Origin of the sequence: Halomonas sp. C22 (assembly GCF_007655045.1) — a bacterium.
Classification (GTDB): Bacteria; Pseudomonadota; Gammaproteobacteria; order Pseudomonadales; family Halomonadaceae; genus Vreelandella; species Vreelandella hamiltonii.
Window position 1 is genome coordinate 1 of record NZ_VBVC01000005.1, and the last position, 114,425, is coordinate 114,425.

The window sequence follows — 114,425 nt, forward strand, 5'->3', positions numbered from 1 at the left end:
CACGATGGGGTAGGAGCCCGCGCCGGTGACCGTGCGGATATCCAGCTTGGTGTGCAGTTCGCGTAGCTTGGCGCCGTCGGTGTCGACGACGGTGATGTCGTTTTCCTCGCGGGCAAGGTGCTCCGCCAGGGTGGCGCCGACCTGGCCAGCGCCAAGAATGATGATCTTCATTCGCTAATGTCCTCGCGGTCAAACTCGACGCAAAGCCGATACCCAATCCCCTGCTCGGTTTGCAGCAGGCTGGGAGTGTGTGGGTCATCGCCCAGTTTCTGGCGCAGCTTGCTAATCACAATGCGTAAATAGTGGGTGTCTTGCTGATGGCTTGGCCCCCAGATGGTGCGCAGCAGGTGGGTTTGCGTCACGATACGGCCAGCCTGGCTGATGAGCTGTTGCAGCACCGCAAACTCTTTAGGGGTCAAATGGATCGTCTCTCCGTGAAATGTCACTCGATGCGCAGCAATATCGACGCTTAATGCGCCACATTGATAACGTGATGGGGCAATGGCCGGTGGGTGCTGTCGCAACAGGGCGCGGATGCGGGCGAGCAGTTCCTGAATGCCAAAAGGCTTGGTGACGTAATCATTTGCGCCGCCGTCCAGGGCGCGCACCTTCTCTGCTTCCTGACCGCGAACCGAGACAATGATGATCGGGATGCCGACCTGCTGGCGCAGCGTTCTGAGGACCTGCTGGCCGTCGATATCGGGCAGCCCCAAATCCAGCAAAATCAGATCGATGGGTTCAGTCGTCAAGCGCTCTCGCACGGTATGCAGAGCGGCAGCCCCTGTACTGGCTTCGCAGATGCAAAAGCCTTGTGACCCCAGGCTGATGCGTAAGAACTGACGAATTGCGGGCTCGTCGTCGACGATCAGTATGCGGGCGGGCTCAGGTGTCATCGTTTGGCTCCTGAATAGAGGGCGAGAGAGGCAGCGTCATGATGATTTGCGTGCCGTGCCCATTGGGGCCATCCGCCGCTGCCACCGTGCCGCCATGGGCACCCAGCATGCCACGGCAAATGGCGAGACCCAGCCCGGTGCCGTGCAGGCTACGGTCACCGTCGTTGCCGGTGAAAAACATCTCGAATACTCGTTCACGCATGGCGGCGGGAATGCCGGGCCCTTCATCGGTGATCGTGAGTGTGAGCGTGGTATGGCGAGGGTCGGTAGACGCAGCGATGGTGATCACTCCGTCAGGCGGCGAAAATCGCGCCGCGTTTTCCAGCACATTGACCAGCGCCTGCTCGATCAAGGCAGGGTGAACGTTCAGGAGTGGCAGCTCGCCATCCCATGCCTGATGCACGTTGATATGCGTCAGTACACCCGCTAAGCGCCGGCGAGCGGAGGCCACCAGATCATCGACGCTGACCCAGTCGCGCTCGATCGCCAATTCGCCGTGGCCCAGTCGTGTCATGTCCAGCAAGTTCTGAATGTAACGGTTCAGGCGCTCGCTTTCATTGAGAACACCGTCCAGCAATGCAAAGCGGTCCTGCTGGCTGAGCTGCGCATCCAGCGTGCGCAGCGAGCTTGCGGCACCAATGATCGAGGCGAGCGGCGTACGTAAATCGTGAGACACCGAGGCGAGCAGGGCCGAGCGTAAGCGCTCTTGCTCCTCCGCCAACCGAGAGGCATTCAGCGCCAGCATACGCTCGCGGCTAACGCCCGCGATACGCCCCACCACCAGCGCGATTAACAAAAAGAACAGCAGTGTGACCAGCTGCTCCCGCTCAGACACTGCCAATGAAAAGTACGGTTCGGTAAAGCCAACGTTAAACGCTACAAAGTTCACCAGCGCACTCATGAAAGCAGCATAGCTACTGGCCAGAACGGCACAGGCAAGCACGGCCGTTAAAAAAATCAGCGATAAATTGGCCAGCGCGAGCCAGCTGTGCAACCACCAAGCGGCCAGCAGCGCAGCACCGCTAGTACCGAGCACCAAGGCTGACTCGCGCTGATCAGGAAGGCGAAACGCTGGCATCTTGTTCACCGTCAACGCCGCCAGAACATGGGGGTCATCAGCACCACGACCGTCAATATCTCCAGGCGGCCCATCAGCATGCCCACACATAAAAGCCACTTGGCTGCATCGGGCAGTGTGGCGAAGTTGCCTGCCGGGCCAATGGTATCGCCCAGGCCAGGGCCGACGTTGGCCACCGCCGTGGCGGCGCCCGAAAGCGCCGTCACCAGGTCCAGTCCCAGCGCGGCAAGCCCTAATGCCAATACGGCAATAGTGATAAAGAAAAAGAACGAGAAGGCCACGACGCTGCGCGAAATATCGCTGGTGACCGGCTGCTGGTTGTAGCGGGTGGTAAAAATGCCGTTGGCATGAATCAGGTAGCGTAGCTGATTGCGCAGCATCAGCATGGCGATCTGGAAGCGGAAGATCTTCATACCGCCGCTGGTGGAGCCGCTACAGCCGCCAATGAACGTCAGGTAAAAGAAAGCTGCAATCGGCAGTGTGCCCCACAGCGTATAGTCATCCGACGCATAGCCGGTAGTGGTGACCACGGACATGACGTTGAAGGTGACGTGAGTCAGGGAGACAAACCAGTCGTCGCCTTGCAAAACGCGCCAGGCGGTCAGGATGACGATGGCTGCCAACAGCAGTTTGAGCAGCCCACGCACCTGTTGGTCTTGCCATAAGGCGCTGCGCGAAGAGCGGATGAAACGGATGTACAGTACGAACGGTAGCGCACCGCAGAGCATGAAGAAGCTGCCCATCCACAGCAGCCAGGGCTGTTCTGCATAGGCGCCAAACGAGGCATCAGAGTTGGCAAAGCCGCCGGTGGAGAGCGAAGACATGCCATGCACGATGGCATCCAGTGGCTGCATACCGCCTAGCCAGTAACTGACCATGGCCGTTAGCGACAACATCACATAGATCGACAGCGTGGCTTTGGCAATGCCGCCGGTGCGGGGCATGACTTTATCCGACCAGTCCGAAGATTCGGTATGAAACAGGCGCATACCGCCCACTTTCAAAAACGGCAGAATGGCGATGCCCATGACGATAATGCCGATCCCCCCCAGCCACTGCATCAAGCCGCGCCAGAGCTTCAAGCCGTCTGAGAGATTCTCGATGCCCACCAGCACAGTAGAGCCCGTGGTGGTGATGGCCGACACGGATTCAAAGACGGCATTGGTAAACGTTAGCTGCGGTGCGCCAAGAATCAGCGGCAGGCTGGCAAAGCCGCTAATGCTTACCCAACTGCCCGGCGTAAGGATAAACATCTGCCACGGTTTGAGTTCTAACGACGCACGATAAGTGAGCAGCAGTGTGGTAGCCACACAGGCGAGCACGAGCATGATAGAGAGGCCGAACGCCCGGGCGTCCGGGTCGCGCTCAATGAGCAGCACCGCCCAAGGCACCATCATGAACAGTGCGAGGATAAGCCATAGTACCGATAAAATCTTGAACACCGGTGCCCAGTGTCGGTAAAGCTCATTGCTGCGATAGAACCTTGCGTTTGTCGTATGCATTGCCTTGCTCATCGTTCATTTTGCTTAAGCATGGCCTATAACATCATGCACCTGCATAAAAAGTCCGTAAAAAATAAAATCCCGGCGCAGATTTCTCAGACGCCGGGGATGAGCAAGCCGCTCAAGCGAGGAAACAGCGCGTCAAGTACGCATCAACCTTTCACACCCCCAGCGGTCAGGCCGCCGATGATCCAGCGCTGGCAGATCAGGAAGGCCACGGTAATCGGCAGGCCGGACAGCACCGCCGCGGCGGCAAAGTTACCCCAGCGCTGGTTGTGGTCGGCCAGGTACTGCTGGGCGCCCACGGCCAGGGTCAGCTTGTGCTCGTCCACCAGCAGTACCGACGCCATGGGGTACTCCATGATGCTCATCACGAACGCCAGAATGAACACCACCATCAGGATCGGCAGCGAGAGCGGCAGCAGGATGTAGCGAAACGCCTGCCAGGTGCTGGCGCCATCCACCATGGCGGCCTCTTCCAGCGAGCCGTCGATGGATTCGAAGTAGCCCTTGATCGTCCAGATATGCAGCGCCACCGCTCCAAGCGACGCCACGATCAGTGCGCCGTGGGTGTTGATGCCCAGCCAGCCCACGAACTGCCCCAGCCGGTCGAACAGCGCATACAGCGCCACCAGCGAAAGTACCGCCGGGAACATCTGAAAAATCAGCATGCCTTTGAGCAGTGGCTCCTTGCCCTTGAAGCGCATGCGCGCAAAGGCGTAGGCGCTGGTGGTGGCCAGCATCAGGATCAGCACCGACGACACCACCGCCACCTTGATGGAGTTCCACAGCCACAGCAGCACCGGGAAGGGCGGCTGCACGACGGTGCCGTCGGCGCGCTCCCAGGGGATACCCAGCGCCAGTGACCAGTGCTCCAACGAGACGTTCTCGGGGATCAGGCTGCCGCTGGCAAAGTTGCCCTCTCGAAACGAGATCGAGATCACCAGCAGCAGCGGAAACACGATCAGCGAGACAAAACAGATCAGTGCCAGATGTGCTCCCAGGCGGCGTATGCCCACGGAGCGTGGTTGAACCATTGCCATCAGTAACCTCCTAGACCTTCACTTTGGAAAGGCGCAAATTGAGCAACGACATACCGGCCACCAGCAGGAAAATCAGCGTGGCAATGGCGGCCGCCAGGCCGAAGTTCTGTCCGGCATCCTGGAAGGCAATGCGGTAGGTGTAGCTCACCAGCAGGTCCGTGGTGCCTGCCGGGGTGCTGGCCCCCAGAATGTCCGGGTTGCCACCCGTGAGCAGCGCAATCAGCACGAAATTGTTGAAGTTGAACGCAAAGGCGGCAATCAAGAGCGGCGTCAGGGGCTTGATGATCAGCGGCAGGGTGATATGGAACAGGTTGCTGATGGGGCCGCCGCCATCCACCGCCGAGGCTTCGTACAAATCCCGAGGGATCGCCTGAATCAGCCCCATGCAGAGCAGCAGCATATAGGGGTAGCCTAGCCACGTATTGACGATGAGCAGCATGCTGCGGGCCAGCCACGGGTCGGTGAACCACTCGGGCCGTATGCCGAACAGGGTATCCAGAATCATGTTCACTTCACCGAAGTGCTGGTTGAACATGCCCTTGAAAATCAGAATCGAAATGAACGCCGGGACGGCGTAGGGCAGAATCAGCAGCGTGCGGTATATCGCTTTGCCGCGCAGCTGATCCCACTGCAGCAGGGAGGCAAGCACGAAGCCCACGGCCAGGGTAAACACCACGGTGAGGCTGGCAAACACGAAGGTCCATACGAAAATTTGCATGAACGGGCCGCGAATGTCCGGGTCGGTGAAGATTTGCGTGTAGTTCGAGAAGCCCACGTTGACCGGCCAGCCCGGGGTGATGCGCTGGTCATCGTCGGCGACGAAAAAGCCGATGGTGTGGTCCGGTGTCAGCACTCGGTCGTCTCGGCGGTCGTATAGCGTGCCATCCTCCCGGGCCTCGTAGCGGTCAAGCATAGGCGCAAACTGGCGAATACCGGCCATGCGCAGCTCGGTGCCTTCGGGCGTGATCAGGCGTAGCCCCTGCAGGGCACTGCGCGCTTGAATGATGTCGCGCATGGGCAGCGGGTCTGCGGTGGGAGCGTCACTGGCCGCCTGCAGGCCCAGCTGGCGAGACTCCACATTGGCCAGATTCAGCGGTGACGACATCCAGCGCTGGCGCTCGTTTTCCAGCCGCAAACGCACCAGATCGCCTTCGGCATAAAGCGTGAGATCGAAAGCGTCATCGTCTTCCTGATAGGTCTGGCTCATCAACTGGCTGCGCACCCGCTCTTCCGAGAGCAGGTTGGTGGAGCTGTAGTTGCTGAAGCTGATCCCGAAGGTGTAGATCAGTGGAAAAATGACGAACACCCCCAGCCCTGCCACGGCTGGGAAAATATACCGGTGGCTCATCAGCGAACGCTTGGTGAAGACCACGCCCAGCGAGCCGCCGAGAAGCAGAAACAGCAGTGCGAACATCCACTGCCCGTTCAAATGAAAGGCCAGCACCAGCCAGAGTAGAGCGATGACCAGGGCCGCTATCACGCCGCGCAGAGCCCAGCGGGTGTAGCGTTCGGCAAGATGGCGAGAGCGGTGGCGGGGCAGGCCACGAGACGCATTGGTGGTATACATGATGGCTTCCTGAAGGCTGCCCGGCGCTTACACCGCCGGGCAGCAAGGGCAAAAGAGTGGCTACTGACGCATCCGGCGAGCAGCGGCATCCAGCGCTTCCTGGGGCGATTGGCGCCCGCTGCCGATGTTCTGCAGCGCGGGCTCCATGGCCGCCCAGAAGGCTCCCATTTCAGGAATGTTGGGCATCGGCATGCCCACTTCGGCGTTGTCGAGCGTGGCGGCAATGTTGGGGTTGTCCGCCAGCGCTGCCTGGTAATCGATATGCGCCACTGCGCCCAGCGAACCGTCGCTGTTGAAGGTGCGCATGCCCGCTTCACTCAGCAGGTAGTTCTCCAAAAATTCCACCGCCAGGAAGTCGTTGGGCGTGGCGGAATTGATCATCGCGGTCATCACGCCAAACATCGGTCGGGCGCGCTCGTCGCCTACCCGGGGCAGCAGCGCCACGCCATAATCGATGCCGCTGCGCTCCAGGTTGGGCCATGCCCAGGGGCCGCTGATCATGGTGGCGACTTCGCCCCGGTTGAAGCGAGTATCCATCAGGTTGTAGTCGGTGCCCCGGGGCACCACGCCGCTATCGATCAGCTCCACCAGCAGCTCGGCCCCCTGCAGGGCACCGGCATTGTTGACCCCAATGTCGCTGACATCATAGCCGCTATCGGTTTGCTTGAACGGGTAACCGCCGTTGGCGGCCAGCAGGGTCCAGCCATAATAGGGCTCGCTGTAGTCGAACAGGATGGCCTTTTTACCCTCAGGGGCCAGGGTGGCGTCCAGTTCGATCAGTTCCGCGAAGCTGTCGGGCGGGGTATCCACCAACGCCTTGTTATAAATCAGGCCAAGGGACTCCACGGAAATCGGGTAGCCATAGGTATCACCGTTCCACAGCGCGGCTTCCCAGGTGAAATCGAAAAACCCTTCACGGAACGCGCTGCTGGGGGATACTTGCCGGAGCAGGCCGCTTTGCGCCCATTCCCCCATGCGGTCGTGGGCCCAGATGACGATGTCCGGCCCCTGACCGCTCCCCGCCGCCTGCTGAAAGCGGTCGGTGAGGTTGTCCGGAAACACCACCTCGACCGTGATGCCGGTCTCTTCCAGAAACTGCGCGGCCACTGCGCGAATGCCTTCCTGCCCCTTGTTGTCGCCCATCCAGATCGTCAGGCGGTCCTCCTCGAAGGCCAGGGCGGGGGTAGCGAGGCCGGTGGCCAATGCCGTGGCGAATAGCGGCGTGAAAAAGCTGCGTTTCATTGTCATGATGTGCATACCTCGTGTAAGGCCATTGTTATTGTCGTGCACGATGCCGTCAGCGCGTGCCTTGTCGTGCCAGCCTCGCCAATCTGGTGTTGCGCCGCCTCCTCCCTGCGGGGGAGGAGGATGGCGTATGTCGGGGGCGTAGGGCCGAGCACTGCAGGCACCGCCTGACAGGAAAAGCAGCCATGGCGATTTTTTTGTAGTAAAATTACACGAAATATTGCGTATAATGCCCGTTATCAGATAGATTTTAGGTAATCTAACTACATAAGTTGGATCACCTAATTATAAACAGGAGCTGAGATGAGCCAGTCACATGCACCGCTAGGCGACCCCAATCATGCGATTGATCTCGCGCTGTTCGGGGCGCTTGGTGATCTTGCCATGCGCAAGCTGTTCCCTGCGCTGTATCATCTTGACCGCGAAGGGCTGATGCCTGAAAGCACGCGGATCATGGGGCTGGCGCGTCAGGAGCATGACACGGCCGAGTTTCGTCAGCTGGTCAGCGCCGCGTTGCAGAAGCGCCTGAAGAAGGACGAGCACGACAAGGCCAGCATGGAGCGCTTCCTGCAACGGCTGGAGTACCTGAAGCTCGACTTCACCACAGTGGACGGCTACGACGCGCTTCGCCAATGGCGTGAAGGCGCACGGCGCCCCATGGTGGTCTACCTTTCCGTGGCGGCGCGGATCTATGGCGATATCTGCCACAATCTCCAGGCCAGCAATAGCCTGGATGACGACACCCGAGTGATCGTCGAGAAGCCGATTGGCTATGACCTGGCGTCGTCGGAAGAGATCAACGACGCCATCGGTGCCGTGTTTCCCGAGTCCCGCATCTACCGTATCGACCACTATCTTGGTAAAGAGACGGTTCAGAACCTGATTGCCCTGCGCTTTGCCAACCCGCTCTTCGGCACCCAGTGGAACCAGAACCACATCTCTCACGTCGAGATTACCGTGGCCGAAAAGGTCGGCATCGAAGGGCGCTGGGGCTATTTCGACGACGCGGGCCAGCTGCGCGATATGGTGCAGAATCACCTGCTGCAGCTGCTCTGCCTGATTGCCATGGACCCGCCTTCCAATCTGGATGCCGATGCCATCCGTGATGAGAAGGTAAAAGTGCTCAAGGCGCTGAAGCCGTTTACCGGCGAAGCGCTGGGCCGCGACGTGGTGCGTGGCCAGTACATTGCCGGTACCAGCGATGGCCAGGCCGTGCCAGGCTACCTGGAAGAAGAGGGCGCCAACACCCAAAGCCAGACCGAAACCTTCGTGGCCATGAAGACCGAAGTGTCCAACTGGCGCTGGGCAGGCGTGCCGTTCTATCTGCGTACCGGCAAGCGTATGCCGGAAAAGCTGTCGCAGATCGTCATTCACTTCCGTCAGCAGCCGCATTACATCTTCGACCCGGACCAGCGTGGTATCGCTTCCAACAAGCTGATCATTCGCCTGCAGCCGGAAGAGGGCATCGCCCTTCAGGTACTCACCAAGGATAGCGGCCTGGACAAGGGCATGCGCCTGCGTCCCGGCCCGCTGCACCTGGATTTCAACAGCGCCTTCCCGAAATCGCGTATTCCGGATGCCTACGAGCGTCTGCTGCTGGAAGTCATGAAAGGCCAGCAGTACCTGTTCGTGCGGCGTGACGAAGTGGAGCACGCCTGGCGCTGGTGCGACCAGCTGATCAATGGCTGGAAATCACGCGAAACTCCGCCGCGCCGCTACCCCGCAGGCTCCTGGGGTCCGGTGGCCTCGATTGCCATGATCACCCAGGATGGCCGCAGCTGGTACGAGGATTATTGAAATGAGCACTACACGACAAGCGCTGGCCGAGCAGCTGGCTGAAGCCGTTTATCAAGCCCTGGCGGCAGACCTTGCGCACCAGGAGCGTGCCCTGCTGGTGGTATCGGGCGGTTCGACGCCGGTGCCGTTTTTCAAAGCGCTGGCGCAAAAGCCGCTGGCCTGGGCGCGGGTGGACATCACCCTGGCCGATGAACGCTGGGTGGATGAGCAGAGCAGCGACAGTAATGCCAAACTGGTGCGCGACAACCTGCTGCAAGGCCCGGCAGCAGCGGCTGCGTTCGTACCGTTGACCTCGGCACACGGCACGCCGGAAGAGGGCGTGGCTGCCGTGGCCGAGGCCACGGCAGGCCTTGCCTGGCCCGCCAGCGTGGTGATTCTGGGCATGGGCGGAGACGGCCACACGGCCTCGCTGTTCCCGGATAGCCAGGAGCTTGGGCTGGCGCTCTCCACCGACGAGCCGCTGGTTGCCGTGCGCACCCCCAGCCAGCCGCAGCCGCGTATTACCTTCTCGGCGGACCGCCTGCATCAGGCAAAACGCCACATTCTGCATATTACCGGCGATGACAAACGTGCCGTATTGGCCAACGCCATGAGTGGTGACGACGTTCGGACACTGCCGATTCGCGCCTTTTTATCTTGCCCGCTGGCGATCTACTGGGCGCCCTGACGGCAGGCCTTCGCCAATAACAATTTGCTTGGAGATTCACTGATGACCATCGATAAACAGTTACCCTCAACGCGCACCGCCGAGCTGGACAGTATTTGCCTGAAGGCCGAAGTCATTCCGGTCATTACCATCGAACGCATCGAGGATGCCGTGCCGCTGGGCCGTGCGCTGGTAGAGGGCGGCCTGAGCGTTCTGGAAGTGACGCTGCGCACCGACTGCGCGCTGGAAGCCATCAAGCGCATGAAAGAAGCCCTGCCGGGGGCCAGCATTGGTGTCGGCACGGTGCTCACGCCTGCCCAGTACCGCCAGGCCGAACAGGTCGGCGCCGATTTCGTGGTGACGCCGGGGGCCACCGAGGCGCTGTACCGCTACGGCGTCGAGAGCCCGGTGCCCATGCTGCCGGGCGTTTCCACCATTTCCGAGCTGATGACCGGCTGGCAGTACGGCTACCGCCGCTTCAAATTCTTCCCCGCGGAGTCCAGCGGCGGTGCCAAGGCAATCAAGGCGTTCGGCGCGCCGATCCCGGAAGCGCGTTTCTGCCCCACGGGCGGCATCACCGTGGACAATGCCGAATCCTACCTCTCGCTGCCCAACGTGATGTGCGTCGGCGGCTCCTGGCTGACCCCGAAAGCCATGGTCGACGCCGAAGATTGGGACGGCATCCGCGAACTGGCCCGTCAGGCCGCCGAGCGCTTCCATCACTGATGTAACACCGTAATACCGTACCGAGCACTCTCGTCACTTGCTTCACTGATGTCGGGTCATGTGAGCAGGACGCTTGCCCGAGCATGTTGCCATGCTCGGGCTTTTTTGTTGGACTTGACTAGGACTAAAGACGGATAACGTCGATATATTCGCGTCAACTAAGATGAGGCTTCGATATGTCAGACATTTGGCGCGCGTCTCGATGTATGGCGCGTTCTTTATATAAAGAGGAAAGCGAGCATGCATATGTTGACCCTGGCGTCGTTCCTGTTTTTCACAGGGCTTGTCGCCTTCATTACGTGGCGCATCACTCGGCGCGACGATCACTCCAGCACTAGCGGCTATTTTCTAGCAGGGCGCACGCTTACCTTTCCGCTAATCGCAGGCTCGCTGTTAATGACCAACCTCTCTACGGAGCAGATGGTAGGCCTCAACGGTGCGGCGTTTGCTGATGGGTTAAGCGTCATGGCTTGGGAAGTTGTGGCAGTGATTGCTCTGGTCGCTCTGGCGTTATTTTTCCTTCCGCGCTTTCTGAAAAGTGGTATTGCCACGCTGCCTCAACTACTCGAAATTCGTTTCGATAAAACAACGCAGCTGATCACCAACGTCATTTTTCTTATTGCCTACGCGGTCATTCTGCTGCCGATCATTCTCTACTCGGGCGCCATTGGTTTGCAGGGAATGCTCGATCTTCAAGGGCTGACGGGCATTGAGTCGACCAATACGCTGCTTTGGCTGACGGTATGGATCGTTGGCATCATTGGGGCCATCTATGCCCTGTTTGGCGGGCTGCGCACGGTTGCTGTATCCGATACGCTGAATGGCGTCGGGCTTTTGATTGGCGGTTTCGTCATCGTCTATTTCGGCCTGCAGGCGGTCAGTGACGGCAGCGGCGTGATGGAAGGTTGGAATATTCTCAAAGAGAGCGATCCGGATAAGCTGAATTCGATTGGTGGCCCTGAACAGCAGGTGCCGTTCTTCACCCTGTTTACCGGCGTCTTCCTGATTAATCTCTTCTATTGGAGCACCAACCAGCAGATCATCCAGCGCACTTTTGCCGCGAAGAACCTGGCCGAAGGGCAGAAGGGCGTACTGCTGACCGGTCTCTTCAAACTTCTGGGGCCTCTGTATCTGGTGCTGCCGGGTATCATCGCTTATCACTTGTATGCCGATCAGGGCGTACGTGCCGACGAAGCTTATGGCCATCTGGTATTTAACGTGCTGCCCCCTTACCTCACCGGTTTCTTTGCCGCCGTGATGGTCGGGGCCATTCTGTCGTCGTTCAACTCTGCGCTGAACAGCACCACGACGATTTTCAGCATGGGTATTTATAAGGGTGTGCTGAATAAAGACGCGACCGAAGCGCAGGTGGTGAAGTCCGGCAAGGTGTTTGGTTGGATCATGGCTGTGACCACCATGATCATCGCGCCGCTGTTGGCGGGCCAGGAGAGCCTGTTCGGCTATTTACAGAAGATGAACGCGATCTACTTCATCCCCATTCTGGCGGTCGTGCTGGTGGGATTGCTGACCAAGCGAGTACCGCCGATGGCCGCCAAGGTGGCGCTGATCGGTGGCTGTTTGCTGATTGCCGCAGGCTACTTCGTTCCGCCGTTCACGCTATTGCCGCAGGTGATGCACGAGTTCCACTTTGTCGCGCTGGTGTTCGTGCTGCTGGTGGCGGTGATGCTGGTGATTGGTAAAATGCGTCCCCGCGAGACCGACTGGGTTCAAGAGCACAGCGGTGATGTGGATTTGACGCCTTGGAAAGGCGCTGTGCCTGCCGGAATCGTATTGGTGGTGCTGGTCATCGTGATGTACATCAGCTTTGCGGCTTAAGGCCTGGCATTCATAACGCAGTGAACAAGGCCCCGCTATGGTTATCGAGGCCTTGTGCTTTAAGGCTATTGGCTGGTCAGGTCAGTCGCAGAGGTAATTCTGCTAGGCCTGCAATACCGGTTTCTACCACGTAAAGCGAGCCTGCGGTCGGCTCCTGAGCTAACTGCTCAGCGCTAAATCCTTCTTGTGCTGTGGTGATATAGAGCTTCGTAAGGCCGGGGCCAGCAAATGCTGGGCAAGAAGGTTGGCTCACTGGTAACTCAACGCGACCAATAATGTCGCCATCAGGGTTTAAGCGCACGACCTGTCCTGCCCCCCACAGGGCTAGCCATAGGCAGCCTTCGCTATCGACGACTGCGCCATCGGGATTGCCAGCGGTAGAGGAGAAGTCTGCCCAAGGCTCTGGGTTGCCCTGGGGCCAGCCTTCCCTGTCTAGCGTCCAGCGCATCACGACGCTTGTGGCCGTATCGGTAAACCAAGCCAAGTGGCCGTCTGCCGAGAAACAGAGGGCATTGGGAATGGTTAGCCCGGTGCGTAAGCGTGTGAGTTCGCCTCGATGCAAGCGATACAGTGCTCCGGCCCCCGGTTCGGCAGCCTTACCCATGCTGGAAAGCCACAGACTGCCGTGGCGGTCCACGCGGGCGTCATTGCTGCGAGTAAGCGGGTTATCGGTTTCAAAACTTCCCCATCGCTTGACGGTTCTAACGTGCGGGTCGAAGAGGCTCAAGCGGTCTTCACCCACCAGCAGCAGGCCGCCGGTGTCGAGCGGAGTAGCCAACGAGATTTTGTGATCGAGCGCATATTGACCGCTATTCTGGCTGGCAGGGGCTAGCCAGTGCAGCCGCTGCTCAAGAATGTCGCACCAATAGAGCCGCTCGTTCGCTGCGTCCCACTGTGGGCCTTCTCCTAGCGTGCAACGGCAATCAAGGGCCAATTCCGCTTGCCAGGTTGAGGTATGCTCGTTTGGACTCATCATTGCCTAGCTGCCTGCCAAGCGTCGACCAGCGCCTGTGCCTGTTGTCCAACTTGAGCGGCGCTTTGGCCGGGTTTATACAGCGCGCTGCCAAGGCCCGCTCCGTCCACGCCAGCAGTGCGCCACTCGGCAAAGTTCTCTACTCCTACGCCGCCCACGGCATATAGCAGCGTCCCTTTGGGCAGTACCGCGCGGACTGCCGTCATGCCTTCTAGACCCACCTGGGCCGCTGGAAATAGTTTTAAGCCGGTAGCGCCGGCGTCTAATGCATCGAACGCTTCAGAGGGGGTGACGATGCCCGGCCAACTGGCCATGCTAAGCCGATAAGTTTCTTCGATGACAGCCGGGCGGCAGTTGGGGGATACGATCAAACGGCCCCCAGCGGCGTGAACATCCCGCACTTGCGCGGTGGTTAAGACCGTTCCAGCACCAATCACGGCGCGTTCGCCAAAGGCATCCACTAGGAGACGGATGCTGTCTAACGGTTCGGGTGAGTTCAGCGGCACTTCAATCTGAGTAATCCCAGCGGCAAGCACCGCGCCTGCAATCTCAACAACGTCGGTGGGGGTGACCCCACGTAGAATACCGATTAAGGGCAGTGACATAGGCGATTTCTCCATATATCGGTTCGGCAAGCAAGGGCAGCGTTAAGCCGTTTCCTTGAGTGCATGGTGGGCGAGGCTTAGGCCTGCCAGTACGGCGGTGTTGCCGTCCAGATGCTGAGTAGGGTGGCCGATGGTATTTAATGCCAAGGTGTAGCGCTGGCAAAGGGCTTGATTGCCAATCAGCGTAATGGGCTCATTTGACGCGTACTGGCGGGATGCACTGGATAGTTCTAATCCAATCACCAAGCCCGAGAGCCTCGCCGCCAGGAGATTGTGTCGTAGGACATCGCTGGGCGGTTTGGTGTCCAGCAAGTCCTGTGCGCGTAGGCCAAACAGGCGGCTGCTAAAGGCGTCTGGAGCCTCATAGCTTTCACGCACCGCTGCCAGGAAGATGTCACGCCCTATCTCGTCATCCAGGTCGTCGCTGCCGATGGAGTGCCGTAACACCGATTGACGCGCCAGCAAATGGTAAAGCTCCCCTGTTAAATAGGTACTAAAGCTACCCACCGTTCCCGCTTCCAGCTGGGCCCATTTAGAGTGAGTGCCCGGCAGACAGGCGAGACCTGAAAAGTGGGGGTGATCAGCCAGCAAGCCCGCCAGTTGGGTCTCTTCGCCGCGCATAACATCGAAATGGGTAGCGTTAGCGCGGGTTTGGCTCAAGCCGGGGAGTAAATAAACTCGCAGCTGCTGGTTAGCCAGTTGAGGCGTCACTGCTCCCATGCCTAGTTGATGAAGGGGCGTGGGCACTGGTAGGTAGGCGGCTTCCAACCAGCCTTGGCGTGCCCCTGCCATACCGCACACCACCACGTCCACCTGGCGGTTCGCGGGCAGCCAGTCGGCGATCAAGCGCAGTAACTCAGCTTCATACTGAACTGGGGTTAACGCGAGCATTCCCTTACTGCTACTGGCTTGGGCAATGACTTGATCGTGCTGGTCCAGTCCCCAGACGCGAAGATTACTGGAGCCCCAGTCTGCGGCAACCCATGCTAGGTGTTGTTCAAGGGCGCTCTTCATGTGCGCTCTCCATCCACGGCGATGAATACGCTTTGACCAGCTAAATTATTAAACTCCACTTTATTGATTGGATCTGTCATGCCGCTCTCCATTGGCTAGCTCAAGGTTACCACTCGGCGATTGAGCCATCTTCATGGGTCCACAAAGGGTTGCGCCAGCGGTGCCCGGTTTTGGCCCGCTCTTCGACAAAGGCTTCATCGATTTCCACTCCTAACCCTGGGCCTCGAGGGATGGCACAAAAGCCGTCTTCAATGGCTAACGCCGTTTTATCCACTAGGTAGTCCAGCACATCGTTACCCTGGTTGTAGTGGATCCCCATGCTTTGTTCTTGGATAAAGGCGTTATGGCTCACCGCATCCAACTGCAGAGAGGCGGCCAGGGTAAGAGGGCCCAGCGGGCAGTGGGGCGCTAGAGCAACGTCGTAGGAAGAGGCGAGCGCCGCAATTTTTAGCCCTTCACTAATACCGCCGCAGTGGGAAATGTCCGGCTGCACGATATCGATCATGCCGTCTGCCAAGAGGTCGCGGAACTGAAAGCGGGTGTGCAAGCGCTCGCCGGTAGCTAGAGGGTAGCCAAGGCCTCCAGCGATATTTTTTAAGCAGGCCAGGTGTTCGGGAGCCACTGGCTCTTCGACAAACATGGGATGAAACGGCTCCAGTTCGCGTAGCAGCGCTTTCGCCATTGGCCGATGTACGCGGCCATGAAAGTCGATGCCAATACCCACGTCAGGCCCTACCGCGTCCCGCGCTTCTGCTACTCGGGCGACCGCCTCATCCACTTTGCGATGGGAGTCGACGATCTGCAACTCGGGCGTGCCGTTCATTTTGAAAGCGGTGAACCCTTTCTCTACCAGGGCTTTAGCACCCGCGCCCACATCGCTTGGGCGGTCGCCGCCAGTCCAGGCATACATCCGCATCTTATCGCGAACGGCCCCGCCTAAGAGTTGATGGACGGGCACACCCAGATCGCGCCCTTTTAAATCCCATAGCGCTTGGTCGATCCCTGCAATGGCGCTCATCAGAATCGGGCCGCCTCGGTAGAACCCCGCGCGATACATGGTGTTCCATAGGTGCTCGATCCGGTGAGGGTCTTGACCAATCAAGTAGTCGGCCAGCTCGTGCACGGCGGTTTCTACCGTGGCGGCACGCCCTTCAATGACCGGTTCGCCCCAGCCGTAGCACCCTTCATCGGTTTCGATTTTGAGGAAAAGCCAGCGGGGCGGCACTTGCCAGGTTTTTAAACGGGTGATTTTCATCGATCTTCTACCTTTGCTAGCGAGATAAGTGATTAATGAGTGAAGGAGGGCTCGTCGACAATGCCCAAATCGACTGCCGTACGGCGCAGGACTTCTTTGGCAGCCGCCGCTGCGGCTTCCGGGTCGCGATGGACGATGCCCTCTAAAACGGCCTGGTGCCTCGTTAAGCTGTCATCAAGCGTGCTGGTTTGGTGTTGGGAGCCGTGCACCAACGCCATTATAGAGGGGCGTAATAAGTGCCCCATTTGCCGCCATACAAGGTTGTGGCTAGCGCTGTAGGTGGCATCGTGGAACATCACGTCGTATTCCGCGTGCTGATGGCGACCCGCCGGGTCCGTTGCCGTTCGCTTCATGCCTTCAAAAGCGGCTCGCAAACGGTCGAGGTCTTCTTCATTAGCGGCTTGGGCCGCTAAACTGGCCACGATCGGTTCTGCCGAAAAACGAAAGGCGTAAATGGCGCGGATCAGCTCGGGATCTAGGTTGGTAAGCCCAGTCATCCATTCGCTCATCAGCGGGTCGAGTAAGTGCCAATCGCTCATTTGTCTGATTTGCGTTCCTCTACCTGCTGTGCGCTCTAAAAGCCCGGCAGCCGTTAAGCTGGCTAAGGCGTTGCGTACTTGATTGCGGCTGACGCCAAAGTGGTTGCTGATATCCATCTCTTTGGGGAACAGCTCGCCTGGTTGCCATGTTCCCGCCAGCAACGCTCTGGCTAGCAGGCGCGCTAAATTGATGGCTCCGCCGGAGTGAGGCGGTAAAGCATTCAGCGACATGGATAACTCTCTTTGAAATAGTTTGAAAAAGTCTATTAAATGTCTGACATTTTAACAAGTCAGCCAATAGTAGCCAGTAAGGCTATTGGATGAAAGATTAAGAGAAAGCATCGTGATACGCTAACTTAAACGATTAAGTTTACCGATTAAGTTAAGGTTTTAAGCATGACGTTAGCGGATTTTGAGCCCCAGCGGCCTGTGGTGCATTTCACCCCGCCGATGGGCTGGATGAACGATCCCAATGGGCTGGTGTTTTTCGAAGGCGAGTACCATCTGTTTTATCAGTTTCACCCCCTGGGGACCGAGTGGGGGCCGATGCACTGGGGGCATGCGGTCAGCCGTGACCTGTGCCGGTGGCAGCATTTGCCCATTGCGCTGGCGCCCGATGAAGAAGGGGCCTGCTTTTCCGGCAGCGCCGTGGTGGATGAGCACGATGTCACGGGGCTGTTCGATGACAAGCCTGGGCTGTTGGCGTTCTATACCTGCCACAAGGTGCTCTCCGATGACCCGCAGGATTACCAGCAGTCCCAGTGCTTGGCGTACAGCCGCGACAAGGGGCGGACCTGGCAGCGCTACGCGGGGAATCCCGTCCTGCCGCCGCCCGGTTTCAAGGATTTCCGCGACCCCAAGGTGGTGTGGCATGCCCCCAGCCAGCGCTGGGTGATGGCGCTGGCCTGCGGGCAGGAGATTCACTTTTATACCTCGACCAACCTGTTGGCGTGGCAGTTTGCCAGCGCTTTTGGGGCGGGCGAGGGCGCGCACACCCAGCACCCCTGGGAGTGCCCGGACCTGTTCGAGCTACCGGTGGAAGGCGCCGAGCCCCATGAGCCCGCGTCGCGTTGGGTGCTGGTGGTAGGCATTGGTGCTACGCCGGATAACCCGTTTGGCTCGTTTACCCAGTACTTCGTGGGTGATTTCGACGGCCAGCGTTTCACCAATGACAACGCCCCGGATAGCGTGCTGATGATGGACGAAGGGCGGGACTTCTACGCGGTGCAGAGCTGGTCGAATACCCCTGGGCGGCGGCTGGCGCTGGCGTGGCTGAACAATTGGCAGTACGCCAACCATGCCCCTGAAGCGGGCTGGCGGGGCACCATGAGTCTGCCCAGGGAGCTTGCGCTGCGCGCAACGCATCGCGGCGTGCGCTTATATCAGCGCTTCACCCGTGAAGCGGTGCAGGCGCTCGGCGCCCCCCGCCATCTCTCGCCTCGCTCGCTGCAAACGGTGGGGGAGCACTGTATCGCCCTGCCGGAAGGCACGGCCGTGCAGGGGCAGATGACCCTGACGCTGCAGCCGGGGACGCGGCTGGCGCTCTCGCTGCAGCAGGGCTACCAGCAGCAGTTATGGCTGTCGGCAGGCGAAACGCAGACGGCGCTGCACTATGCGCGCCAGGGCAGTAATGGCCAGGCCGCCTTCGATGAACACTTCGTCTGCGACCATGCGGCAGGCAGCGTCGATGGATTGACCGTCAAGATCCTCTGGTGGTGCGATCACGGAACGCTGGAAATGCTGATCGAGGGCGCCACCGAGCAGCGCAGCATCAGCCAGGTGAGCCTGGTGGATCATCGACGTCAGCCGACCACGCTGAACCTGGTCAGCGGTCGGGTGGCGATCATGGAAGGCTTCACTCAGAGCGTCGCCGAGTAGACTGCTCGGCGACGCTGAGCGCTAGCCTGCGGAGCCGCGCAGGGCTTCGATATCGGCGTGGGTGGGCAGGGCGGCATAAGCGCCGGGTCGGGTCACGGCATGGGCGCCACAGCGGCAGGCAATGTCCACCGCGCGGCTGAGAAACGCGCTGTCCTGATGCCAGTTGGTGCGGATGCCGAACCGGGAAAGCTCCGCCAGCAGGCCGCCAATGAAGGCATCGCCACCAGCGGTGGTGTCCACGGCCGTCACGCTGGGCGGGGTGATGGTCTGCTCGATACCAATACCTTTCAGCACCACGTCATGGGGGCCGTCAGTGATCACGATGACTTTCACACCGGCGGCCATACGCTCGGCGAGCCACGCCTCCTTGGGATGGTCGCCGCGCAGGTAGTCCAGCTCTTCCAGCGAGACCTTCACCAGCTCGGCGCTATCGATCAGCTCGGTGACCCGCCACACATCCGCCGAGCCGTCCGCCCAGAGGTTATGGCGCAGGTTGGCATCCACGCTTACCAGGCAGCCCGCTCGCTTGGCCATGGCGGCAATGGCCAGGGTGGTGTCGGCGATTTCCGGGTCGGTCAGGCTGTTGCTGCACAGGTGCACGATGGCAGGCTGCTCGAACACGCCGTGGGGCAGGTGCTCCAGGCGGTAGAGCAGGTCGGCGGCGGGTGGGCGGTAGAAGTCGAAGGTGCGCTCGCCATGGCTGTCTCGTGAAACGAAGGCCAGCGCCGTGCGGGCCTCCCGGGTCAGCACCACGCCTTGGGTGTCCACGCCGTGGCTTTGCAGCTCACGGATCAGAAAGTGCCCAAAGGTATCATCACCCACCATGCCCAGAAACTGGCTGGGTACGCTCAACCGGGCGCAGGCCACCGCCACGTTGGCTGGCGCACCGCCTGCGTAGGGGGTGAAGGTCTCTAGCCCCGTGTCGTCGCCCAGGCGGCTGGAGAGCATGTCAATCAAGGCTTCACCGAAAGCAATCACCGGCGTCATAGGTCTTTCCTTGTCATTATTGGCATTGGATGTGAAACAAGCGCGTCACGCGACGCAGTGGCCGCGGGCCGCCTCCAGCAGTTCGTACCAGGTTTCTCGGGGTAGGGCTTCCGGGCCATTGAGCATATCGGCAATGCGCTCCGCTTTAACGCTGCCCACCACCGGCGCCGGGCGGCCGGGCAGGGTGCGCAGCCACGCCAGCGCCAGCGCGCCAGGGGTGCTGCCGAGCTCGCCTGCCAAACGGTTCAGCACGCGGCTGACCTCGCCTTGCATCAACTGGCCGCCCGCCAGCGGCGACCAGGCCATGGGCGCATGGCCATCGGCGTTCAGGTCGTCGAAGCTGCCGTCGAACAGCGGCGCACTATGGGCAATGGAAAGCTCGATCTGGTTGGCCCGAAGCGGCTGGTGCATATGGCGTTGCAGCCTGCGCCACTGGCTGGGCAGGTGGTTGGAAATGCCCGCCGCGCCAATCTTACCCGCGTCGATGGCATCGTCCAGCGCACGGCCGGTGGCCTCGGCATCCATCAGCAGGTCCGGGCGATGAATCAGAAAATGATCGAGGCGCTCGACGCCCAGGCGGCTCAAGGCATCGTCGATGGCCCGGCCGAGATATGCCGGGCTGGCATTGTAGTGCTTTACCTTGCCGGAGCCCGCGGCCGGGTTGTCGTTGGCAATGCTGGCTTTGGTCACCACGTGGAGCCGCTTGGCCAGGGCCGGGCGGGCACGCAGCGCCTGGCCGAATAGCGTTTCGCAAGCTCCGTTGCCGTAGATGTCGGCATGGTCGAACCAGTGCAGGCCTTGTTCCAGGCGGGCTTCTATCCAGTCGGCCAAATGGCTCGCCTGGTGCATCTCTTGCGCTTCATGCAGGCGCATCATGCCGAGTACGAACGGCACGTCAAAGGTCACAGCAGCCATGGCGTATGTCCGTCGGTTTAAAAGACTTCTTCGTTATGCAGCGCTTCGGCGGCACCCAGCAGGCCGGTCCACGGGTGGGTCACGATCCACACCGGAATATCGGCGGTGTACGCTCCCATGCGCCCCTTGTTGACGAAGCTGGCGCGCAGCTCGCATTTAGGCAGCCACGCCAGCAGCCGGGGCAGAATGCCGCCGCATAGATACACGCCGCCGCGTGCGCCCATGGTCAGGGTGGCGTCACCGCAGACGTCACCGAGAATTTTCAAAAAGCGCAGCAGGGTGGCCGTGGCCAGGGCGTCGCCCTGATTGGCCGCCTGGGTCACCTCGGCCGGGGTTTCGCAACGTGGCGCTTGGCCTTCCAGCGTGCAGTGGGCCTGGTAGAGTTCCAGCAGCCCCTGGCCGCACAGGATGCGTTCGACGCTGACCCGCTGGTGGCGCTGCAGGAAAACATCCAGCAGTGCGCGCTCGGTGGTGTCGGTAGGTGCAAAGGTGACGTGGCCGCCTTCGGTGGGCAGCGGAATCCAGGCGTGCTGGCCGGGAAACACCCCGGCCACGCCTAGCCCGGTGCCCGGGCCGATGACCAGACGGGTCGAGTGCGACTGGGCGACGCCGGGCTGCACTTCGACGAGGTTGTCTTCACCCACGTGGGGTACGCCCAGCGCCTGGGCAGTGAAGTCATTGATGACCTTGAACAGCGACAGGTTCAGCGCCTGCTGAACGTCGCTTTTCATGAAGTCCCAGTGGTTGTTGGTCATTTTCACCCGCTCGGCGTGTACCGGGCAGGCGAAGGCCAGGCAGGCCTCCTCGGGGGCGTTATCCCCGGTCGCGCCCACGCGGGCGAGGTAATCCTGAACCGCCTCGACCACGCCGGGGTAGTCTGCGCAGGGCAGGTTGAGGATATCGTGGGGCGTCACCTCGCCCGGCGTCACCAGCGCCAGGCGAGCGTTGGTGCCGCCAATATCACCGATCAGTGCCGGTCGCATCAGGCGTCCTCTTGAAAGATCTGACCTTCCTGGCGGGCCAGGTCATCGGCTTCGAAGCCCCCCAGCGAACCGGCACCCTCTTCACCGCGCATGGCGAGATGACGGAAGCCCGCAAACAGCTCGCGGCCCAGGCCGACGTGGTAGTGGTCGAGGTTGGCAACGGCCAGCGGGCGCTCGGCCCAGGTAGCGGCATCCACCTTGGCTTCCAGAGTGCCGGCATTGGCATCCAGGCGCACCACGTCGCCGTCGCGCAGCTTGGCCAGCGGGCCGCCGTCCAGCGCCTCCGGGCTCATGTGAATGGACGCAGGCACTTTGCCCGACGCGCCGGACATGCGGCCATCGGTGACCAGCGCGACCTTGAAGCCACGGTCCTGCAGCACCCCCAAAAACGGGGTGAGCTTGTGCAGCTCGGGCATGCCGTTGGCTTTGGGCCCCTGGAAGCGCACCACCACAATCACGTCACGGTCCAGCTCGCCGGATTCGAAGGCGGCTTTCATTTCGTTCTGGTCTTCGAAGATCTTGACCGGTGCTTCGACCACTCGATGCTCTTCGGCCACCGCCGAGACCTTGATCACGCCTCGGCCCAGGTTGCCTTTCATGACGGTCAGGCCGCCGGTAGCGGCAAAGGGCGTGGCAACCGGGCGCAGGACTTCTTCGTCCAGGCTTTTCTCCGGGCCTTCGCGCCAGACCACTTTGCCATTTTCCAGGAAGGGCTCCTGGGTGTAGGCGGTCAGGTCGGTGCCGAAGACGGTGGGAATGTCGCCGTGGAGCAGGCCAGCGCCCAGCAGTTCGCGGAACAGGTAGCTCATGCCGCCTGCGGCCTGGAAGTGGTTGATGTCCGCCTGGCCGTTGGGGTACACCTTCATCAGGCTGGGGGTCACCGCCGAGAGGTCGGTGAAGTCGTCCCAGTTCAGGGTGATGCCCGCCGCTGCCGCCATGGCAATCAGGTGCATGGTGTGGTTGGTCGAGCCGCCGGAGGCCAGCAGGCCGACCACGGCATTGACGATGGCGCGCTCGTCGATCTGCTTGTAGAACGGGCGGTACTCGCCACCCGCTTCGGTATTGCGAATGGTCTGTTCGGTGGCGTAGCGGGTCAGCGCTTCGCGCATCTCGGTGCCGGGGTTCACGAACGACGTGCCCGGCAGGTGCAGGCCCATCACTTCCATCATCAGCTGGTTGGAGTTGGCGGTGCCGTAGAAGGTGCAGGTGCCGGGGCTGTGGTAAGAGTCGGACTCTGCCTGCAGCAGCTCTTCGCGGCCCACCTTGCCTTCGGCATATAGCTGGCGAATGCGCGCTTTTTCCTTGTTCGGCAGGCCGCTGGGCATGGGGCCTGCGGGCACGAACATGGCGGGCAGATGGCCAAAGCGTGCGGCACCGATGAACAGGCCCGGGACGATCTTGTCGCACACGCCCAGGTAAATGGCGGCGTCGAACATGTTGTGTGACAGCCCCACCGCCGTGGCCATGGCAATCAAGTCTCGGGAGAACAGCGACAGCTCCATGCCCGGCTGGCCCTGGGTTACGCCGTCACACATGGCCGGTACGCCGCCCGCAAATTGCGCGGTGGAACCCATGGCCCGCGCCGCCGCCTTGATGGTTTCCGGGAAGGTTTCAAACGGCTGGTGGGCCGACAGCATGTCGTTGTAGGACGAGATGATGCCCAGGTTGGCGCTGTTCATCAGCTTCAGGGCATCTTTTTCCTGGGGGCTACAGGCAGCAAAGCCGTGGGCCAGGTTGCCGCAGGAGAGCTCGGCACGATGCACGCCACGCTTGTGCTGGTCGGCCATGCGGCGCTCGTAGAGGGCGCGGCGCTCGGCAGAGCGTTCACGAATGCGTTGGGTGACTTCCGCGACCTTGGGGTGAAGGGCTGCGGGGGTAGAACCAGACGTTGAACCAGGCATAGAAACCTCTGCATGAGTAGAGACGGTGAAAGTATCTTGTAGTTATTTTACATTTTATGGCGCCAATAATAGAGACCTTACGGCAATAAAAAGCCGATTTATAGCTTAAGTTGTAGTTTTATTACCCGAAAGGATGAGCCGGATGATCCCGGCGTCCAGCCCATGATAGCCAAAAAGCGCTCATGGGCCGAACGCGCCTGCTCAGGACTCGACCTCATCGCTGCTGATATGGAACAGCATGGCATACAGGGTGGGCACGGCAATCAGCGTCAGCAGCGAGGCAAACGCCAGGCCGCCCATGATGGTCACGGCCATGCTGTTGAAGAAGGCGTCGGCCAGCAGCGGCAGCATGCCAAGGATGGTGGTGCCAGCGGCCAGGAAGACCGGCCGCAAGCGGCTGACGCTGGCGTCCACCAGTGCAGAAAAGCGCGCCTTGCCCTCCTTGATCTGCCCGTCGATCTCATCCACCAGCACGATGGCGTTTTTCATCAGCATGCCCGACAGGCTGAGCATGCCCAGCAGCGCGGTAAACGAGAAGGGCAGGCCGGTTACCAGTAGGCCAATCACCACGCCACACACCGACATGGGCACCACCAGCCAGATGATCAGCGGCTGCTTGAGCTTGCCAAACAGCAAAATCGAGGTCAGCAGCATCACCAGCAGGCTGATGGGCAGCTGCTGGGCCAGCGCCTCCTGGGCATCGCCGGAATCCTCGTGTTCACCTCCCCAGCTCAGCTGGTAGCCCGGTGGCAGCGTCATGCCCTCGATCTCTTGGCGAATGCCGTCGAACGCCTGGGCGGCGGTATAGCCCTCGGCGGGGTCGGCCCCGACGGTTAGCGTGCGCACCCGGTTGCGGCGTTGAATCAGCGCTTCCTCGCTATCGGTATCGAAGGAGGAGACCACCTGGCTGATGGGCACGAAGCGCTGCTGCGCGGCGCTCCACACGTTGCGGTTTTCCAGCAGCGCCACATCGTCCCGCTCGGCCGCCGGGGGGCGGGCGACGATGGGCAGCAGGTGCTCGCCCTCACGGTAGGTGCCTGCCCGAATGCCCGACGAGGCAAACTGCAGGGTCTGGGTGATGTCTTCACGGCTGACCCCGGCAATGCGGGCGCGCTCCTCGTTGATGCGCGGCCGCACCACCAACTCCTGCTGACGCCAGTCGGTGCGCTGGTCGATCAGGTAGGGGCTGTCGGCCATGATGCGCTGGGCCTGGTCGGCCAGCGAGCGCAGCACTTCCGGGGAGGGCCCCTGAAAGCGCGCCTCGATGTCCGCGCCATCGCCTGGGCCAAATTGCAGCCGCTGGGTGCGTACCTGCGCGCTGGGAAACGCTTCGTTCAGCTCTCGGTAGAAGCGCTGGTCCAGCGCGGGAATGGCGTCCAGGTCTTCGGTGCGCACGATGAACTGGGCATAGGCGGTGTTGGGTTGCTCCGGAGCGTAGGTGAGCATGAAGCGGGTAGCGCCCTGGCCGATGAAGCTGGCCACCGATACCACGTCCTCCTGCTCCAGGATATACGCCTCGATATCGGCGGCGTAGTCGGCGGTCGAGCGAATGTCGGTGCCCTGGGGCAGCTCCACATTGACGAAGAACAGCGGCGTGTTGGAGTCCGGAAAGAACGACTGGGGTATCAGGCTGAAGGCCCACAGGCACACGGCGGTGATCAGCACCAGCGCGCTGACGGTGACGATGCGTATGCGCAGTGCCAACAGCAGCACCCGGCGATAGGCGCGATAGAGCAGGCCGCCGTACAGCTCGCGCTTGCTGGGCTCGTCGTCGTTCTCCTCGTTCTCGTGCTGGCGCTCGCCTGCTTGCTGCTCGTCAGCGGACTGATCCTCGTCGTCGCCTTTTTGGCGCAGCAGGTAGTAGCCAAACAGCGGGGTGACGGTGATCGCCAGCAGCCAGCTCAGCATCAGGGACACCAGAATGACCATGAACAGCGAGTAGAGAAATTCGCCGGTGACATCGTCCGACAGGCCAATACCGGCAAAGGCCATGATGCCGATCACCGTGGCGCCCAGCAGCGGCAGCTGGGCACGCTTGGCGGCGCTGCCGGCTGCCTCCTTGGCGCGCTGGCCGCGCTTGATGTTGGTGACCATGCCTTCGGCGACCACGATGGCGTTATCCACCAGCATGCCCATGGCGATGATCAGCGCCCCCAGCGAGATACGCTCCATCTCGATGTTTAACAGCCCCATGAACAGCAGGGTGCCCAGCACGGTGAGCAGCAGGGTACTGCCGACCACCACGCCGATGCGCCAGCCCATGGCCAGGCACAGCACCCCGATCACGATGGCCACCGACATGGCCAGGTTGAGCAGGAAGTCGTTGATGGCATCGTTGACCACATGGTGCTGTTCGTAGAGAGGATGTAGCTCTACGCCCAGCGGCAGGCGGCTTTTCAGCTCTTCCATGCGGGCTTCGACGGCTTCGCCCACTTCGATGATGTTGTCGTTGGCGGCGCCCGCAATGCCGAGCGTGAAGGCATCCTCGCCGTTATAGCGAATCAGCTGGTTGGGCTGGTCGCTGGGCTCGCGGTAGACGGTGGCGATATCCATCAGCGACACCTGTTCGGTGGTGCCGGGGCGGCCGATGCGGATGGCTTCGATCAGCGCGGTGCTGTCGATGTCGCTACGCGCCACCAGCCGCACCTGGCGTTCCCCTACCCGCAGGCTGCCCGCGTTTTCCACGGCGTTTTCGGTCTGGATGGTGTTGATGACCTGATTGATGGGAATGCCCAGGGTGGTCAGGCGCTCGTTGGAGATGTCGATGTAGATGGTCTCTTCCCGCTCGCCTGCGGTGGTCACCCTGGCCACGCCGGGTACTGCCAGCAGCTCGCGCTGAAGAAACGTCGAAATGTCGCGGATCTCCCGCGTGGTGAGCCCATCGGCCGTGACCGCATAGAAAAGGCCGTACACTTCACCGAAATCGTCGTTGACCTGGGAGCCCAGCACCCCCTCGGGCAGGTCGCCCTGGGCATCGTTGATCTTGTTGCGCAGCTCATCCCAGATTTGCGGCAGTTCGTGGCTGCTGTAGCTGGAGTGGACTTCCACCTGGATTTCCGAGCGCCCAGGTAGCGACTTCGACTTGATGACGTCGATCTGCTCCATCTCCTGGATGGCGCGCTCCAGACGTTCGGTGACCTCCTCTTCCACTTCCACGGCGGTGGCGCCGGGGTAGGGCGTATTGATGATGGCGTTGGGGATGGTGAAGGCGGGGTCTTCGAGTTTGCCCACCGTATTGAATCCCCAGATACCGCCCAACAGGCAGATCACCACGATCAGCCAGGTATTGAGAGGCCGTTCGATGGACAGCTTGGCGATGTTCATGGCGGCTCCTAGAGGGCGTTATCCAGCGGTTTGACGCGCATGCCGTCGCGCAGCAGGTGTACCCCGGCCGCCGCAATCGACTCGCCAGGCTGAACGCCTGCCACCAGCATCACGGCGTCGTCGCTCAGCTCACCCACGGTGACCTCCCGGGGCGATACCGTGCCCTCGTCGGGGTCGTAGACCCACACGCGAAAATCACCGCTCTCGGTGGTGTCCAGGGCGCTGGCTGGAATCATCATCACCCCGGACACCAGCCGCTCGGCGGGTTCGATGAACACGGTGGCCGTGGTGCCGGGCAGCGCCACCAGGTGCTCGCCTTGGGCGGGCGCGAACTCCACCTGATAGGTCTGGGCGACCTCGTCGGGCTCGGTGATGTGTTCGCGGTACTCCAGCGCAATGCGCTCGCCGGGCAGCGTGGCGATCTCGGCTTCGGCGTTGAAACCGTGTTCGCCATCGAGATGCTGCATCAGCGCTTCGGGCACGTTGATGCGAATGCGCAGCTCCGAGATGTCCTGAATACGGACGACTTCGGCATTGGGCGGCAGCGTGGTGTGGTTTTCCACCAGGCGGCGGGCAATCAGCGCATCAAAGGGCGCGTACAATGAGGTGTAGGCCAGCTCCTGGCGGGCGCTCTCCAGCTGGGTAGCGGCCAGCTCGGCATCAGTGCGGGCCGCTTCCAGCACCGAGGCGGAGACGGCGTTATGGCGATACAGATTTTCCTGCCGCTGCAGATGCTGACGGGCCTGGGTCAATTCCGCTTCCGCGGCGCGCACCTGCAAGGCGTAATCGGTTTGATCGAGCTGGGCGATCAGCTCGCCTTTGGCCAACGTGGTGCCCTGTACGGCTGGAAAGGTGGTCAGGCGCCCGCCCACCTGAAAGGCCAGATTGACGGTGCTCACGGCATCGACGCGACCCACGAAACGACGGCCCGAAAAGGCCTGCTGCTGGCCGGTCTCAAACAGTTTGACCACCTGAGCCGGAGGCTCGGGGGGCTCTTCGGCGTCTCTGCAACCTGCCAATAACGTCACGCATGCCAGCAACCCGGCCAGAGTGGGTAGCCACTTCCCCTTGCGGATGAACCTCATTCAATGCCTCCCTGCAAGTCAATGGGGGATCACGGTGGTGTGATGTATCCCCTGTTTCGTTAGTCTCCTATAATAGGTACTCTTAGCCACTTCGAACAGGTGTTTGGTTAAACGCCGCCCTAAATCGGTATTCACCCGAACTGCAAGGATGATCAGCGTGCACAGGAATCGCCCGTGGAGCCCCCGCCTCAAACCGTTCACCACTGCCTCGGCGCTGGCCTTGCTGCTGGCAGGCTGTGCGGTCGGCCCGGAGTATCAAGCGCCCGACATCGAGCTGCCGGAGAGCTGGCCTGCCCATATCACCCTGGAGCAGCAGGCCCGTGACGACTGGCACCGCTGGTGGCAGCGCTTCGAAGACCCGGCGTTGAACCGGCTGGTCGAGCGCGCCAGCGAAGACAATCTCGAACTGGCGATTCAGTTGGGGCGCATCCGCGAGGCCCGTGCTCAGCTGGGGTTTGCCGATGCGGAGCGCTTTCCCACCGTGGGTTATCAGGCCGAAGCCAACCGTGAGCGCACCCCGGGGGCGGCGCTGCCCATCGATGTTCAGCCCGTGCAGGAGCTGCTGACCTCCACCAATAATCAGTACTCCCTGGCCGCCAGCCTGGAGTATGAAATCGACCTGTGGGGGCGGCTGGCCAACCAACGTGCTGCGGCCATGGCCGCCCTGCAGGAGAGCCTGTTTGCCAGAGACGCCGCCGAGCTGGGCGTGATCGGTGACGTGGTCACCACCTACGTCAGCCTGAAAAGTGCCGAAGCCCAACAAGCGCTGATGGAAGAGACCCTGGCCGCGTACCAGGAGACCTATCGCCTTCAGGCGCTGCGCTTCGAGCATGGCGACATCAGCGAACTGGAGCTGCGCCAGGCCGAAGCCGAGTGGCGCAACCTGCAGGCAGAGCTGCCGTCGCTCAAGCAGCAGGTGGAAACCCTGCGCGGGGCATTGGGCACGCTGGTGGGCATGTCCCCCGATGAGCTGCTGACTACCTTGGACACCGGCACGTCGCGGCTGGACGACCTGGCCCAGCCGGTGGGCATACCTGCCGTGATGCCGTCGGCGATGCTCCAGCGCAGGCCCGATATTCGCTCGGCAGAAGCGGCGCTGATTGCGGCCACCGCCCAGATCGGCGTGGCCGAGGCCAACCGCCTGCCGTCGCTCAATCTCAGCTCCTTTTTGGGCACTGCGGCCGCCAGCACCAGTGATCTGTTCAGCGATGTGGCCCGCACCTGGGGCGTCGGGGCCTCGGTGATGGGGCCGCTGTTCGACTTCGGTCGTAGCCAGTCCGGGGTGGAAAGCGCTGAAGCGCTGGCCGAACAGGCCGAAGCGCAGTATCGCCTGACCGTGCTGACCGCTTTCAACGAAGTGCGCGATGCGCTCTACAGCTACGACTTCAGCGAGCGACGGCTGGCCGCCATCGACGAACAGCTGGAGGCCGTTGCTCGCACCCGGGAGCTGGCCGTGCTGATGTACGACCAAGGGCAGGTGAGCCAGCTGGAGCGCCTGGACGCCGAACGCAACCTGCTCTCGGCCCGTTTGGCCCAGGCCGGTGCGCGCCGTGAACAGCTGGCGGCCACGGCCACGCTGTTCAAGGCGCTGGGGGGCGGCTGGCAGGAAGCCCCCGTTTACTGATTGCCGGTACGGTAACCACAGCCCGGGCGGCTCCGCTGGCCGCCCGCATCTGTTACCATGCTGCGCTTGCGATCACTTCATCTCTGGTTTTGCTGCCACTGGAGCTGCCATGCCTCCCTGCGCGTCCTCTGCTGCCGCTTCTGACTCCCTTGCCGCTTACTCGTGGCTGCCCGACATCGGCCCCGTCGATGCCGCCGCCGCTGAGCGCACCCGTGCCTACCTCGACACTTTGACCAAGCCGCCCGGCAGCCTGGGCAGGCTCGAAGCGCTGGCGATTCAGCTCAGCGCCATCACGGGCAGCGCCCGCCCTCGGGTGGATAGCCCCGCCGTGGTGGTGTTTGCCGCCGACCACGGCGTGGCCGCTGAAGGCGTGTCGGCGTTTCCCCAGGAGGTGACCGCGCAGATGGTCGCCAACTTCGTTCAGCAGGGCGCGGCCATCAACGTGTTTGCCCGCCAGCTGGGCGCTCGGGTGGACGTGGTGGATGTCGGGGTGGCGTCGCCGCGACCGCTGCCGGGAGCCACCGATGCTCGCGTGCGTTCGGGCACGGCCAACATGCTGCACCACGATGCCATGCCGCTGGACGATGCGCGCCAGGCCATGCAGGCCGGCATGGCAGCGGTCGAGCGGGCCGTACAGGCGGGGGCCAATGGGCTCATCGTGGGCGAAATGGGCATCGCCAACACCACCGCCAGCAGCGCCATGCTGGCGGCGTTGCTAGGGGTGCCCGCCGCCCAGGTGGTGGGGGCGGGCACCGGCATCGACAGCACCCAGCAGGCCCACAAGGCGGCGGTCATCGAACGGGCGCTGGCCAATCGCCAGGCGAATCCTGACGACCCGCTGGAGGTGTTGTGCAAGCTGGGTGGCCTGGAAATCGCCGCCATGGCGGGCGCGTACCTGGCGGCGGCGGCCCACCGCCTGCCCGCGGTGGTGGATGGCTTCATTGCCACGGTGGCGGCTCTGACCGCCTGCCGCATGGCCCCGGCACTGCGCGACTACCTGGTGTTTGGCCACCGTTCGGCGGAGCCGGGCCACGCCCTGGCGCTGGAAGCCCTGGCGGCGCAGCCGCTGCTGGCCCTGGAAATGCGCCTGGGCGAGGGCAGTGGGGCGGCGCTGGCTTACCCGCTGCTACAGGCCGCTGCCGCCATGCTCAGTGACATGGCCACGTTCTCCCAGGCGAGGGTGAGTGGCAAGGCACCATGAGCCTCGACTTGCTGAGCCTGCCCGCTCTGGCCGGATGGGTCGCGCTGGCCATCGTCATCGATTTGATCGTGGGGGACCCGCGCGCGCTGCCCCACCCGGTGGTGATCCTCGGCAAGGCGATTAGCGCCCTGGAGCACCGCTGGAACCACGGCAGCCCCCAGCGGCGGCGCCTGTTGGGCGGGTGCCTTACCCTGGTGGTGGTGCTGGGCACCTTTTCGGTGGCCTGGCTGGGGCTTGCGCTGTTGTCGTGGGTGCACCCCTGGCTGGGGCTGGCCGCCGAGCTGTGGCTGCTGGCCACCACGCTGGCCATCAAGGGGCTGGCGGATGCCGGGCGGGCCATTGCCGCCCCGTTGCGGCAGGGCGACTTGCCCGCTGCGCGGCAGGCGCTTTCCAGAGTGGTGGGGCGTGATACCCAGGCTCTGGATGAAGCCGAGATTACCCGAGGCGCGGTGGAAACCGTGGCGGAAAACACCGTCGATGGCATTACCTCGCCGCTGCTGTTTGCGCTGCTGGGAGGCGCGCCGCTGGCGCTGGCCTACAAGGCCGTCAATACACTGGACTCCATGGTGGGCTATCGGAACGAGCGCTACGGCGACTTCGGCTACGCCTCGGCCAGGCTGGACGACCTGGCCAACTGGCTGCCTGCCCGGCTGACCGCCTTATGCCTGTGGCTGGCGGGCGTGCTGTATGGGGTGTTTCACCGCTCACCTCTGCGCTGGCGGGGCGCCCTGGCGGCCACCTGGCGCGAGGCACCCCGCCACCCAAGCCCCAACGCGGGCTGGCCCGAGGCGATGGTGGCGAATTTGCTGGGCGTCCAGTTGGGCGGCACCAACGTCTACCAGGGGCAAGTATCACACCGGGCCACGCTGGGCACCGCCCATGATTTACTGAAAGCCAGCCACATCACTACCACGATTTGGCTGATGCACGGGGCTTGGTTGATGTTCTTCCTGCTGCTGTTCTTCCTGCAGCTGTGCCTCGTGATGGCGACGGTGGCCGGGTGATGCGCGACCAGCCCGGCAACCTACCCCTCGACCATTGGCCAAGCCACGGTGGCCAGGCCGCCGCGCTGCTGCAGCGCTTTGGCCTGCCTGCCGACCACCCGCTGGAAGATATCAGCGCCAACCTGAACCCGCTGGGCCCGCCCGACTGGGTAACCGGCTACCTGGCCCAGCGCCTGGCTGGGCTGGGCCGCTACCCCGAACCGGACTACCGCGCCGCCAGGCAGGCAATTGCCGAACACGCAGGCGTGGAGCCGGGGCAGGTACTGCTCACCAATGGCGGTGCGGAAGCCATCTTTCTGGCGGCGGCGCACCACGCTGGCCAGCAGGCGCTAATCGTCACCCCCACCTTTGGCGAGTACGCCCGGGCCTGCAGTGCCCATGGTGTGCGCATCAGCGAGCTTGGCCTGTTTCCGGGCACCTTCGACCCGCCCGCGGCCGCGTTGCTGCAGGCGGCGGCCAGCGCTGATGTTGTGTTCGTCTGCCGCCCCAACAACCCCACCGGCACGCTGCTGCCCGTGGCGCTTATCGAGGCGCTACTGGACGCCTTGAAACCGGGGGCCTCGCTGGTGGTGGATGAAGCCTTCATCGACCTGGCGTTGGAGGCTGCACCGCTGACCCCGCTGCTCCAACGCTACCCGGCGTTGATCCTGCTGCGCTCCATGACCAAATTCTTTACCCTGCCGGGCCTGCGGCTGGGCTACGTGCTGGCCGATGAGCGGCGTATCGGCCAGCTTCAGGCGCAGCAACCGCCCTGGAGTGTCAATCATCTGGCCGCCGAACTGGTGCCGCCGCTGCTGGCGGATGAGGACTTTGCCCGGCGTACCCACCAGTGGTTGGCCCGTGAGCAGCCGCGCATGGGCGCTGCCCTGGCCGTGCTGGGGCTGGAGGTGGTGCCCAGCCACAGCTGCTTTCATCTGGTGCGGCCTGGTACCGCCCAGCAGCAGCGGGGCATTTCCAGTATCGTGCTGCTTGAACGCCTGCTTCACCAAGGTATGCTGGCGCGACATACCCATGGTTTTGCTGGCCTGAAGGGTGGTTGGCTAAGGCTGGCACTGCGCGATGGTGTGACCAATGATCGGTTGTCAAAGGTGCTGAATGATTGTCTTTGTTAGTGGAGGGGCTCGGTCGGGCAAGAGCCTGGTGGCGGAGCAGTGTGTTCAGCAATACGCCGACGGCAAGACGTGTTACTACGTGGCCACCGCCGACATCTACGATAGCGAAATGGCCGAACGGGTAGGCCATCATCAGGCCCGGCGCACCAACCACTGGGTCACCCTGGAAGCTCCGCTCAACATCGAACAGGCCGTCGCCCAGGTGCCCAACGGCCATGCCGCCCTGTTGGACTGCTTGACCCTCTGGGCCAGCCAGGTGATGTTCAATACTCAGGAGGACGCCGCGCCGGTCAGCGAAACGGAAGCCTTTGCACTGTTGGTGCGTGCGCTTCACGATGCCCGCCGCCGGGGGGTGACGCTGGTGGTGGTCTCCAACGATCTCAACGAAGCGCCCTTGCCTGCCTCGGCAGAGGTGTGGCGCTACGTAGAATTCCTGCAAGGGTTGCACCGCTGGCTGGCGGCCCAGGCCGACCGGGTGGTGGAGGTGGTGGCCGGGCAGTCCATCGAATGGAAGGCGGCTGGCGCACCATGAAACACGCTCTGTACGGCATGCTGCTGGCGCTGCAGTTTCTGACGCGCCTGCCGATCCCCGTTGCCTGCCCCTGGACACAGGCCACCCGGCGCTGGGCCATTCGCGCCTACCCGCTGGTGGGCCTGATGGTGGGAGCGCTGCTGGCCTGTGTCGCCCTGCTGTTGGGCCAGTGGCAAACCCCATCGCCCATCACGGCGCTGGTACTGCTTAGCCTGTGGGTGGCCATTTCCGGTGGCCTGCACCTGGATGGCGTGATGGACCTGGCCGATGCGCTGGGCAGCAACCAGCCCGTGGCCCGCCGATGGGAGATCATGAAAGACCCGGTGGTGGGCAGTTTTGGCATGCTGGCGCTGGTGTTTCTGCTGGCCTGGAAAGGGGTGCTGCTATGGGCGCTGGTGCACTATCAGGCGCCGCTTGGCTGGCTGGTGGTGGCCCCCGCGCTGGGTCGGCTGGCGGGGGTGGCCCTGCTGGTGCTGACGCCCTGTGCCCAGCCCAGCGGCCTGGCCTTTAGCTGGCAGCAGTCGCTGGGCCGAAGGGACGTGGTGCTGGCCCTGCTGCCGCTGCTGCTGGGGGCACTGTTCATGCCTGGGCTGTGGGTCTGGCTGGTGGCCACGGCCTTGTGGGTCGTGCTGGTGCGTCAGGCGCTGCTGCGTTTATTTCACGGCATCAACGGTGACATGGTGGGTGCCACTATCGAAGGAGGAGAGCTTTGGCTACTGGTCTTGATGTGGAGCTGGTGGCAGTTCGCCACGGTATAACGTCATGGAATCTGGAGCGTCGGTACCAGGGGCAGCGCGATATCCCGCTGCTGTTCCCGGACGCGGAAGCGGGCCTGCTGGCCCTGCGTGACGCCTTGGCAAGCGAGCGTTTCGATGCCATTCATGCCAGTGACCTGGGCCGCTGCCAGGAAACCCTGGCGTGGTCACAGGCGGCCAGGCCCGGCATGCCGGTGTACCGGGAGCCGCGCTTGCGAGAGCTGGATTTTGGCGAGTACGAAGGAAAGGTTTACGATGAACTCAAGGAGCTCCCGCACTACCGCGCCTGGATAGACAGCGCGGGCGAGCTGCAGATACCCGGCGGTGAGTCGTCTGGCCAGTTGCGCGAGCGCCTCGATGGCTGGCTGGAAGAGGTGGCGCTACAGGCGCGCGAACAGGGCCATCGCAAGGTGCTGGTGGTGACCCACGGCGGGGTGATTCGTGAGCTGCGCCGCCGGTTCGAAACGCTGGATTTCTGGGCGGGCATCGTCCATCAGGCCCAGGGCCGTCGCTGGCAGCTGACCTATCAGCCCAACGATGCAGGCAAAGGAGAGTGGCAATGCAACTGTTCATCGGCGGTGCCAGCGCAGGCAAGCGAGACGCAGTAAAACAGCGCTTTCCCGGCGCGGTGTGGTGGCGCCTGGCGCCGGGCCAGCGCTTGCAGGAAGTGTCCCACGTCATGCATCCCGGCACTCCGCTGGTGCTGCATGGCCTGTTCGAATGGCTCTCGGCGGCCATTCACTCCGACTTCAGCAGCGACGAATGGCGCGCCCACTGGCGCGAAGATCTGCAGCGCCTGGACGAGGCAGCGGCAGGCCAGCACGCCACCCTGGTGGTGATTGCCAACGAGCTGGGCCGAGGCCTGGTGCCCATGGCCCGGGACCAGCGCCGCCTGAGGGACCTCAGTGGTTGGTTCACCCAGGACGCCGCCGCCCAGGCAAGCCAGGTGTGGTACGTGCGCCATGGGCTCGTGCAAGCGCTGAAAAGCACGGCATAAAGCACGTCATAAAGTCCGACATAGTGCAGCATGCCCCGTCTGGCCAAAATTGACCTGATTAGCGCAAGTTGCTAGTTTACGCGCACTCTTAGGTGCTGATGGCGACCCTTCGCCCTCAGTTAAACGGGAAGTTGGTGAACGCAACTGCGTCAATCCAACGCTGCCCCCGCAACGGTGATCGAGACAAGAACGGCCAAGACGCCACTGTGCTCAGGCATGGGAAGGTGGTCGTTCGGAAAGGGTCGGCGCTTGAAAAAAGCGCCTCCTTTCGCTCGTCAGCCCGGAGACCGGCCCAGGAGTGACGGCTGAAAAAGCCACGGATTACCGGCATGCGGTGGGCATGTGCAGGGTGTAGGGTGGGCTGCCAACGCAGCTTGCCTGCCTTGCGTGTGCGCCTGCACCGGCCACTAAAAAACACGCTGTGCGGGTGAGCACAGTGCGCAAGGGATCCATCATGCAACGTTTATCTTCTACCGTCACGTTGGCGGCATTTGCCATGGCCGCCGTGCCCATGGCCGTTCATGCGCAGGCGCAGCAGCAGGCCTCGGCCAGTCACGATACGCTCAATCCTGTCGTCGTGACGGCGGCGCTGGCACCGCGTACCGCCAACGAAAGTCTCTCTTCGGTCACCGTTCTGGATGAAGCGACGCTTCGCCGCCAGGACCCGGTGAGCATCACGGACCTGCTGCGTGGCCAGCCGGGCGTGGACGTTTCCAGCAACGGCAGCTTCGGCAAGAACAGCAGCGTCTTTCTGCGCGGCACCGGCAGCGCCCAGAACGTGCTGCTGATCGACGGCATTCGCTTACGTTCGGCCACCAGCGGCGGCGCGGCGTGGCAGTACCTGGAACCACGCATGTTCGACCGCGCCGAAATCGTGCGCGGCCCCCGCGGCAGCCTCTACGGGGCCGATGCCATGGGCGGCGTCATTCAACTGTTTACCCCCGAGGGGCGTGAGGAAGGCCCGCAGCCGCGTATTTCCGCAGGCGGTGGCTCGTTCAACACCCAGCGGCTCAGCGCAGGTATCAGCGGCCGAGAAGGCGGCACCCGCTACAGCTTTGCCGGTAGCCACTTCACCACCGATGGCCAGCCCGTGCGCCGCGATGGCGACGACAAGGGGTACGACAACACCTCGGCGCTGGCGCGGGTATCGCACACCTTCGATAACGGTGCCGAAGCGGGCGTGCTGGCCCTGCGTGCCCGTGGTCACAACGAATACGACGGCGGCGAGAACGACTTCGTGCAGCAGGTGGCCGGGGTATATGGCGAGCTGCCGCTGACAGACAGCTGGCGTAGCCGCCTGACGCTCAGTGAATCCCGCGATGAGAGCGACAGTTTCGATGGCTTCAGTGACGCCACTTTCAACACCAAGATTCGTGCTGCCCGCTGGGAAAACACCTTCACCGCTGGGGCCCATGAGCTGGTGGCCGGGGCCGAGTACAGCGAAGACCGGGTAGACAGTACCACCGCCTATGATGAAACCAGCCGCAGCAATGCCGCCGTCTTCACCCAAGCCCTGCTGGACTTCTCCCCGCTGCTGGTACAGGCGAGCCTGCGCTTCGACGATAACGAATCCTACGGCGAGGAAGTGACCGGCAGCCTGGGGCTGGGCTACCAGTTGGACGACCACCACACTCTGCGCGCCAGCTACGGCACGGCGTTCAATGCGCCCACCTACAACCAGCTCTACTTCCCTGGCTTCGGCAACCCCGACCTGGAAGCGGAAACGTCACATACCGTCGAGGCTGGGCTACGCGGCCAGTATGCCCAGTGGTTCTGGGATGCGGCGCTGTACCAGACCGACATCGACAACCTGATTGCGGGGCAGGGGCTGCAGTTCAACGTGCCGGAAAGCCGTATTCGGGGTGCCGAGCTGAGCGCCGGGCTCGAACTCGACGCCTGGACGCTGGCGGCGGCGCTCACCTACACCGACCCGGAGAATCGCCTGACCGGCATGCGCCTGCAAAACCGCGCTTCCCAAAGCCTGCGTCTGGACATCGACCGTGAGCTGGGCGAGTGGTCGGTGGGCGGCTCCTGGCTGGCCCAGAACCACCGCTTCCGGGATGCCGCCAATCAGGACCGCCTGAGTGGCTACGGCCTGGTGAACCTGCGCGCCGGTTGGCAGTTTGCGCCGCTGTGGAGCGCTCGGGTGACGTTGGAGAACGTGCTGGACCAGGACTACATCACCACGCGCTCCTTCGACGGTGCCGACTACATCAACGCTGGCCGGGCAGGGTTCCTGAGTGTTCACTTTGGCCAATGACACACTGACACGCGGGGCCCTGGGCCTCGCGTTTTCGTTCATGGCGGCCGCCGCCCAGGGGCATGACCATTCGCGCTGTGCGGTGGATGACCGCGACCGGGAGGTGTGCCTGCACGCCTCTGCCAACCGTATCGCCACGCTCTCGCCGGGGGCCACGGAGCTGACTTGGGCCGCCGGGGCGGGGGATCAGGTGGTGGCGGTGGTGAGCTACAGCGACTACCCCCCTGAAGCCAAGCAGGTGGCCTCGGTAGGCAGCCACACGCGCATCGACCTGGAAGCGCTGGTGGGGCTGGCGCCGGACCTGGTCATCGGCTGGGTGACCGGCAACCCCGCCGAGCAAATGGAGACCCTGGAAGCGCTGGGCATGCCGGTGTTCTACATCGAGCCTCGCAGCGTGGAAGCGGTCGCCCACACCATCGAACGACTCGCCCGGCTGGCCGGTACCGAGCCAATAGGGCGGCAGGCGGCCAGCGAGTTCCGAGACGGCATGGCCGCACTCACCGCGCGCTATAGCGAACGCGACCCGGTCCCCACTTTCTACCAGGTGTGGGACGAACCGCTGATGGGCGTCAGTGACGAACACCTGATTGGCCAGGTGGTGACCCTGTGCGGCGGCGAGAACGTGTTTGGCGAGCTGGAACGGCTGGTGCCCAGACTGGATGACGAAGCCGTGCTGGCCGCCAACCCGGAAGCCATCATCGCGGGCGGCATGGGCGAAGAGAACCGCCACTGGCTGACCCACTGGGAGCAGTACCCCCACCTGGACGCGGTGGCCAAGGAGAACCTCTACTTCGTACCGCCTTCACTGATCCAGCGGCCCACCCCGCGGCTGCTGGAAGGCGCACAGCTGCTGTGCGAAAAACTCGACCAGGCGCGCCAGAAGCGCGAGGACGCCTGATGCCGCTGCGCCGCTGGACACCCCTTGGCCTGCTGGCCCTGATGGCCGTGGCGGCGCTGCTGTTTTCGCTGACGGTGGGCAGCGCCTCGCTTTCCATGGCCCAGCTCTGGGGCGTGGTTCAGGGGCAGGGCGATACGCTGGCGCGCACCCTGGTGGTGGAGCTGCGCCTGCCAAGGGCGCTCTCGGCCTTTGCGGTGGGCGGGCTGCTGGCCGTGGCCGGGGCGCTGATGCAGGTGCTGCTGCGTAACCCGCTGGCCGACCCCTACGTGCTGGGGCTTTCCGGCGGCGCCTCGATTGGTGCCTTGGCGGCCATGTTGGCGGGCCTGGGCGGCCTGCTGGTCTCCGGTTCTGCATTCGTGGGGGCGCTGGTATCGACGCTGCTGGTGTTTGGCCTGGCCCATGGCCGGGGCGGTTGGACTCCTTCCCGGCTGCTGTTGACCGGCGTGGTGGTGGCCGCCGGATGGGGCGCGGTGATTACCCTGATGCTGGCGCTGAGCCCCGCCGAGCGGCTGCCCGGCATGCTCTACTGGCTGATGGGCGATCTTTCCTACTCGCGCACCCCTTGGCCGCCGCTGCTTCTGCTGCTGATGACCTGCCTGGTGCTGGTGCCGCTGGGGCGCAGCCTGAACGTACTGGCCCGAGGCCCCCAGCAGGCGGCTGCGCTGGGGGTCGATGTGCGCCCGCTGGAGTGGAGCATCTACATCGCCGCCAGCCTGCTCACGGCCGCCGCCGTGACCAGCGCGGGCAGCATCGGCTTCGTGGGGCTGATCGTGCCGCACATGCTGCGCCTGGTGCTGGGCAACGACCAGCGGCTGATTCTGCCCGCCTGCGCCCTGGCCGGGGGCACGCTGCTGGTGCTGGCCGACACCCTGGCCCGCACCCTGATTGCCCCGGAACAGCTGCCCGTGGGGGTGATCACCGCGCTGCTGGGCGTGCCCACGTTCCTCTTTCTGCTCTACCGGAGCCGCTGATGACCCGCTTGGCCACCCAGGAGTTGATCATCGACGTGCCGGGGCGCCGTTCAGGCACCGCGCTGAACCTCACCATCGAGCCAGGGCAGGTATGGGGCGTGCTGGGCCCCAACGGCGCGGGCAAGACTACGCTGCTGCATACCCTGGCCGGGCTCCACGCCTCCCGCTCGGGGCAGGTGCTGCTGGGCGACACGCCGCTTGGCCAGCTACGCAGGCGGCAAGTGGCCCAGCGGCTGGGGCTGGTGTTTCAGGAGCGGCTGGACGGCTTTCCCGCCACGGTACTGGAGACCGCGCTGATAGGCCGCCACCCCTACCTTTCATTGTGGCAGCGGGAAGGTGCCGACGACTACGCCCGCGCCGAAGCCGCGCTGGCAGCACTGGACGTGGCCCACCTGCGCGACCGCCTGGTGAACACGCTCTCCGGCGGCGAACGCCAGCGGGTAGCCGTGGCCACGGTACTGACCCAGGCCCCCAGCCTCTGGCTGGCCGACGAGCCCACCAACCACCTGGATTTACACCACCAAAGCGCGGTGATGGCGCTGATGGCCGAACAGGCCGCCCAGGGCAGCGCGGTGATGATGTGCCTGCACGACCTCAACCTGGCCGCCCGCTGGTGCGACCACATTTTGCTGCTTTACCCCAGCGGCGAAGCCTGCTGGGGCCCCCGGGACACCATGCTGGTACCCAGCGCGCTGGAGCGGCTTTACCGCCAGCGGCTGGCCACGGTAGAGGTGGACGGCGCGCCGGTGTTCGTGCCCATTCAAGCGCCATTGACCGATCATGAATGATTCAAGGAAGCCACATGTTGCAAGGTGAAGCACACGCCGCGTTGATCAGCGCCCCCGGCTCCGGCCAGGGCAAATCCATGGTGACGGCGGCACTGGCCCGGCTGCACCGCAATGCCGGGCGCACCGTGCGGGTGTTCAAGCACGGCCCCGACTACCTGGACCCCATGGTGCAAGAGGTCGCCTCTGGCCAGCCGGTGTACCAGCTTCACCCCTGGATGACCGGCGAGCACGAGTGCCGCTGGCGGCTGGCCAAAGCCGCCCAGGAAGCCGATGTGATTCTGGTGGAAGGCTCCATGGGGCTGTTCGATGGCTCGCCCTCCAGCGCGGACCTGGCCATGCTGGCGGGTATTCCCGCGCTGCCGGTCATCGATGCCTGGGGCATGGCGCAAACCTTCGGCGCGGTGGCCCAGGGCCTGGCCAACTACCACCCGGATCTCGCCATTCACGAAGTGATCGCCAACCGCGTGGGCAGCCCCGGCCACGGCAAACTGCTGGCCGAGAGCATGCCGGAAGGCATTGCCCTGCTGGGGGCCATTCCCCGCCACGAGGCCATGCAGATCCCCGACCGCCACCTGGGCCTGGTGCAAGCCAGCGAACTGGGCGGCCTGGATGCCCAGCTGAATGCCGCTGCGAAAGTACTGGAAGAGGCCGGGCTGGGCCGCCTGCCCAAGCGGGTCACGCTCAGCGCTGAGGCCCCCACACCTGCCCCGGCACATCTGCGCGGCGTGCGTATCGCCATCGCCAAAGACGACGCCTTCGCGTTTCTCTACCGCGCCAATCTCGACGTGCTCGAAGAGATGGGTGCCATGCTGCGCTTCTTCTCGCCGCTCGATGACACAGCGCTGCCAGAGTGCGATGCCCTGTGGCTGCCCGGCGGCTACCCGGAACTACACGCCGCCCGCTTCAGCGCCAACCAGCCCATGCACGACGCCATTCGCGCCCACCACTGGGCAGGCAAGCCCATACTGGCCGAGTGCGGCGGGCTGATGAGCTGCGTAGAGCAGCTGGTAGATGGCGACGGCAACGGCCACGCCATGCTGGGGCTACTGCCGGGCACCGCCAGAATGGCCGGAAAGCTCACTGCGCTTGGGCTGCAAAGCCTGCACACCCAACGCGGCGAACTGCGCGGCCACACCTACCACCACTCGCTGCTGGACACCTCCCTGAAGCCGCTGGCCCGCACCCGCAAGCTGGCAGGCAGCGAAGCCGAACCGATTTACATCGAGGGCGCGCTGGTGGCCAGCTACTTCCACGGCTACTTTCCCTCCGCGCCCAGGCTGGTGGCGGACATTTTCACCGGCCAGGCACTGCAGCCTAGCCCGTAACGGGCAGGGGAGGCGGGTCGCCGCAAATCAAATGTGGAAGGTTTTTCCATAAAGCCCAGTGGGCTATGATAGGGCGACACACACTCCCCAACCCCAAGGAGCCACCATGAGCTTTTACGTCTACCTTTCCGGCGAGATTCACACCGACTGGCGCGAAGAGATCCAACGCGGCGCAGAAGCCGCAGGCCTGGACGTGGTCTTCACCGCCCCGGTGACCGACCACGACGCCTCCGATGCCGCAGGCGACCACCTGGGCAAGCCGGACAACGGCTTCTGGCGCGACCACCAGTCCTCCAAAGTGAACGCCATCCGCACCCGCACCCTGATCGAACAAGCCGATCTGGTGGTGGTGCGCTTCGGCGACAAGTACAAGCAGTGGAACGCCGCCTTCGATGCAGGCTACTGCGCAGCCCTGGCCAAGCCCTACATCACGCTGCACAGCGAAGAGATCGTTCACCCGCTGAAAGAAGTCGACGCCCAGGCCCAAGCCTGGTGCACCACCACCGATCAGGTCGTGGAAACCCTGCGCTACGTACTGAAAGCGTAAAACACCCCAAGGAGCCCACATGCGCGAAAATGCCAAAACCCCGGAACGCCATGCCCAGCGCATGGCGGCCAAGCAAAAAATCATGAACGAGCGCATCGCCCGCGCCGACAAAGAGCAGGGCATCTTGCTGGTGCTCACCGGCCCCGGCAAAGGCAAAAGCAGCTCCGGTTTTGGCATGCTCGCCCGCGCCCTGGGCCACGGCATGAAGGTAGGCGTGGTGCAGTTCATCAAGGGCGCGTTCAGCACCGGCGAAGAAGCCTTCTTCCGCAACCTGCCCAACGTGGACTACCACGTCATGGGCGAAGGCTACACCTGGGACACCCAGGACCGCGAACGCGACGTCGCCGCCGCCAACGCCGCCTGGGCACAAGCCAAGCGCATGCTGCAAGACGACAGCTACCACATGGTACTGCTCGACGAACTCAACATCGCCCTGCGCTACGAGTACCTCGACCTGGACCAGGTCCTCGACGACCTGCAAGCCCGCCCCCCCATGCAACACGCCATCGTCACCGGCCGCTACGCCCCCCAACCCCTCATCGACCTCGCCGACACCGTCACCGAAATGAAAGTCGTCAAACACGCCTTCAAAGACCAAGGCATCAAAGCCCAAAAAGGCATCGAGCTTTGAAGTGAGGCGAAACGCGCAAGGGGGTAACGGCAATGCAAATGGTCGATGGCAACTTGTAGCGCGGCGTAACGCCTGAGCGAGAGCAACGAGCGAAGAAGGCACCCGCGAAGGCGGCCCCCAGCCGCCCCGAACTTGCATTGTGGGAGGCAGCTTTAGCTCGCGACGATCAAGCCACCAAACCTCACCCCACCCGTAGCGCGGTGTAACGCCCGAGCGAGAGCAACGAGCGAGGAAGGCACCCGCGAAGGCGGCGCCAGCCGCCCCGAAGCCGCCTTGTGGGAGGCAGTTTCAGCTCGCGACGATCAAGCCACCAAACCTCACCCCAGCCGTAGCGCGGCGTAACGCCCGAGCGAGAGCAACGAGCGAGGAAGGCACCCGCGAAGGCGGCCTTCAGCCGCCCCGAACCCGCCACATCCCCTCACCCACATTCCTCAAACTGACCCAACGCAATTTTTCCAAAAATCTGCGTGACCAAAGCCAAATTTATCAATAGAGTATGATGAAACCGTAAAAAGCAGCGGGCACGCGAATTTTGGTTATGCTGCCATAAGTCAGCTATAGTCTTTTAGAAACAATGGTTTATGCCTGTTTGAGTGGCGATATAACATCAATAATCATGCTGGCGTGTTCAATAGTTTTATGTGGAAGGGCGTATAATCACACTGTTAGCTGCTAAACGGAGAAATGAGACTTCAGATGGATGAGAAATACCAGTCAGCACTAGAAAAGAATTTTGCTGAATACTTAGTTACTTTAGGCTATCCCAAAGATTCCATAGTCTATGAGCCAGCTTTTCTTGCTACTGACGGTAAGCGCTCTTACCGGCCCGATTTTGCTATTGTTGATCCGGTCAAAAAAGAACGTTTAGCAATTATAGAAATTAAAGGTCGGCATTTAAAAGATACTGAAAATACCTACCGCCAGTTGTCTGCATACAGCAAAGCCATAGAAAAGGAACGCATACCTCTGTTTTTGGTAACAGAATCAGAATCACCACAAGGCATGTTTCCATTTGATCTTTATGTGTTTAATGAAGAGGGAGCGTTAATAAAGTCCGATTTTGCTTTGTTTCCTACTTTTCCTGCTCTAACAGCAGATGACTCTGCAGAGCGGAAAACAGAAATCAGGAAAGAGAAGAGTGAGACAATAGAAAGCTTTCAGAAAGTCTCTTGGGCTCTCGCAGGCATACTTTTATCAGTTGTAATCGCTGACTTTATTTGTGCTCAATATGAAATCGAGCTTTTAACTGCAGAAAGAATGGCTTTATTGGGTGCATGTGTAGCCCTAGTTGTAATCCCCTTTGCACAAAAATTCAAAGGGCTTGGCATAGAGTGGGAAAAAGCTAAAAATGAACAAGATCGCAGCTAACAAAGCGCTGCTAGGGACAAACCTACGCTGCGCTTCGGTTTGCCCCAGAGCGCGGCGTTATATTCACTAATAAAAGAGTAATAGATGTCTATTCTAGATTTTAAAGAAATTCCAATGCCGCATAAGGGTGGTGGAGAACAAGATAAGTTCGAGCTATTTGCTAGGGATTTTTTTGAGCAAATAGGCTATGAAATTCACTCAACTCCCGGACGTGGAGCAGATGGTGGTAAAGATTTAATCTTAATTGAGACTAGAAAAGGTATTGCCAGTAATACTGAGGTTAGATGGTTAGTGAGCTGTAAACACAAAGCTCATTCTGGAGCATCTGTTTTGAAAACAGATGAGCCTGAGATATCTGATTCATTAAGGGCTCACAATTGCACTGGCTTTATTGGTTTTTATTCCACTTTGCCCTCATCAGGCTTAGTTGCTAAAGTTGAAAGCATTCAAGGAATTGAGCATCAGTTTTTTGATTCATCAAAAATAGAACAAGCTTTACTTACAAACACTAAATGCCTAGATTTAGCAAAACGATATTTTCCTGAGTCCTTCAAAAACTGGGCAGATGAAAATCCAAAGCCTGCTCAGATATTTTCTGACCATGAGCCTTTTAAGTGTCACCTTTGCGACTCTGTTTTGGATTTTGACAATCGTGGTATTGTAACTTCGTGGAGTAAATATGAAGAGAGTGACGATGGTTTAATCAAAAAGATAAGAAACCAATATGTCTGTTGTGGTGGTGATTGTGACCGTATCTTATCCAAACGTTACTTCACAGATGGATATGTAGATGCTTGGGCTGAACTCCGAGACTATTTTACACCTACATTGTACTTGAAAGCAGTTATGGCATTTTGCAATGAATTAAATGATCCGAAAATTCAATACAGTGAAGAAGCATTTGATCAAGAAAAGTCCATATTAATTAAGGCTTACCCTTATGTTTGCCGAAACTTAACGCAAAGTGAAGTTGAAAATGTAAGAGACTTGGCTATGCTTCCTCAGTTCCTAGGCGGACTAGGTTAACGTGAATATAACAAAGCATTGCAGCGGACAAGCCGCTGAATGCGGAGTTATACGACATGAGTTCTCTGCCTGCTGATTGTAACTGGAATGCACAATGACAGATAAACCCTATCTATCTATCGAGAATGTTAGAACCTGCCTTATTCGCTTCCTAGAGTCTGATGAAGCATCGGTTATCGCTATTCGAGGTGGATGGGGTGTAGGGAAAACTCATTTTTGGAATGAGCTAATTTCAGAAGTAGTGAATACGAATTTGCACGAAAGTGTGAAGTCATACTCGTATATTTCGCTTTTTGGTATTGATTCGTTAGAAGGATTCAAGTACGCGATATTTGAAAATACTGTTCCGAGAAGCATGATAGGTAAACCTATTACGCTTGAATCATTCTCCGAAAATGTTGGAAAAGTGTCACAGATTCTAGGGAAAAGGGCACTGAAGACTATCTTTAGCACCAAGCCGCTGAATGGGTTTTCAAGGGCCGTTGATTCTGCTTCTTTTCTTTCTGTACGAAACACATTGATTTGTGTGGATGATATGGAAAGAAAAGGTGAAAAATTGTCTTCGAGAGATTCATTAGGCCTTATCTCTTACTTAAAAGAGCATCGATGCTGCAAGGTTGTACTTCTGTTAAATGACGGTGAAGATGGCATGGATGAATATATAAAGTATAGGGAGAAAGTCATTGATATCGAGTTGGAATACCGGCCGAGCGTTAAGGATAATGTTGATATAGCTTTTGATGCTCAGCGTGGTATTTTTGATATTGCAAATGAGTATGCTTGCAGCCTAAATTCGTCAAACATTAGAACGCTACTCAAAACCAAGCGTTACATCTCTATCCTGTCAGCGACAATAAGTGATCTAGAAATCGAGGTCCAGAGGGAAGTCGTGAGCTCGGTGGTGCTTTTTTGTTTGTGCTTTTATCGGGCAGGAAATCCGTTAATTCCACCGTTAGACTACGTTGCCAATATCGGGAGTAAGTTGTTCAGGATAGGGGGTGATAAAGAGATTCCTGAAAATGAAAAGCCTTGGCATAAATTTCTTATGAGTTTTGGCTATCGAACTACCAATCAACTGGATAAGGTTCTTGCTAGGGGGGTGGAGGCCGGTTTTTTTGACTTGGAAGAAGTTAATAAAATAGCCACTGCACGAAATGAAGAAGTTCTCCAGCATAAATCTACGCAGGAGTTTCATGATGCTTGGAGTCTTTATCACAACACATTCGAAGAGAATGAAGATCAACTCGTTGAAGAGTTGCAGCGAAGCTTGGTTAGAAACGCTAAAACAGTCAGTCCGACAAACTTGAATGGCACAGTAGTGCTTTTGAGAGATTTGGGTCGCGAAGAGATTGCGGACAAAATTATTGAGCAGTATGTGCTCGCTCGTAAAGATCAACCAAAGGTATTCGACCTCAACGATTACGCTTTTGGCGGCGATGTCACAGACTCAAAAATTAGAGAGGTTTTCGCGTCCGAGTACGAGAAAATCGATAGCCGACCCTCGCTTTTAGATGTCTTGGAGCGGCTGTCAACTACAAATGGATGGTCTCCGATAGACGAGGAGGTATTAGCGGAGTCTACTCCCGAAGATTACGTTTCTATATTCGATAGTGAAAGGGGCGAGCATCTTGATCAGTACGTGAGAGTTGGGCTCAAATTCAGAGAATGGTCAAATGGTAACGATGTTCGAGAAAAGATCGGTAGAAACTTGGAGGAAGCACTTCAGATCATAGGGCAAAGGTCTCGGTTGAATCGACGCCGGGTGAAGAAATTTGGAGTCATAATCGAAGATGACGCATAACAATTTGCGGCAGTTCACGCCTACGGCGTCGGACGCTCGTTCCTCGCGCCGCTGTGCAAGGCGTTATGCACTTAATGGAGGTATACAGAGTAGATGATGCTAGAAATTGAGCCAGACTGGGTTTCGGCAGCAGCTACGTTCTTTGCTGGAATCGCCACAATCGCGGCTGCGTTCACTGCTATTTTCGCATATAGACTGCAGCGAGCTATGGCTGTGAGCAGGCAGCAGATTTTGAAGGGAGACAACCTGCTGAAGAACATTCAGTCGTTGATTGCCACGTTTGCGGATATTCATGCAACGGCGAAGCAAGACTGGTCTCCAGATAGAACAGAAAAGCTTCGCTCGCTCTCAGAAGATATTCGCTATACCGAGACTGTTATAAAATCGCTGAATCCTGCGATAGGCGCCAAGGTCGAAGAGTGGCGAATTTCTTCAGATAGCCAAGGGGATAGTATCCCCCGAATTGTGGATTATATTCTTGGTGGGGCTGGCGCAATCATCGGAGATAAGTATGACAGCTTCCTATTCTCAAAGGCGTCAGAACTCAGAAAAATTCAGGACGAAATGTTCAAAGAGATTGGTGCATAACCATGCAATGCACGCGACAGGCGCGTGATTGCGGCGTTATGCATCAGAGTGAAATCCTATGCTAAGAAAACTCAAAGAGGCTTTGTTTGGGCGCCAGACACAGAAACCCCAGTCTAGCTCAGCTGCTGAGTCTCAGCAGTCACGCTATACGATTCGAGATGGCCGATTAACACCAACAGATCAGGCATTCGATGCGTGGACTTCTCGAGACCTTGCAAAAATGCGGGCCGCGCTCGATAAAAAGACCAACCTCGTTGATCGCCATTTTCTGCTCATGACTTTGGTTGACGAGACTTACAAGCGCAGGAAGGAGGATTTAGAGGCTAAGGAGTTCTGTGCTCAGGTTGCAGAGCAGCACCTTGAAGAGTTTCCGGATATTAAACCAGCCTTGGTGAAGAGTCTTGATGGAATTCTGCCTCGTGTCACTACATTTCAAAAGTACGCCACCTTGTTAACTGAGGAAGGTGAATATAAAAGGGCAATTGAGGTCTGTGAAATTGCGATCTCGCATGATCTTAATGATGGAACTAAAGGAGGCTTTGAAGGGCGCATTGCTAAGATCAAAAAGAAGGCTGGAGATGGAAATGCATAACAATCGCAGGCACGGCGACGGCTTTTTCGTTGCGGCTGCGCCTTCACTACAAAGCCGCGCGTGCTGCGGGCGTTATGGATACAACTAGGAATTTGTGCAATGGCAAAGAAAAAACGAACTTTAGCCTTCTTCAACCTGCTTCATGACCTTGAGCATACGATTGGGAGTGAGTGCTATAACGGCAATATCCAAAACTTTGGACCTGGGGGAGTATGGGAAGGTGAGGGACGAAGTTTTCGATACCCCGTTACCTTTACAAACAAGAAAGGTATGAAAGAGAAGTATCGAGGCAAGCTCCCGCGCACTGAGTCCACTTCAGGTGAAATAGCTCAATGCGTATTGGGTGAAGAAAGGTACCAGTCTGCATATTATGCGTTTGGAGCTAACAATCTTCATATTCTCAGAGCGCTTGATCTGTGCTTGAAAAGCATGGAGCAAAGATTCGGAATAAATTTCGATGAGCTATTAGCTGAGGAGAAAATCAAAAACGCCGCATCAAAATTGGCAAAGAAGTGAAGTTTACCCATAACAATCGCAATCAATACGGCCCCGCGGGTCCGGACGTCGCTTCGCTCCGCCGTTGTTGCGGGCGTTAAAGATGCTGCTCCAAATCCATACTGTTGTGGAGAATTCGGATGACAACGATCCTGGATTCCGTACCGGCTCTGTAAAAGATTACATGACTGCCCTGACTGAACTTTTTGTACCTTGGTTTTATGTCACCCGCATTGCGGCCAATATCAGGCTGGCGAGCGAGCAGCTTGAAAGCATCGTCAAGCTGCCTGAGGTACGTATCGCGTTGGCGCTTTCCCCACTTTTCGGTGGTGAAGCGGCCTATCTCGACAACGTCTTTTCGGGCAGAGGCAGTGAGCAGGTATGGACGCATCAGTGAGCTTCGTTGTCCAGTTCTGTAATAACGCTTTCAAGGGAATACTCTGCTATTCCACTCTGCTCGCCTTCATCCAGGAGGCGTTGGAGCCGTTCAAGCTTACTTTCCGTTTCTTCAAGCAGACGCAGTCCGGCACGTACCACCTCGCTCACCGAGCCATAGCGGCCCTTTTCAACCTGAGTGGCTATAAACTCGTCAAAGTGGGGGCCGAGTGTAATGCTGGTATTTCTAGCCATGGGGAGACTCCTGTACCAAATATTGGTATATCATGGCAAAGCACCCATAACAAGGCAAGGCAGGCCGACGCGATAAAGTCGCGCCACTGCGAAGCTGGCCTCCATCGGCCTCAAACCAAAAGCGCAGGAACTGCTAGCGCTGGTAGCCGAAGACCCATACCGCAAGCCGCCTCCGTTTGAGAAACTCGTGTGTGATTTTGCGGGGGCTTATTCACGCCGCATCAATATTCAGCATCGCCTAGTCTATCAAGTGCTCGATGACGAGCGAGTGGTGAAAGTTCTCAGGCTCTGGAGCCACTACGAATAATGCATAACCAACGGCTGTTGCGGATGTATTAGCCTTTATTCACGGCCCGACGTCGCCGAGATAGAACGCACGATTCGTGCGACGACCTGAAATACGCCAGCAGTGGTGACGGCGATGGCACGCCAATGGGTGCAAGAGGGAACAGTGGCGCTTTTGGAACAGCGCATCAGTGTCTACCGCTGCTCCTTTTTCAACGGCAGCCCAGGTGCCCCATGCCATCCGTCTTGCGCTAGCATCGGTAGATATTCAGCAGCTCGAAAAAGCACTGTGTACCGTCAGGGAGGTCGTTGAATACCATGCCTACGTTTAACATCCGCCGTCGAGTCACCACGAACACGGCCAACCACGAATCCTCACTTTGACAAGACGGCTCCAACCATGACCCGCAAAACCCTAAGCCTCAAAACGAAACGGCCCCCAGAGGCCAAGCCCGCCGACACAGTGGCCGACTCCTCACCCGAAGAGCAATCACACACCGACCCCGAAAAGCGCTTTCTCAACGGCACGGCCATTCATCCTTCCCCGCGCCTTTATCTCGCCAACGGCGTTCGTGAGCACAGCGTGCGGGCGATGGATTTGATCACGCCCATTGGCATGGGGCAGCGCGGGCTGATCGTGGCGCCGCCGGGGGCGGGGAAAACCACGCTGTTGAAGCATATCTGCCAGGCCGTGGCGGCGGCATATCCCGAGATCAAGCTGTATGCCCTGTTGATCGATGAGCGCCCGGAGGAAGTGACCGATTTCAAGCGCAGCGTGACCGCCGAGGTGCACGCTTCGTCGTCTGACGAAAGCTACGCCCACCATGCGCGCGTGGCCGATAGCCTGCTGCAAACGGCGTGCAGGCAAGCCGGTGAGGGGCACGATGTGATGATCGTGATCGACTCATTGACACGGCTTTCCCGGGTGCACAACGCGGGGCAGCGGGGCAGTGGGCGTACCATGTCGGGCGGGTTGGATACCCGGGCGCTGGAAATCCCCCGCAAACTGTTCGGGGCGGCACGGAACATCGAAAACGGCGGCTCGCTGACCATTCTGGCCACCGTGCTGGTGGAGACGGGAAGCCGCATGGATCAGGTGATCTTCGAGGAGTTCAAGGGCACCGGCAACATGGAGCTGGTGCTGTCGCGGGAGGTGGCCAGCCAGCGCATCTTCCCGGCGCTCGATATTGCCAAAAGCAGTACCCGCCGCGAAGAGCTGTTGATCGAGGCCCACGAGATCGAAAAGGTACGCAGCCTGCGCAGAGCCTTGACGCCGCTCAAGCCAACCGACGGCGCGCAGAAGCTGCTGGCGCTGATGGAGAAGTACCCCACCAACGCCGAGCTGCTGGCGGCGTTTTCACCCGCTCAGGGGTAAGGCCTGCCACCTGCCTGCGGGCCATCGCTCGCCGACGCTGCGTGCAACGTCTAGCGGCTGCCTTTCTTCACATGCTTCAAATTGGAGGCCGGGACGGCCTTCTTGACCGGAAACTCTGCCACTTCCCTGCGCTCGATGAGCTGGTTCATGCGTCGTTCGATGGCACACAGGTTCTTGAAGTCGCTGATGTCCACCAGCGAGATGGCTTCCCCGGAGGCCCCGGCGCGGCCGGTGCGGCCAATGCGGTGGATGTACTCTTCCGGCTGGAAGGGTAAGTCGTAGTTCACCACTCGGCTCAGCTCGCCGATATCCAGCCCCCGCGCGGCGACGCCGGTGGCCACCAGGTACTTGAGCTCACCGGTTTTGAACTGGGCCAGAATCTTTTCGCGCATGGCCTGGCTTCTGCCGCCATGGATGGAGTCCGCGACGATGCCGCGTTTCTCCAACTGGGCCACCAGCTTGGCCGCGCTGTGCTTTTTCTCGACGAAGATCAGCGCCTGGTCCCAGGCCTGTTCGTTGATCAGGTGGCTGAGCAGGGCGGATTTGGTGTCCTTGTCGACCGTGATCAGCCACTGTTCGATGGTGTCGGCGGCGCGAACGTTGGGGGTGATGGCGATGTTGGCGGCCAGGTCGGTCATCTTGCTGTCTGAAAAACTGCGGGCGAGGGCGCGAACGTCCTGGGTCATGGTGGCCGTGAACAGCAGGTTCTGGCGCTGTTCCGGCAGGCGCACGATGATCTTGTGAATATCATCCACAAAGCCCATGTCGACCATTCTGTCCGCTTCGTCCAGCACCATGACCTGAAGCTCGTCGAAGTGCAGGGCGCGCTGATGGGCCAGGTCCAGCAGCCTGCCCGGTGTGGCCACCAGAATGTCCACGCCTTCGATCAAACGCTCCTTTTGGGGCGCGGTATCCACACCGCCATACGCGGCCATCGAGGTGAGCTGGGTATGCCTGGCGTATTGCGCCACGCTGGCGTTGACCTGTACCGCCAGCTCGCGAGTGGGCACCAGAATCAGCGCGCGGATGCGCTTGGCCCGCAGCGCTTCTGCGTTGCTGAAGCGCTCCAGCAGCGGCAGCACGAAGGCGGCGGTTTTGCCGGTGCCGGTTTGGGCGGTGGCGATGAGGTCCTTCCCCGAGAGAATGGCGGGAATGGCCTGTTCCTGGATGGGCGTGGGCGTCTGGTAACCGAGTTCGGTAATCGCCTGAACGAGGGGAGTGGATAAACCGAGTGTAGAAAAAGGCATAAGGGGCCCTGACAGCGAGTCGTAGGTGGGTCGAACGTAAAAAGTGGTGCAGCATAGCGTAAAATCGGCCCGCCGTTGCTCGAATATTGCCCGCGGCGTCACCGTACCCCGCCTTACACAAGGTATAATGCCCCCTTCCCGGCGAAGCCTGTGTGCTTTAGCCTGCTGTTTTACGTCGATAAGGTCGTGGTTTGATGATCAACACCAAAATTTACAAGGCGGTGTACGAGCTGGCCGAAAAGCTGATGAAGGCCGCGTCCAGGGATGACCGCGCCACCTTTGAGGCGCTTTACGCCGAGTTGCAGGCGATCTGCACCGAGCATGAGAACACCGAGAAAGACCACCCCGAGCAGTGGGAAACCCTGGCCGACTTCACCGAAGAGCTGGAAGACGCGCTGCCGATCTACCAAAAGGCGCTGGAAAAGGCAGTGGCCAAGCAGTCGAACGACCATCTGGCCTCGATTGGCTTTTCCATGGCCACCCTGCAGGTGGAGCTGGGCGAGCCCCAGGCCGCCATCGAAAGCTTGCAGCGCGCCCAGGCCAGCGCCCAAACGATTGAAGACAACGAGCTGAAAGCAGAGATCGACGAGCTGCTGGCCACGCTCACCAACGGTTAGGAGTCACCTTGACCAATAACGATATTTTTCGCCGTATTCGCTATGCCTTCGATTTGAAGGAAGCCACCATCGTCAATATCTTCGCCCTGGCAGAGGTGGACGTGACGCCTGCCCAGGTAACGGCCTGGCTGAAGAAGGATGAGGACGAAGCGCTGGTGCCCATGAAGAACCGTGAGCTGGCGGCGTTTTTGAATGGTTTCATCAGCTTCAAGCGGGGCAAGCGCGAAGGCCCGGTGCCTGCGCCGGAAACCCAGCTGAACAACAACATGGTGTTCCAGAAGCTGCGTATTGCGCTGAACATGAAGGCCGAAGACGTGCTAGCAGTGTTCGAGCAGGTGGGGCTACCGCTCAGCCCCCACGAGCTGAGCGCGTTCTTCCGCAAGCCAAGCCACAAGAATTACCGCGAGTGCAAGGACCAGATGCTGCGCAACTTCCTGATGGGCGTGCAGCAACAGCAGCGCCCCAGCCAGGAGAGCTGACGGCTAAGGTGATACCTTAGCCGTCGCGCTTCACGCACACGAAGATGGCATTGCCAGACGCGTTGTCCCACGGGGTGATGGTCTGGTAGTCGTGCTCGAACACGTGCACCTCGAAGTAGGGCGTCAGCAGGGCGATGAGTTCGCCAAAGCTGACCGCCACCATGGGGTGCTCGTCATTCCATACCTGGGTGACCGCAGGCGTGCTCTTTTCGATACTGAGCCGCAGCGTTTGCCGTTCCCCTTGCCCCGCATAGTGCCAACCCGAACGAAACGTGAAGCGATCCTCGCCCTGTTGGGCGGTGTGCTTGACGAACAGCGCGTTGTCGATGCGCTCCTTGTCCACGCTATTGAAGCACAGTACGCCGCCGGTGCGCAGGGCGCGGTGGGCGCTGGCGATGCAGGCGCTCAGCTTTTCCAGGTTGGCGTTGTAGTGGATGGAGTATAAAAAGCAGGTGATCAAATCCACCGGCTCATCCACCTGGAATTGGCCCATGTCTTGCAGCGAAAAGTGAGCTTCCGGGCAGCGGGTGGCCGCCAGGTCCAGCATCGGCTGGTGAATGTCCAGCCCGCTGCTGGTGTAACCCACATCCAAAAAATGGCGCACGTGGGGGCCGGTGCCGCAGGCCAGGTCCAGGTGCTGGCTGCCCGCGTTGCCAAACAGCTGATGCAGGCGATGAATGGCGTTACTTTGCGCGCGGTAGTCGATGTCGACGCACATCAGATCGTAATAGCCGGAAAGGTCGGTGTAGAGCGCGTTGACGGACATGGTGGCCTAACGGTGAACGCTAAAGGAAAGAGGTGGCGCATGGTATACGAGCGCTTCGTATTTGAGAAGCCGGGTTTGGCTAGCCAACGGAGAGGGCGATGATACATATCGGAATTGAAACGCTGGAAGCGCAGGATGTGGTGGCGCTATTGGAAGAGCACCTGGCCGACATGCACGCCACCTCGCCACCGGAAAGCGTGCATGCGCTGGACGTGACCGCGCTCAAGGCAGCCAATATCACCTTTTACAGCGCCCGCCAGAACGGCCAGCTGTTGGGCTGTGCGGCAATCAAGGCGCTGGGGGAGGGCCAGGCGGAGCTGAAGTCCATGCGTACCACGCCCGCTGCCCGCCAGCAGGGCGTGGGCGCCCGGCTGTTGACGCACGTGCTGGAAGAGGCCCGCGCTCGGGGCTATCACACCGTCTATCTGGAGACGGGCTCGATGGCTTTCTTCGAGCCCGCTCGCCGTTTATATGCTCGGCTCGGGTTCGAGTATTGCGGGCCGTTTGGCAGCTACCGGCTTGATCCCAATAGCTGTTTCATGCGGCTATGCCTGAAGGAGGGCTAAAGAATCCTGGCGATTTTCCGATAATAGAAAGGTACGTCTTTTCTTAGCCACTAACGAGTCTGCCATGCCCAAATTACGTGCTCTGTTGTTGTCCGCTGCCCTGTTGATGCTTACCGCAACGGCTCAGGCATCTGTGCAGGCGGCAGAGGAGGCGGCGCTGGCGTGGTTGGCGAAGATCGATAACAGTGAGTATGAACAGGCATGGGAAGCCGCTTCGCCACTGCTGAGCACACCGCTTTCTGCCACTATGCTTGAACGCACCGTTGCGCTGTCGCGCAAGGACTTTGGCTCGGTGCAATCGCGCCGCCGAGTGCGCGTTTCGCAGTACACCTCCATGCCCGGCGCTGAACGGGGCGACTTCAAGGTCGTTACCTTCCAGACCCAGTTTGCCAACCGCCCCCGAGTGGTCGAGGTAGTAACCCCACATCTGGAAAACGGCACCTGGCGGGTCAGTGGTTACTATATCGAGTGAGGGATGGGCCAATCAGCCGCTAGCCCATCACACGATCATTCCCGCCAATGCCTGCATTACCAGCACGATGACCAGCACCGCGCTGCCCAGTGCGAGGCTGGTCATCAGCGCATGACGCTTCCACAGAGTTTCAACCCGTTTGCCATAGCGTTTCACCAGCCAGGCCAGCCCGTAGTAGCGCAGCCCGCGTGAAAGCAGCGCTGCCAGCACGAATAGCAGGATGGGGTAACCGGAAAGCCCGGCGGTAATCATGGCCACCTGGAAGGGGATGGGAAGAATGCCGATGGCCAGAATCGCGGCAAACCCGTAGCGGTTGAAGAAGCCCTGAAACGCCTGATAGCTCTCTTCCATGCCCATGAACTCGATAAACCAGGTCCCCAGCGATTGATAGAGCACCATGCCCACGCTATAGCCCACCAGCGACGCCACCAGGCAGCCCAGCGTGGTGGCCGTGGCAATCGCCCAGATCCGCTGTTTGTTCACCGCCATCAACGGGATCAGTACCAGCTCGATGGGCACGGGCAGGATGATGGTTTCCAGAAACGAGAGGGTGGCGATCAGCCAGAGCATGTGTTTGGAGCCGTTCAAACGCTCCAGCCAGTGCTGGGTACGGGTAGAGATCAGCGCCATCGTGTCCTCCTGACGTAAATGGCATGGCCGACTGGCGGCGGCGCACATGAGGAATGTGCGGGGTTGTCGTGTAGAGTAGACTGTTGCGTATTCATTGACCGACGCACTTTGACCGACGCACTTTGACCGACTCACACGGAGTGACTCACATGAGTGATCATCATATCGTCATCATTCCGGCAGAGCCTCACTATCTGCCCACTGCGCAGCAGGTAGCCCAGGCCAAGGCTGCGTTGTGGCAGTGGATGCCCGAGGCAGAGAGTATAGACGAGCAGATATCAGAGCATGTGATGTTTCATGACTGTGGCAGCAACTTCGAGTACGTGCGCTGTCAACTGTGCGCGCAAGAGCTGACCCTTCCTGAGTGGCATCTCCTGATGGATCAGGATTACGACGCACAGCGTGGCTTTGCGCTCCTTCCCCAGACGCTACCGTGCTGCGGCAGTGACGCCAGCGTGCACCAGCTCGACTACTCCTTCCCCCAAGGGTTCGCTCGGTTTTCGCTCACGGCCATCAACCCCAGAACAGGGGCCATGAGCCCCCAACAGACCGAGTCGCTGCAAGGCCACCTGGGGCAACCCTTGCGGGTGATTTACCGGCATGTGTAGTGCGCAAGATTCGGGTAGGTGTCGGGCCTTTCACTGGGTAAGCTCTAGCGAGCATCAGCCTCTTTTGCCCCTTTGCCCGTGAGATGGACGCGATGAACGACTACGCCCGTATCGAAAAAGCCATGGCCTTCATGGTGGCCCACGCCGCCCAGCAGCCGAGCCTGGAGGCGGTGGCCGAGCAGGTACACTTGAGTGCGTTCCATTTTCAGCGGCTGTTCAGCCGCTATGTCGGGGTGAGTCCGAAGCGCTTTTTACAAGCGTTGACGCTGGCGCGGGGCAAGCAGTTGATTGCTTCTTCCCAGAGCCTTGCCGACACCGCCGAAGCGCTGGGGCTGAGCGGCGGTTCGAGGCTTTACGATCATTTCGTGACGCTGGAAGCGGTCACACCGGGGGAGTTCAAGCGCCAGGGGGAGGGCGTGGAAATTGCTTATGGGGTTCACCCCACGCCGTTTGGCCAGGTGCTGGTCGCCACCACCCCGAGAGGCATTTGCCGCATGGGCTTTTTGGCAGCGACACCCGAAGCGGAGATTCTGGCGCAGCTGGCTGCCGAGTGGCCGCGCTGTACCTTGCGCCACCAGCCGGACGCCACGCGTTACGCCGTCGAGGCGCTGTTCGAACCGCCGCGCAGCGCAGCGCCTGGTACACTTTCGCTGCATGTGCGGGGCACCAACTTTCAGCTCAACGTGTGGCGGGCACTGCTGATGATTCCGGATGGGCAGCTTGCCAGCTACTCCCACATCGCCCAGTGGCTGGGGGCGCCGAAATCGTCTCGGGCGGTGGGTAACGCGGTGGGCGCCAACCCCGTGGCGCTGTGGATTCCCTGCCACCGGGTGATTCAGCAAAGCGGCGCCCTGGGTGGCTACCGCTGGGGGCTGGAGGTGAAACGCCAGGTGCAGGCCTGGGAAGCGGCCCAGCATCTGGAATCCTCGGACAGCGCTTGAAGCGAGTGACCGGCTAGTGCCCTTCTAATGCCCAGCTAGCGCACGCTAATGTCCAAATATGGACCAGCCCGTGCGCTGCACGAACATCTCCAGGGCGCGCACCCCCAGAAGGCTGTTGCCGTAGCTATCCAGCCCCGGTGACCAGACGGCCAGCGAGCCGCGCCCCGGCGCAATGGCCAGAATGCCGCCGCCCACGCCGCTCTTGCCCGGCAAGCCCACGCGGAAAGCAAACTCGCCCGAGGCATCGTAGTGGCCACACATCATCATCAACGAGTTGATTCGGCGTGCCCGCTGGGGCGACACCACCCGCAGGTTGCTGGGGCGGTTGACGCCGTCGGAAGCCAGAAACAGCCCGGCGTGGGCCAGTTGCTCGCAGCTCATGGCGATGGCGCACTGGTGAAAGTAGGTGCCAAGCACTTTGTCCACGTCGTGGCGCAGCCGCCCAAAGGCTTTCATGAAGTGCGCCAGCGAGGCGTTGCGGTCCTTGTGCTGCATTTCCGAGGCGGCGACCTGATGGTCGAAGCAGATGCTGTTGTCGTCGGCGATATAGCGCACGAAGCTCAATATTTCGGCCAGGGTTTCCTTGGGGGCGTGGCCCATCATGATGGCGTCTACCACCGCAATGGCCCCAGCATTGATGAACGGGTTGCGCGGTTTACCGCTCTCGTGTTCCAGCTGCACGATGGAGTTGAAGGGGTCGCCGGAGGGTTCGCGGCCGACGTTGGACCACAGCGCATCGCCGAGCTTGCCCAGCGCAATGGTCAGGGTGAAGACCTTGGAAATACTCTGAATCGAGAACGGCGTGGTGGCGCAGCCCGCCGAGAAGCGCTCGCCCTCGACGGTGGCCAGGCTGATGGCAAACTGGTTGGGATCGACCTGGGCCAGTTGGGGAATGTAGTCGGCCACCTTGCCGCGCTCGGTGGCGTGGGATAGCTCGTCGGCAATCTCGTTCAGTAGCGTTTGCATCTCGGGGTCATCGCTCGCTTCAAGAGCCGCTACCCTAGCGGAAAAAAGCCCGGCTGTCTGCTGGCGGCAGCCCGCTGTGGCGCTGCGGAATAACCTTGATACCCCTTTGAGTTGATAAACATGCTGTTTGCCGTGGGAGCCCTTGCAGCGGGGCTGGTGGCATCTACACTGCAGCCTGAACCCTGCCCGGTCAAAGGAGCTTTCATGGATAGGATATCCAACGCGGGGCCGCTGCCCACGGCGTCACTGCGCGATACGCTGGCCATTCTGTGCCAGGTGCTGGCGCCCAATATTGCCAAAGGGGTGATCATTCGTCGCCCCCATGTGGTCGGCGTTGCCGAGCGGTTGTCGCTGGACGCCCGTGCCGTACAGCGCATGCAGTCGCTGAGCGAGAAGTATGGCCGCGGGCCGCTGATGCTCAAGGTGCCGATGAAGTCCATGGCGGTGGTGCTGGACCCCGCCGATGCCAACGATGTGCTGGAGCATACGCCCACCCCCTTTTCACCCAATGAGCAAGCCAAGCACAGTGCCCTCAGCCACTTCGAGCCGGGGTTCTCGCTGATTTCCGAAGGAGAGGCCCGCGAGCAGCGCAGGGCGCTGAACGAGCGGGTTCTGCAAAGCGATTGCCCTCACCATGATGCTTCCGAGGCGTTCGTGCAGGTAGTGCAGGAAGAGGTCACGGCACTGCTGGAGCGGGTCGCCACCCGCTATGACGAGCTGGATTGGCCGACCTTTCTGCTGACCTGGGACCGCATCGTTCGTCGCGTGGTGCTGGGCGACGCCGCCGCCGATGACCGCGTACTGACCGAGGAGCTGACTGCTCTGCGCAAAGCGGCCAACTGGGGCTTTTTGCGCCCCAAGCGCCAGCGCCTGCGCAAGCGCTTCGAGCAGCGCCTGGCGTATTACCTGCGTGAAGCGGCACCCGGCAGCCTGATGTCTGCGCTGGCTCAGCAGTGCCCTGGCCGGGAGCAGGCACCGTTGCAGCAGGTGCCTCAATGGCTGTTTGCCTTCGAGCCAGCGGGCATGGCGACCTTCCGCGCCCTGGCGCTGCTCAGCGCGCATCCTGATTTCGCGGCGCAGGCGCTGGCCAAAGCGCAACAGGGCCACCCGCTGGATGATTTCAAGGCCACTCTGCTGGAAGCGCTACGGCTGTGGCCCACCACGCCGCTGCTGCTGCGCCAGACCACCCAGCCAACCCAGTGGCAGGCAGGCACCATGCCCGCCAACACGTCGGTACTGATTCACGCACCCTACTTTCATCGCGACGAGCGCTACCTGCACGCCGCCCATCGCTTCACCCCCGAGCTCTGGCTGACGCCGGAAGGCCGTAGCCACACCCAAACGCCCTGGCCGCTGGTGCCGTTCAGCGGTGGGCCGGGTATCTGCCCCGGCAGGCATGTGGTGCTGCTGGTCACCAGCCACTGCCTGGCTGCCCTGTTGGGGCAGGCCCGCATCATACTTCATCCCCCGGACAAGCTCTCCGCAGAGGCCCCCATGCCGGGCCTGCTGAGCCCGTTCCATTTGCGCTTTCGGGTGCATCGCTAAGCCCCGTGGCGCATCGGGATTCTTGCACGGGGTGGCAGGGCGCTATTTAATGCAAGCCGTCCTTTGGCCCACTGCAATGAGTTTCCATGACCACACTGATGATTCAAGGCACCACCTCGGATGCAGGCAAAAGTACCGTGGTGGCGGGGCTATGCCGTGTTTTGCAGCGCCGGGGGTTCTCGGTGGCTCCGTTCAAGCCCCAGAACATGGCGCTCAACAGCGCCGTGACCATCGATGGCGGAGAGATTGGCCGCTCCACTGCGCTTCAGGCCCAGGCGGCGGGGGTGATGCCGCACAGCGACATGAACCCAGTGCTGCTCAAGCCGGAAACGGACCGGGGGGCCCAGGTGATCCTGCGGGGCAAGGTGCATGGCCATATGGATGCACTGGATTATCACGCCTTCAAACGTACCGCCCAGGAGAGCGTGATGGCCGCCTGGCAGGCGTTGTCCCAGCGCCATGAGGTGATCATTGCCGAAGGGGCGGGGAGCCCGGCAGAAATCAACCTGCGCAAGGGGGATATCGCCAACATGGGCTTTGCCGAAGCCGTGGATTGCCCGGTACTGCTGGTGGGCGATATCGACCGTGGAGGGGTGTTTGCTCAACTGGTGGGTACCCTGGCGCTGCTGAGCGACAGCGAGCAGGCGCGGACCAAGGGGTTCATCATCAACCGTTTTCGGGGCGATATCGGGCTGCTGGAGCCGGGGCTCGAGTGGCTGACGGCGCGCACCCGCAAACCGGTACTGGGTACGTTGCCCTATCTGCCCGGATTGCTGTTGGATGCCGAAGACAGCATTGGCACGGTGCAGGCAGAAAAACAGCGCGACACCCTGAACGTCATCGTGCCTGCCTTGCCACGCATCAGTAATCACACCGACTTCGATGCCTTGCGCCTGCACCCGCAGGTGTCGTTGAGCTTTATCGGACCGGACCAGCCGATACCGGCAGCCGACGTGATCATCCTGCCGGGCAGTAAAAGCACCGCCAGCGACCTGGCCTGGCTGAAGCGCCAAGGGTGGGAGGCTGCCATCGCCAGGCACTTGCGTTACGGGGGCAAGGTGCTGGGCATTTGCGGCGGTTTTCAGATGCTGGGGGAGTGGGTGGACGACCCCGAAGGGCTGGAGGGAGCCGCCGGGCGGGTGGCGGGCCTGGGCTGGCTGGCGCTTTCGACGCGCATGGCCCCGGCCAAGCAACTGCGCAACGTGCATGGAGTGCTGGCCGGTAGTCAGGTGCCGGTGAGCGGCTACGAAATCCATCACGGCGTGAGTGAGGGCAAGGCGCTGGAGCGCCCGCTCTTCGACCTGGGTGGCCATTTTGATGGGGCCATCAGCGAAGATGGGCAAGTGTTGGGGACTTACCTGCACGGGTTGTTCGACCACCCCGATGCCTGTCAGGCCTTGCTGGAACGCTTGGGGCTGGCCAGCGCCAGTCGCATCGATTACACCGCCCACCGTGAACAGGCGCTGGAACGCCTGGCCGATACGCTGGAGGCGCACCTGGATATCGAGGCAATACTGGCTTTGCTGGCGCCCGTAGGCGGCGCTAGGTAGAGCCGTTACCCCAGTGCTCCAGCAGCAGGTCGATAAACAGCTGCGCCGTGCTGGATAGGCTGTGGGAATTGCTGCGCACCAGGCCGATCGAGCGCTGAATGCGCGGCTCCGGTAGCGCCCGAGAGCAGAGCGTATCGTGGTCGGGGCCGGGCATGGTCATGCGCGGCAGGATGGCCACGCCGAGCCCCGATTCCACCAACCCCAGCGAGGTGGAAAGGTGTTGCACCTCGTAGAAGCTGTTGAGGTGCACGCCTTCCGCCGACAGGGCATTGTCCAGCAGGGTGCGGTTGCCGCTGTCCCGGCTGACGGTGATCAGGCGGACATCTTCCAGGTCGCTCCACTCGATTTGCTGCTTGCTGGCCAGCGGGTGATCAGAGCGCAGCGCCAGCACGAAAGGGTCACGCAGCAGCGGGGTGAAGCGTACTTCCGAGCTTTGCGCGCTGATCATGTTGATCCCGAAGTCGGCCTCTCCATTGATGACCTTTTCCAGACCTTCGTTGGCGCTGACGTCCAGAATGCGAATCCGAATGCCTGGCCAGGCCTCGCTGAACACGCGAATCACACTAGGCAAAAAGTAGAAGGCCGCCGTGGGCAGGCAGGCAATGGTCACCGTGCCTTTCTGGTGGGTCACCAGCTCGCGGATACCCAGAATCGACGACTCGTACTCTTCCAGCATGCGCCGTGCGCGGGGCAGGAAATCGGCCCCGATGGGGGTTAGTCGTGTACGCCGTGTGGTGCGCTCAAGTAGTTCAACTTCCAGGAGTTCTTCCAGTTTCTGGATGCGCCGAGTGAGGGCGGGCTGGGATAGGTGAAGACGCTGGGCAGCCTCATGAAACGTGCCCAGTTCCGCCACCAGAATGAACGCCTGAAGGTCGAGAAATTCGAGTCTATGGAGCATCGGATTGTTGCGCAAAAAAGCTGGTTTGATAAGCAAAACACATTAATGCAAGAAATGGATTTATAGAAATGGATATTTGCATTTGAGGCATTAAAAATTGCCTGACATTCTCCGCCTATCAGTCAACACGACCAGTCGACACGACGGGTCAAGATCATCACGGTGGAGCCCATGAACAGTATTCCATGTGTCGTTATGCGGGGAGGCACCTCACGAGGCCCTTTCTTGCGAATGAAGGACCTGCCCGCAGATCAAGGGCAGCAGGCCGACATTCTGCTGAGCTTGATGGGGTCTGGCCATGCGCTGCAAATCGATGGCATCGGCGGGGGAGACCCGCTGACCAGCAAGGTCGCCATCGTCGAACGCTCTTCCCACCCGGAAGCCGACGTCGATTACCTGTTCGCACAGGTGGACGTGCTCAACAAACGAGTCGACTTCAACCCCAACTGCGGCAACATGCTCTCGGCCGTTGGCCCCTACGCGCTGGAGACCGGCCTGGTAGAGCCGCAAGATGGCGTCACGGTCGTCAAGGTGTACAACCTGAACACGCGTCGGTTGATCGAATGCCATGTGCCTACCCCGGCCAGGCAGGTGCAGTACGAGGGCGATGTGTGTATCAGCGGAGTGCCCGGCAGTGCGGCGGGCATCCAGTTGAGCTTTCTGGATATCATGGGCAGCAAGACGGGCCAGCTCCTGCCCACTGGCCACGCCAGCGAGATGATCGAGGGCGTCGAGGTGAGCTGCATCGACGCGGCGACGCCGATCATGCTGCTGCGCGCGGAGTCGCTGGGCGTGACGGGTCATGAAGCGCCCGCCGAGCTGGATGCCAATCAACCCCTGCTTGACCGTCTGGAAGCGCTGCGCCGTGAAGCGGGCAAGCGCATGGGGCTGGGGGACGTGCGTGAAAGCGTGCTGCCCAAGGTGGTGCTGGTGTCGGCGCCAGCGGCGGGGGCAAGCACCTTGAATGTGCGTTATTTTGTGCCCCATCGTTGCCATAAGGCCATTGCCGTGACCGGGGCGATGGCCGTGGTGGCCGCCATCAACGTGCCCGGCTCGGTGGCCAACCTGCTGGCCCGCGACGTCGGGCGAGTAACGCCTGATGAACTGCTTTGCCATCTGGTGCTGGAGCACCCCTCTGGCACCATTGCGCTGACCGCCGAGTACCGCAATGACGACCCCTTCGACATTGCCCGTGTCTCGCTCATGCGGACCGCACGCAAGATCATGAGCGGGCAGATTTTTTATGCGGCCCCCGCGGCTCCGTCGCTGGAAGCCGCTACGTAAACCACCGCGATAAATGCATTGACCGACAATAATCAATAACAGGAGTAGCGCCATGAACGTTCTTACTCACTCACCACGCGCTAGCGTGATCTCTGCCTCTCGCCATGTCTATCGCAAAGCGCTGCTGGTGCTGGCGTGCTCGGCACTGGGAGCCGTCAGCCTGAATGCCCAGGCCGACGAGGTGGCCGTGCCCGATACCATCCGCTGGACGATTCCCTTTGGCGTGGGGGGCGGGACGGATGTATGGGCCCGCTTTTTGACCACCTGGATGACCGATCACATTCAAGGGGCTCCGACGCTGGTCATCGACAACGTGCCGGGCGGAGGCTCCATCAACGGCAGCAACCTGTATGCCATGCGTGCGCCTTCCGATGGCAGCCAGTGGCTGGGCACGTCGGCGTCTACCCAGTATCCCGCCATGCTTCAGGACCGTCGCGTACGCTATGACTACAACGACTGGACGCCGATACTGGCTTCGCCCACCGGCGGCGTGGTGTACGCCCAGCCCAGCCTGGGCAGCAGCCCGGAAGAAGTGCTCGATGCCTTGAGCGAGCAGCGGGTGAAATTTGCGGTGCAGAGCCACACGGGCCTGGAGTTACCGGTCTTGATCGCGCTGGATATGCTGGGAGCGGACGTACAAGCCGTGTCGGGCATGCGCAGCCGAGGAGAGGGGCGGTTGGCCTTCGAGCGCGGCGAGGCGGATATCGATTTTCAGACCACATCGGCCTATTTCAGCAGCGTAGCGCCGCTGGTGGAGAGTGGCCGTGCCGTGCCGCTGTTCTCACTGGGCGTGCTGGACGAGCAGGGCGACATCGTGCGTGACCCTGCTTTCCCTGAACTGCCGACGTTCAATGAGGTGTATGAAGCCGCTCATGGAGAGCAGCCCGGTGGACTGGCCGGTGACGCCTTCCACAAGTTCTTCGCATCGGGCTTCACGCTGCAAAAGATGATCGTGGTGCCCAAGGATACCCCCGAAGCGCTGGTGGCTGAGTATCGTGAAGCGGTGCGCCGCTTCATCGATACCGACGAGTTCAAACAGGCTGCCGACGCACAGCTTGGCCCCTATACCCAAGTGGTGGGCGAGGTCGTGGAGCAGCATTTGCAGGATGCCATGGCGTTGGAAGATGCCACGCGCGAGTGGCTGGTGGAATGGCTGTTGGAGCAGCACGGGGCGCGCATCTGAGCCCCTTTCAATACACCCTTGAAAGCGCTGCCTGAGCAGCGCTTTCAGGCTCCTTTACTTTCCACTTTCAAAGAGCCAACGCTATGTTAGACGTTCTGTTTTCCAGCCTGGGGCAGTTATTTACTGTCCCGCATATGCTGTACATGGTCATTGGGGTGCTGATCGGGCTCGTGGTCGGCATCATCCCGGGGTTGGGTGGTATTGCCGGCATGTCGCTGCTGCTGCCTTTTCTCTATGGCATGGAACCCTCCGTTGCGTTGGGGATGCTGATGGGGCTGGTGGCCGTGATTCCTACCGGGGATACCTTCGCGTCGGTGCTGCTGGGTATTCCGGGCTCCAGCGCTTCCCAGGCCACCGTGGTGGATGGCTTTGCTCTGGCCAAGAAAGGTCAGGCGGCGAGAGCGCTGTCCAGCGCGTTTTTGTCTTCCATGATTGGCGGTTTGATCGGTGCCATGGTGCTGACGGCCTTCATTCTGGTGGCAAGGCCCGTGGTGCTGTCGTTTTCATCGTCCGAACTCTTCATGTTGACCCTGCTGGGGCTCTCCATGGTGGCCGTACTGTCCGGGCGTGACGTGTTCAAGGGGCTGGCGGCCTGCGGGGTGGGGTTGCTGGTAGGCACCATCGGCATGGCCCCGGCCACGGGCGAATTCCGCCTGCCGCTGGACATCGACTATCTGTATGACGGCCTGCCGCTGGTCGTGGTGGGTCTGGGGATCTTTGCACTGCCTGAAATCATCGACCTGCTGGTCAAGCGCGGGGCCATTGCCGAGCAGCCATACCAGCTTGGCAAAGGGTGGAAAGAGGGCGTCATGGATGTGGCCAAACGGCCGGGGCTGGTGGCCCGTTGTGCGGGTATCGGCAGCCTTATGGGCACCATTCCGGGGTTGGCAGGTTCGGTGGTGGACTGGCTGACCTATGGCCATGCGGTACAGAGCGCCAAGGACAAGTCGCAGTTTGGCAAGGGCGACATTCGCGGTGTCATTGCGCCGGAATCGGCCAACAACGCGACCGCGTGCGGGGCCATGGTGCCCACGCTGCTGTTCGGGATCCCGGGGTCGGGTACGGCGGCGGTATTTTTGGGCGGGCTGCTGCTGCTCGGTCTGCAGCCGGGCGTCAGCATGCTGGAGACCAATCTGGACCTGACCTATACCATCATCTGGTCCTTGGCCTTGGCCAACATTCTGGGGGCCGCGTTCTGTCTGGGTCTGGCACGTCCCGTGGCGAGTTTGACCCGCGTGCCCTTCGTGATTCTGGCGCCGCTGATCACCATTCTGATTCTGTTTGCGGCATACCAGGCCACCCGCTCTCTGGGCGACCTGTTTGCCCTGGGCATGATTGGTGCGCTTGGCGTGCTGTTCAAACAGGCCAACTGGTCACGCCCTGCGTTTCTGATCGGGTTCGTGCTGGCGCCGGGGGCCGAGGCCTATTTTTATCAGGCCGCGCAGTTCCAGGGCGTCGATGCCTTCATGCGCCCTGGAGTGATCATCATTGGTGCGCTGATTGCCGCCTCGTTACTGCTGCCCCCGCTACGCCGCTACTTGCAAAAGCGCCGTGAGGCAAGCGTGCCGGAAGCCTATGCCCATCAGGAAGAGGAGGCCCCGTTGGCACTGGGCGTCATCGATATCGTGCTGTTGGCTGGCCTGTTGGCCACGGCCGGGTATGTCTGGTTCGCATTTGCCGACCTTTCCCTGCTGGGGGGGATCATGCCTCGGCTGGCCATTGCGGTCATCGTGGCCGCGTGCCTGCTGGAAATCGTCAGAACGGTTATCAAGCCCATGCGCTGGCAGCACCAGCCGTTACGCCAGCAGTTGGTGTGGATTCTCGGCTTCTTTGGCCTGATCGGTGGGGTGATGCTATTCGGCTTTCTGGTCATGGCCAGCCTGTTCTGCCTTGGGTTTTTGCTGTCGGTGGCAAGAATGAAGCCCGTGGCGGCGGTGGGGCTGGCAGCCGGGGTCACGCTGTTCCTGGTCGGCATGGCCAATCTGCTGACCTTGAACTATCCCACCGGGATGTTGGCATTCCTGTAGCCTGCTCGGCCTTCGTTGCACCAAAAGCCACGCGGTGGCTTTTGGTGTTTCTCTTTTACGCGGCCTGCCTTTGGGCTCTGCCTTTCTGGCGCCTTTCTGGCGCCTTTCTGTAGAATGTGGCCAGAACGATAGAGTCAACGAACGCAACGAGAGGGCGTCATGAAGGTAGTCCATGTAAGTGAACGTGCCCAGCGGGATGCGTGTTTGGCCAGATTGTGTGCCGATGTCTATGGCCAGGCGGCAGGGTTGACGCCGCTGGTGGTCTTCACCGGTACCCGGAACGTGCTGTTTGCCCAGGAAGGCGCGCGCTTGCTGGCGGGGGTGGATGGCAACGGCAAGCCGCTGGCCCTGGCGCTGCTGGTGCTGGACGAGAAAGGCCAGGGCATGACCGTCACCCATGCCTGCGAGCTGGTGGAAGGGGCCAAGGCCCGCCTGCTGAGCGAACTGAGCCTGAAGGCGCCGCTACGTGTCGAGGTGAGCAGTGAGCAGGAAGAGGCGTTCTACCAGCAGTGCGGGTTCAAGCGCTGGTGGACCACGGCGCAGGGCCAGCGCGTTGGGCTCGTGGCGCGCCATCCTGCCAGCCATGTGGATGAGCTGGCGCCCACCCTGGAGCTGGACGAGGCGTTGATTCTGCGTCGTTTCAAGCACGACGCGGCCGCTTTCGGCCAGGCCAAGGAAGCCTTCCTGGCGGGCTTGAATCAGTTCCCGACGTCTTTGTAGCCTTCAGGTGGAACGGCGTGTTCCATGTTTGAGAACCTGTTTGCACGTTGTTGTCACGAAGCGTCGTCAAGTTCAGGGTAAAATGGCTTCCTCAATAGTGATGGTTAAGAGGAATTTGCATCATGGCGCTTGCGATCATGGATTCGACGTCTCGTTACGGCCTGGTGAGTCGTGCGTTGCACTGGGGTATGGCACTGCTGTTCGTTTGGCAATTCAGTGGCGCTGGGGCTCGGGTGCTGCTGGAAGATACGGCCATTGAAAGCTTCTTGTGGGGCACTCATCGAGACGTTGGCGTGCTGCTGATGACGCTGGTGGTAATGCGGGCGCTCTGGGCGTTGGCCAATGCCTCGCGCCGCCCGCCTGCCGTGAGCGTCATGGCCAAGCTGGGCCATCTGGCGCTCTATGGCGTGATGATCGCGGTACCCACCATTGCGCTGATTCGTCAGTACGGCTCTGGGCGGCCGCTGGAGGTATTCGGCGTGCCGCTGATGTCGGGAGGCGGTGAGCGCGTGGAGTGGATGATCAACCTGGGCGGCTTGCTGCACGGTGAGCTTGGCTGGGCGCTGCTGGTACTGGTGCTGGGCCATATCGGCATGGCGGTGCTGCACCGCCGCTTGACGGGCCACAGCCTGATGACCCGCATGGCATAGCCTGCGCGCCCGTTCAACATGGCGTCCATAAAAACGGCGTGCCTCCTGGGCACGCCGTTTTTTGTGCGCTGCAGTTGTGGTGAATAGTTGTGGCAGATAGTTTTGGTGAATAGTTATGACGGAGAGTTTTGGTGAACAGTCGCGGCGAAGAGACGCCCGCTACTTGGCCAGGTCACGCATGGCGTTTTCCAGCCCCTCCAGGGTCATGGGGTACATGCGGTCGTCGATCAGCTCGCGGATCAGGGTGGTCGAGTAGGTGTACTCCCAGGCGCGGGGTGGCATGGGGTTCAGCCACGCCAACCGGGGGAATTTATCGGCCAGCCGTTTGAGCCACACTCCGCCCGCTTCGTCGTTGAAGTGCTCCACGCTACCGCCACGGTGGGTGACCTCGTAAGGCGACATGGCGGCGTCGCCGACGATGACCACCTGATAGTCCGCGCCGTAGGTGTGCAGTACGTCCATGGTAGGGATACGCTCGTTGCCACGGCGCAGGTTGTTTTTCCAGACGCCTTCGTAGAGGCAGTTATGGAAGTAGTAGTGCTCCAGGTGCTTGAACTCGGAGCGTGCCGCAGAAAAGAGCTCTTCGCATACCCGGATGTGGTCGTCCATGGAGCCGCCCACGTCCAGAAACAGCAGCACCTTGACCGCATTGTGGCGCTCCGGGCGCATCTGGATATTGAGCAGCCCGGCATCGCGGGCGGTTTCGCGAATGGTGCCGTCCACATCGAACTCGTCCCGAGCGCCCTGGCGGGCGAATTTGCGCAGCCGTCGCAGGGCCATTTTGATGTTGCGGGTGCCCAGCTCCAGAGAGTCGTCGTAATCGCGAAAGCGTCGCTCGTCCCACACCTTGGTGGCGCGGCGGTGGCGGGAACCATCTTGCCCAATTCGAATGCCTTCCGGGTTGTAGCCGTAGGCCCCAAAGGGGCTGGTGCCGCCGGTGCCAATCCACTTGTTGCCCCCCGCGTGGCGCTCTTTCTGCTCTTCCAGGCGCTTCTTGAAGGTCTCGATGAGCTCTTCCAACCCGCCCAGCGACTCGATCCTGGCTTTCTCTTCATCGGTGAGCTGTTTCTCGAATTCGCGGCGCAGCCACTCGTCGGGAATCAGCGCTTCGATGGCGGCGTCCATGTCCTCGATGCCCTTGAACCAGGCGGCAAAGGCGCGATCGAAGCGGTCGAAGTGGCGCTCATCCTTCACCATGACCGTGCGCGCGACCTGATAGAACGCCTCCATATCGGCAAACACCACGCCGCGCTCCACCACCGCGTGAAGGTCCAAAAGCTCCCGCAGTGAAACGGGTACGCCTGCGCGTTTGAGGGTCTCGAACAAGCCGATGAACATGGCTTAGCGCCCGCTGTTCTTCTGGCGACGCATCATGAACGCCAGGCGTTCCAGCAGGTGGGTGTCCTGCTCGTTCTTGACCAGCGCGCCGGCCATGGGCGGTAGCGCCTTGGCGGGGTCGCGATGATACAGCGCTTCCTGAGCCAGCTCGTCGGCCATCAGCAGCTTGAGCCAATCGACCAGCTCGGAAGTGGAAGGCTTCTTTTTCAGCCCTGGAGCGCTGCGCAGGTCGAAAAAGACCTCCAGCGCCTCGCTGGCGAGCCTGGGGGCGATGTCGGGAAAGTGAACGTCGACGATGGCCTGCATGGTCTCGCGGTCGGGGAACTCGATGTAGTGGAAGAAGCAGCGGCGCAGGAAGGCGTCCGGCAGCTCTTTTTCATTGTTGGAGGTGATGACGATGATCGGACGCTGCTCGGCACGGATGGTCTCGCCGGTTTCATAAACGTGAAACTCCATGCGATCCAGCTCCTGGAGCAGGTCATTGGGGAATTCGATGTCTGCCTTGTCGATTTCGTCGATCAACAGCACGACACGCTCACCAGCGGTGAAGGCTTCCCAGAGCTTGCCGGGCTTGATGTAGTTGCCGACGTTCTCGACGCCTTCCACGCCGAGCTGCGAGTCGCGCAGGCGGCTCACCGCATCGTATTCGTAGAGCCCCTGGGCTGCCTTGGTGCTGGACTTGATATGCCAGGTGATCAGCCGAGTGCCCAGCGAAGCCGCCAGCTCTTCGGCCAGCAGCGTCTTGCCGGTGCCCGGCTCGCCCTTGATGAGCAGCGGGCGCTGGAGTACCACGGCGGCATTCACCGCCTGCTTGAGTGCATCGGTTGCGATATACGAAGAGGTAGAGTCAAACGCCATGCTGGGCCTCGGCTTGTCGAAAGCGTGATCAGATTCAAACAAGTGTACGTGAGGCTGGCCCTCCCGGCCAAGCGCCCACGGTTCAGGCCTTGTTGGGCGGTACCAGCCCAAGACGATGCATCTGGCGGTACACGGTAGGGCGTGACACGTCCAGATGGCGAGCCACGGCACTGACATTCCACTGGTGCTGGTGGAGCAGTTCGGCCAGCGGGTGGTGCTGTGGGCTGGCCTGCTGGGTCTGGTCGAGACGACGGCGGGTGATGCGTGCGCCCAGGCACTGCTCCGGCAGGTCATGCACGGTAATCTCGTCGCTTTCGGCAGTGGCCAGTGCAAATGCCAGGGCATTCTTGAGCTGACGTATGTTGCCAGGCCAGGTGTAGGCCAGCAGAGCGCTGATGGCATCGGCTCTCAGGCGGGGCGTATGTGCGCCTTGGCGCTCGTTGACGACCTCATCGAACACCTGACGAATCACGAAGAGCCGGTCGGCTCGCTCACGCAGGGCAGGCAGACTGAGTTGGGCGCCGTTCAGACGGTAATACAGGTCTTCGCGGAACTCGCCCTGGGCAATCATGGCGTCAATATGGCGGTGGGTGGCGGAAATGACCCGAATATCGACTTTTTCGGGTTTGTTCGCCCCCAGCGGCATCACTTCGCGCTCGGCCAGTACGCGCAGCAGGCGGGTTTGCAGGGCCAGCGGCATGTCGCCGATCTCATCCAGAAACAGAGTGCCGCCATGGGCCTGGGGGATCAGCCCGCGCATGCCTTTGGCCCGGCTGCCGGTAAAGGCGCCGGGTTCGTAGCCAAACAGCTCGCTTTCGATCAGAGCTTCGGGAATGGCCGCACAGTTCACCGCCACGAAGGGGCCGTTGGCCCGGTGGCCGCTGTCGTGCAGGGCTCTCGCCACGACTTCCTTGCCGGTGCCTGTTTCGCCGGTGATCAACACGTTGACGCTGACCTCATTGCGCAACCTATCGGCGAGCTTCTGGACTTTGCGCATGGCGGGGTCGTCGCCACCCAGCCGTGCCAACGGCGCGGCCAAGGGAGTCTGGGAACGCTCTGCTGCCTCTCGGCGGGGCCGTTTTGGCTCCAGCAGGCTGAGAAAATAGATGGTATTGCTGGCACGGGCACGAAACGCTCGCAGTTGGTCGTCGCTGGCGCCATTGATGCTCAGTACGTCGGCCATGTCGCACTCGAACAGCTCACCCAGCATGGGGGCGTGATGGCTTGACCAGGGCGGCCAGCGGCGCTGGTGCGCACTGATCAGCTCGCGGCCCACGGCATTGGCGGCAATCACTTGCCCGTTCTCTTCCATGGCGATGAGACCGCGCCCGTTGACATGCACGAATTCTCGCGAGGTATCCAGGCGCACCATCAGGCAGTCGCGGTAGCGCTGCAAGAAGTAGGCATCTTCGATCATGCGGGCGTAAAGGGTGACCAGCGAGAGGCTGAAGTTCTGGCTTTCATGCTGGGCCGGGGAGTGGAGCGCTGAAATGTCCAGCACGGCCATGACGTTGCCCTGCGGGTCGGCGATGGGGGCAGCGGTGCAGGTGAGGGAAATATGCGTGGCGTCGAAGTGCTCCTGACGGTGGCAAATGATCGCCTGGCGGTCGTGCAGGCAGGTGCCCACCGCACAGGTGCCCGCGAAGCGCTCGTCCCAGTCGGCACCCAGATAGAGGCCCGCCTTGCGTAGCTGCTGGTCCTGGCTTGGGTTGCCGCGAAACTCGACGGTAATGCCCCGGTGGTCGGTGAGCAGCAGCACGTAGCCGAGCTGGGCGATTTGTCCGTAGAGCTGGTCGACCCCGGCTCGGGCAACGTGCAGCAGTTCATCGACGGATTCGCGATGCTCGAGCAGTGTTTGCTGGGGCACCACTCGGGCAGGGCGGGGCTGCGTGGGGTCGAGCCGATACTCGTTCAAGCAGCGCAGCCAGGAGCGGCGGATAGTGGCCTGCGCCGGTAGCTGGGGCACATCCAGCCCTTCGCCGAGCTGAAAGATGTGTTCGATGTGCTGGCGCTGCATCGGGGCCAGGCGGGTCGGTGGCAGTGATGGCGTTGGCATGGCGTATCCACACAAAATTCTTGTTGTGTCTCCAGCCTATGCGCTTTGTGGTGGGTGTCAACGAGGGCGTATTACGCCGTTAGTCGCGCGTTACACCTGTAACGTGGCGCGTACACAAGGCGTGACAGCTGTACGCGGTTGGCACGGTTTTATAGCGCTTCGAAGATGCTTGATTGATGATGTTTTTCAGTCATTTATTACCGGTTTTGAGCGTTTGGCACGGCGGGTGCTTAGGGTTGGGTGTCTTATCGACAGTTCAACAATAACAACGACCCTGGAGTACCCGCGATGACTCACACCGAGGCAAGTACACCCTCTAACGCCACCACCTCCGTTCAGGCATGGCTGCAGGCCCTGGATGACGCGCTGCAGGCGCAGGATGTTCAGCGCGTATTAACGCTGTTCAACGACGAGTGCTATTGGCGCGACTTTTTATCCTTTACCTGGAATCTCAAAACCTGCGAAGGCAAACAGGAGATTCAGGCGATGCTGGAGGCCACCCTGGCGAATACCCTGCCTGGCCAGTGGCAGATAGACGGCGACGCCAGTGAGAACGGCGATACCGTGGAGGCGTGGTTCACGTTTAAAACGGCCATTGCCAGCGGCAAAGGCTACCTGCGGTTGAAGAACGGCAAGTGTTGGACGCTGCTCACCACCCTGCAGGCGCTGGATGATTTTCCCGAACCGCGTAACCACCATCGCCCCAAAGGTGCCGAGCATGGCGCCAACAAACAGCGCGAAACCTGGCTGGAAGCCCGCGAGCGTGAAGAGGCTGAGCTGGGTTACACGCGCCAGCCCTACTGCGTGATCATCGGAGGAGGACAAGGCGGCATTGGCCTGGGGGCGCGGCTAAAGCAGATGGGCGTGCCTACCCTCATCATCGAGCGTAACGAACGCGCGGGGGACTCCTGGCGCAAGCGCTATAAATCCCTCTGCCTGCATGACCCGGTGTGGTACGACCACCTGCCCTATATTCCGTTTCCCGACAACTGGCCGGTGTTTGCCCCGAAAGACAAAGTGGGCGACTGGCTGGAAATGTACACAAAAGTGATGGAGCTCAACTATTGGAGTTCCACCACCTGCGACAATGCACGCTTCGATGAAGCCGCAGGCGAGTGGGTGGTGAACGTCAAGCGTAACGGTGAGCAGATAACGCTACGTCCGAAACAGCTGGTGATGGCCACCGGCATGTCGGGCATGCCCAACATCCCCAAATTTCCGGGCGCGGAGTGTTTCGAAGGCGATCAGCAGCACTCCAGCCAGCATCCGGGGCCAGACGCCTACGCCGGTAAAAAGTGCGTGATCGTGGGGTCGAACAACTCGGCCCACGACATTGCGGCGGCCCTCTGGGAACACGATGCCGATGTCACCATGCTTCAGCGCTCTTCGACGCATATCGTCAAGTCGGATTCGTTGATGGAAGAGGTGCTGGGGCCGCTCTATTCGGAAAATGCGGTGGCGGGTGGCCTGACCCATGACAAGGCCGACCTGCTGTTTGCGTCGATTCCCTACAAGGTGCTGCCCGATTTCCAGCGGCCCGCCTTTGCCGCCATCAAGCAGCGTGATGCGGCGTTTTATCAGAAGCTGGAAGACGCAGGCTTTCTGCTCGATTTCGGTGACGACGACTCAGGCCTGTTCCTGAAGTACCTGCGTCGTGGCTCGGGCTACTACATCGATGTGGGGGCCTGTGATCTGGTCGCCAACGGCGATATCAAACTACGCAGCGGCGTCGGCATCGAGCGCATCAATCCTCGCTCCATTACCTTGACCGATGGCAGCGAACTGCCGGCGGACCTCATCGTATACGCCACGGGCTATGGCTCGATGAATGGCTGGGCTGCACGGCTCATCTCCCAGGAGGTGGCAGACAAGGTGGGCAAGTGCTGGGGGCTGGGCTCCGACACCACCAAGGACCCCGGCCCCTGGGAAGGCGAGCTGCGCAACATGTGGAAGCCCACTCAGCAAGAGGCGTTGTGGTTCCACGGTGGCAACCTGCATCAGTCCCGGCACTACTCGCACTACCTGGCGCTGCAGTTGAAAGCGCGTATGGAAGGCCTGGAAACCCCCGTGTACGGGCTTCAGCCGGTACATCATGTGTCTTGATAGGAAGGGCTAGTCATGAGTCAAACCAATATGCAAGCAGCGGTATGGTATGCGGCCAGGGATCTTCGCGTGGAGCAGGTGCCTGTGCCTACCATTAACGACCCTCACTCGGTGAAGGTGAAAGTGGCCGTCTGTGGGATTTGCGGCAGCGATTTGCATGAATACGCCGCCGGGCCGATTTTCATCCCGGTGGGCAAGCCGCACCCCATCAGCGGCGAACAGGCGCCGATCATCATGGGCCATGAGTTTGCGGGGGAAGTGGTGGAGGTCGGTGAAAAAGTCACCCGCGTGAAGGTGGGGGATCGCGTCGCCATCGAGCCTATTCTTTCGCCCAACAAGGATGGCGCTTACCAGATGGAGCGCTACAACCTGACGCCGCTGCTCGGCTTCCACGGCCTTTCCGGTGGCGGCGGTGGCTTTTCCGAGTTCACCGTCATGGGCGAGCACATGGTGCACAAACTGCCGGATGACCTGAGCTTCGAGCAGGGGGCCCTGGTAGAGCCCGCCGCCGTGGCGCTGCATGCGGTGCGCCAGAGCTGCCTGAAGGCTGGGGATAGTGCTGCGGTGTTCGGCGCCGGGCCGATTGGCCTGATGACCATCGAGGCCCTCAAGGCCGCTGGGGCTGCGCAGATCTACGCGATAGAAGTCGCGCCATCCCGCAAAGCGAAAGCCGAAGCGTTGGGGGCCATCGTGGTCGACCCACAGCAAGAAGACGCCGTGGAGAAGCTGCACGCATTGAGTAAGGGTGGGGTCGATGTGGCGTTCGAAGTCACCGGCATTCCCGCCGTGCTCAACCAGGCGCTGCACAGTACCCACGAAGGCGGCGAAGTAGTGGTGGTGAGCATTTGGGAGGGGGACGCCAGCTTCCAGCCCAATGACCTGGTCATCAAGGAGCGCACCATGAAAGGCATCATTGCCTATCGGCATGTCTATCCGGCGGTGATGGCGTTGATGCAGCGAGGCTACTTCCGGGCCGAAGACATGGTCACCCAGCGTATTCCTCTGGCCAACATCGTCGAAGAGGGCTTCGAGGCGCTGTTGAGCGACAAGGCGCAGGTGAAAATCATCGTCACGCCCTAGGGCCGCCTTTCATCACCCGCAAAGGCCATCTTCGGATGGCCTTTTTTGGTATGAGGGTTTGACTACTCGGCGTAGATCATTTTGCGGGTCATGCCGCCGTCGGCCACGATGTTCTGACCGGTGATGAACCCGGCCTCGTCGGACAGCAGAAAGTGCGTCAGGGCAGCGATGTCTTGGGGCGTGCCCACGCGTCCCACCGGATGCTGGTCACGATCGATGGCGCGGTGCTCCACCGGCTGCTGGCGGCTGGGCTTTTGCCAGTCGCCCACTTCTATCCAGCCTGGGCTGATGGCGTTGACGCGAATGTCCGGGCCAAGGCTCACGGCAAGGGCATGGGTGAGGGCCACGATGCCGCCTTTGCTGGCCGCATACGCTTCGGTGTCGGGCTCGGATTGCAGGGCCCGGGACGAGGCCATCAGCACGATACTGCCTCCATGGGGCCGCAAATGCGCCGCCCCATGCTTGGCGCACAGGAACGCGCCGGTGAGGTTGGTATTCAAGTAGGCTTGCCAGGTTTCCAGTGGCAGCTGTTCGATCGTGCCATGAAACGGGTCGGCGATGCCCGCGTTATGGACGATGCCATCCAGCCTGCCAAAGTGTTGCACGGTACGTTCGAGCGTGCGGGCAATGTGTCCCTCTTGGCTGACGTCAGCTTCCAGAACCAGTAGCTGGTCGTACTGTTTCAGTCGCTGCGCCGCAGCGCGCAGCGCTTCTGCATCGATGTCGACGATGGCCACCTGGTGGCCGTTGGAGAGGAGTTCATTCGCAATGCCCAGACCAATCCCCTGGGCACCGCCCGTCACATACACTGCTTTACGCTGCACCATGACAATTTTACCGCCTGAAGGCCAAGTGAATAGGGGAAACGTGCGTTCGCGGAGCCAAATGTAAAATATCTACACAGCTAAAGACAGCACCTACTTTAATGCATAGAGTTAAACATGTTGAAGGATATCAAACGCTCCGTAAGCGTCGGGTCAAGGGTGTGTGAAAGCCAATTGAGAGGTTGACCATGGTGGAGAGTGAACAGGCGCGGCTTCAGGCACTGCATGATCTGGCGCTATTGGATACGCCACCCGAAGAGCGCTTCGATCGCTTTACACGGCTCGCCGTTCAGCTATTTGGGGTCGATATCGCGCTGGTTTCTCTGGTGGATGAGGAGCGGCAGTGGTTCAAGTCCCGTCAGGGGTTCGGGTTGACGCAGACTTGTCGAGAAGAGTCTTTCTGCGCTCATGCCATTCAAACCGATGGCATCTTCGAAGTCGAAGACGCCAGCCTGGATCCACGTTTTCGCCAGAACGTGCTGGTGACCACGCGAGGTGGAATACGTTTCTATGCCGGTATGCCACTGACGACGTCAGACGGCTTTCGCGTGGGTACGTTGTGCATCATTCACCCTGAACCTCGCCATTTGTCCCTCTCCGAACGTCAGGCACTGCTCGATTTGGCGGCGTGTGTCGAAGAAGAAATCAATCGCACTGCCTTGGAGCAGGAACTGGCCGCCATTCGGCGCGCCCGTGAGCGGCTTCAACAGGCCGAACAGCAGCAGCGGCGCTTGGTCAGCGCCCTGACCGCCTTGAACGAAATCAGCACATCGTCTGCCCTGAGCATTTCAGAACAGCTCAATGCCAGCCTAACGTTGGGGTGCGATTACCTGGGGATGCAGATCGGTATCGTCAGCCGCGTCGAGCAGGGCGTGTTCGAGGTCGTGGCGGTGCAGGCGCCTCTTGACGTACCGCTGAACGCTGGCCAATGCCTGCCGCTGGCCAATACCTACTGTGACATGACGCTACAGCAGCCGGGCGTGCTGGCCTTCGAACACGCCAGTGAAGGTAACGCTCGGCACCACCCTTGCTATAGCGCGTTTGGCCTGGAAGCCTACATTGGTAGTGCCATTAGCCTGGGGGATCAGACTTTCGGCACCATCAGTTTTTCATCGGCAGCGCCGCGGGCGCAGGCATTTGCCAAGAGTGACGAGCTGTTCCTGAAACTGCTCAGCCGCTGGGTCGGGGCCACCCTGGACCGCCAGCGTGTCGATGCCATGAAAAACGAATTCGTCTCTACCGTGAGCCACGAGCTGCGTACGCCGCTGACGGCCATGACCGGCAGCATCAAGCTGGTCATGGCGGGCGCCACGGGTGCGGTGCCCCAGCACACACAGCAGATGCTGGCCTTGGCGTTGAAAAACGGCGAGCGCCTGGCACGTTTGGTCAATGATCTGCTGGATATCGAGAAACTGCTGGCAGGTAAACTGCACTTCGTTTGTCACCCGCAACCCTTGGGGGCACTGCTGAACGCGGCCGTTCAGGAGAACCAGCCCTATGCCACCGAACATGATGTGACCTTTGTATTGAAGCCCCTGGAGCAGGAGCGCTGGATCCATGTGGACACTCTACGGTTTCAGCAGGTCATGGCGAATTTACTCTCCAATGCTGCTAAATTTTCTTTATCTGGGGGGCGCGTCACTATATTTTGTGAGGAGCATGATAAAAACGTGCGAATCAATGTCCGGGATACAGGATGTGGCATTCCGGACGAGTTCAAGCCTCGGGTATTTCAAAAATTCTCCCAGGCAGATTCTAGTGACCGACGCGTGAAGGGAGGAACGGGATTGGGACTTTCAATTTGCAAGGCGATCACCGAGCACATGGGAGGCAGTATTGGCTTCACCTCTCAACAGGGGCAGGGCAGTACGTTTCATGTCACGTTTCCTTGGGTAGAGGAACAAGATCGTGCACTTCACTAATCAGTTAAGCTGGTCGAGCGGTGTTTCTCGTAATGCAGGTTTGGGACTGTTAGCGGCACTTCTGATGGCGGGCATCATTGGCAACATGCTGCAACTGTCGGTGCTGTTCAACGTATATTTCGTGTTCGGGTCGGTGGCCGTCATGTTGGCCATTGCCTGGTTGGGCGCTTGGCCTGCTATCCTGATTGGCACTCTGGCGGGGGCTTATACCTACGTCTTCTGGGAAAATCCGGTCACGGTAGCGATTTTCATCCTCGAAGCCGTCGTGGTGTCACTGCTTTATCGTTACGTCGTCAAAAACCTGATCATCGCGAGCCTCATCTTCTGGACTGTGGTGGCGGCCCCCATCGACTTCATCTTTTTCCCCTTCCTGTTGGGCTGGTCTCAGGAACTGACGCAGCTGGTCTATTTGAAACAGGCCATCAATGGCGTGCTGAATACCGTCATCGCCAGCGTGATTCTGGTGCTGTGTGGCTTGTCTCGGCGACCTTGGCTGCCTACGGCCGCGCCACTGCTGTCGCTGCGCCATCTGCTGTTCTGCGCGCTGCTATCGGTCACCCTGTTGACGGGCATTCCGCTGGTACTCTACGAAGGGTATGCCATGCGTCAAGGCCAAGAGAGGTTTGTGGAGCGGACCCTGACCTCCTATGCCATCGAACTCGAAGATAGATTGGCCGAACCCGATGCCGCGCTGCGCATCGTGTATCACATTGGCCGGGTGCGTGGCTCCAATGACGTGAATATTGGCGCGCTGGATGCAGACGGCCGTGTGCTGGGGCAGGTCGGTACGTTGAATTCGCTGAACCTTCAGCCGGGCGATGAGCTGCGCCCCGTGAACGAGCGTATTTCCATGTGGCTGCCAGGCAGGATGGAAACCCCTGCGCTGCGGTTTTCACAAGGCAGCTACACCCTGAGTACGTCTGTGGAGGGCATCGCGGGCGTAGACCGGCTGGTACTCGAAACCCCGGCACTGCCGACGGTGCGTGCCATGGAGGCTTACCGTATCGTGCTGTTCATGATGCTGGGAGCGGTCATTGCGATAGGGGTCGTATTGGCCGAGCTGCTCAGCCGACTGATCAGTCAGCCCTTGCTGCATTTGGCCAGGGCTGGCAAGACACTCAGCGCCTCCATTGCCAGCGGCAACTTGCCGACGCTGCCTCAAAGCCGTATCGACGAGTTCGATACCCTCTCGAAGCTGTTGGGTGAAATGAGCCAGGAGTTGAGTGCTGCCTTCAAACGCCTGCGCCATACGCAAAGTCATCTGGAAGTCGAAGTGGAACAGCGCACGAAAGCGCTGGCAAGCAGCAATGGCATGCTGAGTTCGGTGCTGGACTCCGCTGCCGATTTTGCGATCATCGCCACGGATACCCAGGGCATGATCAAGTTGTTCAATCGTGGCGCCGAGGACATGCTGGGCTATACCGCCAGTGAGGTGGTCGGGCTGCACACGCCGCTGCTGTTTCATGATGCCGACGAGGTAGAGCAGCGCCTGCAAGAACTCAGTCACAGCCTGGGTATTTCACTGGCACCCTTTGATGTGTTTACGCACCGCGCTGCCATGGACAAGCGCGACGGCAAGGAGTGGCTGTACATCACCCGCTCGGGTGACCGCCTGCCGGTGAAGCTGGTGGTCACTGCCATACGTGACCCGCAAGGGGGGATTACGGGGTTCCTCGGCATTGCCGAAGACATTTCCGAATCCAAGCGCATCGAACAGATGAAGAACGAATTCATTTCCACGGTGAGCCATGAACTGCGTACACCGCTGACCTCGATTTCAGGCGCCTTGGGCATGGTGACGGCCGGGGCTCTGGGTAGCGTGCCGGAAACGGTCATGAAAATGGTCACCATTGCCCACAAGAACAGCCAGCGTCTGACCCACCTGATCAATGACCTGCTGGACATCGAAAAAATTGCCGCAGGCAAGCTGGCCTTCGATATGCAATGGCAGCCGCTGCACCGACTGCTGGAGAGCGCCATCGAAGAGAATCGCCATTATCGCCACGAGCGCAATGTCTCGCTGACCTTGGAAAACCCCTACCCTGAGGGCCAAGTGCGCGTGGATGGCCAGCGGTTGCAGCAAGTGTTGGCCAACCTGATGTCGAACGCCGTGAAGTTTTCTCCCGAAGGCGGAGAGGTCCGTATCGTGGTGGAAAAGCAGGCGGACAGAGTCCGTGTCAGCGTGATGGATCAGGGGCCGGGCATTCCAGAGAATTTCAAGGCGCAGATTTTCAGCAAGTTTGCTCAAGTAGACGCCTCCGACTCCCGAGCCAAAGGCGGGACGGGCCTTGGGCTTGCCATTACCCGCGAGCTGGTAGAGCACATGGAGGGTGAGATCGGTTTCTCATCCCGGGAGGGGCAGGGCAGCTGCTTCTGGTTCACGCTCCCGCTGCATCCCTCTGAAGGCGTGGGCCAGGGCGGCGAGCCCGATACCAGTGCCAATCTGCTGGTGATCGAGGACGACCCTTCCGTTGCCCGCGTGCTCAAGGAGACGTTGACCGAGGCAGGCTATCGGGTCGATCTGGCCTATGACGGCGCTTCTGCGCTGGCAAAATTGGCGCGTCATCGGTATGACGCAGTGACGGTGGATATTGGCCTGCCGGACATGAGCGGTTTTGAGGTCATTCATGCGCTACGCGATCAGCGTGCTACACAGCATACGCCGGTACTGGTGGTGACGGGTACGGTAGAGCGCGGCCAGGTGGCGCTGGAGGGCTATCTTGACGATATCGCCTGGCTGGCCAAGCCCATTCAAGCGCAGCATCTCTTGGCCTTGCTGAGTGAAAAGATGAATGCTCAGCCAGCACGTCTTTCTCTGTTGCATATCGAAGACGACTCGGACCTCCATGCGGTCATCAATACGATGTTGAGCCCTCATGCGGATTGTGAGCATGCGATCGATGTGGCCATGGCCCGCCGGGCGCTGAGCCAGCGTCGCTACGATGCCGTGATCCTGGATATCGGGTTGCCCGATGGCGATGGGTGGGAACTGCTGGTGCAGATTCGTGAGGAGCAGCCGGAGGCGAGCATCATTATTTTATCCGGACAGTCGATCAGTGAGGCAGATCAACACCGGGTCGAGGCGGTATTTCTAAAATCGCGTATCAGCCCCGAGCAACTGCTCGAGGCCGTTAGACAACGTACGCAGCTGGCTCTGATGGAAGGTTAGGAATGAGTGTTCTAGAACGGGTTTTATATGTCGAGGATGACCCCGATATTCAGACGGTGGCACAGCTGGCGCTGGAAGTCGTGGGGGGGCTGACGGTAAAGGTGTGCTCGTCGGGCGAGCAGGCGCTGGCCGAGGCCGAAGCGTTCGCGCCCGATATGATCCTGCTGGATGTGATGATGCCTGGCATGGATGGGCCATCCACCCTGGCCGCGCTGCGGCAACGTCCGGCACTGGCGAACGTGCCGGTCGCTTTCATGACGGCCAAAGTGCAACCGCACGAAGTCGAGCAGCTCATTGCCTTGGGGGCAGAAAGCGTGATCGCCAAGCCCTTCGACCCGATGACGTTGGCACCCCAGGTGCGTTCTCTCTGGGAGCAAGCGCGTGGTAAAAAGTGATCCCCAATCGCTGGAGCAGAAGCTGGCCCTGTTACGGCAAAATTATCAGCACAGCTTGAAAGCCGAACTGACGTCGCTGTGTAACGCCATGGGCGCGCTGCATCAGGAGGTTCGCCAGCAACTGCTCACCCCTGGCATGGTGACCAACGACGCCGACCTGCGGGCCGTGCACGAAGAGGTGCTGGAAAACGTCTATCGCCGTTTGCACAAGCTGGCAGGCTCGGCGGGTACCTTTGGGTTTGACGGGATCGGCCAGCAGGCGCGAACCTTGGAAGCCGGCCTCAAACGCTGGTTGGAAGAGAGCGATCAGCCGCTGGATTTGCCGCTGATCGATGTGGTCAACAACCAGCTCCACTCCATGAAAATGGAGCTGATGCCCAGCTCTCAGCCCGCGATGGCGGTCGATGTCAGCGCCGGAAAAGCCAGTGCCACGGCCACCATCTGGTTGATCGAAGAGGATCGTGAGCTGGGGCGGCGGATTCAAGAGCAGTTGATCAACTTCAGCTATTCGGTGCGGTTGTTCACCGATGTCATGGATGCCTGCAAGGAGATGGCGACGGGCACTCCGGATATGGTGATCGCAGATGCCATGACCAACGACGGACAATTGGCACCCTTGCAGGCGTTGTCGTGCCCCGTGTTGTTCATCAGCGACAGTGACACCTTCGATGCGCGTATGCGTGCCGCTCAGCTCAATGCCTGTGGTTACTTTCTGAAGCCGGTCAATATCCCGCAGTTGGTCAACCGGCTGGAGCAGTTGCTGCAAGAACGCCAGTCCCCGCCTGCCCGCATTCTGGTGGTGGATGATGACCAGCAGCTGGCAGCGTATTACCAATTGGTGCTGGAAGCCGCAGGCATGGAAGTACGAATCCTCGACAATCCACGCCATATCCTGGATCAGCTGCACTCGTTCCGTCCCGAGCTGCTGCTGATGGATGTGCACATGCCTGACTACGATGGCCCGGACCTGGCATCGGTGGTGCGGCAGTACGATGAGTGGAGCAGTCTGCCCATCGTTTTCCTGTCGGCAGAAACCGACCTTGGCAAGCAGGTGGATGCGTTGAGCCATGGGGCAGACGACTTCCTGACCAAGCCTATTCAGGCCGCGCAGCTGGTGGCTTCGATTCGGGTTCGCGTGGCGCGTTCGCGTACGCTGTCGGCCTTGTTGAACAAAGACAGCCTGACGGGACTGTTGAAGCATGCCAGCATCAAGAGTGCGGCGATCAATGAAATCGCTCGCAGCTATCGGCAGGCGTACTCCGTGGTGGTGGCCATGGTCGATATCGACCACTTCAAATCGGTCAATGATACTCGCGGGCATGCCACTGGCGATGTGGTGATTGCCTCGGTCGCCACTCTGCTGCGTCAGCGCTTGCGGCAAACCGACATGATTGGCCGCTACGGAGGGGAAGAGTTCTTGCTGGTGCTGCCCCATTGCAGTGCCGAGGATGGCCGTAAACGTCTTGAGGATGTCCGCGAGTACTTTTCGCGCCTGCGTTTCAGTCAGGGCGGGCAAGAGTTTGCATGTACGCTCTCGGCCGGCATGGTGTGCAGCCTGGACGTGGCGGAGAGTGACAGGGAGCGGTTACTGGTGCTGGCCGACGAGGCGCTCTATCGCGCCAAACGCGGCGGGCGCAATCAGGTGTGCAGCTGATACCGGGTGGGGCCAAGCGTCGTTATGAAGCATAGGCCTGAGTTCCTGCGCACCATTGGTGCGATCCGCGCTTCCTGGCGCTGAGGATGATACGAGAAATAGGTGGGAATTTTTATAAGATGTTGTTTTTAATGTTTTTATAAAATATTGGCACGTTGCTCGCTATATATTAGGCAAGCGGCAAATGAATAGAGTCTTCACCGTTAGCCTGACCCGCGGATTATCGAAGCTCTCCCTTCTTTGCCATGCCGATGCGACCTGTCGCACGGTACAACGAGTGAGCTGGCGTGCTCCACCTGGGTCCCCTTCGGGGGACTTTTTTTATGCCTGTGGTTTAGCCACCCTGTTGTTTTGCCACGCTGTCGTTTAGCCACTGGGAGGTATCGGGGCAACTTGCCCAGATACCCATCGTGGGGTCACCTGCGTGCCTGATGGTACGCCTCTTTAAAAAAAGCTATCAGAGACCAAAAACCTATAATAAAATTTCACAGGAAATTTGGAAACAGTGTTCGTATAGTATATGTTGTATAGGATAGCTGGTGTGTTCCGGCACTTACCCCCAAGGAAGACGCAAGAGGATACCCTGATGAGCAAGCTAAAACTGATGACTGCCGCCGTTGTTTCTGCCAGCGCGTTCATGGCCAGCCAAGCTGCCATGGCCTACGAAGCGGGTGATGTGTTCGTCCGTGGCGGTGTTGCCCAAACAGATACTGGTTCCGGTAACGGCAACGTGGGTGATGCAGACCTGAACGTGCAAAGTGCCCGTGGTTTCACCTTCGGTGCGGGTTACCTGTTCACCGACAAAATCGGTATGGAGCTGAACAGCTCCGAAAAATTCGAGCATGACCTGAACACGCGCCCGGGTGGCGATGCAGGCAGCGTCGATCGCCTGCCGGTCAACCTGCTGGTCAACTACTACCCGATGGGTGGTCTGGACTCTCGTGTACAGCCCTACGTGGGCGTGGGCCTGAACTACACCCGCTTCTCGGGTGAGCCGGAAGGTCTGAGCGTGGAAAGCAGCTATGGTGTCATCGGTCAGGCAGGTCTTGATTTGGCCGTCACCGAAAACATCATGCTGAACGGCTATGTGAGCTACGCCGACGTCAACTCCGACATCAACCTGGATGGCGCTGGCCGTGTAGGTGAAGTGGACATCGAGCCTGTCACTGTAGGCGGTGGTATTACCTACCGTTTCTAAGCCTATCGTTTTAAGTCTGACGGTTAATCGCCAAGGTACGCCCGGTTCCTTCATTGGAACCGGGCGTTTTTTTACCTGGCACTAATGTGTTTGTGTCAGGTTGTCGCAGCCGCTTTCCGTGATCACGATGTTGTCTTCGATGCGGATACCGCCGCAGGCGGCCAAAGCGTCCACCGTGGCCCAGTTGACGGCAATTCCCTGCTGGCGCAGCGGTGCCAGCAGCATGGGAATGAAGTAAAGCCCGGGTTCGATGGTGACTACCATGCCGGGGCGCAGCGTGCGCGTCAGGCGTAGCGCCGGATGTTGCGGTGGCGGCGGCGCTGGCGTGCCATCGGGGTGCATCAGCCCCGCCACGTCATGCACCTGGATGCCCAGCGAGTGGCCCAGACCATGCGGGCAGAAGGCTCGGGTCACGCCCAGCTCGATGGCGCTTTCCGCGCTGCCTTCGTACAGCCCGTGCTGCACCAGAATTTCGGCCAGATAGCGGTGCATCTGCTCGTGGAGCGACACGAACTCCACGCCGGGCGCGGCGTGCTGAATCAATTGATCTTTCAGGTGGTGCAGGGCAGTGATCAGCTCGCCAAAGGCGGCCGGAGCGTCGGGGCCTGCGTGGGTGCGGGTGATGTCTGCCGCGTAACCGCGAAAGCGCCGCCCGGCATCCACCAACAAGCTGTGGCGCTGGCTGGGGGCGCTCAGGTCATAACGCTGATAATGCAGTACGCCAGCGTGCTGATTGAGCCCGATGATGTTCTGGTACGGCACGTCCGACTCGCGCTGACGGCTGGCTTGCAAATATGCCAACTGGATATCCAGCTCGCTGGCGGCGCCCACAAAAGCGGCCTTGGCGGCCTGATGCCCGGCAACGGCCAGGTGATTGGCTTCCCTCAGGCAGGCAATCTCATAGGCGGTCTTGTACATGCGCAGTTCGTCCAGCGCACGGACGAGGGCGTTGGGGTGCAGCTTGGCGGTGTTGGCGAGCACTGAAACGCTCTCCAGGGTCTCGATATCGCCAATCACGGCTGCGTTGCCCGCTAGCGGCGGGGTGATCTTGTCGCTGCACAAATGCACGTCGAATTCGGCTACCCACGGCTCTTCCGGCAGTTGGGTGGGCAAGTGCCAGAAATCGGCTGGCGCGTAGATATAGAGCTGAGGCCGCTGACCGGGCTGCACCACGATCCAGCTGTGCTGAACATCGGCCAACCCTACCCAGTGGGTGAAATGCCCGTAGGCCTGAAAGGTCGTGGTGTGATCATCGGCGAAATGGTAGCGGGCGTGGCCGCTGTAAATGGCCAGGCAATCCAGCCGATGGTGCTCAAGCAACTGGCTATAAGCCTGGCAAAGATGCGCGATATGCTCACGCTGTAGTGCGTTCAGTGATGCAGACATGGGGTTTCCTTCAGGGTCGTAGGGGAGGGAGCTCGCTCCATAAGCTGTCCAGCTCTGCGTGGTGGTGTTGGTGGTGACGGTAGAGCCTCAACTCCATGGGCACGTCCCAGCGGCTGTCGCCTGCGCGCACCAGTTGGCCGCTGGCCAGTTCGCTGGCCACGTTGCGTTCGGGTAGCCAACTCATGCCGTAGCCCAACAGTACCAGTTCCTTGATGCCTGCGGCGTAGAGGTTCTCGCTCTGCGCGGTCAGGTAGGTCGTATGGGGAAGGCGGGCAAGGTGTGCCTTGACCGCCGACCCCAACAGCCCGCGTTTGGGGTAGGCAAGCCAGGGCACCGGCTGCTGGCGCGTGCCGGGTAGCTGCGTGCAGGGGGATCCATCGCTGGCCAGGCCCGTCACGGGTATCAGCCGCTCCTGGCCAATGACGCGATAGGTGCTGCTGCTGGTGTCGATGTCCAGATCGCAGCGGCCCACGGGCCAGTAGCAGATGGCCAGGTCGCACTCGGCCCTGGCCAGCGCCTGAAAATAGTCGCTGGCTACCCAGCCCGTGGCGCGCAAGTAGGGCTGCACACGGTCTTGCCAACCCAGTTGGGTCAGCCATTCGGGCAAAAAGTGCGCCAGCAGGCTTTGCGGGGCAGCCACCATGATGCGGCGCTGCTGGCCAGCGCTGATCGCCCGTACGCGCTCTCTGGTGAGGCGCACGCGCTCGGTGACCTGTTCGCAGAGTGTCAGGAACTCTTCCCCCGCTGGGGTCAACGACAGCGGCAGGGTCTGTCGGTTGATCAACGTCACGCCCATTTCCTCTTCCAGCAGCTTGATGCGCCGTGAAAAAGTAGGCTGTGTCACGTGCTGCTCGTCGGCAGCGCGGGAGAAGTGTCGCGTTCTGGCCAGGGCAATGAAGTCTTCTAGCCAGCGAATTTCCATGCCTTACCTCGCAAGACGGCCTCGCGTGAGGCCTGAATGAAGCGGGCCATTACAAGCGCCCCTCCTCGACAGCGTGGCACGCCACGCGAGTGCCGTCATCCTGTGTTTGCAATGCCGGGATCTCCTGCTTGCAGCGGGCGTTGGCATGTGGGCAGCGGCCATGAAAGACACAGCCGCTAGGCAGATTGACCGGCGTAGGCACTTCACCTGAGAGGCGAATGTGCTGGGGTCGGTCATCTTCCAGCCGAGGAATGGCCGACAGCAGCGCCTGCGTATAGGGATGGCGCGGCTTGGCAAACAGCGTGGCCGTGGTGGCGACTTCACACACCGTGCCCAGGTACATCACCGCCACGCGCGTGCCGAAGTGCTCGACCACGGCCAGGTCGTGGGTGATGAACAGGTAGGTGAGGTGGCGGTCACGCTGGGCATCCATCAGCAGGTTCAGCACCTGGGCCTGGATCGACACGTCCAGAGCCGAGATGGGCTCGTCGGCCACGATGAATTCCGGGTCCACGGCCAGCGCCCTGGCAATGGCAATGCGCTGGCGTTGGCCGCCGGAGAACTCATGGCCAAAGCGCTTGCCCCAGTCCGGGTCGATGCCCACCGAGCGCATCACTTCTTCCACCTTGTCGAGAATCTGCTGACGATTCCAGTTTGGGTGGTGCAGGCGCAGTGGCTCTTCCAGCGTCTGCTGGATCGTCATGCGCGGGTTCAGCGACGCGTAGGGGTTCTGGAAAATCATCTGCATGCGCTTGCGATAAGGCAGCAGTTGACGCGTGGAGAGGTGGTCGATGCGCTCGCCGCCGTAACGAATTTCGCCTTCGGAGGGGGTAATCAGCCCCATCACCGTGCGTGCTACGGTGGATTTTCCGCAGCCGGATTCGCCGACCACGCAGAGCGCTTCGCCACGCTTGATCTCCAGGTTGACCCCGTTGATGGCGTGCACGTACTCCTGATGACGAACCAGCTTGCCGCCCTTGAAGCGCAGCTGCTCGAGAAAGTCGCCCGATAGCGAAAAGCGCTTTTTCAGGTCGCGTATTTCCAGCAGCGTCTCGCTGGCTGGCGCTTGCGCGGTCGTTGGGCGTGTGTCGGCCTGGGCGTTCATAGGCTCTCCTCCTTCAGGCGGCGATCTTCGAGCATTTCAGCCACCATATGGCAGGCAACGCGGCAGTTGCCTGACTCCACGAACGTGGGCACCTGCTGAGTACACGCCGGGCGCGGCTGACCGTCGCTGCGCAGGATAAAGTCGCAGCGGGGATGAAACGCGCAGCCGGTGGGCAAGTTGGAAAGCGACGGCATGCTGCCCCGAATCTGATTCAGTTTTTCGCCGGGGGTGGCCATCTGGGGCAGGGCGTTGATCAGCCCCTGGGTGTAGGGGTGCTGGGGGTCATTGATGATTTCACGAGTCGGCCCCTGCTCGATCACGCGGCCTGCGTACATGACCAGCATGCGCTGGGTGACCTGGCTGACCACGCCCAGGTCGTGGGTGATCAGGATCAGGCCCACGTTGTGCTGCTCGCAAAGCTCCAGCAGCAGCGCCATGATTTCCGCCTGGATGGTGACGTCCAGCGCCGTGGTCGGCTCATCGGCAATGATGATGTCGGGGTCCAGCAGGAGCGCAATGGCGATGATGATACGCTGGCGCATGCCGCCGGAAAGCTCGTGGGGGTATTGGTCCAGGCGCTTTTCCGGCGACGGGATCTGCACCTGCTTGAGCTTGTCCAGAGCAATGGCACGGGCCTCTCGGGTGGAGATTCTGCGGTGCGCTTTCAGACACTCGACCATCTGCTCACCGATCGAGAGCACCGGGTTGAGGGTCATCATCGGGTCCTGGAAGATCATCGAGATACGATTGCCGCGCACCTTGCGCAGGCCCCGCTCGGACATGGTGTTGAGGGTTTTACCCTCGAAGGTGATGCTGCCACCGGCAATGAATCCGGGCCGTGAAATCAGGTTGAGCAGTGAAAAGGCCGCCACCGACTTGCCCGCGCCGGACTCACCGACGATGCCCAGCCGTTCGCCACGCTCCAGGGTGAAGTTGACATCCCGTAAGGCGCGGACCTCACCCTGACGCAGGGCAAAGCGAACATCCAGTTGTGAGACTTCAAGAAGTGCCATGGTGTCTTCAGCCTTTATACAGTCGTGGGTTCATGACATCGCGCAGCCAGTCGCCCAGCAGATTGATCGACAGCACCAGCACCACCAGTACCGCGCCGGGAATCATGGTGATCCACCAGGAGCCGGATTGAATGTAGTCGAAGCCCGCCTTGATCAACGAACCCAGTGACGGGTGCGTTTCCGGCATGCCCAGCCCCAGAAACGACAGCGCCGCTTCGGAGATGATCGCGTTGGCGATCTGAACGGTAGAGATGACGAAGATCGGCGACAGCGTATTGGGCAGCACATGACGGAACATGATGCGTCGGCTGCGCAGCCCCATGACGCGGGCGGCGTCCACGTACTCCTTGTTCTTCTCTGCCAGCACCGATGCGCGCACGGTACGCGCATACTGCGGCCATTCAGCAAGGCCGATAATCAATATCAGCATCAAAACGGCGTATTGGCTGTAGAACGCGCTGCCCATAGTGGCCTTCACCACGGCACCGACCACGATGGCCACCATCAGCGTCGAGAACGACAGCTGAATGTCCGCCAGGCGCATCAGGAAGGCATCGACTCGCCCGCCCAGATAACCGGCCATCAGGCCAAAGGTCACGCCCAGCAGGGCTTGCAGTGCCACCGCGCCAAAGCCGATCAGCAGCGATACCCGCGTGCCGTAGAGAATGATCGACAGCAGATCACGCCCTTGGGCGTCGGTGCCGAGCGTATACATCTCGTCGGCGCCATCAATCCAGAAAGGCGGCAGCTCGGAGGCGAGAATGTCGATTTGAGCCAGGTCATAAGGGTCGGTCGGCGCTAATAGCGGCGCCGAAAATGCCGCAATGACTAAGCAGATAAAGACCGCCAAACACAGTTGCGCCGTACGGTCACGTTTGAAGCTGTACCACAAAAAGGAGTCGCGCAGGCGCTCCCAGCGGCTTGGTGCAGTGGAAGTTGTGGACGTTGTCATGCGGGCTTACCAGTCAGTTTTACAGTGGGGTTCACGAAGCCGTAGATCAGGTCCACGATGGTGTTCGTAACCACGAAAATGACGCCGACAATCATCAGGTAGGTCACAATGAGCGGAATGTCGGCATGGTTGATGGCGTCAAGGAACATCAGCCCCATGCCCGGCCACTGGAACACGGTTTCGGTCAGAATGGTATAAGCCACCATGGTACCGATCTGAACGCCCCCCACGGTAATTACCGGGAGCATGGTGTTTTTCAGCGCATGCACGAAGTAGACCCGGCGCATGGAAATACCCTTGGCGCGGGCATACTTCACGTACTCCGATTGCAGTACTTCCATCATTTCGGCGCGGATCAGGCGGATGAACAGCGGCAGCATGATGGAGGCCAGCGAGACCGCAGGCAGCACCAGGTGCTTGATGCCATCCCAGGTGACCAGATTGGTTTCCCAGTGGCCGACCACATGAACCAGATCGTAACCCCGGCCAAAAGAGGGCATGTTGCCCTGAGTGGAGAGCGCACCGTTCAGCCAGGCGCCCCAGGCGGTGCCCTCCGGGAACAGCGAGACGGTCATGCCGATGGAGAAAATCTGGATCAACACGATGGCGGTCAAGAACACCGGTATCGAAATGCCGATGATCGAGGCCCCCATGAAAAAGCGTGACACGGGGGAGCGCGGTTTGATGGCGCTGTATACCCCGATGGGAACAGAGAACAATACGATGATCAGCGTAGCCGCGAACACCAGCTCGAGGGTGGCAGGCAAGTGGCGAGCAATCACCTCCAGCGCCGGTTCACGGTAGAAATAGGAGTAGCCAAAATCGCCCTGAACGGCGTTCTTGGCGAAGCGTGCGTATTGCACCAGGAAGGGGTCGTTGAGCCCCAGCCGTTCGCGAATGGCTTCACGTTCACTTTCGGGGACCGACTGTCCGACCATCTGCTGTACAGGGTCACCCAGGTTATCCTGGATGGCGAAGGCCAGTACACTGATGACAAACATCACCAATATTGCGTGCATCAGCCGCTTGATTAGAAAAGCAATCATGGCGTACGCCACCTGTGTGGAAAGTTTCACTAAACATCAGGGCAAGGCATGGCGCTGCCCGGTGGGTCGCGCCATGCACGACGCTTCGCCCTCCAGAATCCTGGAGAGCGAAGCATCCTTGCGTGGGTTATGTCGTTAGGTAGGGATTAGCGCGTAATCACCAGATCGCCCAGGTAGGGGAAGTCGGTGGCGTTGACCACCGGCTCGATGTCGACGCCGTCAGCGGCGGCATAGGCCAGGTTCTGCCAATGCAGCATGATGAAACCAACGTCTTCGTACAGCATGGCTTCGGCTTCACGCAGCATTTCACCACGTTTTTCCAGGTCGGTCTCGCTGTCGGCCTGGGTTACCAGCGCATCGATTTCCTCGTTGCAGTAGCTGCCGTAGTTGTACTGACCGGCACCGCTCTCGGTGTCGATGCAGAACGACAGGTACTGGAAGAAGTTGGCGGTGTCTTCGGTGTCCGAGTGCCAGCCGATCATGGCAATGTCGGATTGACGCGTGTCGTACTCAGGCCAGTACTGGGCCAGCGGCATGGTGCGCAGGTTAACGTTGATGTTGATACGCGCCAGCATGTTGGCCACGGCCTGGGCAATCTGCGCATCGTTCACGTAGCGGTTGTTCGGGGCGATCATGTCGACGCTGAAGCCCTCTTCGTAGCCCGCTTCCGCCATCAGCTCCTGGGCACGCTCCAGATCGTAGCGAGGCACCAGGTCCGGGTTGTGGCCGGAGTAGCCTTCCGGTGAGAACTGGCCCGCGGGCGTTGCAAAGCCACGCATCAGGCGGTCGGCGATGCCTTCCTGGTTGATGGCCAGGTCGACAGCCTGACGCACGCGTGCATCCTGGAAAGCCTCGACACGCTCTTCGTTCAGCTGGAAGCCGATGATACGCGTGCCGGGGATTTCAACCAGATTGGCGCCTTGTGCATCGCGCACACGGTCCAGGTCGTTGGGCGGTACGGCATCGATGAAGTCGACGCCACCGGACAGCAGGGCCGCTACGCGGGAGGCGTTTTCGGCAATCGGCGTCAGCACGATGCTGGTCACGTTACCTTCGCTTTCGGTGTCCCAGTAGTCTTCAAAGCGTTCGAAGTCGACGCGAACGCCCTGGCGACGGTCGGTGACCACGAAGGGCCCGGTGCCGGAAACGTTACGCGATGCAAACGAGTTGCCTGCCTTGACGATTTCCGCCTTGTCGTTGCCGTCGTCGGTCTCGCCCGTGTAGAACTCGCTGTCCATGGGGAAGATGTAGGTGGCCAGGTTCAACAGCAGCGGGTAAGGCTCGGTGGTGGTGATTTCGATGGTGTAGTCATCGACCGCTTCGGCGCTGGCGATCGGCTCGAAAATGGCGCGATAATCCGGGCTCTCTTTCAAGCGCTCGATGGTCCAGACCACGTCCTTGGCAGTGAACGGGTTACCGGAATGGAAGGTAACGCCTTCACGCAGGGTCATGCGTACATGGGTGTCGTCTACCTGTTCCCACTCGGTGGCCAGACGCGGTTCGAACTGGAAGTCCTTGGTCCAACGCACCAGGGGGTCGAAGGCCAGATGCGAGAAGCGCAGGACACCGCCGGAAAGCTGTTCGTGCAGGTCGAGGGTTTCAGGGTCGGCCGAGTAACCGATGCGCAGGGTTTCTGCGCTGGCAGTCAGCGGCAGTAGTGCGGTGCCTGCCATGGCAGCACCCACGACAGTGGCCAGTAGTGTCTTTTTCAGCGTCATGATCGTTCCCATGTGTATTGTTTATTGTTCGTTCTGCTGGAGGGGGCTAGTGCTTACCCATCAACAAAACAGACACGGTCAGCCCGTAAGCTATCCTGACAACATAGAGACAGGTGGTTGTGACACACAATCGAAATAATGACAGGCCTCATTCATCTACTGAATGATCAGGGCTGGCGGGGCAACCATAGGTCTTCAAATTAGACTAAAGTCGCAATATCGGAGCCGTCCAATCGTGCTCAGTAGCTAGGCAACAAGGAAAGGTAATGAAAATACAAGGCGTTAAACCGTTACTGCTGGCTGTTTTGCTGGCCACCACAGGCTGGGCGGGCGCCAGTGACTCTGCGGCCGAGATCACGGGGACGCTGGATGATGAGAATCAGCAGTGGTTCGTCCTCGATCCAAGCAGCGAGCCCGGCGCCACGTTCATCGAAGAGGGAGACCGTTGGGTGGTGGAGATGACCGGCTACCGGGACCCGGAGAAATGGGCGGCCCGAGACGCGCTGGTCATTCAGTTGGTGCTGGCCGACGAGCGGCTCACCGATGCCCGAGTGCTGCACCTGATCGGTGATGCCGTTCACCCGCCGTACTACACGGCCACCGACGACGAGCTGACCGTGGTGCTTGCTCGGGTGGAGCGCGAAGGCAGCCGGTTACATCTTCAGGGCACCCTCGAGGGGCTGCTGGCGCTACAGCATAGCCCGGAGGCTGACCCTCTTGCGGAAGAGGGAGTCAGCCTGGCTATCGAATTCGATGTCACGGCGCGCAAGGTCGAATTCTGAGGTGGCAGGTGCTAAGGCATCCAATCAGGCCCCCAATCAGGCCCCAAAGCGCTGATGCAGCCAGCGATTGATCTCATCGGACTCATAGAGCCACTCTTCACGACCGTCTTCATGGGCGATGCGCAGGCAGGGCACTTTGACCTTGCCGCCGCCTTCCAGCAGGGCCTGCTTGTGGTCTGGATCCAACTGGGCATCGCGCAGTTCGATCTTCAAACCAAGCCGCGCCATCTCCTTGCGTACCTTGATGCAGAAAGGGCAGGTACGAAACTGATACAGCGCCAATGCCTCACAGGCCGCGTCGACCTCAGCCTGCTCCTCGGCGCTGCGCTCCACCGAGCGCGGCGTGGAGAGTTTTTCCGACACTAGCATCACCGGGGCCAGCAGCACGCGAAGGCCACGGAAAAAGTAACGAACGATAATGCGCATGATAAAAGCTCCTCTCGCCAGCGCAGCGGGGTGGTTTAGGTCGATAGGTGCCGCATCCTGCATCAAAAGCCACCCATTGTCACTTTCCTGCCCTGTGACGAGGCATCACGAAGGGAACCAGATGAGCTGGCGTCCCGGGCATGATAATCTTTCCCCCAATGTATGCATTTAGGCTGATATTTCAGTCCGTTGTCAGGGTCATGGAAGGAGCGCTCGCCCATGCGTTTACATGTGATTGGTATCTGCGGCACCTTTATGGGCAGTCTTGCGCTGCTGGCCCGAGAGTTGGGGCACGAGGTGAGTGGGTCGGATGCGAACGTGTATCCGCCCATGAGCACTCAGCTCGCCGAGGCGGGCATCACGCTGATGGAGGGGTATCGCGCCGACAATCTGCAGGGCCCGTTGGACCTGGTGGTGGTGGGCAACGCTCTCTCGCGCGGTAACCCGGAAGTCGAGGCGCTGCTCGATAGCGGCCTGCGGTACACCTCGGGTGCCCAGTGGCTGGCGGAGTACGTGCTGCCGGGCCGCCGGGTCATTGCGGTGGCGGGCACCCACGGCAAGACCACCACGGCCAGCCTGTTGGCCTGGCTGCTGGAGAGCGCTGGCCTGGAGCCCGGCTTTCTGATTGGCGGTGTGCCACGCAACTTTGGCGTCTCGGCCAGGCTTGGGGGCGCGGCGGCACCGTTCGTGGTCGAGGCGGACGAGTACGATACCGCCTTTTTCGACAAGCGCTCCAAGTTCGTGCACTACCGCCCGACGATTGCCGTGATGAACAACCTCGAATTCGACCACGCCGATATCTTTCCCGATCTGGCCGCCATCGAACGCCAGTTCCACCACCTGGTGCGTACCGTGCCAGGCCAGGGGCACCTGCTGGTGGCTGACCAGCAGCCCGCGTTGGATCGTGTGCTGGCCATGGGCAGCTGGAGCCCGGTCACACGCTTTGGCAGCGAGGCCGGCAGCCAGTGGCAGCTGCGCCTGGAGCATGCCGACGCCAGCCGCTTTCAGGTGCTGTATAGCGGCGGGCAAGAGGAGGAGGATGGCGTGGTGGAATGGTCGCTCACGGGGGAGCACAACGCCCGCAACGCTTTGGCCGCTCTGGCGGCTGCGCGACTGTGCGGGGTGAGCCTGCCGCGTGCCTGCGCGGCGCTGGCACGCTTCCAGACACCCCGTCGTCGTCAGGAGGTGCGTGGCGAGGTCAACGGCATTCAGGTGATCGACGACTTTGCCCACCATCCTACGGCCATTGCCGCCACGCTGCAGGGCTTGCGTGCCGCCACACCGCGGGGGCGGCTGCTGGCCGTGATCGAGCCGCGCTCCAACACCATGCGGCTGGGTGCGCTGCGTGAACGTCTGAACGACAGCGTTGCCGACGCGGATCACAGCTTCTGGTTCCAGCCTGCTGGCGTGGAGTGGTCGATGGACTCTCTGGTAGAGGCGCAAGGGTCGCGGGCGTCGCTGTATCGGGATATCGATGCATTGGTACAGGCAGTGGTCACCCAGGCGTCACCGCTCGACCGTATCGTGGTGATGTCCAACGGTGGTTTCGATGGCGTTCACGAGCGCCTGTTGGCGGCGTTGGCAGTGGCAAACCCTGACACGGGAGTATCCGATGAATGAGTTCAAACCCCCTGTGACGGTGGCGCTGACGGGCGCTTCGGGGGCGCAGTATGGTCTGCGCTTGATCGACGTGCTGGTCGAGGCGGGCCATGAAGTGTGGGTGATGATTTCCAAGGCGGCCCATATGGTGATTGCCACGGAAACGGATGTATCGCTGCCTGCTCAGCCTCAGCGACTGGAAGAGGCCTTGGTGGCGCAAAGCGGTGCCAAGCCCGGGCAAATTCGCTGCTTTGGGCGTGAAGACTGGATGGCTCCCGTGGCCTCGGGCTCCGGCGCGCCTTCCGCCATGGTGATCTGCCCGTGTTCCACCGGCACCCTCTCTGCGGTGGCCACTGGGGCCAGCAACAACCTGATCGAGCGTGCCGCCGATGTGGCGATCAAGGAGCGGCGCACGCTGGTCATGGTGCCCCGGGAGAGCCCTTTTTCCCCCATTCATCTGGAACACATGCTGACCTTGAGTCGCCTGGGCGTGGTGATCCTGCCTGCCGCACCCGGGTTCTATCATCGCCCCCAGTCCATGGAGGATCTGATCGATTTCATCGTCGCGCGGATTCTCAACCAGCTGGGCATCGAGCACCGCCTGATGCCACGCTGGGGCGAAGGGTAATCCCGGCGGTGCCACCGCCCTTTTGTGTTTGCGATTCGCCATCTCACTGACTTTCGTCACCGTTCATCACAAGGAAGCGTCACCATGTCCTGGGCTACTCTATCGGTCTTCGTGCCAACCTTTCTGTTCGTATCGCTGACTCCCGGCATGTGCATGACGCTGGCCATGGTGCTGGGGATGACCCAGGGGGTGAAGCGTACGCTCTGGATGATGATCGGTGAGTTGATTGGCGTGGGGCTGGTGGCCGCGGCGGCAGGGGCAGGGGTGGCCGCGTTGATGTTGCGCCAGCCTGAGCTGTTCACTGCGTTCAAGTGGATCGGTGGGGCTTACCTGGCGTATCTGGGGGTGATGATGTGGCGCTCGCGGGGGCGCATGGCCATTCCCAGCGAGCTGGACACAGGGCCGCCTGCAGGCCGCTGGCAGTTGGCCATGCAGGGGCTGGTGACCGCAGTGGCCAATCCCAAGGGCTGGGCATTCTTCATGGTGCTGCTGCCGCCGTTTCTGGACAGCAGCCGCCCGCTGGCCCCCCAGCTCAGCCTGTTGATTGCCCTGATTCTGGTCATCGAGTTCGGCAGCATGCTGGTGTATGCCACGGGAGGCAAGACGCTACGTCGCGTGCTGGGTAAAAGCGGTAACGTACGCCTGCTGAACCGGATTGCCGGGACGCTGATGTTTGGCGTGGGCGCGTGGCTGGCGTTGGGCTGATCACGCCAGCCCGTGCCGGCCACACTTTGCCGCGCCCTCAAATCGGTCCGAACAAAAGCATTCTCGCGCTCACCAGCAGCAGCGATGCTCCTGTGAGCGTCACCCAGGGGATGGGTGGCAGCGGCGTGCGATAGCGCCGCTGCCAGTTGAGCTGAACCAGAGCGCAGACCACCAGCCCCATGAGCGCGCCTCCCACCAGATCACTCAGCCAGTGCACGCCCAGAGCCAAGCGCGAGAGCGCCATCGGCAGCGTGACGACAATGGCCATCCAGTAGACCCAGGCACGCCGCTGGCGAGGCAGCCGCGCGGCCATCACGGCGGCCGCCAGCCCGATCATCACCACCCAGGTAGAGGTGTGCGCGCTGGGGTAGGCGTATGAGCCGGTCAGGTGGTCCGGGGTGGTGGGGCGTGCCCGGGCGAACAGTGCCTTGCCCGCGGTGTTGATCAGGGCAATGCCGCCAAGGGCCAGAGCCCCATGCAGCAGCGCATCGAAGCGTTTGACCACCAGCAGCCAGCACGCCCACGGGCTGACCAGGGCCACGATGCCCGCCTTGTCACCGATCATGGCCAATAGCAGGCTGGCGTGGGCAAGCCAGGGGGAGTCGAGCCAGTCGAATAGCCGCTGGGCTTCCAGATCGACCGTCAACGGCGTCACATGGTGCATCACGTACAGCGTCCAGGCAGAGGCTCCGGTGATCGCGGTAATGAGCAGCAGCAGGGAACCCAGCGGCACTTCCCCCGAACGGCTCATGGCCAACCAGGGGCGACGCATGATCGGAATGCGCCGCACGATGCGTGCCAGCGCAAAATAGACGCGCCCCTGGCGGTCCACCTGGGCGCGCCCCCATGAAAACACCACGGCCAATACCACCACCGTGGCGGCAATCAGGATGACGGCCATTTCCACGTTCGTGGGCAGATTCAGCCGCTGCTGCCAGGTATGGCCGACCAGATAGCCAGGCAGTACATAGGCGGGAGCCCAGAGCGCTGCCGAGGTAATGTTTGCCCAGGCGAAGGTGCGTGCCGGCATTTGCATCATGCCGGCCACCAGCGGGATCACCGGGCGGACAGGCCCGACGAAGCGGCCAATGAAGACCGAGTAGACCCCATAACGTTCGAAAAAGCGTGCCCCACGACCCACCCACTCGGGGTGAAGCGACAGCGGCCAGCGGGACAACACCGCCTCACGATGCCGATAGCCGAGATAGTAACTGACGCTGTCGCCGATGATCGCGCCAATGAACGCCGCGCCAATCAGCCAGGGCAGGTCGAGCCCTTGGTGGCCCGCCAAGGTGGCAGCCGCAGTCATCAATACGACCCCGGGGACCAGCAGGCCAATGAGTGCCAGCGACTCGACCAGGGCGATACCCAACACCAGAAGCAGCAGCAAAGGAGGGGAAAGAGTAAGAGAGAGCAGGGTATCGACAATCGCCAAGAGTGACTCCGTCTGCGGTTATAAATGGGTAATGGATTCTGCGCGTGCTTCCAGACGCTGCAAGTAGCGCTCGAAGCTCTCCTTGCGCATGGGCAGGCAAGTGGCGAGCCGTGCTTCCAACTGGCCTGTTTCTACCAATACGCGCCGTGACAGGGCGCGCTGAAGGCGCTCTTTCACGAGTAGCGCGCCGCTTTCACTGGTATCGGGCAAGACCAGCCAGAAGGTCGCACTGCCCGCACGGCCCAGAATGTCGTGATCACGGCAGCGGCTATTGACCTCGCTGCACAACGCGCCCAGCAGCGCGGTCTTGGCGCGCTGGCCAAACTGCTCCTCTGCCATGTCCAGCTGCGGCAAGTGCAGCACCAGCACGGCCAGCCGCTTGTTGAGCATAGCGGCGCGCTGAAACTCATTCCTGAGGCGCTCCTTCAGCGTATCGATATGGTACGCATCGCAATCGTTGTCGTTGGGGTCGGTTGCCCTCAACAGCGCCTTGCGCCGGGCGTGCTCCCACGGGGGAAGCGCCAGCAGCAGGGTCAGTGCGGCGAACCCCAGCGCAGTTTCTCCCTGCAGTGCGGGCAGTTGCCAGCCTATCACGACCATGGCCATCAGGTTGATAGCCAGGGCTCCCCACAGCGGCAGCAGTATGAACGCGGCGGCCAACGGCAGCCCCAGCCAATGCAGTGACAGGTTGGCATGGGTGAGCACCGCGTGCACGACGACCAGAAACAGGCTGCCCAGCAGCAAAAGGCGCGGCAGGCACGATTTGACCCCCTGGCCCAGGTGCATCATCAGGCTGGCCAGCAGCAGGGTCGTCATGAACAGCGGTACCAGAAGCTCTCGGTAGCTGCCGATGGCATAAAGCCAGGCGGTGTAAGCACAGATGATGATCAGGCCCGCGCCGTAGGCCAGGCCCATCAGCCGTTTGGGGGGCTGGCTGGTGGTCATGTGATGTCGCTCGGCCGCTGTTTGCCCATCTGGGCAAGGGCCTCCAGGGTGAGCGCTTCCAGCTCCAGCTCCATCAAGGGTATGGGCTGGCAAACGGCGTGTTCGGGCAGCGCGGCACACAGCAAATGACGACGATGTTCGGCTTCACGGGGCGTCTTGGAAAGCATCAGCGTGGCCAGGGTCGTGGCATTGAGGCGATAAACGTTTTCGAAACTGTAAACCAGGCTGCACAGCTTGTGAGCCGCCGGCCAGAGCTGGTGGAGCCGGAGATGAATGACCAGCACTTCGGCGTGAATGGCTTCTCGTTCGGAGCGTGTCTGCTCCTTGGTCAAATCACGCAGCAGTTGCTCCCCTGCCCATAGGTTGAGCCCCGGAATCAGCCGCAGGCGCTGGCGCATGGTGCCGCTCAAGTGCACCAGCAGGTAAGTCCGTGCCATGGCCAGCAGGCACAGCGTCCCCAAGGATGCCACCAGCAGGCACCACTCTGGCAGGGTGAGCAGTGGCTGGATGATCAGGCAGGCCAGCAGGGCAGCGCAGACATTGAAGGTGGCCACCCAGCGGGGTTGTGGCAGCATGAACACTGCGCCCCAGGCCCATATCAGCAACAGGTGACGCTCAGGGGCAACGGCAATCAGCGACAGCAGGAGCGTACCGGCCAGCAACTGCCAAGGCAGCCCTCGCGAGCGTCGATGGCTGAAGTCGAGCAGTAGCGCCGTAATGAACAGCCAGGCCACGGCCAGCCATAGCGCAATGGCGGCTGCCAGCGGCGCGGTGGGTGTCCAGAAGGCCAGCGCGACGGCGGCAGCGAACAACGTCGCCCTCAGCGGGCTGATTTTGTATTTGCTTTGCATGGTGGCTTACTATCTGGCTGATAAACGAGGGTTACTCGGCCGTAGCATAACGCATTGCTTGGCTCGAACCTGTCAATCCCTCAGTATAATGCCCTCATGGCGTAATATAAGCCTACCTACTTTCAGTATTGCTTACACAGGGAGATCCCATGCGCAGCGCTGACGCATTCCAACAAGACGCCCAACACCATCTGGCGGCCGGCGATGTGGCTCGTTACATGGTGGCCGTGGGGCAGGGGGCCAGGGCGGCGGCCAGCGTATTGCGCCGTGCCGATACCCAGGCCAAGAATCAGGCGCTGTATGCCATGGCGAAGCGCCTTGAGGCGTCGCGCGGCGAGATCATGAAGGCCAATCAGGAGGACATGCAGCGGGGCCGGGACAATGGCCTGGACAGCGCGCTGCTGGATCGCCTGGCGCTCAATGACGCGCGGATCGATGCCATGATCGAGGGGCTGCATCAAGTGGCGGCGCTGCCGGACCCGGTCGGTGCCATCGATGGCATGAGCTACCGGCCCAGCGGTATCCAGGTCGGCAAGATGCGGGTTCCGCTGGGGGTGATCGGCATCATTTACGAATCGCGCCCCAACGTCACCCTGGAAGCCGCCAGCCTGTGTCTCAAGTCCGGCAATGCCTGTGTATTGCGTGGAGGCTCGGAAGCCAGTGCATCCAATGCGGCCCTGAGCCGATGCATTCAGGCAGGCTTGGCAGACGCGGGCCTGCCCGAGGGCAGCGTTCAGGTCGTTGCTACCACGGATCGCGCCGCGGTGGGTGAGATGATCAGCATGCCCGAGTATGTCGATGTGATCATCCCGCGTGGCGGCAAGTCCTTGATCGAGCGCATTTCGCGGGAAGCGCGTGTCCCGGTGATCAAGCACCTGGATGGCGTTTGCCATGTGTACATCGATACCACCGCCGACCCTGCCAAGGCGCTGGCCATCGCACTGAACGCCAAGACCCACCGCTACGGCACCTGCAACACCATGGAAACCCTGCTGGTGGATGCCCCGGTTGCCGATCTTCTGCTGCCGGAGCTGGCGCGTGCCTACGCCGAGCACCAGGTAGAGCTGCGCGGCTGCGAGCGGACGCGGGCGCTATTGCCCCAGGCGCTGGCAGCAACCGAGGAGGACTGGCACGCGGAGTACCTCGCCCCGGTTCTGGCCATCAAGGTGGTAGATGGCGTGGACGAAGCAATCGAACACATCGAACGATACGGCTCCCACCACACCGATGCCATCGTCACGCAGGATTACACGCTGGCGCGCCGTTTCATGGCCGAAGTGGACTCCAGCTCGGTGATCGTCAACGCCTCGACGCGCTTTGCCGATGGGTTCGAGTACGGCCTGGGGGCGGAGATCGGTATTTCCACCGACAAGCTGCACGCCCGTGGTCCAGTCGGCCTGGAAGGCCTGACCACGCAGAAATACATCGTGTTCGGAGACGGCCAGGTTCGCCAATGAGCCAGCGTATCGGCATGTTTGGTGGCACCTTCGACCCGGTGCACAACGGCCATCTACGCAGTGCCCTGGAAGTGCGCGACGCGCTGGGCCTGGAAGTGCTGCACATGGTGCCTGCGCCGCAGCCACCGCTGCGCGGTGTGCCGCAGGTATCGCCGCAGCAGCGCTTGGCCCTGCTGGAAGCAGGCATCGCGGATACCCCTGGCCTGCTGGCCGATGGCCGTGAGCTACGCCGAGCAGGCCCCTCTTATAGTGTGGATACGCTGACGGAGCTGCGCGACCTCTACGGCCCCTCGGCCCGACTGGTGATGGTGATCGGCATGGATGCTTTTTTGCGGCTCCATCAGTGGGACCGTGCCGAGCGTCTTTGGGCGCTAGGGCACGTCGTGGTGATCGCTCGGCCCGGGTACAGCAACGATTGGCCAGCACCGCTGAAGGAACTGGTGGGCAATCGCGAAGTCTACAGCGTCGAGACGATGATGCAGCAGGCTCAAGGGCATCTGTTGGTGCTGGAGTTGCCTTCCCTGATGGCCATCTCCGCGACCTACATTCGCCAGCGCCTGCAAGCAGGCGAAAGCGTGCGCTATTTACTGCCCCACGCGGTGGAAACGGCCATTTTGCAACAGGGCTGGTATCAAAGCAGCGAATAGCGCTGGCAGTCGTGAAAGAAGCCGTTACAATGGCCGCCTCAAACGCCCGTTGCCAATGGCGGGCGTCTATCATCGTCAGGTCAATAATGGGGTTGTCGTCAGGAGTCATGCACATCGATACATTGAAAAACCTAGCCATCGAAGCGCTAGAAGAACTTAAAGCTCGTGATATTACGCAGTTGGACGTGTCGAAATTGACCGAGGTCACCGACCTCATGTTGATTGCCAGCGGTACGTCTACCCGTCATGTGGCAGCACTGGCGCAGAATCTCGTCGAGAAAGCCAAGGCTGCCGGTCTGCACCCTCGCGGTGTCGAAGGCGGTGAGAACGCGGATTGGGTGTTGGTCGATCTGGGTGACATCGTCGTTCATATCATGCTTCCCGAAGCGCGCGCGCTGTATGACCTCGAGCGTCTGTGGGCAGACCTGCCCAACGATGCGGGCGCCATCGGCGATGCACTGCGTCAGGTCGAAGAGCGAGCCTCCATGTCATGAAGGTTCGGCTGTTGGCGGTGGGAACCAAAATGCCTGCCTGGGTGGAACAAGGCGTGGAGACCTACCGCAAACGGCTACCGCGTGATTTTGCCCTGGAAATCGAAGAGATCGCGCTGGGACAGCGTGGCAAGAATGCCGACATCGCCAAAGCACGAGCTCAAGAAGCCCAGCGGATCCGCGACAAGCTGCGCGGCGATGAAATCGTCGTGGCTCTCGAAGTCAAGGGCAAGCCCTGGACCACGGAGCAGCTTGCCCAGCAGGCCGATGCCTGGCGAATGTCTGGTCAGGACGTAGTGCTGCTGGTCGGCGGGCCCGATGGGCTGGAGCCTTCTCTCTCGGCCATGGCCGACAAGGCCTGGTCGCTGTCGCCGCTGACACTGCCGCACCCGCTGGTGCGGATCATGCTCGCCGAACAGCTCTATCGGGCATGGACCCTGCTCGTGGGTCACCCTTATCACCGTTAGAAGTTACCTGTTGTCGACCCTTGTGGCCGTTGCGTTCATCGTTTGATTGAGAGTTGTCTGTTGCCATGCCCAAGCGCCGTGACACGCTAAAGAACCCTGAGCAAGAGCTGCGTATCTTCCGTGTTCGGTCGCTGCTGGCAGTGTTCGTGGTCATCGTCTTGACCGGTTTGCTGGTCGGTCGACTGGGGTATCTGCAAATCGTCCAGCACGACCTCTACAGCACCCGCTCCGAGAAAAACCGCGTGCGGGTCGAGCCGCTGCCGCCCAATCGCGGGTTGATCTACGACCGTAACGGTGCCCTGCTGGCAGAAAATCGACCGACCTACAACCTGACGCTGGTGCGTGAGCGTGTCGACAGCCTGGAGGATACCCTGGCGCTGCTGGTGGAACTTCTGGAGCTGCCGGAAGAAGAGATCGAGGCCTTCAACGTTCGTTCCCGCCAGCGCCAGCGGCCGTTTCAGCCCGCGCTGCTGATGAGCGATCTGAGTGAAGAGCAGATTGCCCGCCTGGCCATCAATCGCCACCGCCTGCCCGGGGTCGAGGTAGAAGCCCAGCTGCTGCGTTACTACCCGGATGCCGAAATGATGGCCCATGCGCTGGGCTATGTGGGGCGGATCAATGCCGAAGAGCTGCAAACCCTCGACACCGGCCGCTACGCAGGCACCCACTTTATCGGCAAGACCGGAGTGGAGCGTTTTTACGAGTCGGAATTGCACGGCCAGGCGGGCCTTCGCAAGGTCGAAACCAACGCCCGTGGCCGCGTGCTGCGCGAGCTGGGGCGCACCGACCCGGTACCCGGTGCCAACCTGACCCTGACCCTGGACCGCTCGCTTCAAATGCTCGCCTACGAGCTGCTGGAGGGTCGGCGAGGCTCCATCGTGGCCATCGTGCCGCGCACCGGGGAAATTCTGGCCATGGTGTCGACGCCTGGTTTCGATAGCAACCAGTTCGTCACCGGGATCGATGTGGCGTCTTACCGCGCCCTGCAGGAAGACATCGACCTGCCGCTGTTCAACCGCGCCATTCGAGGCCACTACCCCCCTGGTTCCACCATCAAGCCGTTTCTGGCGCTGGCCGGACTGGTGGAAGGGGTGATCACCCCGGACAGCACCATCAATGACCCGGGCTTCTATCAACTGCCCAATGATTCCCGTCGTTACCGTAACTGGTTGCGGTGGGGGCATGGACGTGTCGACATGGAACGCTCCATTGCCGTGTCGAACAACACCTACTACTACTCCCTGGCCCACGACCTTGGCATCGATCGTTTGCATGATCAGATGTCCAACTTTGGCTTCGGGCAGCGGGTCGCTCACGACGTTCAGGGAGAAAGCACCGGCTTGATGCCGTCTCGTGATTGGAAGCGTGCACGCTTCAACCAGCCCTGGTACCCAGGGGAAACCCTTTCGGTCGGTATCGGTCAGGGGTATTGGCAGATTACCCCGCTGCAACTGGCCAGTGCCACGGCGGCCTTGGCCAACCGTGGTCACTGGGTCAAGCCTCGGCTGGCGCTGCGCATTGGTGAAGACCCCGTCCCGCTGGAACTGCCGGACACGTTGCCCGACATCGACCTGGCCAATGAGAACTGGTGGGACAGAGTGTTCAACGGCATGGAGAAAGTGCTCACCGGCAGCGAAGGAACGGCAAGGCGCACCGGGGTGGGCCTGGAGTATCGCATGGGCGGCAAGTCAGGTACGGCCCAGGTGTTTTCGCTGGGTCAGGATCAGCGCTACAACGCCGAAGAGCTGGAAGAGCGGCTGCGCGACCACTCGCTGTTCATGGCCTTTGCCCCGCTGGAAGAGCCTGAAATCGCCGTATCGGTCATCGTCGAGAATGCCGGGGGCGGCAGTACCCATGCTGCCCGCATGGCGCGCGCCATGACCGATGCCTGGCTGCTGAAAGAGGCGGCGCCGGAAGCCGATGAGGTCAAGGAAGTGCTGGAAGAGGATAACGGCCGCGTGGAGGGTAACTGATGATGCCGCTGCAACTGCTGACACGCTCTTGGCGAGGGCACCCGGTTCGCCCACCCGATAGCGGCATCGCCAGGCGCAAGAGCATTTGGGAGCGTATTCACATCGACCCTTGGCTCGTGGGCCTGCTGCTGGCGCTGATGGCGGGCGGCCTGCTGGTGCTCTACAGCGCTTCTGGGCAGCGCATCGAAGTCGTGATTGCTCAGGCCATGCGCTTTGGCTTGGCCCTGGTGGGCATGTTCGTGCTGGCACAGTTTTCTCCCACCACGTTTCTGCGCTGGGCGCCGTTGGCTTATGGCGTAGGGCTTGCCATGCTGGTGGCCGTGGAGATTGCTGGCGATATCGGCATGGGAGCCAAGCGCTGGCTGGAAATACCCGGCGTGATTCGCTTCCAGCCCTCTGAAATGATGAAGCTGGCCGTCCCGCTGATGGTGGCGGCTTACCTCAATCGCTGTCAGCTCCCCCCTAGGCTGCGGGACATCGCGGTGTGTGCCCTGATCATTGGCGCGCCGGTGGTCTTGACGGCGATTCAGCCAGACCTGGGAACCTCGCTCTTGATGGCCAGCGCGGCGCTGATCGTGGTGCTGCTGGCGGGGCTCTCCTGGCGCTTGATTAGCCTGGTAGTGGCCCTGGTGGCGGCGGGCCTGCCGCTGCTGTGGATGAACATGCACAACTACCAGCGCCAGCGGGTGCTGACCTTTCTGGACCCGGAGAGCGACCCGCTCGGCTCCGGCTGGAACATCATCCAGTCCACCACCGCCATCGGTAGCGGCGGCCTGTGGGGCAAGGGCTGGCTGGAGGGCACGCAGTCGCAGCTCGAATTCCTGCCCGAGCGCCACACCGATTTCATCATTGCCGTGCTCGGCGAAGAGTTCGGCCTGGTCGGTATGCTGCTGCTGCTACTGCTGTACGTGATGATCGTCGGTCGTGGGCTGTGGTTGGCGGCGGCGTCCCAGGACACCTTTGGACGTCTGGTGGCGGGCAGTATCATTCTGACGTTCTTCATTTATGTGTTTGTCAATGTCGGCATGGTGAGCGGCATTCTGCCCGTGGTGGGGGTGCCGCTGCCGCTGGTGAGCTACGGTGGCACCTCCAGCGTGACCTTGCTGGCCGGGTTCGGTATTCTCATGTCGATACACGCCCATCGGCGGCTATTGCCGCGTTGAATGATCAAAGTGCAGTCGACGCTTTTTCACAGGAGTGGTAAGCAAATGAACAGGGCGCGAAGAAGAGCGGGCGGGTATTTACTGGCGGCGCTGATGGCATGTTCAGCCTCGGCCACCTGGGCGGCCGAGGAGGTCGATTTCGACCCCCGTGTCAACGAGCAGACGCGCCAACTGGTCAGTGAACTGGTGGAGCAGGGCGTACCCGAGCAGTGGCTGACGCAAGCGCTGGAGCAGGCGACATTTCGCCAGAACGTGCTGGATGCCATGGCGGGGGCGGCAGAACGGCGTCTGCGCTGGTTCGAATATCGCGATATTTTTCTGAACCAGCAGCGTATCGAAGAAGGTGCCGAGTTCATGCGCGAGCATGCCGAGACGCTGGCGCGTGCCGAAGAAGTCTTTGGTGTCGCTCCTGAGGTGATTACCGCCATCATCGGCGTGGAAACCTATTACGGGCGCCACAAAGGCACACACAAGGTGCTCGATTCGCTGGCAACGCTGGCCTTTCATCACCCCCAGCGGGGGCGCTTCTTCCGTGGCGAGCTGGCCGCTTTCCTGGCCATTGCCTACGAGCAGGGTGTCGAGCCGGAAACGCTCTACGGCTCTTACGCCGGGGCCATGGGCTATCCGCAGTTCATTCCTACCAGTTACCAAGCCTACGCGGTCGATTTCGATGACGACGGCATTCGCGACTTGTGGAACAACCCGGTCGATGCCATCGGCAGCGTAGCCAACTACTTTGCCGAGCATGGCTGGCAGCGTGATGGCGCCATCTACCACGATGCCGTCGGCCCACAGGAAGCCCCCGAAGGCATCGCCTTCAACCAGACCTCGCGCCCCTCCTTGACCGCCGCCGACATGGTGGAGCAGGGCATCACTAGTGAGGCGCCGCTGGCCCCTGATGCCCCCGTGGTGCCGCTATTGCTGGATTTTTCAGAAGATGAGCAAGGCTACCGTCTGGGTGAATTCAACTTCTATGTGATTACTCGCTACAATCACAGCCACCTTTACGGCATGGCCGTGGCCGAATTGGCGGACGCGATCCAGCATCAGTTTGAGAGTGAGCATGACTAACCTGTTGACCAATGCCCGTTATGTGAGCGGTTCTCTCGTGTTGGCGATGCTGGTGAGCGGCTGTGCCAGCCAAGCGCCGCAGCGTGACAGCGGCAGCGCCGCGTCGCAGCCCAGTGCTTCGCCCGTGGCCAGCGCCGCTCCCAGCGGCGAACGCTATGCCATGTCCGGCGATGCCTATCCGGTAGCACCGCCGGACGTCAGCCAGGTGCCCGATGCCGAGCCGCGCATCGAGGAGCCCTCACGTGCAGGCAATCGCCCCACCTACGAGGTGTGGGGCGAAACCTACCGTGTACTGCCGGACTCGCGGGGTTATGCTCGCCAGGGCACGGCCTCCTGGTACGGTGAAAAATTCCATGGCTACGCCACCTCCAACGGTGAGATCTACGACATGTACAAGATGACGGCGGCGCATCGCTCGCTGCCGTTGCCGACCTTTGCCCGTGTCACCAGCCTGGCCAATGGCCGTTCGGTGATCGTACGCGTCAATGACCGTGGCCCTTTCCACAGCGATCGTGAAATCGACCTTTCCTACGCCGCTGCGGCTCGATTGGGCATTCTGGATGATGGCACGGGGCCTGTTCGCGTCGAGGCCATCGACCCGGCGCAATGGTTGGCAGAGCGTGGTCGAGGTGGGGAGGCGGCCCGCTCGACGGCGGTAAGTGCACCGGTACCCGCAGCGTCGGCACCGAGTGTCGTGAGCGCCCCGGCTGCGCCAGCGTCTTCCCCTTCGCCAGCGCCCGCACAGGCAAGCGGCGACGGCATCTTCCTGCAAATTGCCGCGTTAGGCACGGCAGAGGGTGCCCAGCAATTGCAGCAGCGCCTTTCTGGGGAGTTGGCCCATGGCGTGCGTGTGAAAAGCGAGGCCGAGGTGCATCGTGTTCAGGTAGGGCCCGTCAGTCCTGCCCAGGAAAACCAGGCCCGAGAAGATCTGCGCCGGGCGGGCTTTCCTCAAGTGTTTATAGTGCGATAATGCGTTCCAATTTAGTCACCCGGCAGCGTTACCCTGCTGCCACCCAATGTAAGTGAGACGTGTGTGATGAATGTATTGATATCGATTCGCCGGACCGCCAAGCTGTGTCTTTTTGCTGCCATGACCGTCGTGGCGATCCCTGCTTCGGCTCAGGTGATTCCTCAGCCGCAACCCCAGACCATCATTCCGGCACCTCCACAGCTGGCGGCCAGCTCGTGGATTCTGATGGATGCCAATAGCGGACGTATTCTCGCCGAGCACAATTCCGACGAGCGCCTGCCGCCGGCGAGCCTGACCAAGCTGATGACCGCCTACCTGGTCGAGCGGGAGCTGGACCGTGGCACCATCAACCTGACCGACATGGTCAATATCAGCGAAAATGCCTGGCGTACCGGTGGCTCCAAGATGTTCATCGAGGTGGGCGACCGCGTATCGGTGGATAATCTGCTGCACGGTATCATCATCGTGTCCGGCAACGATGCCAGCGTGGCCATGGCCGAGCATCTGGCCGGCGGCGAAGCACCGTTCGCCGACCTGATGAACCAGCATGCCACGCGGCTGGGCATGCACAACACCAATTTCCAGAACGCCACCGGGTTGCCGGGTGACCAGCACTACTCCACGGCGCGAGACATGGCCATCCTGTCTCAGTACATCATCAACGACTACCCTGACCACTACGCCATCTACTCACAGCGCAACTTCTCCTTTGGCGGCATCGACCAGCCCAATCGCAACCGTCTGCTGTGGCGTGACCCGTCGGTGGATGGTCTGAAAACCGGCTGGACCACCGAAGCGGGCTACTGCCTGGTGTCGTCTGCCGAGCGTGATGGCATGCGCCTGATCTCCGTGGTCATGGGCACCAGCTCCGAAGAGGCTCGCGCCCAGGAAACCCAGAAGCTGCTGAGCTACGGCTTCCGCTTCTATGAAACCATGAAGCTCTATGAGCGCGGTGCCGTATTGGCCACGCCGCGGGTGTGGGGTGGTGACACCAATGAGCTACGCGTGGGTGTCGATGGTGAAGTCTTCATGACGCTGCCGCGCAACCGCAACGAAGAGCTGCGCGCGCGTCTGAATCTGGATAGCGACCTGAGTGCGCCCGTCGCCGTTGGCGACGAAGTCGGTACTCTGGAAGTCTACCTGGGTGACGAAATGGTCGGCGAGCGCCAGCTGGTGGCGCTGGAAAACGTCGAAGAGGGCGGCCTGTTCAAGCGCTTCTTCGATCAGGTGCAGCGCTTCTTCAGCAACCTGATCGGCAACTTCAGAAGCTGACGAGCCTCGAGCACGCTGGGCAGGCCGACGTGGCCTGCCTGCGGTGCTCCAGCCTCCCGGTCGCAACCAGAAGCTCTGGCGTCATCGTCAGGGTTTCATTCGTTTTAGCATTCGTCATAGATAGGCAACCCATGAAAAAAGATACCAAGTCTCCGCTGCGTGACCTGCGCCAGCCCTCTACGGTCAGTGAGCCGCCCAAGATCACTTTTCCCTGCGACTACTCGCTCAAGGTGGTAGGCGATGCGGCGGATGATTTTCCCGCTTGTGTATGCCAGGTCATCGTCAAGCACGCGCCGGATTTCGACGAAACCACCCTGCAGGTGGTGGATAGTCGCAATGGCCGCTTCCAATCGGTACGGGTGACCATCGTGGCTACCGGTGAACAGCAGCTGGCCAGCCTGTTCGATGAGCTGAAAGCCACGGGCCGCGTGCACATGGTGGTGTGACATGAGCCCCGCACCCATCGAGCTGCACCGCCTGGGGCGTCGGCCCTACCAGCCTGTCTGGGAAGCCATGCGCGAGCTCACCGACTGCCGTGACGAGCATACGCCCGACCAGTTCTGGCTGGTCGAGCACGACCCGGTCTTCACTCAGGGGCAGGCGGGCAAACCCGAACATTTGCTGATGCCGGGCGATATCCCGGTGGTCAATACCGACCGTGGCGGCCAAGTGACCTACCACGGGCCTGGGCAAGTGGTGCTTTACCCGTTGCTGGACGTGCGGCGTGGCAAGATCGGTGTGCGTGAGCTGGTCAGCGCCCTGGAAAATGCGGTGATCGACGTGCTGGCCCGCCATGGTGTCGATGCCTGGGCCAAGCCGGATGCGCCGGGCGTGTATACCCGCACGGTGATGGGGGAAGCCAAGATTGCATCGCTGGGGCTGCGCATTCGTCGAGGGGCCAGTTACCACGGTGTTGCATTGAACGTGGACGGCGACCTGTCGCCGTTTGGGCGCATCAACCCCTGTGGCTATGCAGGTATGCAGGTGACGCGCTTGGGCGACCTGGTGACGCTGGACGATGGCGCAGATATCGGGGGGGCACTGGCCCTGGCGCTGGCGGAGCAGCTAGGCCGATCACTGGTGGATTCGGCGTCGTCGTGATCGAGTAAGTGCTGCAAAAGACGGGTTCACCGGCATGCCGAAAGGGCATGCCGGTGACATTCGTGCGGGGTATCAGCCGACGTTGAAGGCCGGAATACGGTTGCTGTCGGTTTCCTGGCCAGGCACTGCGGCAGGGGCGGCCAGGCCCAGGTTGTTCTTTTCGAACACGCGGTCGGCGCGGTAGCTCGAACGTACCAGCGGGCCGGAGGGAACCTCCATGAAGCCCTTCTCGAGGCCCAGCACGCGATAGCGCTCGAACTCTTCCGGCGTGACATAGCGCTCAACTGCCAGATGGTTCTTGGTGGGGCGCAGGTACTGCCCCAGCGTGACGATATCCACACCGATGGCGCGCAGGTCGTCGAACGTCTGCAGAATCTCTTCTTCCGTTTCACCCAGCCCCAGCATCAGGCTGGTCTTGGTGATCACGTCCGGGCGGTGGCGCTTGGCATGGGCCAATACGTCCAGCGTCTTGCGGTAACCGGCACGCGGGTCGCGTACCTTGGAGGTCAGCCGCTCCACGGTTTCCACGTTCTGGGCAAACACTTCCAGGCCGGAGTCGACCACGCGCTCGATGGCGGCCTGATCGCCGTCGAAATCCGGCGTCAAAGCCTCCACCACGACCTCGGGGGTGCGTGCCTTGATGGCGCGAATGCACGAGGCGTAGTGCGTGGCACCGCCATCTTCCAGGTCATCCCGGTCGACCGAGGTCAGCACGATATAGCGCAGGCCCATCAGCTCGACGGACTTGGCGGTATTCTCGGGCTCTTCCTTGTCCAGCCAACCCTTGGGATTGCCGGTGTCCACCGCGCAGAAGCGGCAGGCGCGGGTACAGACGGAGCCCATCAGCATGATGGTCGCGGTGCCGTTGCTCCAGCACTCGCCCATGTTGGGGCAGTGGGATTCTGCGCACACCGTGCTCAGCCGGTGAGTCGATACGTTTTTCTTGACGGCTTCGAAACGCTCGCCGCCTGGAATCTGGGCGCGCAGCCATTTGGGCTTGCGTTCAAGGGCGGGCGCATCGGCCTGCGCCTTGCGCTGCTTCATGCCGTCCTTGATCACCGTCATGCCGTGTTCGTTGCGGAATTTTTCGCCGCTGGGCACGCGCTGGGAAGGGGTGTTGCTCATAGGAGAGAGCCTCGAGTCACGCTAACTGATACGTAGGTGGTAGATAATGTAACATATCTGGCAATCAACAAGACACCGTCGCGCATCACGGGGTCTGTTCGACGCTCAGGCCTGGCAGGCAGGAAACGCCGTGGCTGGGGAGGGGGCTGGGGGGCGCCTGGAAATGCGCACGCAGCTCGCTGAGGTGTTCGCGGGTGAAACGCAAGAACAGCTCCGCCACCGGCGTGGGGAAGTGGTCGCGGCGATAGACGGTGCACCAGGCGCGGCGGATTGGAAAGTGGGGCAGCGCCAGCGTGGCCAGCAGCCCCTGTTCCAGCTCCAGCTGAATGGCCATGCGCGGCAGTACCGCCACGCCCAGATGCGCCATCACGCCTTGCTTGATCGCTTCGTTGGTGCCCAGCTCGATACGGTGGGGCAGCCCGACTTCCTGATCGACCGCCAGCTGCTCGAAGGCGCTACGCACGCCTGACCCCGGCTCACGCATCAATACATAGTGGCGGGCAAAGTCCGAGAGGGTAGGGTTGGCCAGTTGGAGCAGCGGATGCTCCGGCCATACCACGGCCACCAGCTCATTTTCCAATACCGGCATGACCACCAGCCCATCGTCCTCTGGCACCATGGCCATGATGACCACGTCATCCTGCTGGTCGGCGAGGCGCTCCAGTGCCTGGCTGCGGTTGCATACTTTCAGGCGTAGCTGCACATCGGGGTAGCGGGCGCGAAAGCGTGACAGCAGGTAGGGCACCACGTATTGGGCAGAAGAAACCGCTGCAATGCTCAACTTGCCGCTGATCTTGCCGTTAATATCTGAAAGGTGCATCTGCAGGCGCGAGAGCTGTCCGAAGATTTCCCGAGTGGAAAGCGCCAGCGTATCCGCCGCAGGCAGTACATGCAGGGTTTTACCGGCATAGCGAAACAGCGGCTGCCCCAGTGCCTGCTCCAGCTGGCGAATCTGGGCGCTCACGGCGGGTTGAGTCAGGCCCAGCTGTTCGGCGGCACGCGAATACGAGCGCTGGCGATGTACGGCCTGAAACACCTGCAGTTGGCGAAACGTCAAGCGGTTGAGCAGCGACGGGGATGACATAACCACCTCGAGGTAAACGTGCTCGGTCAGCGTCAGCGACTCCCAAGCGCGTGGGTCCATGTCGAAATGCTACCACCCTTTGCCCGCTAACGCCTTGAATCGCTGTCGCTCAATGGTCCATGCATAGGTTGTTACACAGGTTCATGCATGGGTAATGATCGACGTCTGGCAAGGAGTGGCCTAAACTATATTGCATTGCAGCATCATAGCTTCGGGCTTGGTGCCCCGCATCAACCCCACGGGAGACTCTATGAACTTTCTCGCTAATCCCTTGCTTTCCCCCACTCTGGGCAACAGCGCGCTGACAAGCATGATGGACCCGTTCGGGTTTGGCCGTGCTGCCTTGAGCTACTGGCGCGACAGCGTCGAGCGCAACGTGCTGTACTGGGATGTGATGCGCGAACGGGGCAACCAGTACCTGGCCCACATGGAGCAGACCAAGCCCAACGTGCTGGGGTTCGATACCGAAGTGCTGATGGATGGGCGGACGCTGCCCAACCCGACCAATTACGAACTGCTGCGCGTATTGCCCAAGGGCGATACGGTCACCGATCCCAGCAAGCGCCCGTTCGTGGTGGTCGACCCACGGGCCGGGCATGGCCCAGGCATCGGCGGTTTCAAGCCCGACAGCGAACTGGGCGTGGCGCTCAAGGCGGGTCACCCGTGCTATTTCATTGGCTTTCTGCCCTTTCCAGAGCCCGGCCAAACGGTCGAGGATGTGGTAGAAGCGGAAATCGCTTTCCTGCGTCATGTCATCGAGCTGCATCCAGAAACCACTGAAAAGCCGATGGTGGTAGGCAACTGTCAGGCGGGCTGGCAGATCATGATGGCGGCGGCACTGGAGCCCGACGTGTTCGGACCCATTCTGATTGCCGGTGCGCCGCTCTCTTACTGGGCGGGCGAGCACGGCAAGGCGCCGATGCGCTATACCGGCGGCATGGTGGGCGGTAGCTGGATCACGGCGCTGACCAGTGACATGGGCAATGGCCTGTTCGATGGCGCCTGGCTGGTGCAGAACTTCGAGCGCCTGAATCCGGCCAACACCTACTGGAAAAAGCAGTACCACTTGTACGCCAATATCGACACCGAAACCTCGCGTTATCTTGAGTTCGAGCGCTGGTGGGGTGGTCACGTGGTGCTGGGTGGAGAAGAAATCCAGTACATCGTCGATAATCTGTTCGTGGGCAACCGGCTCTCCACGGCCCAGCTGGTGACCCGCGACGGGCGCCGCATCGATCTGCGCAACGTGCGTTCGCCGGTGGTGGTGTTCTGCTCCCGTGGCGACGACATTACCCCGCCGCCGCAGGCGCTGGGATGGATTCGTGATCTGTACGAAGGCGAAGAGGATATCATCGCCAACGACCAGACCATCATCTACTGCCTGCATGACACCACGGGCCATCTGGGGATCTTCGTTTCCGGCAGCGTTTCCCGCAAGGAACACTCCGAATTCACGGCCAATATGGATTACATCGACGTGATGCCGCCAGGGCTTTACGAAACGACGATTTCCCATGCCAGTGAACGAGCCGATGCCGAGCTGATCGAGCGTGACTACCTGCTCGAATTCAACCCGCGCAACTTCGAGGAGTTGGATCGGGATGTCATGCACAAGCCCGAAGATGACCGCCGTTTCGCCACCGTAGCGCGCATCTCGGAGATCAATCTGGGGCTGTATCGGATTTATATGCAGCCCTGGCTGCAGGCGGTGATGACGCCAGAAGCCGCGCGCTGGATCCGGCGCATGC

At 61.0% G+C, this 114,425-nt stretch carries 106 protein-coding genes and 1 riboswitch (1 of these 107 running past the window's edge); of the genes, 64 read left to right on the top strand and 42 right to left on the bottom strand.

All coding sequences use genetic code 11. The features are described from left to right. The 7 genes from FEU76_RS11045 to malE form a co-directional block, all read right to left on the bottom strand. Positions 1–171, bottom strand: a 171-nt coding sequence (locus FEU76_RS11045; protein ID WP_186299136.1) for an NAD-binding protein, incomplete at its 3' end; no start/stop codon positions are given. Then, a complete protein-coding gene (locus FEU76_RS11050) occupies positions 168–893 on the bottom strand; it encodes a response regulator (RefSeq protein WP_144982995.1) in 726 nt (241 codons plus the stop codon). The genes FEU76_RS11050 and FEU76_RS11045, both read right to left, overlap by 4 nt. Then, the gene (locus tag FEU76_RS11055; protein WP_144982998.1) at positions 883–1,971 is read right to left on the bottom strand and encodes an ATP-binding protein; all 1,089 of its coding nucleotides are present in this window, start codon (positions 1,969–1,971) and stop codon (positions 883–885) included. The genes FEU76_RS11050 and FEU76_RS11055 overlap by 11 nt, the downstream gene beginning before the upstream one ends. Positions 1,972–1,982: 11 nt before the next feature. Continuing rightward, complete coding sequence (locus FEU76_RS11060; RefSeq protein WP_144983001.1) at positions 1,983–3,473, bottom strand: TrkH family potassium uptake protein; 1,491 nt, start codon at positions 3,471–3,473, stop codon at positions 1,983–1,985. 152 nt (positions 3,474–3,625) lie between these two features. Next, entirely contained in the window at positions 3,626–4,516 is an 891-nt protein-coding gene (malG, locus tag FEU76_RS11065; RefSeq protein WP_144983004.1) for a maltose ABC transporter permease MalG, read from the bottom strand. 10 nt (positions 4,517–4,526) lie between these two features. Next, complete coding sequence (malF, locus tag FEU76_RS11070) at positions 4,527–6,083, bottom strand: maltose ABC transporter permease MalF (RefSeq protein ID WP_144983007.1); 1,557 nt, start codon at positions 6,081–6,083, stop codon at positions 4,527–4,529. Positions 6,084–6,143: 60 nt separating this feature from the next. Then, complete coding sequence (gene malE, locus FEU76_RS11075) at positions 6,144–7,331, bottom strand: maltose/maltodextrin ABC transporter substrate-binding protein MalE (protein ID WP_260851399.1); 1,188 nt, start codon at positions 7,329–7,331, stop codon at positions 6,144–6,146. A 300-nt stretch (positions 7,332–7,631) separates the two neighbouring features. On the opposite strand from malE, the gene zwf reads away from it, so the two are divergent. From zwf to FEU76_RS11095, 4 genes are all read left to right on the top strand, one after another. Beyond that, positions 7,632–9,125: a glucose-6-phosphate dehydrogenase gene (gene zwf / locus FEU76_RS11080; protein WP_144983012.1), complete on the top strand. Its 1,494-nt coding sequence runs from the start codon at positions 7,632–7,634 to the stop codon at positions 9,123–9,125. Between the two features lies 1 nt (position 9,126). Beyond that, the gene (gene pgl, locus FEU76_RS11085; RefSeq protein ID WP_144983014.1) at positions 9,127–9,792 is read left to right on the top strand and encodes a 6-phosphogluconolactonase; all 666 of its coding nucleotides are present in this window, start codon (positions 9,127–9,129) and stop codon (positions 9,790–9,792) included. 42 nt (positions 9,793–9,834) lie between these two features. Next, on the top strand, positions 9,835–10,497 hold the full coding sequence (locus tag FEU76_RS11090; RefSeq protein WP_039179577.1) for a bifunctional 4-hydroxy-2-oxoglutarate aldolase/2-dehydro-3-deoxy-phosphogluconate aldolase: 663 nt from the start codon (positions 9,835–9,837) through the stop codon (positions 10,495–10,497). 240 nt (positions 10,498–10,737) lie between these two features. After that, positions 10,738–12,333, top strand: a complete 1,596-nt coding sequence (locus FEU76_RS11095; protein WP_096922766.1) for a solute:sodium symporter family transporter — start codon at positions 10,738–10,740, stop codon at positions 12,331–12,333. Positions 12,334–12,409: 76 nt separating this feature from the next. Here FEU76_RS11095 and FEU76_RS11100 read toward each other — a convergent pair whose 3' ends face one another. From FEU76_RS11100 to FEU76_RS11120, 5 genes are all read right to left on the bottom strand, one after another. Beyond that, positions 12,410–13,309 (bottom strand): SMP-30/gluconolactonase/LRE family protein, encoded by a 900-nt coding sequence (locus tag FEU76_RS11100; RefSeq protein WP_229800788.1) that lies wholly within the window; start codon positions 13,307–13,309, stop codon positions 12,410–12,412. Next, positions 13,306–13,911, bottom strand: coding sequence for a 2-dehydro-3-deoxy-6-phosphogalactonate aldolase (locus FEU76_RS11105; protein ID WP_096922767.1), 606 nt, complete (start codon positions 13,909–13,911; stop codon positions 13,306–13,308). Before FEU76_RS11105 ends, FEU76_RS11100 begins: the two co-directional genes overlap by 4 nt. A gap of 42 nt (positions 13,912–13,953) precedes the next feature. Further along, positions 13,954–14,925 carry a 2-dehydro-3-deoxygalactonokinase gene (locus FEU76_RS11110; RefSeq protein WP_096922768.1) on the bottom strand — a complete coding sequence of 324 codons (972 nt, stop codon included), beginning with the start codon at positions 14,923–14,925 and terminating at the stop codon, positions 13,954–13,956. A gap of 106 nt (positions 14,926–15,031) precedes the next feature. After that, a complete protein-coding gene (gene dgoD / locus FEU76_RS11115; protein WP_096922769.1) occupies positions 15,032–16,180 on the bottom strand; it encodes a galactonate dehydratase in 1,149 nt (382 codons plus the stop codon). A 32-nt stretch (positions 16,181–16,212) separates the two neighbouring features. After that, on the bottom strand, positions 16,213–16,950 hold the full coding sequence (locus FEU76_RS11120; protein ID WP_144983016.1) for a FadR/GntR family transcriptional regulator: 738 nt from the start codon (positions 16,948–16,950) through the stop codon (positions 16,213–16,215). A 165-nt stretch (positions 16,951–17,115) separates the two neighbouring features. Between FEU76_RS11120 and FEU76_RS11125 the strand changes: the two genes are divergently transcribed. Further along, on the top strand, positions 17,116–18,597 hold the full coding sequence (locus FEU76_RS11125; protein WP_144983018.1) for a glycoside hydrolase family 32 protein: 1,482 nt from the start codon (positions 17,116–17,118) through the stop codon (positions 18,595–18,597). Between the two features lie 21 nt (positions 18,598–18,618). Here the strand turns inward: FEU76_RS11125 and FEU76_RS11130 are convergent, their stop codons facing one another. The 6 genes from FEU76_RS11130 to FEU76_RS11155 form a co-directional block, all read right to left on the bottom strand. Further along, entirely contained in the window at positions 18,619–19,584 is a 966-nt protein-coding gene (locus tag FEU76_RS11130; RefSeq protein ID WP_144983020.1) for a carbohydrate kinase family protein, read from the bottom strand. A gap of 45 nt (positions 19,585–19,629) precedes the next feature. After that, the gene (locus FEU76_RS11135) at positions 19,630–20,499 is read right to left on the bottom strand and encodes an aldo/keto reductase (RefSeq protein ID WP_144983022.1); all 870 of its coding nucleotides are present in this window, start codon (positions 20,497–20,499) and stop codon (positions 19,630–19,632) included. 17 nt (positions 20,500–20,516) lie between these two features. Further along, complete coding sequence (gene glk, locus FEU76_RS11140; protein WP_144983023.1) at positions 20,517–21,482, bottom strand: glucokinase; 966 nt, start codon at positions 21,480–21,482, stop codon at positions 20,517–20,519. Then, positions 21,482–23,383: a phosphogluconate dehydratase gene (gene edd / locus FEU76_RS11145; RefSeq protein WP_144983025.1), complete on the bottom strand. Its 1,902-nt coding sequence runs from the start codon at positions 23,381–23,383 to the stop codon at positions 21,482–21,484. Before edd ends, glk begins: the two co-directional genes overlap by 1 nt. A 201-nt stretch (positions 23,384–23,584) precedes the next feature. Next, a complete protein-coding gene (locus tag FEU76_RS11150; protein WP_096922776.1) occupies positions 23,585–26,707 on the bottom strand; it encodes an efflux RND transporter permease subunit in 3,123 nt (1,040 codons plus the stop codon). A gap of 8 nt (positions 26,708–26,715) precedes the next feature. After that, positions 26,716–27,792 (bottom strand): efflux RND transporter periplasmic adaptor subunit, encoded by a 1,077-nt coding sequence (locus FEU76_RS11155; RefSeq protein ID WP_016914193.1) that lies wholly within the window; start codon positions 27,790–27,792, stop codon positions 26,716–26,718. 148 nt (positions 27,793–27,940) lie between these two features. Between FEU76_RS11155 and FEU76_RS11160 the strand changes: the two genes are divergently transcribed. The 21 genes from FEU76_RS11160 to FEU76_RS11260 all read left to right on the top strand — a co-directional run bounded on the left by FEU76_RS11160 (position 27,941) and on the right by FEU76_RS11260 (position 48,328). After that, a complete protein-coding gene (locus FEU76_RS11160) occupies positions 27,941–29,416 on the top strand; it encodes an efflux transporter outer membrane subunit (RefSeq protein WP_144983028.1) in 1,476 nt (491 codons plus the stop codon). A gap of 109 nt (positions 29,417–29,525) precedes the next feature. Next, on the top strand, positions 29,526–30,617 hold the full coding sequence (gene cobT / locus FEU76_RS11165; protein ID WP_144983031.1) for a nicotinate-nucleotide--dimethylbenzimidazole phosphoribosyltransferase: 1,092 nt from the start codon (positions 29,526–29,528) through the stop codon (positions 30,615–30,617). Next, complete coding sequence (gene cbiB / locus FEU76_RS11170) at positions 30,614–31,621, top strand: adenosylcobinamide-phosphate synthase CbiB (RefSeq protein ID WP_144983034.1); 1,008 nt, start codon at positions 30,614–30,616, stop codon at positions 31,619–31,621. Before cobT ends, cbiB begins: the two co-directional genes overlap by 4 nt. Further along, a complete protein-coding gene (gene cobD, locus FEU76_RS11175; RefSeq protein ID WP_144983037.1) occupies positions 31,621–32,733 on the top strand; it encodes a threonine-phosphate decarboxylase CobD in 1,113 nt (370 codons plus the stop codon). The genes cbiB and cobD overlap by 1 nt, the downstream gene beginning before the upstream one ends. Further along, positions 32,717–33,265, top strand: a complete 549-nt coding sequence (locus FEU76_RS11180) for a bifunctional adenosylcobinamide kinase/adenosylcobinamide-phosphate guanylyltransferase (RefSeq protein WP_144983040.1) — start codon at positions 32,717–32,719, stop codon at positions 33,263–33,265. Before cobD ends, FEU76_RS11180 begins: the two co-directional genes overlap by 17 nt. Next, positions 33,262–34,023 (top strand): adenosylcobinamide-GDP ribazoletransferase, encoded by a 762-nt coding sequence (gene cobS / locus FEU76_RS11185; protein ID WP_144983042.1) that lies wholly within the window; start codon positions 33,262–33,264, stop codon positions 34,021–34,023. The genes FEU76_RS11180 and cobS overlap by 4 nt, the downstream gene beginning before the upstream one ends. Further along, the gene (locus tag FEU76_RS11190; RefSeq protein WP_186299138.1) at positions 33,975–34,628 is read left to right on the top strand and encodes a histidine phosphatase family protein; all 654 of its coding nucleotides are present in this window, start codon (positions 33,975–33,977) and stop codon (positions 34,626–34,628) included. Before cobS ends, FEU76_RS11190 begins: the two co-directional genes overlap by 49 nt. Next, positions 34,580–35,017 carry a bifunctional adenosylcobinamide kinase/adenosylcobinamide-phosphate guanylyltransferase gene (locus FEU76_RS11195; RefSeq protein ID WP_039179601.1) on the top strand — a complete coding sequence of 146 codons (438 nt, stop codon included), beginning with the start codon at positions 34,580–34,582 and terminating at the stop codon, positions 35,015–35,017. The genes FEU76_RS11190 and FEU76_RS11195 overlap by 49 nt, the downstream gene beginning before the upstream one ends. A 73-nt stretch (positions 35,018–35,090) precedes the next feature. Further along, a riboswitch (cobalamin riboswitch) is annotated at positions 35,091–35,327 on the top strand. A gap of 144 nt (positions 35,328–35,471) precedes the next feature. Continuing rightward, positions 35,472–37,277 carry a TonB-dependent receptor domain-containing protein gene (locus FEU76_RS11200; protein ID WP_144983045.1) on the top strand — a complete coding sequence of 602 codons (1,806 nt, stop codon included), beginning with the start codon at positions 35,472–35,474 and terminating at the stop codon, positions 37,275–37,277. Positions 37,278–37,317: 40 nt separating this feature from the next. Beyond that, positions 37,318–38,175: a cobalamin-binding protein gene (locus FEU76_RS11205; RefSeq protein WP_144983350.1), complete on the top strand. Its 858-nt coding sequence runs from the start codon at positions 37,318–37,320 to the stop codon at positions 38,173–38,175. Then, the gene (locus tag FEU76_RS11210; RefSeq protein ID WP_144983049.1) at positions 38,175–39,146 is read left to right on the top strand and encodes a FecCD family ABC transporter permease; all 972 of its coding nucleotides are present in this window, start codon (positions 38,175–38,177) and stop codon (positions 39,144–39,146) included. Before FEU76_RS11205 ends, FEU76_RS11210 begins: the two co-directional genes overlap by 1 nt. Next, complete coding sequence (locus FEU76_RS11215) at positions 39,146–39,934, top strand: ABC transporter ATP-binding protein (RefSeq protein ID WP_144983052.1); 789 nt, start codon at positions 39,146–39,148, stop codon at positions 39,932–39,934. The genes FEU76_RS11210 and FEU76_RS11215 overlap by 1 nt, the downstream gene beginning before the upstream one ends. Before the next feature lie 14 nt (positions 39,935–39,948). Continuing rightward, a complete protein-coding gene (locus FEU76_RS11220) occupies positions 39,949–41,259 on the top strand; it encodes a cobyrinate a,c-diamide synthase (RefSeq protein WP_144983055.1) in 1,311 nt (436 codons plus the stop codon). Between the two features lie 106 nt (positions 41,260–41,365). Beyond that, a complete protein-coding gene (locus FEU76_RS11225) occupies positions 41,366–41,806 on the top strand; it encodes a YtoQ family protein (protein ID WP_016914164.1) in 441 nt (146 codons plus the stop codon). Positions 41,807–41,825: 19 nt separating this feature from the next. Next, on the top strand, positions 41,826–42,437 hold the full coding sequence (cobO, locus tag FEU76_RS11230) for a cob(I)yrinic acid a,c-diamide adenosyltransferase (protein ID WP_096922788.1): 612 nt from the start codon (positions 41,826–41,828) through the stop codon (positions 42,435–42,437). A 696-nt stretch (positions 42,438–43,133) separates the two neighbouring features. After that, entirely contained in the window at positions 43,134–43,805 is a 672-nt protein-coding gene (locus FEU76_RS11235) for a type I restriction enzyme HsdR N-terminal domain-containing protein (RefSeq protein WP_144983058.1), read from the top strand. Between the two features lie 84 nt (positions 43,806–43,889). After that, on the top strand, positions 43,890–44,831 hold the full coding sequence (locus FEU76_RS11240; RefSeq protein WP_144983061.1) for a restriction endonuclease: 942 nt from the start codon (positions 43,890–43,892) through the stop codon (positions 44,829–44,831). Between the two features lie 94 nt (positions 44,832–44,925). Further along, a complete protein-coding gene (locus FEU76_RS11245) occupies positions 44,926–46,632 on the top strand; it encodes a P-loop NTPase fold protein (protein WP_144983064.1) in 1,707 nt (568 codons plus the stop codon). 96 nt (positions 46,633–46,728) lie between these two features. After that, positions 46,729–47,220 carry a hypothetical protein gene (locus tag FEU76_RS11250; RefSeq protein WP_186299139.1) on the top strand — a complete coding sequence of 164 codons (492 nt, stop codon included), beginning with the start codon at positions 46,729–46,731 and terminating at the stop codon, positions 47,218–47,220. A gap of 58 nt (positions 47,221–47,278) precedes the next feature. Further along, entirely contained in the window at positions 47,279–47,812 is a 534-nt protein-coding gene (locus FEU76_RS11255) for a hypothetical protein (RefSeq protein ID WP_144983072.1), read from the top strand. 99 nt (positions 47,813–47,911) lie between these two features. Continuing rightward, on the top strand, positions 47,912–48,328 hold the full coding sequence (locus FEU76_RS11260) for a hypothetical protein (protein WP_144983075.1): 417 nt from the start codon (positions 47,912–47,914) through the stop codon (positions 48,326–48,328). 76 nt (positions 48,329–48,404) lie between these two features. Here FEU76_RS11260 and FEU76_RS11265 read toward each other — a convergent pair whose 3' ends face one another. Together FEU76_RS11265 and FEU76_RS11270 are read right to left on the bottom strand one after the other, a co-directional pair. Next, positions 48,405–48,698, bottom strand: coding sequence for a type II toxin-antitoxin system RelE/ParE family toxin (locus FEU76_RS11265; protein WP_144983078.1), 294 nt, complete (start codon positions 48,696–48,698; stop codon positions 48,405–48,407). Next, entirely contained in the window at positions 48,698–48,937 is a 240-nt protein-coding gene (locus FEU76_RS11270; RefSeq protein ID WP_016914150.1) for a type II toxin-antitoxin system ParD family antitoxin, read from the bottom strand. Before FEU76_RS11270 ends, FEU76_RS11265 begins: the two co-directional genes overlap by 1 nt. Positions 48,938–49,031: 94 nt before the next feature. On the opposite strand from FEU76_RS11270, the gene FEU76_RS11275 reads away from it, so the two are divergent. Both FEU76_RS11275 and rho read left to right on the top strand, forming a co-directional pair. Next, entirely contained in the window at positions 49,032–49,244 is a 213-nt protein-coding gene (locus tag FEU76_RS11275) for a Txe/YoeB family addiction module toxin (protein ID WP_144983352.1), read from the top strand. 378 nt (positions 49,245–49,622) lie between these two features. After that, positions 49,623–50,597, top strand: a complete 975-nt coding sequence (gene rho, locus FEU76_RS11280) for a transcription termination factor Rho (RefSeq protein ID WP_144983081.1) — start codon at positions 49,623–49,625, stop codon at positions 50,595–50,597. A gap of 50 nt (positions 50,598–50,647) precedes the next feature. Here the strand turns inward: rho and FEU76_RS11285 are convergent, their stop codons facing one another. Next, positions 50,648–51,844: a DEAD/DEAH box helicase gene (locus tag FEU76_RS11285; RefSeq protein WP_144983084.1), complete on the bottom strand. Its 1,197-nt coding sequence runs from the start codon at positions 51,842–51,844 to the stop codon at positions 50,648–50,650. Between the two features lie 194 nt (positions 51,845–52,038). Between FEU76_RS11285 and FEU76_RS11290 the strand changes: the two genes are divergently transcribed. Together FEU76_RS11290 and FEU76_RS11295 are read left to right on the top strand one after the other, a co-directional pair. Continuing rightward, positions 52,039–52,461 carry a tetratricopeptide repeat protein gene (locus FEU76_RS11290; RefSeq protein ID WP_144983087.1) on the top strand — a complete coding sequence of 141 codons (423 nt, stop codon included), beginning with the start codon at positions 52,039–52,041 and terminating at the stop codon, positions 52,459–52,461. 8 nt (positions 52,462–52,469) lie between these two features. Further along, complete coding sequence (locus tag FEU76_RS11295; protein ID WP_016914145.1) at positions 52,470–52,940, top strand: DUF1456 family protein; 471 nt, start codon at positions 52,470–52,472, stop codon at positions 52,938–52,940. 16 nt (positions 52,941–52,956) lie between these two features. Here the strand turns inward: FEU76_RS11295 and FEU76_RS11300 are convergent, their stop codons facing one another. Then, positions 52,957–53,706 (bottom strand): class I SAM-dependent DNA methyltransferase, encoded by a 750-nt coding sequence (locus FEU76_RS11300; protein ID WP_016914144.1) that lies wholly within the window; start codon positions 53,704–53,706, stop codon positions 52,957–52,959. 98 nt (positions 53,707–53,804) lie between these two features. Between FEU76_RS11300 and FEU76_RS11305 the strand changes: the two genes are divergently transcribed. Both FEU76_RS11305 and FEU76_RS11310 read left to right on the top strand, forming a co-directional pair. Then, entirely contained in the window at positions 53,805–54,272 is a 468-nt protein-coding gene (locus FEU76_RS11305) for a GNAT family N-acetyltransferase (RefSeq protein WP_144983089.1), read from the top strand. Positions 54,273–54,336: 64 nt separating this feature from the next. Continuing rightward, positions 54,337–54,744 (top strand): DUF4019 domain-containing protein, encoded by a 408-nt coding sequence (locus tag FEU76_RS11310; RefSeq protein ID WP_039179653.1) that lies wholly within the window; start codon positions 54,337–54,339, stop codon positions 54,742–54,744. Between the two features lie 27 nt (positions 54,745–54,771). On the opposite strand, the gene FEU76_RS11315 is transcribed toward FEU76_RS11310, so the two are convergent. Next, positions 54,772–55,374: a YqaA family protein gene (locus FEU76_RS11315; RefSeq protein ID WP_039179656.1), complete on the bottom strand. Its 603-nt coding sequence runs from the start codon at positions 55,372–55,374 to the stop codon at positions 54,772–54,774. A gap of 149 nt (positions 55,375–55,523) precedes the next feature. Between FEU76_RS11315 and FEU76_RS11320 the strand changes: the two genes are divergently transcribed. Continuing rightward, on the top strand, positions 55,524–55,982 hold the full coding sequence (locus FEU76_RS11320; RefSeq protein ID WP_144983092.1) for a hypothetical protein: 459 nt from the start codon (positions 55,524–55,526) through the stop codon (positions 55,980–55,982). A gap of 92 nt (positions 55,983–56,074) precedes the next feature. Further along, positions 56,075–56,923, top strand: a complete 849-nt coding sequence (locus FEU76_RS11325) for a bifunctional transcriptional activator/DNA repair enzyme AdaA (RefSeq protein ID WP_144983095.1) — start codon at positions 56,075–56,077, stop codon at positions 56,921–56,923. 45 nt (positions 56,924–56,968) lie between these two features. Here FEU76_RS11325 and FEU76_RS11330 read toward each other — a convergent pair whose 3' ends face one another. Next, positions 56,969–57,889, bottom strand: coding sequence for a glutaminase (locus FEU76_RS11330; protein ID WP_016914137.1), 921 nt, complete (start codon positions 57,887–57,889; stop codon positions 56,969–56,971). 204 nt (positions 57,890–58,093) lie between these two features. Between FEU76_RS11330 and FEU76_RS11335 the strand changes: the two genes are divergently transcribed. Both FEU76_RS11335 and FEU76_RS11340 read left to right on the top strand, forming a co-directional pair. After that, positions 58,094–59,434: a cytochrome P450 gene (locus FEU76_RS11335; protein WP_144983098.1), complete on the top strand. Its 1,341-nt coding sequence runs from the start codon at positions 58,094–58,096 to the stop codon at positions 59,432–59,434. 86 nt (positions 59,435–59,520) lie between these two features. After that, positions 59,521–60,984, top strand: a complete 1,464-nt coding sequence (locus FEU76_RS11340) for a cobyric acid synthase (protein ID WP_144983102.1) — start codon at positions 59,521–59,523, stop codon at positions 60,982–60,984. Here the strand turns inward: FEU76_RS11340 and FEU76_RS11345 are convergent. Next, positions 60,977–61,882 (bottom strand): LysR family transcriptional regulator, encoded by a 906-nt coding sequence (locus tag FEU76_RS11345; protein WP_026001725.1) that lies wholly within the window; start codon positions 61,880–61,882, stop codon positions 60,977–60,979. The genes FEU76_RS11340 and FEU76_RS11345 overlap by 8 nt on opposite strands. 171 nt (positions 61,883–62,053) lie before the next feature. Between FEU76_RS11345 and FEU76_RS11350 the strand changes: the two genes are divergently transcribed. The 5 genes from FEU76_RS11350 (at position 62,054) to FEU76_RS11370 (ending at position 67,746) form a co-directional block, all read left to right on the top strand. After that, the gene (locus FEU76_RS11350; RefSeq protein WP_084123794.1) at positions 62,054–63,166 is read left to right on the top strand and encodes a 4-oxalomesaconate tautomerase; all 1,113 of its coding nucleotides are present in this window, start codon (positions 62,054–62,056) and stop codon (positions 63,164–63,166) included. 52 nt (positions 63,167–63,218) lie between these two features. Beyond that, complete coding sequence (locus FEU76_RS11355) at positions 63,219–64,349, top strand: Bug family tripartite tricarboxylate transporter substrate binding protein (protein ID WP_144983104.1); 1,131 nt, start codon at positions 63,219–63,221, stop codon at positions 64,347–64,349. Between the two features lie 83 nt (positions 64,350–64,432). Next, entirely contained in the window at positions 64,433–66,376 is a 1,944-nt protein-coding gene (locus FEU76_RS11360) for a tripartite tricarboxylate transporter permease (protein ID WP_144983107.1), read from the top strand. 159 nt (positions 66,377–66,535) lie between these two features. Then, complete coding sequence (locus FEU76_RS11365) at positions 66,536–67,096, top strand: hypothetical protein (RefSeq protein WP_081192865.1); 561 nt, start codon at positions 66,536–66,538, stop codon at positions 67,094–67,096. Positions 67,097–67,218: 122 nt separating this feature from the next. Then, on the top strand, positions 67,219–67,746 hold the full coding sequence (locus tag FEU76_RS11370) for a cytochrome b (RefSeq protein WP_144983110.1): 528 nt from the start codon (positions 67,219–67,221) through the stop codon (positions 67,744–67,746). A gap of 159 nt (positions 67,747–67,905) precedes the next feature. On the opposite strand, the gene FEU76_RS11375 is transcribed toward FEU76_RS11370, so the two are convergent. The 3 genes from FEU76_RS11375 to FEU76_RS11385 all read right to left on the bottom strand — a co-directional run bounded on the left by FEU76_RS11375 (position 67,906) and on the right by FEU76_RS11385 (position 71,998). Further along, complete coding sequence (locus FEU76_RS11375) at positions 67,906–69,084, bottom strand: vWA domain-containing protein (RefSeq protein WP_081138895.1); 1,179 nt, start codon at positions 69,082–69,084, stop codon at positions 67,906–67,908. Between the two features lie 3 nt (positions 69,085–69,087). Next, positions 69,088–69,942, bottom strand: a complete 855-nt coding sequence (locus tag FEU76_RS11380) for an AAA family ATPase (protein WP_039179688.1) — start codon at positions 69,940–69,942, stop codon at positions 69,088–69,090. 82 nt (positions 69,943–70,024) lie between these two features. Further along, the gene (locus tag FEU76_RS11385) at positions 70,025–71,998 is read right to left on the bottom strand and encodes a sigma-54-dependent Fis family transcriptional regulator (RefSeq protein WP_144983113.1); all 1,974 of its coding nucleotides are present in this window, start codon (positions 71,996–71,998) and stop codon (positions 70,025–70,027) included. Positions 71,999–72,286: 288 nt separating this feature from the next. Between FEU76_RS11385 and FEU76_RS11390 the strand changes: the two genes are divergently transcribed. Together FEU76_RS11390 and FEU76_RS11395 are read left to right on the top strand one after the other, a co-directional pair. Beyond that, the gene (locus FEU76_RS11390) at positions 72,287–74,101 is read left to right on the top strand and encodes an NAD(P)/FAD-dependent oxidoreductase (RefSeq protein ID WP_144983116.1); all 1,815 of its coding nucleotides are present in this window, start codon (positions 72,287–72,289) and stop codon (positions 74,099–74,101) included. Positions 74,102–74,116: 15 nt separating this feature from the next. Beyond that, a complete protein-coding gene (locus FEU76_RS11395; RefSeq protein WP_313955442.1) occupies positions 74,117–75,181 on the top strand; it encodes a 2,3-butanediol dehydrogenase in 1,065 nt (354 codons plus the stop codon). Positions 75,182–75,243: 62 nt separating this feature from the next. Here the strand turns inward: FEU76_RS11395 and FEU76_RS11400 are convergent, their stop codons facing one another. Further along, the gene (locus tag FEU76_RS11400) at positions 75,244–76,008 is read right to left on the bottom strand and encodes an SDR family oxidoreductase (RefSeq protein ID WP_144983119.1); all 765 of its coding nucleotides are present in this window, start codon (positions 76,006–76,008) and stop codon (positions 75,244–75,246) included. A gap of 185 nt (positions 76,009–76,193) precedes the next feature. On the opposite strand from FEU76_RS11400, the gene FEU76_RS11405 reads away from it, so the two are divergent. From FEU76_RS11405 to FEU76_RS11425, 5 genes are all read left to right on the top strand, one after another. Further along, positions 76,194–77,927: an ATP-binding protein gene (locus FEU76_RS11405; RefSeq protein ID WP_144983122.1), complete on the top strand. Its 1,734-nt coding sequence runs from the start codon at positions 76,194–76,196 to the stop codon at positions 77,925–77,927. Then, a complete protein-coding gene (locus tag FEU76_RS11410; RefSeq protein ID WP_144983125.1) occupies positions 77,914–81,096 on the top strand; it encodes a response regulator in 3,183 nt (1,060 codons plus the stop codon). The genes FEU76_RS11405 and FEU76_RS11410 overlap by 14 nt, the downstream gene beginning before the upstream one ends. 2 nt (positions 81,097–81,098) lie before the next feature. Then, positions 81,099–81,491: a response regulator gene (locus FEU76_RS11415; protein ID WP_039179979.1), complete on the top strand. Its 393-nt coding sequence runs from the start codon at positions 81,099–81,101 to the stop codon at positions 81,489–81,491. Then, entirely contained in the window at positions 81,478–83,145 is a 1,668-nt protein-coding gene (locus tag FEU76_RS11420) for a diguanylate cyclase (protein ID WP_039179703.1), read from the top strand. The genes FEU76_RS11415 and FEU76_RS11420 overlap by 14 nt, the downstream gene beginning before the upstream one ends. Before the next feature lie 586 nt (positions 83,146–83,731). Beyond that, a complete protein-coding gene (locus FEU76_RS11425; RefSeq protein ID WP_096922812.1) occupies positions 83,732–84,343 on the top strand; it encodes an OmpW/AlkL family protein in 612 nt (203 codons plus the stop codon). Between the two features lie 81 nt (positions 84,344–84,424). Here FEU76_RS11425 and pepQ read toward each other — a convergent pair whose 3' ends face one another. The 7 genes from pepQ to FEU76_RS11460 all read right to left on the bottom strand — a co-directional run bounded on the left by pepQ (position 84,425) and on the right by FEU76_RS11460 (position 92,485). Beyond that, a complete protein-coding gene (gene pepQ, locus FEU76_RS11430) occupies positions 84,425–85,729 on the bottom strand; it encodes a Xaa-Pro dipeptidase (protein WP_144983127.1) in 1,305 nt (434 codons plus the stop codon). 10 nt (positions 85,730–85,739) lie between these two features. Further along, the gene (locus FEU76_RS11435; protein ID WP_096922814.1) at positions 85,740–86,651 is read right to left on the bottom strand and encodes a LysR family transcriptional regulator; all 912 of its coding nucleotides are present in this window, start codon (positions 86,649–86,651) and stop codon (positions 85,740–85,742) included. Positions 86,652–86,700: 49 nt separating this feature from the next. Then, the gene (locus FEU76_RS11440; protein WP_039179715.1) at positions 86,701–87,756 is read right to left on the bottom strand and encodes an ABC transporter ATP-binding protein; all 1,056 of its coding nucleotides are present in this window, start codon (positions 87,754–87,756) and stop codon (positions 86,701–86,703) included. Beyond that, positions 87,753–88,769 (bottom strand): ABC transporter ATP-binding protein, encoded by a 1,017-nt coding sequence (locus FEU76_RS11445; protein WP_081138905.1) that lies wholly within the window; start codon positions 88,767–88,769, stop codon positions 87,753–87,755. Before FEU76_RS11445 ends, FEU76_RS11440 begins: the two co-directional genes overlap by 4 nt. Before the next feature lie 7 nt (positions 88,770–88,776). Then, a complete protein-coding gene (locus FEU76_RS11450; protein WP_144983130.1) occupies positions 88,777–89,721 on the bottom strand; it encodes an ABC transporter permease in 945 nt (314 codons plus the stop codon). Beyond that, positions 89,718–90,767, bottom strand: a complete 1,050-nt coding sequence (locus FEU76_RS11455; RefSeq protein WP_144983133.1) for an ABC transporter permease — start codon at positions 90,765–90,767, stop codon at positions 89,718–89,720. The genes FEU76_RS11450 and FEU76_RS11455 overlap by 4 nt, the downstream gene beginning before the upstream one ends. 146 nt (positions 90,768–90,913) lie before the next feature. Next, complete coding sequence (locus FEU76_RS11460) at positions 90,914–92,485, bottom strand: ABC transporter substrate-binding protein (RefSeq protein WP_039179726.1); 1,572 nt, start codon at positions 92,483–92,485, stop codon at positions 90,914–90,916. A 266-nt stretch (positions 92,486–92,751) separates the two neighbouring features. Between FEU76_RS11460 and FEU76_RS11465 the strand changes: the two genes are divergently transcribed. After that, positions 92,752–93,267: a hypothetical protein gene (locus tag FEU76_RS11465; RefSeq protein ID WP_039179729.1), complete on the top strand. Its 516-nt coding sequence runs from the start codon at positions 92,752–92,754 to the stop codon at positions 93,265–93,267. Between the two features lie 36 nt (positions 93,268–93,303). Here the strand turns inward: FEU76_RS11465 and FEU76_RS11470 are convergent, their stop codons facing one another. Then, a complete protein-coding gene (locus FEU76_RS11470; RefSeq protein WP_039179730.1) occupies positions 93,304–93,693 on the bottom strand; it encodes a glutaredoxin family protein in 390 nt (129 codons plus the stop codon). 219 nt (positions 93,694–93,912) lie between these two features. On the opposite strand from FEU76_RS11470, the gene mpl reads away from it, so the two are divergent. The 3 genes from mpl (at position 93,913) to FEU76_RS11485 (ending at position 96,625) form a co-directional block, all read left to right on the top strand. Beyond that, positions 93,913–95,313 carry a UDP-N-acetylmuramate:L-alanyl-gamma-D-glutamyl-meso-diaminopimelate ligase gene (gene mpl, locus FEU76_RS11475; protein WP_039179733.1) on the top strand — a complete coding sequence of 467 codons (1,401 nt, stop codon included), beginning with the start codon at positions 93,913–93,915 and terminating at the stop codon, positions 95,311–95,313. After that, positions 95,306–95,920, top strand: coding sequence for a flavin prenyltransferase UbiX (locus FEU76_RS11480; protein WP_039179736.1), 615 nt, complete (start codon positions 95,306–95,308; stop codon positions 95,918–95,920). The genes mpl and FEU76_RS11480 overlap by 8 nt, the downstream gene beginning before the upstream one ends. Positions 95,921–96,004: 84 nt before the next feature. Beyond that, a complete protein-coding gene (locus FEU76_RS11485) occupies positions 96,005–96,625 on the top strand; it encodes a LysE family translocator (protein WP_039179741.1) in 621 nt (206 codons plus the stop codon). Between the two features lie 37 nt (positions 96,626–96,662). On the opposite strand, the gene FEU76_RS11490 is transcribed toward FEU76_RS11485, so the two are convergent. The 3 genes from FEU76_RS11490 to FEU76_RS11500 are packed head-to-tail and all read right to left on the bottom strand — an operon-like array spanning position 96,663 to position 99,856. Then, complete coding sequence (locus FEU76_RS11490) at positions 96,663–98,060, bottom strand: bifunctional DedA family/phosphatase PAP2 family protein (RefSeq protein ID WP_039179744.1); 1,398 nt, start codon at positions 98,058–98,060, stop codon at positions 96,663–96,665. Positions 98,061–98,078: 18 nt separating this feature from the next. Further along, positions 98,079–99,005, bottom strand: coding sequence for a diguanylate cyclase domain-containing protein (locus tag FEU76_RS11495; RefSeq protein WP_039179747.1), 927 nt, complete (start codon positions 99,003–99,005; stop codon positions 98,079–98,081). Next, on the bottom strand, positions 99,002–99,856 hold the full coding sequence (locus FEU76_RS11500) for a hypothetical protein (RefSeq protein ID WP_039179750.1): 855 nt from the start codon (positions 99,854–99,856) through the stop codon (positions 99,002–99,004). The genes FEU76_RS11495 and FEU76_RS11500 overlap by 4 nt, the downstream gene beginning before the upstream one ends. A gap of 149 nt (positions 99,857–100,005) precedes the next feature. Between FEU76_RS11500 and FEU76_RS11505 the strand changes: the two genes are divergently transcribed. From FEU76_RS11505 to lipB, 11 genes are all read left to right on the top strand, one after another. Continuing rightward, on the top strand, positions 100,006–101,313 hold the full coding sequence (locus FEU76_RS11505; protein WP_096922822.1) for a glutamate-5-semialdehyde dehydrogenase: 1,308 nt from the start codon (positions 100,006–100,008) through the stop codon (positions 101,311–101,313). Further along, on the top strand, positions 101,310–101,960 hold the full coding sequence (gene nadD / locus FEU76_RS11510) for a nicotinate-nucleotide adenylyltransferase (protein WP_039179756.1): 651 nt from the start codon (positions 101,310–101,312) through the stop codon (positions 101,958–101,960). Before FEU76_RS11505 ends, nadD begins: the two co-directional genes overlap by 4 nt. A 107-nt stretch (positions 101,961–102,067) precedes the next feature. After that, positions 102,068–102,454 (top strand): ribosome silencing factor, encoded by a 387-nt coding sequence (gene rsfS / locus FEU76_RS11515; RefSeq protein ID WP_039179760.1) that lies wholly within the window; start codon positions 102,068–102,070, stop codon positions 102,452–102,454. Continuing rightward, positions 102,451–102,918 (top strand): 23S rRNA (pseudouridine(1915)-N(3))-methyltransferase RlmH, encoded by a 468-nt coding sequence (rlmH, locus tag FEU76_RS11520; protein ID WP_144983136.1) that lies wholly within the window; start codon positions 102,451–102,453, stop codon positions 102,916–102,918. Before rsfS ends, rlmH begins: the two co-directional genes overlap by 4 nt. A 65-nt stretch (positions 102,919–102,983) precedes the next feature. Next, positions 102,984–104,891 (top strand): penicillin-binding protein 2, encoded by a 1,908-nt coding sequence (mrdA, locus tag FEU76_RS11525; protein ID WP_096922826.1) that lies wholly within the window; start codon positions 102,984–102,986, stop codon positions 104,889–104,891. Next, the gene (gene rodA / locus FEU76_RS11530; protein ID WP_186299140.1) at positions 104,891–106,054 is read left to right on the top strand and encodes a rod shape-determining protein RodA; all 1,164 of its coding nucleotides are present in this window, start codon (positions 104,891–104,893) and stop codon (positions 106,052–106,054) included. The genes mrdA and rodA overlap by 1 nt, the downstream gene beginning before the upstream one ends. A 93-nt stretch (positions 106,055–106,147) precedes the next feature. Further along, positions 106,148–107,125: a lytic murein transglycosylase B gene (gene mltB, locus FEU76_RS11535; protein ID WP_096922827.1), complete on the top strand. Its 978-nt coding sequence runs from the start codon at positions 106,148–106,150 to the stop codon at positions 107,123–107,125. Beyond that, positions 107,118–108,095 carry a septal ring lytic transglycosylase RlpA family protein gene (locus FEU76_RS11540; RefSeq protein ID WP_144983138.1) on the top strand — a complete coding sequence of 326 codons (978 nt, stop codon included), beginning with the start codon at positions 107,118–107,120 and terminating at the stop codon, positions 108,093–108,095. Before mltB ends, FEU76_RS11540 begins: the two co-directional genes overlap by 8 nt. A gap of 66 nt (positions 108,096–108,161) precedes the next feature. Further along, positions 108,162–109,367: a D-alanyl-D-alanine carboxypeptidase family protein gene (locus tag FEU76_RS11545; RefSeq protein ID WP_039179772.1), complete on the top strand. Its 1,206-nt coding sequence runs from the start codon at positions 108,162–108,164 to the stop codon at positions 109,365–109,367. 131 nt (positions 109,368–109,498) lie between these two features. Next, a complete protein-coding gene (locus FEU76_RS11550) occupies positions 109,499–109,813 on the top strand; it encodes an HP0495 family protein (protein WP_081138930.1) in 315 nt (104 codons plus the stop codon). A gap of 1 nt (position 109,814) precedes the next feature. Next, the gene (gene lipB, locus FEU76_RS11555; protein ID WP_096922829.1) at positions 109,815–110,468 is read left to right on the top strand and encodes a lipoyl(octanoyl) transferase LipB; all 654 of its coding nucleotides are present in this window, start codon (positions 109,815–109,817) and stop codon (positions 110,466–110,468) included. A gap of 72 nt (positions 110,469–110,540) precedes the next feature. On the opposite strand, the gene lipA is transcribed toward lipB, so the two are convergent. After that, the gene (lipA, locus tag FEU76_RS11560; RefSeq protein ID WP_016914094.1) at positions 110,541–111,593 is read right to left on the bottom strand and encodes a lipoyl synthase; all 1,053 of its coding nucleotides are present in this window, start codon (positions 111,591–111,593) and stop codon (positions 110,541–110,543) included. A gap of 85 nt (positions 111,594–111,678) precedes the next feature. Then, positions 111,679–112,677 carry a LysR family transcriptional regulator gene (locus tag FEU76_RS11565; RefSeq protein ID WP_039179984.1) on the bottom strand — a complete coding sequence of 333 codons (999 nt, stop codon included), beginning with the start codon at positions 112,675–112,677 and terminating at the stop codon, positions 111,679–111,681. A 250-nt stretch (positions 112,678–112,927) separates the two neighbouring features. Between FEU76_RS11565 and FEU76_RS11570 the strand changes: the two genes are divergently transcribed. Continuing rightward, positions 112,928–114,425, top strand: partial view of a DUF3141 domain-containing protein gene (locus FEU76_RS11570; protein WP_144983141.1) — the 5' portion only. The gene runs 935 nt beyond the window's last position; only the first 1,498 of its 2,433 coding nucleotides appear in the window; the start codon lies at positions 112,928–112,930; its stop codon lies beyond the right edge, outside the window.

Coding starts and splice junctions, on each gene's coding strand:
- FEU76_RS11050 (WP_144982995.1), bottom strand. CDS start 893: ATGACACCTGAGCCCGCCCGCATACTGATCGTCGACGACGAGCCCGCA.
- FEU76_RS11055 (WP_144982998.1), bottom strand. CDS start 1,971: ATGCCAGCGTTTCGCCTTCCTGATCAGCGCGAGTCAGCCTTGGTGCTC.
- FEU76_RS11060 (WP_144983001.1), bottom strand. CDS start 3,473: ATGCATACGACAAACGCAAGGTTCTATCGCAGCAATGAGCTTTACCGA.
- malG (WP_144983004.1), bottom strand. CDS start 4,516: ATGGCAATGGTTCAACCACGCTCCGTGGGCATACGCCGCCTGGGAGCA.
- malF (WP_144983007.1), bottom strand. CDS start 6,083: ATGTATACCACCAATGCGTCTCGTGGCCTGCCCCGCCACCGCTCTCGC.
- malE (WP_260851399.1), bottom strand. CDS start 7,331: ATGACAATGAAACGCAGCTTTTTCACGCCGCTATTCGCCACGGCATTG.
- zwf (WP_144983012.1), top strand. CDS start 7,632: ATGAGCCAGTCACATGCACCGCTAGGCGACCCCAATCATGCGATTGAT.
- pgl (WP_144983014.1), top strand. CDS start 9,127: ATGAGCACTACACGACAAGCGCTGGCCGAGCAGCTGGCTGAAGCCGTT.
- FEU76_RS11090 (WP_039179577.1), top strand. CDS start 9,835: ATGACCATCGATAAACAGTTACCCTCAACGCGCACCGCCGAGCTGGAC.
- FEU76_RS11095 (WP_096922766.1), top strand. CDS start 10,738: ATGCATATGTTGACCCTGGCGTCGTTCCTGTTTTTCACAGGGCTTGTC.
- FEU76_RS11100 (WP_229800788.1), bottom strand. CDS start 13,309: ATGATGAGTCCAAACGAGCATACCTCAACCTGGCAAGCGGAATTGGCC.
- FEU76_RS11105 (WP_096922767.1), bottom strand. CDS start 13,911: ATGTCACTGCCCTTAATCGGTATTCTACGTGGGGTCACCCCCACCGAC.
- FEU76_RS11110 (WP_096922768.1), bottom strand. CDS start 14,925: ATGAAGAGCGCCCTTGAACAACACCTAGCATGGGTTGCCGCAGACTGG.
- dgoD (WP_096922769.1), bottom strand. CDS start 16,180: ATGAAAATCACCCGTTTAAAAACCTGGCAAGTGCCGCCCCGCTGGCTT.
- FEU76_RS11120 (WP_144983016.1), bottom strand. CDS start 16,950: ATGTCGCTGAATGCTTTACCGCCTCACTCCGGCGGAGCCATCAATTTA.
- FEU76_RS11125 (WP_144983018.1), top strand. CDS start 17,116: ATGACGTTAGCGGATTTTGAGCCCCAGCGGCCTGTGGTGCATTTCACC.
- FEU76_RS11130 (WP_144983020.1), bottom strand. CDS start 19,584: ATGACGCCGGTGATTGCTTTCGGTGAAGCCTTGATTGACATGCTCTCC.
- FEU76_RS11135 (WP_144983022.1), bottom strand. CDS start 20,499: ATGGCTGCTGTGACCTTTGACGTGCCGTTCGTACTCGGCATGATGCGC.
- glk (WP_144983023.1), bottom strand. CDS start 21,482: ATGCGACCGGCACTGATCGGTGATATTGGCGGCACCAACGCTCGCCTG.
- edd (WP_144983025.1), bottom strand. CDS start 23,383: ATGCCTGGTTCAACGTCTGGTTCTACCCCCGCAGCCCTTCACCCCAAG.
- FEU76_RS11150 (WP_096922776.1), bottom strand. CDS start 26,707: ATGAACATCGCCAAGCTGTCCATCGAACGGCCTCTCAATACCTGGCTG.
- FEU76_RS11155 (WP_016914193.1), bottom strand. CDS start 27,792: ATGAGGTTCATCCGCAAGGGGAAGTGGCTACCCACTCTGGCCGGGTTG.
- FEU76_RS11160 (WP_144983028.1), top strand. CDS start 27,941: ATGATCAGCGTGCACAGGAATCGCCCGTGGAGCCCCCGCCTCAAACCG.
- cobT (WP_144983031.1), top strand. CDS start 29,526: ATGCCTCCCTGCGCGTCCTCTGCTGCCGCTTCTGACTCCCTTGCCGCT.
- cbiB (WP_144983034.1), top strand. CDS start 30,614: ATGAGCCTCGACTTGCTGAGCCTGCCCGCTCTGGCCGGATGGGTCGCG.
- cobD (WP_144983037.1), top strand. CDS start 31,621: ATGCGCGACCAGCCCGGCAACCTACCCCTCGACCATTGGCCAAGCCAC.
- FEU76_RS11180 (WP_144983040.1), top strand. CDS start 32,717: ATGATTGTCTTTGTTAGTGGAGGGGCTCGGTCGGGCAAGAGCCTGGTG.
- cobS (WP_144983042.1), top strand. CDS start 33,262: ATGAAACACGCTCTGTACGGCATGCTGCTGGCGCTGCAGTTTCTGACG.
- FEU76_RS11195 (WP_039179601.1), top strand. CDS start 34,580: ATGCAACTGTTCATCGGCGGTGCCAGCGCAGGCAAGCGAGACGCAGTA.
- FEU76_RS11200 (WP_144983045.1), top strand. CDS start 35,472: ATGCAACGTTTATCTTCTACCGTCACGTTGGCGGCATTTGCCATGGCC.
- FEU76_RS11205 (WP_144983350.1), top strand. CDS start 37,318: ATGGCGGCCGCCGCCCAGGGGCATGACCATTCGCGCTGTGCGGTGGAT.
- FEU76_RS11210 (WP_144983049.1), top strand. CDS start 38,175: ATGCCGCTGCGCCGCTGGACACCCCTTGGCCTGCTGGCCCTGATGGCC.
- FEU76_RS11215 (WP_144983052.1), top strand. CDS start 39,146: ATGACCCGCTTGGCCACCCAGGAGTTGATCATCGACGTGCCGGGGCGC.
- FEU76_RS11220 (WP_144983055.1), top strand. CDS start 39,949: ATGTTGCAAGGTGAAGCACACGCCGCGTTGATCAGCGCCCCCGGCTCC.
- FEU76_RS11225 (WP_016914164.1), top strand. CDS start 41,366: ATGAGCTTTTACGTCTACCTTTCCGGCGAGATTCACACCGACTGGCGC.
- cobO (WP_096922788.1), top strand. CDS start 41,826: ATGCGCGAAAATGCCAAAACCCCGGAACGCCATGCCCAGCGCATGGCG.
- FEU76_RS11235 (WP_144983058.1), top strand. CDS start 43,134: ATGGATGAGAAATACCAGTCAGCACTAGAAAAGAATTTTGCTGAATAC.
- FEU76_RS11240 (WP_144983061.1), top strand. CDS start 43,890: ATGTCTATTCTAGATTTTAAAGAAATTCCAATGCCGCATAAGGGTGGT.
- FEU76_RS11245 (WP_144983064.1), top strand. CDS start 44,926: ATGACAGATAAACCCTATCTATCTATCGAGAATGTTAGAACCTGCCTT.
- FEU76_RS11250 (WP_186299139.1), top strand. CDS start 46,729: ATGCTAGAAATTGAGCCAGACTGGGTTTCGGCAGCAGCTACGTTCTTT.
- FEU76_RS11255 (WP_144983072.1), top strand. CDS start 47,279: ATGCTAAGAAAACTCAAAGAGGCTTTGTTTGGGCGCCAGACACAGAAA.
- FEU76_RS11260 (WP_144983075.1), top strand. CDS start 47,912: ATGGCAAAGAAAAAACGAACTTTAGCCTTCTTCAACCTGCTTCATGAC.
- FEU76_RS11265 (WP_144983078.1), bottom strand. CDS start 48,698: ATGCGTCCATACCTGCTCACTGCCTCTGCCCGAAAAGACGTTGTCGAG.
- FEU76_RS11270 (WP_016914150.1), bottom strand. CDS start 48,937: ATGGCTAGAAATACCAGCATTACACTCGGCCCCCACTTTGACGAGTTT.
- rho (WP_144983081.1), top strand. CDS start 49,623: ATGACCCGCAAAACCCTAAGCCTCAAAACGAAACGGCCCCCAGAGGCC.
- FEU76_RS11285 (WP_144983084.1), bottom strand. CDS start 51,844: ATGCCTTTTTCTACACTCGGTTTATCCACTCCCCTCGTTCAGGCGATT.
- FEU76_RS11290 (WP_144983087.1), top strand. CDS start 52,039: ATGATCAACACCAAAATTTACAAGGCGGTGTACGAGCTGGCCGAAAAG.
- FEU76_RS11300 (WP_016914144.1), bottom strand. CDS start 53,706: ATGTCCGTCAACGCGCTCTACACCGACCTTTCCGGCTATTACGATCTG.
- FEU76_RS11305 (WP_144983089.1), top strand. CDS start 53,805: ATGATACATATCGGAATTGAAACGCTGGAAGCGCAGGATGTGGTGGCG.
- FEU76_RS11310 (WP_039179653.1), top strand. CDS start 54,337: ATGCCCAAATTACGTGCTCTGTTGTTGTCCGCTGCCCTGTTGATGCTT.
- FEU76_RS11315 (WP_039179656.1), bottom strand. CDS start 55,374: ATGGCGCTGATCTCTACCCGTACCCAGCACTGGCTGGAGCGTTTGAAC.
- FEU76_RS11320 (WP_144983092.1), top strand. CDS start 55,524: ATGAGTGATCATCATATCGTCATCATTCCGGCAGAGCCTCACTATCTG.
- FEU76_RS11325 (WP_144983095.1), top strand. CDS start 56,075: ATGAACGACTACGCCCGTATCGAAAAAGCCATGGCCTTCATGGTGGCC.
- FEU76_RS11330 (WP_016914137.1), bottom strand. CDS start 57,889: ATGCAAACGCTACTGAACGAGATTGCCGACGAGCTATCCCACGCCACC.
- FEU76_RS11335 (WP_144983098.1), top strand. CDS start 58,094: ATGGATAGGATATCCAACGCGGGGCCGCTGCCCACGGCGTCACTGCGC.
- FEU76_RS11340 (WP_144983102.1), top strand. CDS start 59,521: ATGACCACACTGATGATTCAAGGCACCACCTCGGATGCAGGCAAAAGT.
- FEU76_RS11345 (WP_026001725.1), bottom strand. CDS start 61,882: ATGCTCCATAGACTCGAATTTCTCGACCTTCAGGCGTTCATTCTGGTG.
- FEU76_RS11350 (WP_084123794.1), top strand. CDS start 62,054: ATGAACAGTATTCCATGTGTCGTTATGCGGGGAGGCACCTCACGAGGC.
- FEU76_RS11355 (WP_144983104.1), top strand. CDS start 63,219: ATGAACGTTCTTACTCACTCACCACGCGCTAGCGTGATCTCTGCCTCT.
- FEU76_RS11360 (WP_144983107.1), top strand. CDS start 64,433: ATGTTAGACGTTCTGTTTTCCAGCCTGGGGCAGTTATTTACTGTCCCG.
- FEU76_RS11365 (WP_081192865.1), top strand. CDS start 66,536: ATGAAGGTAGTCCATGTAAGTGAACGTGCCCAGCGGGATGCGTGTTTG.
- FEU76_RS11370 (WP_144983110.1), top strand. CDS start 67,219: ATGGCGCTTGCGATCATGGATTCGACGTCTCGTTACGGCCTGGTGAGT.
- FEU76_RS11375 (WP_081138895.1), bottom strand. CDS start 69,084: ATGTTCATCGGCTTGTTCGAGACCCTCAAACGCGCAGGCGTACCCGTT.
- FEU76_RS11380 (WP_039179688.1), bottom strand. CDS start 69,942: ATGGCGTTTGACTCTACCTCTTCGTATATCGCAACCGATGCACTCAAG.
- FEU76_RS11385 (WP_144983113.1), bottom strand. CDS start 71,998: ATGCCAACGCCATCACTGCCACCGACCCGCCTGGCCCCGATGCAGCGC.
- FEU76_RS11390 (WP_144983116.1), top strand. CDS start 72,287: ATGACTCACACCGAGGCAAGTACACCCTCTAACGCCACCACCTCCGTT.
- FEU76_RS11395 (WP_313955442.1), top strand. CDS start 74,117: ATGAGTCAAACCAATATGCAAGCAGCGGTATGGTATGCGGCCAGGGAT.
- FEU76_RS11400 (WP_144983119.1), bottom strand. CDS start 76,008: ATGGTGCAGCGTAAAGCAGTGTATGTGACGGGCGGTGCCCAGGGGATT.
- FEU76_RS11405 (WP_144983122.1), top strand. CDS start 76,194: ATGGTGGAGAGTGAACAGGCGCGGCTTCAGGCACTGCATGATCTGGCG.
- FEU76_RS11415 (WP_039179979.1), top strand. CDS start 81,099: ATGAGTGTTCTAGAACGGGTTTTATATGTCGAGGATGACCCCGATATT.
- FEU76_RS11425 (WP_096922812.1), top strand. CDS start 83,732: ATGAGCAAGCTAAAACTGATGACTGCCGCCGTTGTTTCTGCCAGCGCG.
- pepQ (WP_144983127.1), bottom strand. CDS start 85,729: ATGTCTGCATCACTGAACGCACTACAGCGTGAGCATATCGCGCATCTT.
- FEU76_RS11435 (WP_096922814.1), bottom strand. CDS start 86,651: ATGGAAATTCGCTGGCTAGAAGACTTCATTGCCCTGGCCAGAACGCGA.
- FEU76_RS11440 (WP_039179715.1), bottom strand. CDS start 87,756: ATGAACGCCCAGGCCGACACACGCCCAACGACCGCGCAAGCGCCAGCC.
- FEU76_RS11445 (WP_081138905.1), bottom strand. CDS start 88,769: ATGGCACTTCTTGAAGTCTCACAACTGGATGTTCGCTTTGCCCTGCGT.
- FEU76_RS11450 (WP_144983130.1), bottom strand. CDS start 89,721: ATGACAACGTCCACAACTTCCACTGCACCAAGCCGCTGGGAGCGCCTG.
- FEU76_RS11455 (WP_144983133.1), bottom strand. CDS start 90,767: ATGATTGCTTTTCTAATCAAGCGGCTGATGCACGCAATATTGGTGATG.
- FEU76_RS11460 (WP_039179726.1), bottom strand. CDS start 92,485: ATGACGCTGAAAAAGACACTACTGGCCACTGTCGTGGGTGCTGCCATG.
- FEU76_RS11465 (WP_039179729.1), top strand. CDS start 92,752: ATGAAAATACAAGGCGTTAAACCGTTACTGCTGGCTGTTTTGCTGGCC.
- FEU76_RS11470 (WP_039179730.1), bottom strand. CDS start 93,693: ATGCGCATTATCGTTCGTTACTTTTTCCGTGGCCTTCGCGTGCTGCTG.
- mpl (WP_039179733.1), top strand. CDS start 93,913: ATGCGTTTACATGTGATTGGTATCTGCGGCACCTTTATGGGCAGTCTT.
- FEU76_RS11480 (WP_039179736.1), top strand. CDS start 95,306: ATGAATGAGTTCAAACCCCCTGTGACGGTGGCGCTGACGGGCGCTTCG.
- FEU76_RS11485 (WP_039179741.1), top strand. CDS start 96,005: ATGTCCTGGGCTACTCTATCGGTCTTCGTGCCAACCTTTCTGTTCGTA.
- FEU76_RS11495 (WP_039179747.1), bottom strand. CDS start 99,005: ATGACCACCAGCCAGCCCCCCAAACGGCTGATGGGCCTGGCCTACGGC.
- FEU76_RS11500 (WP_039179750.1), bottom strand. CDS start 99,856: ATGCAAAGCAAATACAAAATCAGCCCGCTGAGGGCGACGTTGTTCGCT.
- FEU76_RS11505 (WP_096922822.1), top strand. CDS start 100,006: ATGCGCAGCGCTGACGCATTCCAACAAGACGCCCAACACCATCTGGCG.
- nadD (WP_039179756.1), top strand. CDS start 101,310: ATGAGCCAGCGTATCGGCATGTTTGGTGGCACCTTCGACCCGGTGCAC.
- rsfS (WP_039179760.1), top strand. CDS start 102,068: ATGCACATCGATACATTGAAAAACCTAGCCATCGAAGCGCTAGAAGAA.
- rlmH (WP_144983136.1), top strand. CDS start 102,451: ATGAAGGTTCGGCTGTTGGCGGTGGGAACCAAAATGCCTGCCTGGGTG.
- mrdA (WP_096922826.1), top strand. CDS start 102,984: ATGCCCAAGCGCCGTGACACGCTAAAGAACCCTGAGCAAGAGCTGCGT.
- rodA (WP_186299140.1), top strand. CDS start 104,891: ATGATGCCGCTGCAACTGCTGACACGCTCTTGGCGAGGGCACCCGGTT.
- mltB (WP_096922827.1), top strand. CDS start 106,148: ATGGCATGTTCAGCCTCGGCCACCTGGGCGGCCGAGGAGGTCGATTTC.
- FEU76_RS11540 (WP_144983138.1), top strand. CDS start 107,118: ATGACTAACCTGTTGACCAATGCCCGTTATGTGAGCGGTTCTCTCGTG.
- FEU76_RS11545 (WP_039179772.1), top strand. CDS start 108,162: ATGAATGTATTGATATCGATTCGCCGGACCGCCAAGCTGTGTCTTTTT.
- FEU76_RS11550 (WP_081138930.1), top strand. CDS start 109,499: ATGAAAAAAGATACCAAGTCTCCGCTGCGTGACCTGCGCCAGCCCTCT.
- lipB (WP_096922829.1), top strand. CDS start 109,815: ATGAGCCCCGCACCCATCGAGCTGCACCGCCTGGGGCGTCGGCCCTAC.
- lipA (WP_016914094.1), bottom strand. CDS start 111,593: ATGAGCAACACCCCTTCCCAGCGCGTGCCCAGCGGCGAAAAATTCCGC.
- FEU76_RS11565 (WP_039179984.1), bottom strand. CDS start 112,677: ATGTCATCCCCGTCGCTGCTCAACCGCTTGACGTTTCGCCAACTGCAG.